63 protein-coding genes (1 of these 63 cut by a window edge) are annotated in these 81,465 nt (G+C 75.2%); 34 read left to right on the top strand and 29 right to left on the bottom strand.

Annotation, left to right across the window (positions count from 1 at the left end):
* Window positions 1-71: 71 nt before the first annotated feature.
* The 4 genes from ACFRAR_RS05130 to ACFRAR_RS05115 all read right to left on the bottom strand — a co-directional run bounded on the left by ACFRAR_RS05130 (window position 72) and on the right by ACFRAR_RS05115 (window position 6,285).
* A complete protein-coding gene (locus ACFRAR_RS05130) occupies window positions 72-1,604 on the bottom strand; it encodes a TolB family protein (protein WP_380694920.1) in 1,533 nt (510 codons plus the stop codon).
* A 150-nt stretch (window positions 1,605-1,754) separates the two neighbouring features.
* Window positions 1,755-3,140, bottom strand: coding sequence for a TolB family protein (locus ACFRAR_RS05125; protein WP_380694918.1), 1,386 nt, complete (start codon window positions 3,138-3,140; stop codon window positions 1,755-1,757).
* Between the two features lie 153 nt (window positions 3,141-3,293).
* The gene (locus ACFRAR_RS05120; RefSeq protein WP_380694916.1) at window positions 3,294-4,697 is read right to left on the bottom strand and encodes a hypothetical protein; all 1,404 of its coding nucleotides are present in this window, start codon (window positions 4,695-4,697) and stop codon (window positions 3,294-3,296) included.
* Window positions 4,698-4,848: 151 nt separating this feature from the next.
* Window positions 4,849-6,285, bottom strand: coding sequence for a hypothetical protein (locus tag ACFRAR_RS05115; protein WP_380694914.1), 1,437 nt, complete (start codon window positions 6,283-6,285; stop codon window positions 4,849-4,851).
* Window positions 6,286-6,493: 208 nt separating this feature from the next.
* On the opposite strand from ACFRAR_RS05115, the gene ACFRAR_RS05110 reads away from it, so the two are divergent.
* A complete protein-coding gene (locus ACFRAR_RS05110; RefSeq protein WP_380694912.1) occupies window positions 6,494-7,405 on the top strand; it encodes a LysR family transcriptional regulator in 912 nt (303 codons plus the stop codon).
* A 61-nt stretch (window positions 7,406-7,466) separates the two neighbouring features.
* Here the strand turns inward: ACFRAR_RS05110 and ACFRAR_RS05105 are convergent, their stop codons facing one another.
* On the bottom strand, window positions 7,467-8,507 hold the full coding sequence (locus ACFRAR_RS05105; protein WP_380694910.1) for a hypothetical protein: 1,041 nt from the start codon (window positions 8,505-8,507) through the stop codon (window positions 7,467-7,469).
* Window positions 8,508-8,816: 309 nt separating this feature from the next.
* Here ACFRAR_RS05105 and ACFRAR_RS05100 point away from each other — a divergent pair, with 309 nt between their 5' ends.
* The 7 genes from ACFRAR_RS05100 (at window position 8,817) to ACFRAR_RS05070 (ending at window position 18,704) form a co-directional block, all read left to right on the top strand.
* Window positions 8,817-10,385 carry a DUF3604 domain-containing protein gene (locus ACFRAR_RS05100; RefSeq protein WP_380694908.1) on the top strand — a complete coding sequence of 523 codons (1,569 nt, stop codon included), beginning with the start codon at window positions 8,817-8,819 and terminating at the stop codon, window positions 10,383-10,385.
* A 70-nt stretch (window positions 10,386-10,455) separates the two neighbouring features.
* Window positions 10,456-11,238 carry a heparin lyase I family protein gene (locus ACFRAR_RS05095; RefSeq protein WP_380694906.1) on the top strand — a complete coding sequence of 261 codons (783 nt, stop codon included), beginning with the start codon at window positions 10,456-10,458 and terminating at the stop codon, window positions 11,236-11,238.
* Between the two features lie 179 nt (window positions 11,239-11,417).
* A complete protein-coding gene (locus tag ACFRAR_RS05090) occupies window positions 11,418-12,980 on the top strand; it encodes an ABC transporter substrate-binding protein (RefSeq protein ID WP_380694904.1) in 1,563 nt (520 codons plus the stop codon).
* An 87-nt stretch (window positions 12,981-13,067) separates the two neighbouring features.
* Window positions 13,068-14,027 (top strand): ABC transporter permease, encoded by a 960-nt coding sequence (locus tag ACFRAR_RS05085; RefSeq protein WP_380694902.1) that lies wholly within the window; start codon window positions 13,068-13,070, stop codon window positions 14,025-14,027.
* On the top strand, window positions 14,024-14,875 hold the full coding sequence (locus tag ACFRAR_RS05080; RefSeq protein ID WP_380694900.1) for an ABC transporter permease: 852 nt from the start codon (window positions 14,024-14,026) through the stop codon (window positions 14,873-14,875). Before ACFRAR_RS05085 ends, ACFRAR_RS05080 begins: the two co-directional genes overlap by 4 nt.
* Complete coding sequence (locus ACFRAR_RS05075; RefSeq protein WP_380694898.1) at window positions 14,872-16,698, top strand: dipeptide ABC transporter ATP-binding protein; 1,827 nt, start codon at window positions 14,872-14,874, stop codon at window positions 16,696-16,698. Before ACFRAR_RS05080 ends, ACFRAR_RS05075 begins: the two co-directional genes overlap by 4 nt.
* A 26-nt stretch (window positions 16,699-16,724) precedes the next feature.
* Window positions 16,725-18,704 carry a hypothetical protein gene (locus tag ACFRAR_RS05070; protein ID WP_380694896.1) on the top strand — a complete coding sequence of 660 codons (1,980 nt, stop codon included), beginning with the start codon at window positions 16,725-16,727 and terminating at the stop codon, window positions 18,702-18,704.
* A 119-nt stretch (window positions 18,705-18,823) separates the two neighbouring features.
* Here ACFRAR_RS05070 and ACFRAR_RS05065 read toward each other — a convergent pair whose 3' ends face one another.
* The 3 genes from ACFRAR_RS05065 to ACFRAR_RS05055 all read right to left on the bottom strand — a co-directional run bounded on the left by ACFRAR_RS05065 (window position 18,824) and on the right by ACFRAR_RS05055 (window position 22,455).
* Window positions 18,824-20,107, bottom strand: a complete 1,284-nt coding sequence (locus ACFRAR_RS05065; RefSeq protein WP_380694894.1) for a sulfatase — start codon at window positions 20,105-20,107, stop codon at window positions 18,824-18,826.
* A 3-nt stretch (window positions 20,108-20,110) separates the two neighbouring features.
* Complete coding sequence (locus ACFRAR_RS05060) at window positions 20,111-21,109, bottom strand: hydroxyacid dehydrogenase (RefSeq protein ID WP_380694892.1); 999 nt, start codon at window positions 21,107-21,109, stop codon at window positions 20,111-20,113.
* Window positions 21,110-21,240: 131 nt separating this feature from the next.
* The gene (locus ACFRAR_RS05055; RefSeq protein ID WP_380694890.1) at window positions 21,241-22,455 is read right to left on the bottom strand and encodes an ROK family protein; all 1,215 of its coding nucleotides are present in this window, start codon (window positions 22,453-22,455) and stop codon (window positions 21,241-21,243) included.
* Between the two features lie 193 nt (window positions 22,456-22,648).
* Here ACFRAR_RS05055 and ACFRAR_RS05050 point away from each other — a divergent pair, with 193 nt between their 5' ends.
* From ACFRAR_RS05050 to ACFRAR_RS05040, 3 genes are all read left to right on the top strand, one after another.
* Window positions 22,649-23,434: a sugar phosphate isomerase/epimerase family protein gene (locus ACFRAR_RS05050; RefSeq protein ID WP_380694888.1), complete on the top strand. Its 786-nt coding sequence runs from the start codon at window positions 22,649-22,651 to the stop codon at window positions 23,432-23,434.
* Between the two features lie 167 nt (window positions 23,435-23,601).
* Window positions 23,602-24,555, top strand: coding sequence for a Gfo/Idh/MocA family protein (locus tag ACFRAR_RS05045; RefSeq protein WP_380694886.1), 954 nt, complete (start codon window positions 23,602-23,604; stop codon window positions 24,553-24,555).
* Window positions 24,556-24,648: 93 nt separating this feature from the next.
* Window positions 24,649-26,646, top strand: a complete 1,998-nt coding sequence (locus ACFRAR_RS05040) for an endonuclease/exonuclease/phosphatase family protein (RefSeq protein ID WP_380694928.1) — start codon at window positions 24,649-24,651, stop codon at window positions 26,644-26,646.
* Between the two features lie 112 nt (window positions 26,647-26,758).
* Here ACFRAR_RS05040 and ACFRAR_RS05035 read toward each other — a convergent pair whose 3' ends face one another.
* The 3 genes from ACFRAR_RS05035 to ACFRAR_RS05025 all read right to left on the bottom strand — a co-directional run bounded on the left by ACFRAR_RS05035 (window position 26,759) and on the right by ACFRAR_RS05025 (window position 30,989).
* Window positions 26,759-29,149 carry an ATP-binding cassette domain-containing protein gene (locus ACFRAR_RS05035; protein WP_380694884.1) on the bottom strand — a complete coding sequence of 797 codons (2,391 nt, stop codon included), beginning with the start codon at window positions 29,147-29,149 and terminating at the stop codon, window positions 26,759-26,761.
* A gap of 100 nt (window positions 29,150-29,249) precedes the next feature.
* Window positions 29,250-29,663 carry a VOC family protein gene (locus ACFRAR_RS05030; RefSeq protein WP_380694882.1) on the bottom strand — a complete coding sequence of 138 codons (414 nt, stop codon included), beginning with the start codon at window positions 29,661-29,663 and terminating at the stop codon, window positions 29,250-29,252.
* A 93-nt stretch (window positions 29,664-29,756) separates the two neighbouring features.
* Window positions 29,757-30,989 carry a C40 family peptidase gene (locus ACFRAR_RS05025; protein ID WP_380694880.1) on the bottom strand — a complete coding sequence of 411 codons (1,233 nt, stop codon included), beginning with the start codon at window positions 30,987-30,989 and terminating at the stop codon, window positions 29,757-29,759.
* Between the two features lie 277 nt (window positions 30,990-31,266).
* On the opposite strand from ACFRAR_RS05025, the gene ACFRAR_RS05020 reads away from it, so the two are divergent.
* The 7 genes from ACFRAR_RS05020 (at window position 31,267) to ACFRAR_RS04990 (ending at window position 43,035) form a co-directional block, all read left to right on the top strand.
* Window positions 31,267-32,970 carry an acyclic terpene utilization AtuA family protein gene (locus ACFRAR_RS05020; protein WP_380694878.1) on the top strand — a complete coding sequence of 568 codons (1,704 nt, stop codon included), beginning with the start codon at window positions 31,267-31,269 and terminating at the stop codon, window positions 32,968-32,970.
* Entirely contained in the window at window positions 32,967-34,565 is a 1,599-nt protein-coding gene (locus tag ACFRAR_RS05015) for an acyl-CoA carboxylase subunit beta (RefSeq protein WP_380694876.1), read from the top strand. The genes ACFRAR_RS05020 and ACFRAR_RS05015 overlap by 4 nt, the downstream gene beginning before the upstream one ends.
* An 8-nt stretch (window positions 34,566-34,573) precedes the next feature.
* A complete protein-coding gene (locus ACFRAR_RS05010; protein WP_380694874.1) occupies window positions 34,574-36,499 on the top strand; it encodes an acetyl/propionyl/methylcrotonyl-CoA carboxylase subunit alpha in 1,926 nt (641 codons plus the stop codon).
* A gap of 87 nt (window positions 36,500-36,586) precedes the next feature.
* On the top strand, window positions 36,587-37,759 hold the full coding sequence (locus ACFRAR_RS05005; RefSeq protein WP_380694872.1) for an acyl-CoA dehydrogenase family protein: 1,173 nt from the start codon (window positions 36,587-36,589) through the stop codon (window positions 37,757-37,759).
* Window positions 37,760-38,059: 300 nt separating this feature from the next.
* Complete coding sequence (locus ACFRAR_RS05000; RefSeq protein WP_380694870.1) at window positions 38,060-39,658, top strand: 4-coumarate--CoA ligase family protein; 1,599 nt, start codon at window positions 38,060-38,062, stop codon at window positions 39,656-39,658.
* 130 nt (window positions 39,659-39,788) lie between these two features.
* Window positions 39,789-40,409, top strand: coding sequence for a TetR/AcrR family transcriptional regulator (locus ACFRAR_RS04995; protein ID WP_380694868.1), 621 nt, complete (start codon window positions 39,789-39,791; stop codon window positions 40,407-40,409).
* A 148-nt stretch (window positions 40,410-40,557) separates the two neighbouring features.
* Window positions 40,558-43,035, top strand: a complete 2,478-nt coding sequence (locus tag ACFRAR_RS04990) for a SpoIIE family protein phosphatase (protein ID WP_380694866.1) — start codon at window positions 40,558-40,560, stop codon at window positions 43,033-43,035.
* Window positions 43,036-43,159: 124 nt separating this feature from the next.
* Here ACFRAR_RS04990 and ACFRAR_RS04985 read toward each other — a convergent pair whose 3' ends face one another.
* From ACFRAR_RS04985 to ACFRAR_RS04955, 7 genes are all read right to left on the bottom strand, one after another.
* The gene (locus ACFRAR_RS04985) at window positions 43,160-44,719 is read right to left on the bottom strand and encodes an MFS transporter (protein WP_380694864.1); all 1,560 of its coding nucleotides are present in this window, start codon (window positions 44,717-44,719) and stop codon (window positions 43,160-43,162) included.
* Window positions 44,716-45,327, bottom strand: coding sequence for a TetR/AcrR family transcriptional regulator (locus ACFRAR_RS04980; protein ID WP_380694862.1), 612 nt, complete (start codon window positions 45,325-45,327; stop codon window positions 44,716-44,718). Before ACFRAR_RS04980 ends, ACFRAR_RS04985 begins: the two co-directional genes overlap by 4 nt.
* 174 nt (window positions 45,328-45,501) lie before the next feature.
* Window positions 45,502-45,894: a cell division protein SepF gene (locus ACFRAR_RS04975; RefSeq protein WP_380694860.1), complete on the bottom strand. Its 393-nt coding sequence runs from the start codon at window positions 45,892-45,894 to the stop codon at window positions 45,502-45,504.
* A gap of 283 nt (window positions 45,895-46,177) precedes the next feature.
* A complete protein-coding gene (locus ACFRAR_RS04970; protein WP_380694858.1) occupies window positions 46,178-46,693 on the bottom strand; it encodes a DinB family protein in 516 nt (171 codons plus the stop codon).
* Window positions 46,694-46,809: 116 nt separating this feature from the next.
* The gene (locus ACFRAR_RS04965; RefSeq protein WP_380694856.1) at window positions 46,810-47,526 is read right to left on the bottom strand and encodes a TVP38/TMEM64 family protein; all 717 of its coding nucleotides are present in this window, start codon (window positions 47,524-47,526) and stop codon (window positions 46,810-46,812) included.
* Between the two features lie 44 nt (window positions 47,527-47,570).
* On the bottom strand, window positions 47,571-48,341 hold the full coding sequence (locus tag ACFRAR_RS04960) for a dienelactone hydrolase family protein (RefSeq protein WP_380694854.1): 771 nt from the start codon (window positions 48,339-48,341) through the stop codon (window positions 47,571-47,573).
* Window positions 48,342-48,435: 94 nt separating this feature from the next.
* Window positions 48,436-49,680 (bottom strand): MFS transporter, encoded by a 1,245-nt coding sequence (locus tag ACFRAR_RS04955; protein ID WP_380694852.1) that lies wholly within the window; start codon window positions 49,678-49,680, stop codon window positions 48,436-48,438.
* Window positions 49,681-49,797: 117 nt separating this feature from the next.
* On the opposite strand from ACFRAR_RS04955, the gene ACFRAR_RS04950 reads away from it, so the two are divergent.
* From ACFRAR_RS04950 to ACFRAR_RS04930, 5 genes are all read left to right on the top strand, one after another.
* Entirely contained in the window at window positions 49,798-50,982 is a 1,185-nt protein-coding gene (locus ACFRAR_RS04950) for an ROK family transcriptional regulator (protein ID WP_380694850.1), read from the top strand.
* 92 nt (window positions 50,983-51,074) lie between these two features.
* A complete protein-coding gene (locus ACFRAR_RS04945) occupies window positions 51,075-51,491 on the top strand; it encodes a molybdopterin-binding protein (RefSeq protein WP_380694848.1) in 417 nt (138 codons plus the stop codon).
* A 68-nt stretch (window positions 51,492-51,559) separates the two neighbouring features.
* On the top strand, window positions 51,560-52,285 hold the full coding sequence (locus tag ACFRAR_RS04940; protein WP_380694846.1) for a glycerophosphodiester phosphodiesterase: 726 nt from the start codon (window positions 51,560-51,562) through the stop codon (window positions 52,283-52,285).
* A gap of 204 nt (window positions 52,286-52,489) precedes the next feature.
* Window positions 52,490-53,581, top strand: coding sequence for an AI-2E family transporter (locus tag ACFRAR_RS04935; protein WP_380694844.1), 1,092 nt, complete (start codon window positions 52,490-52,492; stop codon window positions 53,579-53,581).
* A gap of 120 nt (window positions 53,582-53,701) precedes the next feature.
* Window positions 53,702-54,583, top strand: coding sequence for a virginiamycin B lyase (locus ACFRAR_RS04930; RefSeq protein WP_380694842.1), 882 nt, complete (start codon window positions 53,702-53,704; stop codon window positions 54,581-54,583).
* A gap of 57 nt (window positions 54,584-54,640) precedes the next feature.
* Here ACFRAR_RS04930 and ACFRAR_RS04925 read toward each other — a convergent pair whose 3' ends face one another.
* From ACFRAR_RS04925 to ACFRAR_RS04915, 3 genes are read right to left on the bottom strand one after another with little or no spacing between them, the layout of a single operon-like run.
* The gene (locus tag ACFRAR_RS04925) at window positions 54,641-55,195 is read right to left on the bottom strand and encodes a GAF domain-containing protein (RefSeq protein ID WP_380694840.1); all 555 of its coding nucleotides are present in this window, start codon (window positions 55,193-55,195) and stop codon (window positions 54,641-54,643) included.
* On the bottom strand, window positions 55,179-56,021 hold the full coding sequence (locus ACFRAR_RS04920; protein ID WP_380694838.1) for a S8 family serine peptidase: 843 nt from the start codon (window positions 56,019-56,021) through the stop codon (window positions 55,179-55,181). Before ACFRAR_RS04920 ends, ACFRAR_RS04925 begins: the two co-directional genes overlap by 17 nt.
* Complete coding sequence (locus ACFRAR_RS04915) at window positions 56,018-59,134, bottom strand: adenylate/guanylate cyclase domain-containing protein (RefSeq protein WP_380694836.1); 3,117 nt, start codon at window positions 59,132-59,134, stop codon at window positions 56,018-56,020. Before ACFRAR_RS04915 ends, ACFRAR_RS04920 begins: the two co-directional genes overlap by 4 nt.
* 386 nt (window positions 59,135-59,520) lie before the next feature.
* On the opposite strand from ACFRAR_RS04915, the gene ACFRAR_RS04910 reads away from it, so the two are divergent.
* The 3 genes from ACFRAR_RS04910 (at window position 59,521) to lanKC (ending at window position 63,637) form a co-directional block, all read left to right on the top strand.
* Window positions 59,521-59,688: a hypothetical protein gene (locus tag ACFRAR_RS04910; RefSeq protein WP_380694834.1), complete on the top strand. Its 168-nt coding sequence runs from the start codon at window positions 59,521-59,523 to the stop codon at window positions 59,686-59,688.
* Window positions 59,689-59,839: 151 nt separating this feature from the next.
* Window positions 59,840-61,060, top strand: a complete 1,221-nt coding sequence (locus ACFRAR_RS04905; protein WP_380694832.1) for an MFS transporter — start codon at window positions 59,840-59,842, stop codon at window positions 61,058-61,060.
* 51 nt (window positions 61,061-61,111) lie between these two features.
* Entirely contained in the window at window positions 61,112-63,637 is a 2,526-nt protein-coding gene (lanKC, locus tag ACFRAR_RS04900; RefSeq protein WP_380694830.1) for a class III lanthionine synthetase LanKC, read from the top strand.
* An 81-nt stretch (window positions 63,638-63,718) separates the two neighbouring features.
* Here lanKC and ACFRAR_RS04895 read toward each other — a convergent pair whose 3' ends face one another.
* Complete coding sequence (locus ACFRAR_RS04895; RefSeq protein WP_380694828.1) at window positions 63,719-65,596, bottom strand: BTAD domain-containing putative transcriptional regulator; 1,878 nt, start codon at window positions 65,594-65,596, stop codon at window positions 63,719-63,721.
* Window positions 65,597-66,185: 589 nt separating this feature from the next.
* Here ACFRAR_RS04895 and ctaD point away from each other — a divergent pair.
* The 5 genes from ctaD (at window position 66,186) to ACFRAR_RS04870 (ending at window position 71,085) form a co-directional block, all read left to right on the top strand.
* A complete protein-coding gene (gene ctaD, locus ACFRAR_RS04890) occupies window positions 66,186-68,006 on the top strand; it encodes a cytochrome c oxidase subunit I (RefSeq protein ID WP_380694826.1) in 1,821 nt (606 codons plus the stop codon).
* Between the two features lie 140 nt (window positions 68,007-68,146).
* Window positions 68,147-68,680, top strand: coding sequence for a hypothetical protein (locus tag ACFRAR_RS04885; protein ID WP_380694824.1), 534 nt, complete (start codon window positions 68,147-68,149; stop codon window positions 68,678-68,680).
* Between the two features lie 175 nt (window positions 68,681-68,855).
* A complete protein-coding gene (locus ACFRAR_RS04880) occupies window positions 68,856-69,575 on the top strand; it encodes a response regulator (RefSeq protein ID WP_380694822.1) in 720 nt (239 codons plus the stop codon).
* Window positions 69,576-69,713: 138 nt separating this feature from the next.
* The gene (locus ACFRAR_RS04875; protein ID WP_380694820.1) at window positions 69,714-70,154 is read left to right on the top strand and encodes a pyridoxamine 5'-phosphate oxidase family protein; all 441 of its coding nucleotides are present in this window, start codon (window positions 69,714-69,716) and stop codon (window positions 70,152-70,154) included.
* A 100-nt stretch (window positions 70,155-70,254) separates the two neighbouring features.
* On the top strand, window positions 70,255-71,085 hold the full coding sequence (locus tag ACFRAR_RS04870; RefSeq protein WP_380694818.1) for an alpha/beta fold hydrolase: 831 nt from the start codon (window positions 70,255-70,257) through the stop codon (window positions 71,083-71,085).
* Between the two features lie 76 nt (window positions 71,086-71,161).
* Here ACFRAR_RS04870 and ACFRAR_RS04865 read toward each other — a convergent pair whose 3' ends face one another.
* Window positions 71,162-72,859, bottom strand: coding sequence for a GAF domain-containing protein (locus tag ACFRAR_RS04865; protein ID WP_380694926.1), 1,698 nt, complete (start codon window positions 72,857-72,859; stop codon window positions 71,162-71,164).
* A gap of 393 nt (window positions 72,860-73,252) precedes the next feature.
* Here ACFRAR_RS04865 and ACFRAR_RS04860 point away from each other — a divergent pair, with 393 nt between their 5' ends.
* Window positions 73,253-74,104: a universal stress protein gene (locus tag ACFRAR_RS04860; RefSeq protein ID WP_380694816.1), complete on the top strand. Its 852-nt coding sequence runs from the start codon at window positions 73,253-73,255 to the stop codon at window positions 74,102-74,104.
* Between the two features lie 188 nt (window positions 74,105-74,292).
* Window positions 74,293-75,306: an Acg family FMN-binding oxidoreductase gene (locus tag ACFRAR_RS04855; RefSeq protein WP_380694814.1), complete on the top strand. Its 1,014-nt coding sequence runs from the start codon at window positions 74,293-74,295 to the stop codon at window positions 75,304-75,306.
* Window positions 75,307-75,385: 79 nt separating this feature from the next.
* Here the strand turns inward: ACFRAR_RS04855 and ACFRAR_RS04850 are convergent, their stop codons facing one another.
* Genes ACFRAR_RS04850 through ACFRAR_RS04840 form a run of 3 tightly spaced genes read right to left on the bottom strand, consistent with a single transcriptional unit; the run spans window position 75,386 to window position 78,284 of the window.
* Complete coding sequence (locus ACFRAR_RS04850; protein WP_380694812.1) at window positions 75,386-75,886, bottom strand: copper chaperone PCu(A)C; 501 nt, start codon at window positions 75,884-75,886, stop codon at window positions 75,386-75,388.
* Window positions 75,883-78,126 (bottom strand): heavy metal translocating P-type ATPase, encoded by a 2,244-nt coding sequence (locus ACFRAR_RS04845; protein ID WP_380694810.1) that lies wholly within the window; start codon window positions 78,124-78,126, stop codon window positions 75,883-75,885. The genes ACFRAR_RS04850 and ACFRAR_RS04845 overlap by 4 nt, the downstream gene beginning before the upstream one ends.
* Window positions 78,123-78,284 (bottom strand): hypothetical protein, encoded by a 162-nt coding sequence (locus ACFRAR_RS04840; protein ID WP_380694930.1) that lies wholly within the window; start codon window positions 78,282-78,284, stop codon window positions 78,123-78,125. Before ACFRAR_RS04840 ends, ACFRAR_RS04845 begins: the two co-directional genes overlap by 4 nt.
* A gap of 278 nt (window positions 78,285-78,562) precedes the next feature.
* Here ACFRAR_RS04840 and ACFRAR_RS04835 point away from each other — a divergent pair, with 278 nt between their 5' ends.
* Complete coding sequence (locus tag ACFRAR_RS04835) at window positions 78,563-79,828, top strand: beta-ketoacyl-[acyl-carrier-protein] synthase family protein (RefSeq protein ID WP_380694808.1); 1,266 nt, start codon at window positions 78,563-78,565, stop codon at window positions 79,826-79,828.
* Here the strand turns inward: ACFRAR_RS04835 and ACFRAR_RS04830 are convergent.
* From ACFRAR_RS04830 to ACFRAR_RS04820, 3 genes are all read right to left on the bottom strand, one after another.
* Window positions 79,825-80,226 (bottom strand): NTP pyrophosphohydrolase, encoded by a 402-nt coding sequence (locus tag ACFRAR_RS04830; RefSeq protein WP_380694806.1) that lies wholly within the window; start codon window positions 80,224-80,226, stop codon window positions 79,825-79,827. The genes ACFRAR_RS04835 and ACFRAR_RS04830 overlap by 4 nt on opposite strands.
* A gap of 124 nt (window positions 80,227-80,350) precedes the next feature.
* Window positions 80,351-80,764, bottom strand: coding sequence for a PPOX class F420-dependent oxidoreductase (locus ACFRAR_RS04825; RefSeq protein ID WP_380694804.1), 414 nt, complete (start codon window positions 80,762-80,764; stop codon window positions 80,351-80,353).
* Window positions 80,765-80,797: 33 nt separating this feature from the next.
* Window positions 80,798-81,465: the 3' portion of a D-alanyl-D-alanine carboxypeptidase family protein gene (locus ACFRAR_RS04820; RefSeq protein WP_380694802.1), read on the bottom strand. Its footprint extends 664 nt past the window's final position; only the last 668 of its 1,332 coding nucleotides appear in the window; its start codon lies off the right edge, out of view; it ends in the stop codon at window positions 80,798-80,800.

Genomic DNA, 81,465 nt, shown 5'->3' with positions numbered 1-81,465 from the left:
CTCGACGGGGGCGGGACGCCGGCCTCCGCCGGTGTCCCGCCCCCGTCGTGGTTCCGTGGTTCCGTCGGGGATCAGTCGTCCTGGTCCTCGCCCTGGTCGTCGCCGTCGCCCTGGTGGCGGCCGGTGGCCTTGGCGAAGACCTGGGAGCTGTCGCCGGCCGGGGCGGCCGCCCCGGCCAGCAGGTCGGTGCTGGTCGAGCCGAAGAGGACGGTGCGGCCGGAGGCGTCCACGAAGGGGGTCTGCGAGGAGCCGTTGCCGGGCGAGCCGTTCGGGGTGGTCGCGACCCGCTCGGTGAGGCCGGTGCGCAGGTCCTGGCGGTAGACGTCCCAGCCCGGGTGCTGGGGGCCGGGCACCAGGTTGTCGGCGGCGGAGTCGAAGTAGAGCCAGCGGTTGTCGGCGGTGATCGAGGGGTCGCCGGAGGAGCGGATCGAGCTGGTCCCGGGCAGGCCGCCGCTGACCCTCGTCACCGCTCCCGTCCTCAGGTCCCGGACGTGGAGCACCAGGTGGTAGTGGTGGCCGCCGGTCGAGCCGCCGGGCTCGGGCAGCGCGTAGACGGCGCGCCGCCCGTCGGGGCTGATCGTGGCGTCGAAGCCGGCCAGGGCGAACGTGCCGTCGGGGTTCAGGCTCGCGGCGGAGAGCTTCCCGGTGGCCGCGTCGTAGGTGTAGTAGTGCGCGATCGTCGGGTGCGAGGTCAGTGACTGCTGTCCGGCGGGCAGCGGGGCGGCGGCGCCCGGGGCGAGGTCCACGTCGGCCGCCGCCGGTTCCTGGGGGTCCTCGTGCGGAAGGAGGGCGGAGAGGGAGGAGAAGCCGATCGTGCGGCCGTCCGCGCTGATCGTCGGGTGGAGCGACAGGCTCTCGCCCGGCTTGCCGTCCAGGTCGTGGGAGACCAGCCGGGTCGTCCCGGTCCGGCGGTCGGTGAGGTAGACGTTGTACTTCCAGGTGTAGGGCCTGGTGAGCGAGGGCGTGGGCTCGGACTCGGGCTCGGGCTCGGCGGTCTCCGGGACGAGGTCCTTCCGGGAGGAGACGAAGGCCACCCAGCGGCCGTCGGCGCTGATCGAGGGCGCGTACGAGGAGTGGTACTTGTCGGTGTCGGGGGTGGCGCCGGCGAGCGAGCGGCTGATCAGCTCGGTGCGGCCGGTCTTGCGGTCGCGGACGTAGAGCTCCTCGCGCCCCGGGACCTGGGCGCCGGACGCCACGTTCGGGGCGTCGCTTTCGAAGGCGACGAAGCGGCCGTTGCCGTTGATCGCGACGTAGTCGGTGGACCCGTCCAGCGCGCTGCCGTCGTCGGCCAGGTTGACCCGCTCGGTGCGGCCCGTGCGCAGGTCCCGGACGAAGGCGTCGTTGCGGCTCTTCGAGGGCTGGGACACCAGGTTCTGGGCCCAGGAGGTGAACAGGGCGTAGCGGCCGTTCGCGCTGAGGCCCTTGCTCCAGGCCTGGTCGTCGGGCGCGGTGCCGTTCAGGCCGACGCTGACCTGGGTGGTGCCGCGCGGCGCCGCGTCGGCCTGGGCCGGGGCGGCGGCGACGGCGAGTGCGACGGCGGCGGCCAGGACGGCACCGCCGCCTGACAGCAGGCGGTTGCGGGTCGTCCGGGTGGTACGGGTCATAGGTGTCTCCCCTGTGATCGCCCGGCCGGGCTCCCTCCCGGCGACGGGCTCCCGGAGAGCCAATCGCCGGGAGGGGCGGTGGGTCAACGGGCCGGGGTGAGCTTGGCGCAAAATACGTCAACTGACCTATACGGCAAGGGAGTCAGGCCATCACAGGCGACGCAGGAAGACGTCATGGAAGTCGTTGGTGATTCCCGGCACGAGGTTGCCGTCGTCGGAGCCGAAGATCACCGTGTCGCCGCTCGCGTCCACGAACGGGTCGCCGGCCGGGGTGTCGCTCTGCCCGCCGTCCCGAGTGAGGTTGATTCGTTCGATCCGGCCCGTCCACAGGTCCCGGCGGAACACGTCCTGGAAGCCGTTGGTGTCGCCGGGGACCAGGAAGTCGATGCCGGACTCGAAGTAGACCCAGCGGCTGTCGGCCGTCATGACACCGCCGGTGGTGTGGCCCTTCGGCTCCTTGCCCGACACCTCGGGGTTGACCGGGGTGACCTTGCCGGTGGCCAGCTCGTGGACGTACAGGTCGAACCGGGCGCCGCCGTGGCCGGGCATACCGGCGGCGTCCGTCGGGAGGCTGTAGACGGCGTAGCGGCCGTCCGGGCTGATTCGGCCGTAGTTGCTGGCGTCGAGTTGCCCGGCTTCGTTCAGGCTGGCGCCGACGATCGTTCCGGTGGCGGCCTTCCAGGCGTAGGTGGGGTAGAAGCGGGGCCCGCCCGCCAGCCCGGGCGCCTCGGGTACGGACCCGCCGTCGGCGGGGTCCGGGTCGGCCGGGAGCAGGTTCCGGGCCTTGGAGGTGAAGGCGATGGTGGAACCGTCCGCGCTGATCACCGGATTGAGGGAATCCCGGTCGGCGGCCGTGCCGGTGGCACCGACGGTGACCAGCCGGCTGGTGTGGGTCCAGCGGTCGGTGACGTAGATGTTGTCCCTGCCGCGGGTGTCGATGCCGGGGGCGAGGTCGGTGCGGTTGGAGGCGTAGGCGACGTAGCGGCCGTTCCCGCTGATGCTGGGTCTGACGGCCTCCGCGAGGCTCTGGTCGTCGGTGCCGGGCAGGGCGGCGGCGCTGACCAGTTCGGTGCGTCCGGTCCAGCGGTCCCGGACGAAGACGTCGCTCCCGTGGGCCGGCTGGCCGGGCACCACGTTGGTGGCGGTGGTGCTGAAGGCCACGTAGCGGCCGTCGCCGCTGATCGAGGCGTCCGAGGTGGGGGCGTTGAGCCGGGAGCCGTCGGCGGCGACGCTGACCCGTTCGAGGTGCCCGTTGCGCAGGTTCCGGACGTAGACCTCGTCCGTGTTCGGGGTGCCGGGCCCGGGCAGCAGGTTGGTCGCAGCCGATCTGAACAGCGCGGAGCGGCCGTCGTCGCTCAGCCCGAGCGCCCACGACGGACCGTTGAGCGGCTCGCCCTTGGCGGTCTCGCTGACCCGGGCGGTGTCGCCCTTGGGGGGCTTGGCCTCGGCGGCGGGCATCGCGGCGCCGGCCACGGCGGTGGCTGCCAGGACGGCGGCGGCACGGGCCAGCCGGCGGCGAGTGCGTGGGGTGGTCATCGATCGTCCTCCCTTGGGGTCGCCCGGCCGGGCTCCCTCCCGGCGACGGGCTCCTCGGCAGGAGCCGGTCGCCGGGAGGGCCGGGGGCGACGTCTGTGTGCGGTCTCGGCGGAAAAATCGTCAACGGACTCGTGCGGAACGGGAATCAGGTCATCACAGGCGGCGCAGGAAGACGTCGGTGGCGCCGTTGGTGTCACCGGGGACCAGGTTGCCGTCCCCGGCGTCGAAGAGGACCGTGTCGCCGCCTTCGTGGACCTGCGGATTCTCGGCGGCGGTGTTGCTCTGGCCGCCCTCCCGGGTGAGGCTGACCCGCTCGATCCGCCCGGTCCACAGGTCGCGGCGGAAGACGTCGCTGACGCCGTTGGTGTCGTCGGGCACCAGGTTGTCGGCGGCGGAGTCGAAGTACGCCCAGCGGCCGTCGGCCAGGACGGGGTGGTAGGCGCTCTCGGTGGTGGTGGTGCCCGGCAGGAAGGCGTTCAACTGGGTGAGCCTGCCGGTGGCGAGCTCCCTGGCGTACAGGTCCATCCGGTAGCGGTAGGAGTCGGGCGCGAGGCGGACGGGCAGGCCGAAGAGGGCGTAGCGCCCGTCACGGCTGAGCCGGGCTCCGACGCTGACGCCGCGCAGCCACCCCTCGTCGTCCACGCTGGCGCCGGAGATCGTGCCGGTGTCGGCCTTCCATACGTAGTAGGGGTAGAAGCGGGGGGCCGACAGGGGCGCCGAGCCGTCGGCGGGCTCGGCGGCGGGCTCGGCGGCCGGCTCGGGGACGGAGGGGTCGGTCGGGACCGGGGCCTGTGGCAGCAGGTTGCCGGCCCGGGAGGCGAAGCCGATGGTGGAGCCGTCCGCGCTGATCATCGGGTTGTACGAGGTGTTATTGGCGGGCTCGCCGTCCGTCCCGGGGGTGACCAGCCTGGTGGTGCCGGTCCTGCGGTCGGCGAAGAAGACGTTGAAGTAGCGCCCGCTCTGGCCCGGGGCGAGATCGGTGCGGCTGGAGGCGTAGGCGACGTAGCGGCCGTCCCGGCTCAGGGTCGGGTGGTCGGAGTAGCCGTCGTTCCCGCTCCCGCTGCCGGGGGCGTCCGCGGTGATCAGTTCGGTGCTCCCGGTCCAGCGGTCGTGGACGAAGACGTCGCTGGGGTGCGCCACCTGGCCGGGGACGACGTTGGTGGCGCTGGTGCTGAAGGCCACGTAGCGGCCGTCGCCACTGATCGAGGCGTCCGAGGTGGGGGCGTTGAGCCGGGAGCCGTCGGCGGCGACGCTGACCCGCTCGACCTTCCCGTTGCGCAGGTCCCGGACGTAGACCTCGTCCGTGTTCGGGGTGCCGGCGCCGGGCAGCAGGTCGGTGGCGGCCGAGGCGAACAGCGCGAAGCGGCCGTCGTCGCTCAGCCCGAGCGCCCTCGACGGACCGTTGAGCGGCTCGCCCTTGGCGGTCTCGCTGATCCGGGCGGTGTCGCCCTTGGGCGGCTTGGCCTCGGCGGCGGGCATCGCGGCGGCGGCCACGGCGGTGGCCGCCAGGACGGCGGCGGCACGGGCCAGCCGGCGGCGGGTGCGTGCGGTGGTCATGGGTCGTCCTCCCCTGTGATCACCCGACCGGGCTCCCTCCCGGCGGCGGGCTCTCGCAGAGCCAACCGTCGGGAGGGCCGGTGGTCAACGGCCGGGGGTGATCCCGTCGGGAAATACGTCAACAGGCGTATCCCGCAAGGGAATCAAGGGTTCACAGGCGGCGCCGGAAGACGTCCATGGCGGTGTTGGTGACGCCCGGCACCAGATTGCCGTCGTGGGCGCTGAACAACAGCGTCGTGTTGTCGGCGTCGACCTGCGGGAAGCGGGCGTCGGTGTCGGTCTGCGAGCCGTCCGCGGTGAGCGTGACCCGCTCGGTGCGACCGGTCTCCAGGTCGTGGCGGAAGACGTCGGCCGTCCCGTTGGTGTCGCCGGGGACCAGATCGGCGACATCGGACGCGAAGTACACCCAGCGGTCGTCGAGCGGCATCACCGGGTCGGAGGAGGAGTCGCGGTTGGTGCCGCCGGACAGCGGCTTGCTGACCTTGGTGGTCTTCCCGGTGGCCAGCTCGCGGACGTAGACGTCCGTGTGGACGCCGTGCGAGCCGGGGCGGCCGCCGTCCTCGAAGACGGTGTAGGTCGCGTAGTGGCCGGACGGGCTGATCCGTCCGTCGGTGCCGGCCGCGGTGAACTCGCCGGCCTCGTCGTAGCTGGCGGCGGCGGTCTTCCCGGTGCGGGCGTCCCAGACGTAGTACGGGTAGCTGCGGATGGTGGCCAGGCCGGCGGCGGTGGTGGCGGTCCGCGGGGCCGGCGTGGTGTCGGCGGTGTCGGGGGTTCCGGCGGCGTCCGCGGCCAGGGCGGCGGGCGGGGTCCGGTCGGCCGGGAGCAGGTTGCCCGCCCGCGAGTTGAAGCCGATGACGCCGCCGTCCGCGCTGATCGTCGGGCGGTAGGAGTTGTTGTCGGCCGCGGTGCCGTCGGCGCCGGTGGTGACCAGCCGGGTGGTGTGGGTCCAGCGGTCGGTGACGAAGACGTTGTACTTGCCGCGGTGCACGCCGGGGGCGAGGTCGGTGCGGTCGGAGGCGTAGACCACGTAGCGGCCGTCGAAGCTGATGGCGGTGTCGAGGGTGTTGCGGATGCTCTGGTCGTCGCCCGCTCCGGAGGTGCCGTCGCCGGCGGTGACCAGCTCGGTGCGGCCGGTCCAGCGGTCCCGGACGAAGACGTCGGTCGGGTGCTTGACCTGCCCGGGCACCACGTTGCCGGCGTAGCTGACGAACACCACGTACCGGCCGTTGCCGCTGATCGCCCCGGTGTAGCTGCCACCGTCCAGCGAGGACCCGTCGTCGGCGACGCTGACCCGCTCCAGGTGGCCGTTGCGCAGGTCCCGGACGTAGACGTCGCCCGCGGAGCCGGCGCCGCCCGGCAGCACGTCGGTCGCCCAGGAGGAGAACAGGGCCAGCCGGCCGTCGCCGCTCAGCCCGAGGGCGAAGGACTCGCCGTGGAACGACTCGCCCTTGGGGCCCTCGCTGACCCGGGCGGTGTCGCCCTTGGGCGGCCTGGCCTCGGCGGCGGGCATCGCGGCGCCGGCCACGGCGGCGGCGACCAGGACGGCGGCCGTACGGGCGAGCCGGCGGCGGGTGCGTGCGGTGGTCATGGATCATCCTCCCCTGATGACGGTCCCGGGCCCTCGACCCCCGCGGCCCGGTGGGACAGAGCCAAGCGCCGGGCCCGGCGGGCGGTCAACGACCGGGACGGATCTCGTCCGGAAATGCGCTCTCGGCGGTACCCGCGGCCGAAACCGCCGACGCCGCTCTTCCGGACTCCCCGGACGGACGGCCGCGCCGCGCTGGCAGAATTGGCCCGTGATCGACGCACGACGGCTGCGGACCCTGCGGGCCGTGGCGGACCACCGCACCGTGACCGCCGCGGCGGCCGCCCTCTACCTGACCCCTTCCGCGGTCTCCCAGCAGCTGGCCGCCCTGGAACAGGAGACCGGCCACCACCTGCTCGCCCGGGAGGGCCGGGGCGTGCGGCTGACCGCGGCCGGGGAGATCCTGCTCGGCCACGCCGACGTGGTGCTCGCCCAGCTGGAGCGGGCCGAGGCCGACCTCGCCGCGTACAGCGCGGGCGTCTCGGGGGAGGTCACCGTCGCCTCCTTCGCCACCGCCATCGCCTCGGTGCTCGCACCCGCCGTCGGCCTGCTCGCCGGACGCGCGCCCGGGGTGCGGCTCAAGGTGCTGGACGCCGAGGGCGACGCCAGCCTGCCGATGGTCCTGGACGGCCGGGCCGACCTCGCGGTGGCCGTGGAGTACCGGGGCGCCCCGCGCGCCGACGACGCCCGGCTGACCCGGGTGCCGCTGTACGCCGAGCCCTTCGAGGCCGTGCTGCCGCTCGGCCACCGGCTGGCCGCCGAGTCCGGCCCGCTGGCCGTCGCCGCGCTCGCCGACGAGCCCTGGATCGGCCCGTACCCGGGCAACCCCTGCCATGACGTGGTGCTGCTGGCCTGCGAGCACGCCGGGTTCCAGCCCCGGCTGCTGCACTCCTCCGACGACTTCCGGGCCGTGGTCGCGCTCGCCTCGGCGGGCCTCGGGGTGGCGCTGGTGCCGCGCTCGGCGCTGCGCGGCGTGGACCTCGGGCAGGTGGCGGTGCGCCCGGTGGACAGCGAGCTCGCCACCCGCCGGGTCTTCGCCGCCGTCCGGGCCGGCGCCGACGGCCACCCGCTGATCCGGCCGGTCCTGGACGCCCTGGCGGAGGCCGCCGCCTCGGGCGGGTGAACCGGCGCGCGCGACGGCCCGGGCGTCGGCCCGCCGCCGGGGCCGGCCTTCGGCCCGCCGGTCAGTCGCGGGCCGGCGCGGCGGAGCTCGTGGCGGGGCTGCCGTCGGGGCTGCCGTCGGGGCGGACTCCGGCGAACTCGTCGAGGACCGCCACCCGCAGCTCGTGGGCACCGTCCGGGCGGCTCTGCTCGTAGTAGAGGTACCAGCGGCCGCGGGCGGGGACGAGGTCGGCGTACCGGACGTCCAGCCAGGGCCCGTCCGGGGTCAGGCGCCGCCACTCGCGCAGGTCGGCGGAGGCGGCGAGGCCGCAGCGCTCCTCGTAGTTGCCGGCGGCGTCGGCCGAGCCGTCGTAGAGCGCGAGCCAGCCGCCCCGGCCGTCCGGGAGGACGGCGGTGATCCGGGACTCGTAGCCGTCCCAGGCGCCGGCCGGGCCGACGTCCAGGGCCTCGGCGGCCCGGCCGGGCGGGGCGGTGAAGCGCAGCCCGTCCGGGGACACCGCGAGCGTGGTGGGCTGGACGGTGAGGCCGGTGGTGTGGATGTCGGCGTCGGCGTGGGCGCGGGACCGCTCCTCGGGGGTGAACGGCCGGGCGCGGGAGACGGTGGTGAACAGGTGGACGCCGTCCCCGGTGTCGAGCAGGTACGGGTCCTTGACGCCCTCGGTGCCGGTGCTCGCGGCGGTGAGCACGGGGGTGCGGGTGGCGAGGTCGAAGGATCCGGGGGAGTCGGCGCGCAGGGCGTCGACCCGCCAGCGGTTGTCGGCCGGGTCGACGTAGCTGAGGTGGAGCAGGTAGCCGTCCGCGCGGGGCAGCAGGGCGAAGCGCTCCATCGACGGGGAGTCGAGCTCGTCGCGCCGCACCGACCACAGGTCGTCGAAGGCGATGCCGTCGGTGCTCTCGGCGACGGCGCAGCGCCAGCCCCGGTCGGGCCCGTCCGTCGTGCCGCGTGGACGGCGCTCGCGGTAGGTGAGCAGGAAGCGGTCGAGGTCCGGCTCGTAGCGGACGCTCGGGCAGCCGGCCCAGTAGCCCGGTTCGGGGCGTTCGGGGGCGCGGACGAGGTGGGAGCCGCCCAGGTCGGGTGCGGCGGGCGGGGCGGAGTTCGGCATCGGGACCGTCCTTCGGGGGGGAGGGGAGGCGGGGGATCGCCAGGGCATCGTCAGGTGATCGTCAGGGCATCGGAGAAGTTTCTATCAGATCGATCAAAAGTCTGAGCAGGCCGTGGACGGCATTGCCCGACCCGCCGACCTGCACCTCACCGCCTCCACCAGCCGATCTTCTGTGAAGCCCATGTTTCGCCCGATGGCGATCACACGACACCGAACCCCTGACCCTTGACCACCCCCGGGAGATCGCGGCTAGCTTCTTCTCACAGTCGATCAAACATCGCCGCCCGCGACCCGAGGAAGCCCACCCCGATGACCGCCCCCACCACCGACGCGCCCGGCTACGCCGGCCTGGGCCTGTACGTCGGCGACCTCCACAACCACTGCGGCATCAGCTACGGCCACGGGAGCATCGAGGACGCCTACGCCAACGCCCGGCTCCAGCTCGACTTCGCCAGCGTCACCGGCCACGGCTGGTGGCCCGACCTGCCCGAACGCACCCCCGAGCTGGCGAGCCTGGTCGACTACCACACCGAGGGCTTCGCCCGGCTGGCCCGGCTCTGGGACCACGTCCAGGACGTCACCGCCGCCGCCCACGAGGACGGCCGCTTCGTCACCTTCCAGTCCTTCGAGTGGCACAGCCTCGCGTACGGCGACCACTGCGTGTACTTCGACGGCCCGCGCGGCGAGATCATCCGGGCGGCCGACCTGGACGCCCTGCGCGCCCGGCTCCGGACGCTCGCCGCGCGGGGCGTGCGGACCTGGGCCCTGCCGCACCACATCGGCTACGGGCCGGCCCGCCGCGGCATCGACTGGGCCTCCTACACCGAGGAGTTCTCCCCGGTGGTGGAGATGGTGTCGATGCACGGCTGCGCCGAGTCCGACGAGGCGCCGCGCACCTACCTGCACACCATGGGCCCGCGCGCCGCCGCCGGTACGGCCGTCCACGGCCTGCGCCTGGGCCACCGCTTCGGGCTGATCGGCTCCACCGACCACCACAGCGCCTTCCCCGGCAGCCACGGACACGGCCAGGTGGCGGTCTGGGCCCCGGAGCTGACCCGCGACGGGATCTGGAACGCCGTCCAGCAGCGCCGCACCTACGCGATCACCGGCGACCGCATCCTGCTCGCCACCTCCGTGAACGGCGCGCCGATGGGCGCCGAGGCCGCCTCCGCCGACCGGCGCCGGATCACGGTCACCGTCCGGGGCCGGGACGCGCTCGACCACGTCGAGGTGCTGCGCAACGGCGTCCCGGTACACCGGGTCAGCCGCCCCGAACTCCTCGCCGGGGCCGGCGCCCAGGACGCCTTCACCGGCACCCTGGGCTTCGCGGTCGGCTGGGGCCGGCGCGGCGAGCAGGTCCGGTGGGACGTCCGGCTGCGGGTGGAGGGCGGCCGGCTGCTGGACGTCCAGCCCCGGCTGCGCGGCCCGGAGACGGTCGCGCCGGCCGAGGCCGAGCCGGACACCTACCGGCCCTCCGCCTGGGAGCGCACCGGGCCGGGCGAGGTCCGGCTGCGGACCGTCACCGACGGCAACCCCAACACGGCCACCGACAGCACCCAGGGCTTCTCCCTGCGGGTCGAGGGCGACGCGCGGACGCGGCTGGTCGCCGTCGTCAACGGCGTCGAGACGGCCCACGCCGTCGGCGAGCTCCTGGCGGGCGCGCGGACCGGCTTCACCGGCGGGTTCGTCTCCGGCGCCTACCGCTTCGACCGGGCCGTGCCCGACCGGGAGGCCACCGCCGACTTCGAGCTGACCGACGAACGCCCGGACGGCGACGGGGACTTCTACCACGTGCGGGTCCGGCAGGTGAACGACCAGTGGGCCTGGTCCAGCCCGACCTGGGTGGGACCGGCCGACTCCTGTCGCCGGGCCGGTTGACCCCTCCCAGGGTCCACCGGCCCGGACCACCGGCCGCCCGTCCCCGCACGAACCCCGAAGGAGAACACCCATGACCCGCCTCCCCGGCCGCCTCGCCGGCGCCGTGCTCACCGCCGCCCTGGCCGTCGCCGCCGCCGCTCCCGCCCACGCCGCCCCGGCCCCCGCGCCCGCCGTGGTGTCCGGCACCGACGTCTTCGCCGACGGCTTCGAGTCCGGCACCGTCTCCGCCTGGACCCGCCAGCGGATCGACGGCAACGGCAGCATCACCGTGGCCCCCGCGCCCGACGGCGGCACCGGCCTGGCCGCCCGCTTCGGCGTGCCGGACGACGGCGCCTCCTACCGCTCCGAGATCGCCGTCAACTCCCTCGGCTGGGGCAGCTACCGCTTCGCCCTCGCCGACTACCTGCCCGCCGACTGGGTGCGGACCTCCACCGAGACGATCCTCGCCCAGTGGCACGGCTACCCGCTCGCCGACGGCAGCGACACCAAGCCGCCGATCGCCCTGACCGTCAAGGACGGCAGCTGGAAGCTCAAGGTGCACTGGCTGACCGACCCGACCACCGTCCAGGAGGCGGTGATCCCGCTCGGCGACGTGCAGTTCGGGCACTGGAACCAGTGGGCCTTCGACATCACCTGGTCCACCGCCACCACCCCCGGCGCCATCACCGTGTTCCGGGACGGCGCGCAGGTCGGCGCGTACAGCGGCCTCAACAACTACCACCAGAACCAGTCGCCGTACTTCAAGACCGGCATCTACCGGGCCAACTGGAACCCGGCCAAGAACATCCCCTACCCCACCGGCGGCCCCGACGTGGTGGCCTGGAGCGACAGCGTCGTCGTGACCAGGTACTGACCCGCGCCCGCCCGCCCGATCCGGCTCTACGACCCGTCAGACCGGGCCGTACGACCCGCCCGATCCGGCCGTACGACCCGCTCGTGGCCGCGCGACCCGGCAGCTCCGCCGGGCCCCGCGGCCGCGAGCCCCCGCGTGTCCCCGCCCGCGCCCCCGAGAACCGAAGAGGTAGCACCACCATGAGCGACGCAGCCCGACACCGCGGCCTGCCCCGAAGAGGCTTCCTGGGCCTGAGCGCCGGCGCGGTCCTGCTGGCGGCGGGCTGCCGCTCCGCCACCGAGGACGCCGCCGACGGGGCCGCCGCCTCCGCCACCGCCTCCGCGCCGGACCTCCAGATCGTCTACGGCGCCGCCCCCGACCCCACCCAGCTGCTCCACCGGGGCCCGGACACCCCGGTGTTCGTCAACCTGGTGCTGGACCGGCTGGTCGACCTCGACCCGCAGACCCTCCAGCCCGTGCCGTGGCTCGCCACCTCCTGGGAGTGGAGCGCCGACCGCACCAAGCTCGTGCTCAAGCTGCGCGAGGACGTCACCTTCCACGACGGCCGCCCGCTCAGCCCGGACGACGTCGTCTTCTCGCTCACCGGCGCGGCCAAGACCTCCCAGGTCAAGCCGCTGCTGGAGCGGATCGCCGACATCCGGGCCAGCGCCCCCGGCGAGGTCACCCTCACCCTCGCCAAGCCCACCAGCAACCTGTTCGACGCGCTCGCCTTCAACCCCGTGGTGGACGCCCGCAGCTACGTCGACGGCAAGGCCGCCGACAAGGTCAACGGCACCGGGCCCTTCACCTGGCAGTCCTTCAAGGGCGGCAACCAGCTCGACCTGGCCCGCTACGACCGCTACTGGCAGAGCGGCCGGCCCCACTTCGAGCGGATCACCGTCCGGTCGGTGACCAGCAGCCAGGCGGCGCTGTCCGCCCTCCAGTCCGGGCAGTCCCACCTGATCGGCGCGGTCCCCGGGCGCGACCTCAAGGTGCTCGGCGGGAACCCGGCCTTCGCCGTGCAGTCCGCCAAGTCCTCCTACCAGCAGGCGTTCCTCGGCGTGAACGTCACCACCAAGCCCTTCGACGACCGCCGGGTGCGCCAGGCCCTCCAGTACGCGGTGGACCGCGACCGCGTCGTCGCCCAGGTGTACGGCGGCCACGCCGAGGCCAGCAGCCTGCCCTGGCCCTCCAACACCCCCGGCGTCACCCCCGACCAGGTCACCCGCTACCCGCACGACCCGGACAAGGCCCGCGGGCTGCTCCGGGAGGCGGGCGCGGAAGGCACCCGGGTGCCGCTCACCGCCGCCAACTCGCCGGTCTTCGCCTCCCTCGTGGAGCTGGTCAAGTACGACCTGGAGCAGGCCGGGTTCGGCGTCGACGTCCAGCTGCTGGACAACGCCGCCATCCAGCCGAAGATCCAGCAGGGCACGCTGGAGGGCCTGTTCATCGCCAACCACGGCATGGTCAGCGTCTCCCCGCTCAGCGGGATCACCGTCTCCGGCCCGCTCCAGGTGGGCCGGAACACCTCGCACGTCACCGACCCCGCCTACGCCGACCTCCAGGCCCGCGCCTTCGCCGCCGCCGACGAGCAGGCCCGGGCCGACGTCAACCACGAACTGTCCGAGTACCTGCTCACGGAGTCCTTCCACATCACCCTCGCGCACGCCTGGGAGACCTACGCGCTGGCCTCCTCGGTGCGCGGCGTGGCCACCAGCGCGCTCGGCTACCTGCGGCTCGACGACACCCGCCGCACCGCCTGACGCGCCGCCTGACGCGCCGTCCCAGGGCGACCCCCACCGTCCTGGGGCGGCCGCCCCCGCTTCGCCCCGACCACCCGGAGTACCCCCGTGCCCTACTGGACCAGAAAGGCGGCCGGCGCGCTGGCCACGCTCTGGCTCGCCTCCGTCGCCGTCTTCCTGCTGCTCCGCCTCGCCCCCGGCGACCCGGTGTCCGCCGCGCTCGGCGCCGAGGCCGACCAGGAGCAGCGCGACCGGCTCGCCGACAGCCTCGGCGTCGACCGGCCGATGCCCGTCCAGTACCTGGGCTGGCTGCGCGGACTGCTCACCGGCGACCCGGGCAGCTCCTTCCACTACCGGGAGCCGGTCACCCGGCTGATCGGCCAGAGCGTCGGCAGCACCGTCCAACTCGCCCTCGCCGCGGGCCTGCTGATGCTGGTCCTCGGCCTGCTGCTGGGCGTCGCCCTGGCCGCCGAGCGCCGCGGCCGGCTCGCCCGGGCGCTCGACCCACTGGCCACCGCCCTGCTGGCGCTGCCGGTGTACGTCACCGCCGTGCTGTTCGTCTTCGTCTTCGCGGTCCTGCTGCGGGTGCTGCCGGCCGGCGGCGAGCGGGACCTGTTCGGCGCGCCGGACCTCGCCCTCCAGTACCTCGCCCTGCCCGCCGTGGCCCTCGCGCTGCCGGGCTCGGCGGTGCTCGCCCGGCTGCTCGCCACCGAGCTGCGCCGCACCCGCCAGGAGGAGTTCGTGCTGACCGCCGTCGCCAAGGGGGCGTCGCCCCGGCGGGTCCTCGCGCGCCACGTGCTGCCCAACAGCCTGGCCCCGTTCTGCGTCGAGTTCGGCCTGCACCTGGGCGAGCTGCTGGGCGGCGCGGTCGTCGCCGAACAGCTCTTCGCCCGCCACGGGCTCGGCCAACTGCTGCTGGACGCCATCAACCAGCGGGACTACCCGGTCGCCCAGACCCTGATCATGCTCGCCGTCGCCGTCGCGGTGCTCGTCCAGTTCGGCTCCGAGCTGCTGGTCGGCCGGCTCGACCCGCGGATCGCCCGCGCCGGCACGGGGGATGGCCGATGACCACCACCGCCTCCGCCGCCGCGCCCCGCCGCCGGCCCGCGCTGCCCGCACTCCCGGCCGCGCTGCGCACCCGGCGCGGGCGCACCGGCGCGCTGCTCGTCCTCGCGGTGGTGCTGCTGGGACTGCTCGGCCCGCTGTTCGCCGCCGACCCCTACCGCCAGGGCCCGGACGCCCTGGCCGGGCCCTCGGCGGCCCACCTGCTGGGCACCGACGAGGTCGGACGGGACCTGCTCGCCCGGGCGCTGGCCGGGATCCGCACCGAGCTGCTGGTCTGCCTGCTGGCCGTACCGGCAGCGGCCGTGCTGGGTACCGCGCTCGGCCTGCTCGGCGGCCTGAACCGGCTGCTCGGCGAGGCCGTCCAGCGGCTGTTCGACCTGCTGCTCGGCCTCCACGGACTGCTGCTCGGGCTCGCGCTCGCCCTGCTGGTGCGCCCGGGGCTGGGCACCGTGGTGGCCACCATCGTGCTCAGCGCGCTGCCCTCCTTCGGACGCCAGGCGCGGGCGGCACTGCTCGGCCAGCTGGCCCGTGACCACGTGGTGGCGGCCAGGGTGCTCGGCGTGCCGCGCGGGCGGATCCTGCGCCGTCACGTGCTGCCGAACGTCGTCGACGCCACGACCGCGCTGCTGGCCGTGGCGATGGCGAACGCCGTCAAGACCGAGGGCGGGCTGAGCGTGCTCGGCCTCGGCATCCAGCCGCCCGCGCCCTCGCTCGGCACGATGATCAACACCGGCTCCAAGTACCTCTTCCTGTACCCGGGTTACGCCCTGGCGCCGGTCGTCCTGCTCGGGCTGCTGGTGTTCGGCCTGACCCTGCTCGCCGACTCGTTCAACCGGGAGAGACTGCGTTGACCACGACCGAGACCGTCCGGGACCCGAGCGCCGCCGTCGTGCCGGGCGCGCCGCTGCTGGAGGTGCGCGGGCTGCGCGTCGAGGCGGGCGGCGCCGAGGCGGTGCGCGGGGTGGACTTCACCGTGCGGCCGGGCGAGATCCTCGGCCTGGTCGGCGAGTCCGGCTCGGGCAAGACGCTCACCGCCCTGGCCGTCAACCGGATGCTGCCGCCGGGCTGCCGCACCACCGGCGGCACCGTCCGCTTCGACGGCACCGACCTGCTCGCCCTGCCCGAGCCCGCCGTGCGGGCGGTGCGCGGCCGGCGGATCGGCATGGTCTTCCAGGACCCGCTGGCCTACCTCAACCCCCGGATGCCGGTCGGCCACCAGCTCGCCGAGGCCGCCCTCGTCCACGGCGCGAACCGCCGCGAGGCCCGGGCCCGGGCGCTCGAACTGCTCGACCTGGTCGGCATCGACGGGCCCGCACGCCGCTACCGCGACCGGCCGCACGAGTTCTCCGGCGGCATGCGCCAGCGGGTGCTGATCGCCATGGCGATGGCCAACCGGCCCGAGCTGCTGATCGCCGACGAGCCGACCACGGCGCTGGACCCCAGCACCCGGGTGGAGATCCTGGACCTGCTGGTCCGGTTGCGCGACGAGACCGGCACGGCCGTCCTGCTGATCACCCACGACCTGGGCGTGGTGGCCCGCAGCTGCGACACCGTCCAGGTGATGTACGCCGGGAGGATCGTCGAACGGGCCCCGAAACACGACCTGCTGGGCGGCCCCCGGCACCGGTACACCGCCGGACTGCTGGCCGGGGTGCCCCGGCTGGACGGCCCGCCCGGCGCGCCGCTCACCGTGATCGGAGGGCGCCCGCCGGCGGCCGGCGAGGCATCGGCCGGCTGCGCCTTCGCCCCGCGCTGCGCGGCCGCCGTCGAGCGCTGCGCGAGCTCGGCGCCGCCGTGGTCGGGCAGCGACGGGTCCGGCTTCGCCTGCCATCTGCCTGTGTCCCAGGCGGTGGTGACAGAACGTCAGTCATCGGTGGTGGAAGGGAAGGCGGAGCGGGAGGTGAAGCCGGCCGCGGAGCCCGTCCTGGTCGCCGAGGGCCTCACCGTCCGCTACGGCCGGCGACGGCCCCCCGCCCTGGAGGACGTGAGCCTGAGCGCCGCCCCCGGCCGGGCGGTCGGAGTGATCGGCGAGTCCGGCTCCGGGAAGTCGACGCTGGCCCGCGCGCTGCTCGGACTGCTGACCCCGCACAGCGGGACGGTACGGGTGGCCGGCCGCTCCTGGGCCGAGGCCGGCCGCGCCGGGGAACGCGAGCTGCGTCGCCGGGTGCAGATGGTCTTCCAGGACCCGTACGCCTCGCTCAGCCCCCGGATGACCGTGCGCGAGGCGCTGGCCGAACCGCTGGTCGCCCACGGCCTGCGGGACCGGCGGGATCCGGGGGAACTGTGCGAACTGGTCGGCCTGCCCGAGGCGGTGCTCGACGCCCGGCCGCACCGCCTCTCCGGCGGCCAGCGCCAGCGGGTCGCGATCGCGCGCGCCCTCGCCGTCGGACCGCAGGTGCTGGTCGCCGACGAGCCGACCTCGGCCCTGGACGTGTCGGTCCAGGCGCAGATCCTCAACCTCCTCGCCGACCTGCGCGAACGGACCGGCGTCGGGCTGGTGTTCATCTCGCACGACCTCGCGCTGGTCCGCCACCTGTGCGACGAGGTCCTGGTGCTGCGGCACGGCCGGGTGGTCGAACGGGCCCCCGCCGCCGAGCTGTTCGCCGCCCCCGCGCATCCGTACACCCGGGAGCTGCTGGCGGCCGCCGGCTCCCCGATCCCGTCCCGCCCCTGACCCGACCCTGGAGAACCATGCCTGCCGTGACCCCTTCGCGTCGCCAACTCCTTCTCGGCACCGGCGCGGTGGCCGCGCTCTCGGCCCTCGGCCCGGCCGGGGCCGCCGCCGCGGCCGCCGGACCGGAGGTGACCGGACTCGGCCCCGGGAACGCCGACTTCCCGCTGATGAGCGCGACCCTGATCGGTGAGACCCTGTGGATCGGGTCGCGCAACCTCGCCCCCGCCCGGGTGATCGGCCACCACCTGCCGACCGGCCGGGTGACCGCCACCGTCCAGCTGCCCACCGGCAACTTCGTCCAGGGCTCGGCCGCCCGGGACGGCGTGCTCCACCTCGGCGTCACCGACGCCCCCGGCGCGGCCAACCTCTACCGCTACGACGGCACGCTGACCGCGCTCGGCAACGTCCCCGGCGCCGACGTGCGCGACGTGGCCCTCGCGCCCGACGGAACGCTCTACGCGACCGGACGGCAGAAGGGCCGGGCCGCCGGCCCCGGCCTGTACGCCTGGGACCCGGCCACCGGCGCCGTCACCGAGGTCGCCTCCCCGGCGCCGAACGCCACCCAGGGCCGCGCCGTCGCGGCCACCGCGACCCACGCGTACCTCGGCGTCGGCAGCAACCTCGCGGGCGGCGGCGGAGCGACCCGGGCGAGCCTGTTCGCCGTCGAACGGGCCACCGGCGCCGTCACCGACATCACCCCGCCCGACCTGCGGGGCGACACGATCATCCGCCGGATCACCGTCCTCGGCGACGACCTGCTGGCGGTGTCCACCGAGGGCGCGCCCGCCCATGTGGCGCTGCTCGACCCGGCGGGCCACCGGGTGCTGCGCTCCTTCGCCGTCCCCGGCACCAAGAGCGTCACCAACTTCCAGCGCCGGGGGGACACCCTCTGGTTCACCTCCACCGAGCACGGCGTGCTGTGGCGCCACGACCTCGCCACCGGCGCGCTGGAGCAGCTCGCGGTCCCGGTGCCGGACGGCAACTCCTGGGGCCTCGGCCGGCTCGGCGACACCCTCGCGGGCGTCACCGAGGGCGGCACCGTGTGGACCCTGGACCTCGGCACCGGGGCCGTCGCCACCCGGGACCTGGTGGAGGCGGGGGCGCCCGCCGCCGCCCAGCTCGGCATGTCGGTGGCGGCCCGTGCCGGGCGGGTGTACGTCGGCGGCAACGGCTCGCTCGCGCTGCACGACCTGGCCGCCGGGACAGTCCACAAGCTCCCGGTGCCCGGCGAGGCCAAGGACACCCTGGTCCTCGACGACGGCACCCTCTACCTGGGCGTCTACTCCTCGCAGGGCATCTGGCGCTACCGTCCGGGCGTCGACCGGGCACCCGTCCAGGAGGCGGCGCTGCCGCAGGAGCAGAACCGGCCGCAGGTGATCAGGCTGGACCCGGAGAGCGGGCTGCTGCTGCTCGGGGTCCAGGCCGACACCACCGGCGGCGGATCCTTCGTCACCTACCGCCCGGGCAGCGGCCGGCCCACGGTGCACACCGACCCGCTCGGCCCCGAGCAGCTGGTGCGCGCCGTGGCCGTCGGGCAGGGACAGGCCTTCCTCGGCGGCGACAACGCCCGGCCCACCGGCCCGCGCGGCGACCTGGCCGCCTGGGACCCGGCGGCCGGCCGCGAGCTGTGGCGCACCGCGACCGACCTGGGCGCGGGCGTCAGCAGCCTCGCGGTGCTCGGACACACCCTGTACGGCCTGACGGTGGACGGCCGGGCGTTCACCGTCGACCTGCGCGGCTCGCGGCGGCCCGGGTTCGCGCCGGTGGTCGGGCGGCGCGCCGACCTGGGGGCGGTGTCCGGTGCCAACCCGCGGCTGCTGGCCGTCGGAGGGAAGCTGTACGGCGTCAGCGAGCGCACCCTGTTCCGGCTGGACCGCGACACCCTGGCCGCCACCGTGCTGGTCCGGCTGGACGCCGAGTGGTACAGCGGCGCCCGGCTGGCCGCGGACGAGGACGGCGTGCTCTACACGCTGCGCGGGCGCGAGCTGGTCGCCGTCCGCCCGTAGGCCGTCGCGGGACACGGCGGGAGGGGCCGGCCCGAACGGGCCGGCCCTCCGTCGTCTGCCGCTTCGTCGTCCGGCCCGCCGCCGTCTGCCCCGTCGTCTGCCGCTCCGCCGTCGGACGCTCAGCCCGCGGCGCGCGGGACGAAGCGCGCGAACGGGTCGGCGACCCGCGCGCAGTGCTCGGACAGCAGGCCCCGGAAGCGGTCGAGCAGCGCCGCGTGCCGGGCGTCGACCGCGAGGTTGACCAGTTCGCCGGGGTCGGCGGCGAGGTCGAAGAGCTGCTCCCGGTGGTCGCCCCAGGCGTAGCAGACGTACTTGTGGTGCCCGGCGCGGACCATCCGTCCCAGGGCGTTGTTGAAGCCGGGTATCTCCCAGCGGGTCTCCACCACCACGCTGTCGTGCGGCCGCGGCGCGCGGACGCTGCGGCCGGGCAGCCCGCCCGGCCCCTCGACGCCGGCCAGGTCGCAGAGCGTCGGGATGAGGTCGAGCCCGGCCGCGACCAGCCGCCCGTCGACCGCGCCGGCGGGCAGCCCGGGAGCGGTGACCACCAGGGGCACCCGCACGCACTCCTCGTACAGTGCCCACTTCTGGTTCCAGCGGTGGGCGCCCGCGCCGTCACCGTGGTCGGAGCTGAACACCACCACGGTCTCCCGGTCCCCGCCGCGGTCCGCCAGTGCCGCCAGCAGCAGGCCGATGTGCCGGTCCACCCGCTCCACCAGCGCGTAGTAGGCGTGCCGGTAGCGGCGCCAGTCGTCCTCCCGCCACTCGGCGGTCGGGTGGGTGTGCGGCTGGGCCAGCCGGGCCAGCCGGGGCAGCGCCGGCTCGTACGGGCCGACCGGGAAGTTGGCAGGCAGCGGCGGGAGTCCGGGGACGGGCGGGGCGGGCGGCAGCGGGCCGGTGCGCGGGTCCTGGCCGCGCGCCCACTCGCAGATGCCGTGCGGCTCCAGGAAGGAGGCGACCAGCAGGAAGGGCCGGTCGCGCGGCGCGCGGACGAACTCGGCGGCGGCGCGGGCGAGCCCGGCGTCGTCCCCGCCGGCCGGGTGGATCCGGCGGAAGCCCCGGTCGGCGGGCAGGTCGAGCTCCGGCAGGTGCCACTTGCCGCCGTAGCCGCAGTCGTAGCCGGCCTCGGTGAACAGCCGCCCGAGCAGCGGGTCCTCGGGGCCCCCGGTGTTGCCGGTGACGCCGACGGTGCTGGGCAGCCGGCCGGTCATCAGACTGGCCCGGGAGGGAGTGCAGAGCGGCTGGGCGCAGTAGGCGTTGGGGTAGCGGGTGCCGGCGGCGGCGAGGGCGTCCATCGCGGGCGTGCGCAGGTACGGGTTCCCGGCGGCGCTCATCGCGTCGGCGGTCTGCTGGTCCGTCAGGATCAGCACCACGTCGGGGCGGTGCTGCGGCAGGGGGTCCGGCACGGGTCAGGCCATCCGTTCGTAGGTGTGCGGGTCGAGTGCCCGGTGCAGCGGCGCCCCGCGCAGCCAGCGCTCGAACTCACCGACGACCAGGTCGCCGAGGCGCCGGCGCTCCAGCCCCCGGCTGCCGGCCAGATGCGGGGTGACGACCACGTTGGGCAGGGTGAACAGCGGTGAGCCGGGCAGCGGCGGCTCCGGGTCGGTGACGTCCAGGACGGCGAAGAGGTCCGGTCGTTCGGCGAGCACCGCCAGCAGCGCGGGCTCGTCCAGGACGGCTCCGCGCGAGGTGTTGACCAGGGTGGCGCCGGGCTTCATCGAGCTCAGCAGCCGTCGGCCGACGAGGCCGCGGGTGGCGGGGAGCAGCGGGGTGTGCACGCTCACCACGTCGGCGGTGGCGAAGAGTTCGTCGAGGCCGACGGCCCGCACCCCGGGCGGCACCGGGGCGTACGGGTCGTGGGCGACGACCCGGAGGTCGTAGCCGCGCAGCATCTCGCAGACCAGGCGCCCGGTCGCGCCGAGCGACAGGATGCCGACCGTGGCCCCGTAGCCGCCGGGGGTGCGGGCGGCCGGGACGGCGGCTCGGGCGGCCCGGGAGGCGAGGACGTGGCGCCAGCCGCCCTTGAGGGCGTAGACGACCTGGGCCACGGTGAACTCCGCGACCGGGACGGCGTTGGCGTGGGCCGCGGTGACGATCGGTATGCCCGCCGCCCAGAACGCCTCGCCGGCGATCCGGCGCACCGAGCCGGCGGCGTAGAGCACCAGCCGCAGCCGGGGGAGCCGGGCCAGCGCGGCGGCGTCCAGGACCGGGCCGCCCCAGCCGGTGAACAGCACCTCGACGCCGCGCAGCGCCTCCGGGGCGGCGGCCAGCCGTTCGGCGCTCCACACCCCGCCGGGCGCGTCCGGATCGGCCAGCACCTCGGCGTGGGCGGCGACCCGGGCGCGTGCCTCGGGGCCGTAGACGTCGGGGAAGCGCTCCGGGTCCATCGCGAAGGCGGCGGTGGGCATCCGGTTCTCCTCGGGTCGCTGACGCACAAGGAGTTTCTATCACAGTGAGAAATAGTCCGGCCGGGCGGTGGCGGGGCAGCGGTGGGGCGGCGCTGGGGGAGCGGCGCTGGGGGAGCGGCGCTCGGTGGGCCTCAGCGGGTGATGAACGTCGCCCCGTCCGCGAGCCGGACGGCCGCCGCGGCCGCGCCGACCAGTTCGGTGGTCGTGCTGTGCACCACCACCAGGCGCGGCAGCACCGGGACCCGCCCCTGCAACCGGCTCTCGATCGCGGCCGGCAGCTCGCCGCCGCTCTCCCAGAACAGCCGCCCGCCCAGGGCGATCAGCTCCGGCGCCAGCACCGCGCTCAGACCGGCCACCAGCAGCGCCAGGTCGTCGGTGAGCTCGCCGATCAGCCGCACCGCCGCCGGATCGCCCTCCCGCCCCAGCCGGAACAGTCCCGCCACCCGCTCGGCCGGGCTGCCGGAGACCGTCAGGCCCGCCTCGGTGATCCGCCGGTCCACCGCGTGGTCGCCGATCCTCGCCTGGGTGTCGCCGGTCCGCCCGAGCGGCCGGTCCAGCGCCGCGTGCCCGGCCATCAGGTGGCCGAGCGCCCCGGCCGCGCCCAGCCGGCCGCGGTGCAGCCGGCCGTCCAGCACGATCCCGGCGCCGACCTCGATGCCCACCACGACGGCCGCCAGGTCGCTCACCCCGGACGCGGCCGGCGACTCCCGGACGGCCAGCGCGACCAGGTTGACGTTGCTCTCGACCGCCACCGGGACGCCGTAGCGCTCCTGGAGCAGCACCCCCAGCCGCAGTCCGGGCCAGTCCAGCGCGGGCGCGAACTCCACCAGCCCGGTGCGGTCCCGGACCACCCCGGGCACGCCCACGACGAGGGCGCGGGGGGCGCCCGCGTGCCGTCCGGCCCAGTCCCGCAGGCCGTCCACCAGCGCGAGCAGCGGGCCGGTCAGGTCCTCGGCGGTGATCTCCCGCGGCCGGTCCGGGCCGGGGAACGCCCAGTGGTGCTCGGTCTCGTGCAGCACCGTGCCGTCCAGGGCCGCGACCACGCCGACGATCCGGCGCGGGCGCACCGCGATCGCCAGCACGGTCTGCGCGCGGGCGTTGTAGCGGATCAGCTGGGGCGGCCGGCCGCCGCTGGACGGCGCCCGCTCCGTCTCCACCTCCACCAGCCCCTCGGCCCGCAGCACCTCCACCAGCCGGTGCACGGTCGCGGTGCTGAGCCCGCTCTCGGCGGCCAGCCGCTGCCGGGACAGCGTGCCGTGCCGCCGCAGCACCTCCAGCAGGACGGTCTGGTTCACCTGGGCGACGGTCTGCGTCGTGGCGGTGGCGGGGGTACGGCTCGGGGGCATCGCGGGCTCCTCGGACCGGGTCGGGCCCGGGCGGGTCAGGACTTTGTCTCGGCTTGAATATATCCTTGGCCCGGCCTTCCCCAGGCCTTCCAGGGTCTTCCACGGCCTTCCACAGGCGTCCCCAGTGTTCCCCAGCGTTCCCCCGGCCCTTCTCCGGCCTCTCCCGGCCGTCCCGACAAGCCACGGAGCCGTCATGCCGCTCGCCTACTCCACGCTCGGGGTCCCCGGGCTCCCGCTGGCCGAGGCCGCCCGGCTGGCCGCCGACCACGGCTGGGCGGGGCTCGAACTGCGCTGCGCCGAGGGCGAGTCCGTCCACCCCGCGATGACCGGCCCGGAACGCCGCGCCGCCGCCCGCACCCTGCGGGCCCACGGCCTCACCCCCCTCGCGCTCGCCTCCTACGTCGGCGTCGCCGCCCCCGGGGCGGACGCCCCGGTGACGGAGGCGCTGCGCACCCACCTGCGCCTCGCCGCGGACCTGGGCGCGCCCGCCGTCCGGGTCTTCCCGCGCGGCGGCGACGGCCCCCGGGACGAGGCCGACGACCGGGCCGTCCGACGGCTCACCGCCATGGCGGAGGAGGCCCGGCGGCTCGGCGTGCGCGTCCTGGTCGAGACCCACGACTCCCACCGCGGCGGACGGGCGGTGGCCGGACTGCTGGAGCGCGTCGCCCACCCCGCCGTCGGCGCCCTGTGGGACCTGATGCACACCCACCTCGCCGCCGAGACCCCCGCCGAGTCCCATGCCGCGCTGGCGCCGTACCTCGGCCACGTCCAGGTCAAGGACATCGCCGGACCGCACGACCGCACCCCGCTCCCCCTGGGTGCCGGCGCCCTGCCGATCGCCGACTGCCTGCGCCTGCTGCCGCCGGACGCCTGGGTCTGCTGGGAGTACGAGGCCCCCTGGCACCCGGCCGCCGCCGCGCTGCCCCCGCTGCTCCCGTCGGGCGCGGCCTACCTCGCGGCGGCCGCCCGCGCGAGCTGAGGCCCGCCGCCGCGCGGGAAGTCGGCCCGGCCGACTGCTGGTGCGCGCCGTGGCCGGGCGGTGGCCGCGGCCGGACCTCGGGCTCGGGCGGCCGTCCCGGAGGCCGAGCCCGGCCGGCCCGCAGCCTAGGGTGTACCCGGACGACCACCCCACCGGCAGGAGGCCCGATGAACGCGAGCGCAGTGACCGAGACCCCGTTCCCGGTCGGGGTGATCGGCCTCGGCGACATCGCGCAGAAGGCCTATCTGCCGGTGCTCACCGCGCTGCCCGGGCTCGACCTGCGGCTGATGACCAGGGACGCGGCCAAGCTGGACCGGATCGGCGAGGCCCACCGGATCGCCCCCGAGCACCGCTTCACCGACCTCGATGCGCTGATCGGCAGTGGCATCGGGGCCGCGTTCGTGCACGCCGCCACCGCCGCGCACGTCCCGATCGTCGAGCGGCTGCTCACCGCCGGCGTGGACGTCTTCGTGGACAAGCCGCTCGACTACACCCTGGACGGCGCGCGCAGGCTGGTCGACCTCGCCGACCGCACCGGCCGCTCGCTGATGGTCGGCTTCAACCGCCGCCACGCGCCCGGCTACGCCCAGGCCAAGGAGCGCCCGCGGGACCTGATCGTGCTCCAGAAGAACCGCGAGGGTCTGGCCGAGACCGCCCGCACCCTGGTGTACGACGACTTCATCCACGTGGTGGACGTGCTGCGCTTCCTGGCGCCCGGCGAGATCGAGCACGTCGACGTCCGCTCGCGGGTGCGGGACGGACTGGTCGAGCACGTGGTGCTCACCCTCGGCGGCGAGGGCTTCACCGCGCTGGGCATCATGAACCGCGTCTCCGGTTCCACCGAGGAGGTGCTGGAGGTCTCCGGCGGCGACTCCAAGCGCGAGGTGCGCAACCTGGCCGAGGTGGTCGACCACCGCGGCCAGCCGACCGTCCGCCGCCGCGGCGACTGGGTGCCGGTGGCCCGTCAGCGCGGCATCGAGCAGTGCGTGCTGGCCTTCCTGACGGCCGTCCGCGCCGGGCAGCGGCTGGACGCCCACGACGCGCTGCGCACCCACGAGCTGTGCGAGCTGGTCGTCGAGCGGATCGAGTCTTCCTGGGAGTCCGCTGGAAGCAGCCTGTGAGGAACCAGGGCTGAACACCCCTCACGTCACCCCCGGGGAACCAGCAGTTCACCGATCAGGTCTTGTCGGGGCGTTTTCTACGCGCGTATCTTGATGGGCGCCGCGGGGGGCGGCCTTCCGTTCCCCCGCTACTTCCCTACGCGAGCAGCGCGCTCGAGCGCGCCTCCGCCCGGACCGCCGTGCCACCCCGTGCCGCACGACGGAGCTAGGAGCCCTGCCCCGGTGACCACCGCCCCCGCACCCCGCCCGCGCCGTACCCTGCTGCGCGCCGCCCTGATCCCGGCCGCGCTGGCCGCCTCGCTGGTCCTCGTCCCGCTGCCGGTGGCCAACGCCGCCACGCCCGCGACGCCCGCTCCGACCGAGGCCGGCCCGCTGCGGATCCACGACATCAAGGGCAACACCCGGACGTCCCCGCAGATCGGAAAGGCCGTCACCGGCGTGCCCGGCATCGTCACCGGCCTGCGCGCGTACGGCAGTTCCAAGGGCTTCTGGATGCAGGACCCGAACCCCGACGCCGACCCGGCCACCGGCGAGGGCATCTTCGTCTACACCGGCGGCAACCCGACCGTGAAGGTCGGCGACTCGGTGCTGGTCAGTGCCAAGGTCACCCGGTACTACCCGAACTTCGCCGGCGGCTCGCAGTCCATCACCGAGCTCAGCACCCCCGGCATCACCGTGCTCTCGGCCGGCAACCCGCTGCCCGCCCCGGTGGTCGTGGACACCCGCAACATCCCGGGCCGCTACGCCCCGCCGGCCGGCCCGGACGGCTCCATCGAGTCGGTGGTGCTCAACCCGGAGAAGTACACCCTGGACTTCTACGCGTCCCTGGAGGGCATGCTCGTCCAGGTCAACGACGTCCGGGTGGTGCAGGCGACCGACAAGTACAACGAGCTGTGGGTCGCCGCCGACAAGCAGGACCAGCGCAGCAAGCGCGGCGGCCTGCTGTACGAGTCGTACAAGGAGCCCAACGTCGGCCGCCTGATGGTGCAGCAGCAGGCGCCGGTGAACCAGCAGCCGTTCCCGGTGGCCAACGTCGGCGACGAGCTGACCGGCGCCACCACCGGCCCGCTGGACTACAACCAGTTCGGCGGCTACACCCTGGTCGCCGGCACCATGGGCGCCCTGAAGGACAACCACCTCCAGCGCGAGGTCACCCCCCAGGCGACCGACCGCGAACTCACCCTCGCCACCTACAACGTGGAGAACCTGGCCCCGACCAACCCGGACGCCAAGTTCGCCGAGCTGGCCCAGGGCATCGTCACCAACCTGCGCTCGCCCGACATCGTCGCCCTGGAGGAGATCCAGGACAACAACGGCAACAAGAACGACGGCACGGTCGACGCGAGCCAGACCGTCGCCAAGTTCATCGCCGCGATCAAGGCGGCCGGCGGCCCGGCCTACGACTGGCGCTCGGTCGACCCGCAGGACGGCAAGGACGGCGGCGAGCCCGGCGGCAACATCCGCCAGGTCTTCCTGTTCAACCCGCAGCGGGTGTCCTTCACCGACATACCCGGCGGCGACGCCACCACCGCCGTCGGCGTGGCCGGCACCGGCGCGAACACCGCGCTGACCGCCTCGCCCGGCCGGATCGAGCCGAACGACGAGGCCTGGACCAACAGCCGCAAGCCCCTGGTCGGCCAGTTCTCCTTCCGCGGCAAGAAGGTCTTCGTGATCGCCAACCACTTCAACAGCAAGGGTGGCGACCAGGGCATCGACAGCCGCTTCCAGCAGCCGACCCGCAGCTCCGAGGTGCAGCGGATCAAGCAGGCCACCGTCGAGCAGGGCTTCGTCGCCCAGCTGCTGGCCGCCGACAAGACGGCCAAGGTCGTCTCCCTCGGCGACTTCAACGACTACCAGTTCTCGCCCGCGCTCGCCGCGCTCACCAAGGACGGCGTGCTGCGCGACCTGGTGAACGAGCTGCCGGAGACCGAGCAGTACTCGTACGTCTACCAGGGCAACTCGCAGGTGCTGGACCACATCCTGGTCAGCCCCGAGGTGGGCTACGCCAAGTACGACGTGGTGCACATCAACGCCGAGTTCGCCAAGCAGGCCAGCGACCACGACCCGCAGGTGGTTCGCATCAAGCCGTAGTCCCCGCCCGTGGTCCCCGTCCACGGCCGACGCCGCCTCCGCCACCGGTGCCTCACCGGCGGCGGAGGCGGCGTCGTTCCGGCCCTGACCGGCCGGGCGGCCCCGGGACGGCTCAGCCCAGGTACCGGGCCAGCGCCTCGCCGGTCAGCGTGGACCGGGCGGCCACCAGCTCGGCCGGGGTGCCCTCGAAGACCACCCGGCCGCCGTCGTGCCCGGCCCCCGGCCCGAGGTCGATGATCCAGTCGGCGTGCGCCATCACCGCCGGGTGGTGCTCGATCACGATCACCGACTTGCCGGACTCGACCAGCCGGTCCAGCAGCCCGAGCAGCTGCTCGACGTCGGCCAGGTGCAGACCGGTGGTCGGCTCGTCCAGGACGTAGACGCCGCCCTTGTCCGCCATGTGGGTCGCCAGCCTGAGCCGCTGCCGCTCGCCGCCGGAGAGCGTGGTGAGCGGCTGGCCGAGGTTCAGGTAGCCGAGGCCGACGTCCGCCAGCCGCTCCAGGACGCGGTGCGCGGCCGGGAGCTTCGCCTCGCCCGAGCCGAAGAACTCCAGCGCCTCGGTCACCGGCATGGCCAGCACCTCGGCGATGTCCCGCCCGCCCAGGCGGTACTCCAGCACCGCCGGCTGGTAGCGCTTGCCCTCGCAGTCCTCGCAGGTGGTGGCCACCCCGGCCATCATCGCCAGGTCGGTGTAGACCACCCCGGCGCCGTTGCAGGTCGGACAGGCGCCCTCCGAGTTGGCGCTGAACAGGGCCGGCTTCACCCCGTTGGCCTTGGCGAAGGCCTTGCGGACCGGCTCCAGCAGCCCGGTGTAGGTGGCCGGGTTGCTGCGCCGGGAGCCCTTGATCGAACCCTGGTCGACCGAGACCACGCCCTCGCCGGCGGCCCCCGGCCCCTGCCGCAGCGAGCCGTGGATCAGTGAGCTCTTGCCCGAGCCGGCCACCCCCGTCACCACCGTGAGCACCCCGAGCGGGACGTCCACGTCCACGTCCCGCAGGTTGTGGGTGCTCGCGCCGCGGATCTCCAGCACACCGGTCGGCTCCCGCACGTCCTTCCGCAGCGCCGTACGGTCGGACAGGTGCCGGCCGGTCACCGTGCCGCTGGTGCGCAGCCCCTCGACGCCGCCCTCGTAGCAGACCGCGCCGCCCGCCGTACCGGCCCCGGGGCCGAGGTCGACCACGTGGTCGGCGATCGCGATGGTCTGCGGCTTGTGCTCCACCACCAGCACCGTGTTGCCCTTGTCCCGCAGGCGCAGCAGCAGCCTGTTCATCCGGTCGATGTCGTGCGGGTGCAGGCCGGTGGTCGGCTCGTCGAAGACGTAGGTGGTGTCGGTGAGCGAGGAGCCGAGGTGGCGGACCATCTTGACCCGCTGCGCCTCACCGCCGGAGAGGGTGCCGGTGGGGCGGTCCAGCGAGAGGTAGCCGAGGCCGATCTCCACGAAGGAGTCGAGGGCCTGCCCGAGGGAGCCGAGCAGCGGCGCCACCGAGGGCTCGTCGAGGCCGCGGACCCAGTCGGCGAGGTCGCTGATCTGCGTAGCGCAGGCGTCGGCGATGCTGATCCCGGCGATCTTCGAGGAGCGGGCCGCCTCGCTGAGCCGGGTGCCGCCGCAGTCGGGGCAGGCGGCGAAGGTGACGGCCCGCTCCACGAAGGCCCGGATGTGCGGCTGCAGCGCGTCCTTGTCCTTGGAGAGCATGGACTTCTGGATCTTGGGGATCAGGCCCTCGTAGGTGAGGTTGACGCCGTTGACCTTGACCTTGGTGGGCTCCCGGTACAGGAAGTCCCGCATCTCCTTCTTGGTGAACTTCCGGATCGGCTTGTCCGGGTCGAGGAAGCCCGAGTTGGCGTAGACGCCGACCGTCCACCAGCTGTCCGTCTTCCAGCCGGGGATGGTGAACGCGCCCTCGGAGATCGACTTGCTGTCGTCGTACAACTGGGTGAGGTCGATGTCCGAGACGGTGCCCCGGCCCTCGCAGCGCGGGCACATGCCGCCGGTGATGCTGAAGCTGCGCCGCTCCTTGACCGTCCGGCCGCCGCGCTCGACGGTGACGGCGCCGGCGCCGCTGATCGAGGGGACGTTGAAGGAGAAGGCCTTGGGGGAGCCGATGTGCGGGGTGCCGAGGCGGCTGAACAGGATGCGCAGCATGGCGTTGGCGTCGGTGGCGGTGCCGACGGTGGAGCGCGGGTCGGCGCCGATCCGCTGCTGGTCGACGATGATCGCGGTGGTCAGGCCTTCGAGGACGTCCACCTCGGGGCGGGCCAGGGTGGGCATGAAGCCCTGGACGAAGGCGCTGTAGGTCTCGTTGATCAGCCGCTGGGACTCGGCGGCGATGGTGTCGAAGACCAGCGAGCTCTTGCCCGAGCCGGACACGCCGGTGAACACCGTCAGCCGGCGCTTGGGGATGTCGACGCTGACGTCCTTCAGGTTGTTCTCGCGTGCGCCGTGCACGCGGATCAGGTCGTGGCTGTCGGCGACGTGCGGCCGCGCGTCCGTCCGCTTGGGCATCGTTCTCTTCGCTCCCTGGCTCTCGGCGGTCTGGGGGGTCCGTGGGTCCGGTGTGGGCCGGTGGGTCCGGGTCGGGCCGACGGGGTCGGCCCGACCCGGCTCAGCCCAGCTCGTTGAACCGGACCATAGTGCCCGCCGGGTCGCGGAACGCGCAGTCGCGGATGCCGTACGGCTGGAGGGTCGGCTCCTGGACGAGCTCGGCGCCGCCGGACTTCAGCCGGTCGAAGACGCCGTCCAGGTCGTGGGTGCCGAGGACGATCCGGGCGTAGGTGCCCTTGGCCATCATCTCGGTGATGGTCCGCTGCTCCTCCTCGGTGCGGCCCGGGTCGGCGGCGGCCGGCTCCAGTACCAGGGAGACGTCGGGCCGGCCGGCCGGGCCCACGGTGATCCAGCGCATCGGGCCGCCGCCGATGTCGCTGCGCACCTCGAAGCCGACCAGGTCGCGGTAGAAGGCGAGGGAGGCCTCGGGGTCGGTGTGGGGGAGGAAGGTCCAGTGGATGGTGATGTCGTTCATGACCGCAACGCTAGGCGCGCCCCCGGGCCGGGCGCTTCTCGAATCCTGATCGGTCGGCGCGGCGGTCCCGGGGGCGGGGGCCCCGGACGGGGCCTAGCAGTCGGGGATGGTGGTGCCGTTGTTGTCCTTGGCCGTGTCGCTGCCCCAGCGGGTCAGGTAGAAGGCGGACACCCACTGACCGGCCGGGCCGCCGTCCGAGTCGGTCTTCAGCCACCAGTGGTTGTAGCTGCTGCCGTTGGAGACCTCACGGCCCCAGGCCTTGCAGTACACGTAGTTCGTGCCCTGGTACAGGGTCCCGGTGGCGTTGGTGGAGGTGGGCGAGGAGTAGACGCTCGCGTTGGCGAAGGTGTCCACCCAGTACTTGCCGGTGGCGGGCGGGGCGCCGCCGCCCTGGCAGGTGGGGATGACCGTGCCGTCGTTGGCCTTGGCCACGTCGTTGCCCCAGCGGGACAGGTAGTACGCCGAGACCCACTGGCCGCCGGGGCCCGAGTCCGGGTCGGTCTTCAGCCACCAGTGGTTGTAGTTGGTGCCGTTGGAGACCTCACGGCCCCAGGCCTTGCAGTACACGTAGTTGGTGCCCTGGTACAGGGTCCCGGTGCTGGTGGTGGAGGTGGGGGAGCCGTACACCGGCGCGGTGGCGTTGGTGTCCACCCAGTACTGGCCGCTGTTGGCCGGCGGCGGGGTGGTCGGCGGGGTGGGCGGGGTGGTGCTGCCGGGGCCGTAGAGGCGGATGGCGCCGTAGTAGTCGCCGTGCGAGGAGAGCGGCGCCACCTGGACGTAGCCGCCGGAGTACGGGGCCTCGACGATGTAGCCCTGTCCGAGGTACATCGCGACGTGGTGGATGGTGGAGGCGGTGTTGCCGAAGTACACCAGGTCGCCGGGGAGCAGCGGTGCGGTCCCGTCCGCCCGGTAGTAGCGGGCGACGGCCCGGGAGGTCGGCCACTGGGTGCGCGTGGTGCCGTTGATGACGTCCTCGCCGACCGCCAGGTAGTAGGCGTAGCGGACGAGGCCGGAGCAGTCCAGACCGCGGACGTTGCAGTCGTTGGGCGCGCCGTTGGCGGAGTCGCAGAGGCCGTACGTCGGGCCGGGCTGCGAGCCGTGGCCGCCGCCCCACGAGTACGGGGTGCCCATCTGCCCGCACGCGGAGCGGACGGCGGCGTTCGCCTGGCTCGCCGCACCGGTGGAGAGCACTCCGCAGGCGGGCGCCGCGTGGGCCGGCTCGGCACCGGCGAAGAACACGCCGACCGACACCAGCACCGACAGCAGGGCGGCCCACCGCAGTGGCGCGACCAGCCGTCTTGACAAAAGGTTTACGCGCGTAGTCATGGTCGCGCATCTTTCCGGAATCACTGACTCCGGGTCAATGGTTGTGCGGCACACTCCCGCTGTGGCCTCGGCAGTTGCCGGTTGGCGAGCCGCGGCCCGCGAACCGGCAACTTCGCGGCATCCCCGCCGCGGAGCGTCGCGACGGCTGCCCGGCCGGCTGAGCCGGGTCGGGCCGAAACAAGCAAGCGTGATTGCTTTTTTCTCCGGCCGGTGCCACGCTGCTGCCGGCGGCGCCCGCCGAGGGTGCGCCCAACTCGCCGACAGGGGAGGCGCATTGGTGGACGACGGCGCGGTGCTGCGGATCGGCAACGCCTCGGGTTTCTACGGGGACCGCTTCGCCGCGGTGCGGGAGATGCTCACCGGCGGGCCGCTGGACGTGCTCACCGGTGACTACCTGGCCGAGCTGACGATGCTGATCCTCGCCCGGGACCGGCTGAAGGACCCGTCGCTCGGCTACGCCCGCACCTTCCTGCGGCAGATGGAGGAGTGCCTCGGCCTGGCCCGCGAGCGGGGCGTGCGGATCGTGGTCAACGCGGGCGGGCTCAACCCGGCCCGGCTGGCCGAGGAGCTGCGCGCTCTGGCGCGGCGGCTGGGCGTGGAAGCGGTCGTCGCCCATGTCGAGGGTGACGACCTGCTGCCACGCCGGGCCGAACTCGGCCTGCCGGATGGACTGTTGGCGGCCAACGCCTATCTGGGCGGGTTCGGCGTCGCCGCCTGCCTGGCCGAGGGGGCGGACGTGGTGGTCACCGGGCGGGTCACCGACGCCGCCCTGGTCGCCGGGCCCGCGATCGCCCGGTTCGGATGGACGGCCGAGGACCTGGACGCCCTGGCCGGGGCCGTGGTGGCCGGGCACGTGCTGGAGTGCGGGGCGCAGGCGACCGGCGGCAACTACGCCTTCTTCCGGGAGCACGACGTCACCCGGCCCGGCTTCCCGCTCGCCGAACTGCGCGCCGACGGCTCCAGCGTGATCACCAAGCACCCGGGCACCGGCGGCGCCGTCACCATCGGCACCGTCACCGCCCAACTCCTGTACGAGACCGGCGGACCGCACTACCTCGGCCCGGACGTCACGGCCCGGCTGGACACCGTCCGGCTCGCCGAGGAGGGCCCGGACCGGGTGCGGATCGACGGAGTGCGCGGCGAGGCCCCGCCGCCCACCCTCAAGGTCGGCCTCAACCGGCTCGGCGGCCACCACAACGAGGTGGTGTTCGTCCTCACCGGCCTGGACATCGAGGCCAAGGCGGCGCTGGTGCGGCGGCAGTTCGCCGAGGCGCTGCCGCCGGAGGCCCGCCCGGCCGAGCTGCGCTGGACGCTCGCCCGCACCGACCACCCGGACGCCCCGACCGAGGAGGCCGCCTCCGCGCTGCTGAGGCTGTCCGCCCGTGACCCGGACCCGGCCAGGGTGGGGCGCGAACTCGGCAGGGCGGCCGTGGAGTCGGGCCTGTCCGGGTACCCGGGCTTCCATCTCACCGCGCCGCCCGGGCCGGGCGCTCCGTACGGGGTGTTCGGTGCCGCGTACGTCGACGCGAAGGCCGTCGGGCACACCGCCGTGCTGCCGGACGGTCGCCGGATCGCCGTACCGCCGGCCCCGGCCACCTCCCGACCGGGCGACGTCGTCCAGGAGCTGCCCGCGCCGCTGCCGGACGGGCCCACCCGCCGGGCCCCGCTCGGCCTGGTGGCCGGCGCGCGCAGCGGGGACAAGGGCGGGGATGCCAACCTCGGTGTCTGGGCCCGCTCCGAGGAGGGCTGGCGCTGGCTGGCCCACACCCTCACCGTCGAGCTGCTGCGCGAACTGCTGCCCGAGGCGGCCGAGTTGCCCGTCGCCCGGTACCTGCTGCCGAACCTGCGCGCGGTCAACTTCACCCTCACCGGCCTGCTCGGCGAGGGCGTCGCCGCCCGGCACCGCTTCGACCCACAGGCCAAGGCCCTGGGGGAGTGGCTGCGGGCCCGCCACCTCGACATCCCGGAGGCCCTGCTGTGACCGTCCTGACCACCCGCGTCGACCCGGCCGGGCCCGACCACGCCGAGCACCGCGCCGCGATGGTCGCCAAGCTCGCCGAACTCGACACCGAGCACGCCAAGGCGCTGGCGGGCGGCGGCCCCCGCTACCTGGAACGCCACCGCGGGCGCGGCAAACTGCCGGCCCGCGAGCGGATCGAGCTGCTGGTCGACCAGGACTCCCCGTTCCTGGAGCTGTCCCCGCTGGCCGCCTGGGGGAGCGACCACCCGGTCGGCGCGGCCCTGGTCACCGGCATCGGGGTGATCGAGGGCGTCGAGTGCGTGATCACCGCCAACGACCCGACCGTGCGCGGCGGCGCCAGCAACCCGTGGACCCTCCGCAAGGCCCTGCGCGCCAACGAGATCGCGCTGGACAACCGCCTCCCGCTGGTCAGCCTGGTCGAGTCCGGCGGCGCCGACCTGCCCAGCCAGAAGGAGATCTTCATCCCCGGCGGCGCCCTGTTCCGCGACCTCACCCGGCTGTCCGCCGCCGGAATCCCCACCGTGGCCGTGGTGTTCGGCAACTCGACGGCCGGCGGCGCCTACGTGCCGGGCCTGTCCGACCACACCGTGCTGGTCAAGGACCGCGCCAAGGTGTTCCTCGGCGGCCCGCCGCTGGTGCGGATGGCCACCGGAGAGGAGGCCGACGACGAGTCGCTGGGCGGCGCCGAGATGCACGCCCGGACCTCCGGCCTGGCCGACCATGTCGCCGCGGACGAGGCGGACGCGCTGCGGATCGCCCGCCGGATCGTCGCCCGGCTCGACCACCGCAAGCCCGGCCCGGGACCCGACCCGCTGGCCGAGCCCCCGAAGTACGCCGAGGAGGAGCTGCTCGGCATCGTCCCCGGCGACCTCAAGGTGCCCTTCGACCCGCGCGAGGTGATCGCCCGGATCGTCGACGGCTCCGACTTCGACGAGTTCAAACCGCTCTACGGCACCAGCCTGGCCACCGGCTGGGCCCGTCTGCACGGCTACCCGGTCGGCATCCTGGCGAACGCCCAGGGCGTGCTGTTCAGCCAGGAGTCCCAGAAGGCCGCCCAGTTCATCCAGCTGGCCAACCAGCGGAACACCCCGCTGCTGTTCCTGCACAACACCACCGGCTACATGGTCGGCAAGGACTACGAGCAGGGCGGCATCATCAAGCACGGCGCGATGATGATCAACGCCGTCGCGAACTCCACCGTCCCGCACCTGTCGGTGCTGATGGGCGCCTCGTACGGGGCCGGGCACTACGGCATGTGCGGCCGGGCGTACCGGCCGCGCTTCCTGTTCTCCTGGCCGAGCGCCAAGTCCGCCGTGATGGGGGCGCAACAGCTCGCCGGCGTGCTGTCGATCGTCGCCCGGCAGTCCGCCGCGGCGAAGGGGCAGCCGTACGACGAGGACGCGGACGCGGCGATCCGGGCGATGGTCGAGCAGCAGATCGAGGCGGAGTCGCTGCCGGTGTTCCTCTCCGGCCGGCTCTACGACGACGGCGTGATCGACCCGCGCGACACCCGGACGGTGCTCGGCCTCTGCCTGTCCGCGGTCCACAACGCGCCGGTCGAGGGCGCGCGCGGCTACGGCGTCTTCCGATTCTGAGGGACTACATGATCACCAACCTGCTGGTCGCCAACCGGGGCGAGATCGCCCGCCGGGTCTTCCGCACCTGCCGGGAACTGGGCATCGCGACCACCGCCGTCCACTCCGACCCGGACGCCGGGGCCCCGCACGTCCGCGAGGCCGACGCCGCCGTCCGGCTGCCCGGCGCCGTGCCCGCCGACACCTACCTGCGCGCCGACCTGATCGTCCGGGCCGCGCTCGCCGCCGGGGCCGACGCCGTCCACCCCGGGTACGGATTCCTCTCCGAGAGCGCCGGGTTCGCGCGGGCCGTGCTGGACGCCGGCCTGGTCTGGGTCGGCCCGCCGCCGGCCGCGATCGCCGCGATGGGCTCCAAGACGGCCGCCAAGCGGCTGATGGCCGAGGCCGGAGTGCCGGTGCTCGACGCCCTCGCCGAGCCGACCGAGGCCGACCTGCCGGTGTTGGTCAAGGCGGCCGCGGGCGGCGGCGGGCGCGGCATGCGCGTGGTGCGGAGCCTCGCGGAGCTGCCCGGCGAACTGACGGCGGCCCGCGCCGAGGCGGCCAAGGCCTTCGGCTCCGACGAGGTGTTCTGCGAGCGCTACCTGCCCACCGGGCGGCACGTCGAGGTCCAGCTGCTGGCCGACGCCCACGGCGCCGTCTGGGCGGTCGGCGACCGGGACTGCTCGCTGCAACGGCGCCACCAGAAGGTGATCGAGGAGGCCCCGGCCCCCGGCCTGCCGGCCGAGGTCAGGGCCGGGCTGTACACGGCCGCCCGCGATGCCGCGAAGGCGATCGGCTACACCGGCGCCGGCACCGCCGAGTTCCTGCTCGCCGAGGACGGCCGGTTCTTCTTCCTGGAGATGAACACCCGCCTCCAGGTCGAACACCCGGTCACCGAGGCCGTCACCGGCCTGGACCTGGTCGCCCTCCAGCTCGCCGTCGCCGAAGGGGACCCGCTGCCCGCGCCGGCCCCGCCGCCGACCACCGGCCACGCGATCGAGGCGCGGCTCTACGCCGAGGACCCGGCCCGGGACTGGCAGCCCGCCACCGGCACCCTGCACCGGCTCGAACTCACGGTCCCGCACCAGGAGTTCACCGGCTCCGGGCTCCGACTGGACTCCGGCGTGGCGGCCGGCGACGAGATCACCCCGCACTACGACGCGATGCTCGCCAAGGTGACCGCCTGGGCGCCGACCCGCGCCGCCGCCGCCCGCCGGCTCGCCGACGCGCTCGCCCGGGCCCGCGTCCACGGCCCGGCCACCAACCGGGAGCTGCTGATCCGCGCGCTGCGCCACCCGGCGTTCCTGGCCGCACGGCTGCACACCGGCTTCCTGGCCGAGCACACGGCCGAACTCGTCGCCCCGGCCGCCGGCGCCGTGCGACGCGCCGCGCTGGCCGCCGCCCTCGCCGACGCCGCCGCCCGCCGAAGCCCCTTCCCGTCCGGCTGGCGCAACCTGCCCTCCCAGCCGCAGGTCAAGCGCTACCGGAGCGCCGACGGCACCGAGACCGAGGTCCGCTACCGGCTCACCCGGGCCGGCCTGCTGGCCGAGGACCACCCGGAGACCGAGCTGGTCGAGGCGGCGCCGGACCGGGTCGTGCTGTCCGAGGGCGGGCTGCGCCGCGCCTACCCCGTCGCCCGGTACGGCGACCGGGTGTACGTCGACACCCCCGACGGCGGCGTCGCACTCACCGCCCTGCCGCGCTTCCCCGACCCCGCCGTCCGCACCGACCCCGGCGCGCTGCTCGCCCCGATGCCGGGCACCGTCGTCCGGGTCGCGGCCGCCGCAGGGGACACCGTCACCGCGGGGCAGCCGCTGCTGGTGCTGGAGGCGATGAAGATGGAGCACCGGGTCGCCGCCCCCGCCGACGGCACCCTCGTCGACCTGCTCGTCGCCCCCGGCCGGCAGGTCGAGACCGGCGCCCTGCTGGCCGTCGTCCGGCCCGCCGAGGCCTGAGAACCCCACCCGAGGCGTGAGAACCCCACCCGAGCCCGAGAAGCCACCGAAGCCCGAGAGCCCACCGAAGCCTGAGGAAGGACCCGCATGTCCACCATCGGCAGTCAGCTCCTGGAGACCCCCGAGCGCCGCGACCTGCGCCGGGCCGTCGGCGACCTCGGCCGCCGCTACGGCTCCTCGTACTACCTCGCCAAGGCGCGGGCCGGCGAGCCCGCCGACGAACTGTGGGCGGAGGCCGGCCGGGCCGGCTACCTCGGCGTCAACCTGCCCGCCGAGTACGGCGGAGGAGGCGGCGGCATCACCGACCTCGCCATCGTGCTGGAGGAACTCGGCGCCGCCGGCTGCCCGTTGCTGCTGCTCATCGTCTCCCCGGCGATCTGCGGCACGGTGATCGCCCGCTACGGCACCGAGGAGCAGAAGCGCCGCTGGCTGCCGGGCCTGGCCGACGGCAGCCGCAAGATGGCCTTCGGCATCACCGAACCGGACGCCGGCTCCAACTCGCACCGGATCTCCACCGTCGCCCGCCGGGACGGCGAGGACTGGCTGCTGACCGGCCGCAAGGTCTTCGTCTCCGGCATCGACCACGCGGACGCGGTGCTGTTCGTCGCCCGCACCGAGGACGCTCGCACCGGCAAGCTGAAGCCCTGTCTGTTCGTCGTCCCGCGCGAGGCGCCCGGTTTCGAGTACCGGGCGATCCCGATGGAGCTCGTCGCCCCGGAGAAGCAGTTCCAGGTGTTCCTGGACGACGTCCGGCTGCCCGCCGACGCCCTGGTCGGCGACGAGGACGCGGGCCTGCTCCAGCTGTTCGCCGGCCTCAACCCCGAGCGCGTCCTGACCGCCGCCTTCTCGCTCGGCCTGGCCCGGCAGGCCCTCGGCAAGGCCGTGGAGTACGCGAAGACCCGCACCGTCTGGTCCACCCCGATCGGCGCCCACCAGGGCCTGGCCCACCCGCTCGCCCAGTGCGCGGTGGAGATCGAGCTGGCCCGGCTGATGACCCAGAAGGCCGGGCTGCTCTACGACGCGGGCGAGGACCTCGCCGCCGGGGAGGCCGCCAACATGGCCAAGTACGCCGCGGGGGAGGCCGCCGCCCGGACCGTCGACCAGGCGGTGCAGACCCTCGGCGGCAACGGCCTGACCCAGGAGTACGGACTGGGCGCGCTGCTGGCCGCCACCCGGGTGGGGCGGGTGGCCCCGGTCAGCCGCGAGATGGTGCTCAACTACGTCGCCCAGCATACCCTGGGGCTGCCCAGGTCGTACTGACCTCCGGCCGGTCGGACGGGCGAGCGAGGCGTGCGGACGGGCGGGCGGGGCGAGCGGGCGGGAACGGGCGTCCGGCGTGAGTGCCCCGGGGGCGGGGAAGAGCCCCCGGGGCGGGCGGCGGTGGTGCGCGCCGTGCGGGCGGGCGCCCCCCGGGACCACCTGCGCCTCCCCTGCTCCATCACGGGTTCCCCACAATGGCGGAGCCAGCACCCTGACTGTCCGTATGCTCCTGAAAGCGCCCTCGCACCGAATTTGCCCGCCGGTTCGTTGCAGCGTCAACTTCCTTACTGGAGGCCCACCTTGGTGTTCCGAAGCGAGTTCCCCGACGTCCCCGTGGTCGACCTGCCGATCCACGAGGCGGTGCTCGGCGCCGCGGCGGCGCACGGCGACCGGCCGGCCCTGATCGACGGCCTCACCGGCGAGACCGTCAGCTACGCCCGACTCGCCTCCTCCGTCGAGCGGGTGGCCGCCGGGCTGGCCGCGACAGGCGTGCGCCGCGGCGACGTCGTCGCCCTCTTCAGCCCCAATTCGACCGCCTACCCGATGGCCTACTACGGCGCGAGCAGGGCCGGCGCCACCGTCACCACGGTCTCCTCGCTGGCCACGCCCGCCGACCTGGCCGGGCAGCTGCGCGACAGCGGCACCCGCTGGCTGGTCACCGTCGCCGCCTTCCTGCCGACCGCCCGTTCGGCCGCCGAACTGCTCGCCGAACAGGGCCGCCCGCTGGCCGAGATCATCGTGCTGGACGGCGCCGAGGGCCACCGCTCGCTCGCAGACCTGCTGGCCGCCCCCGGCCCCGCCCCCGACGTCGCCATCGACCCGGCCGAGGACATCGCCGTCCTCCCGTACTCCAGCGGCACCACCGGCCTGCCCAAGGGCGTGATGCTCACCCACCGCTCGATCGCCACCAACCTCGCCCAGTGCGACGCCCTCTACCACCCCGCCGAGGGCGAACGGGTGCTCGCCGTCCTGCCCTTCTTCCACATCTACGGACAGGCCGCGCTGCTCAACCAGCCGCTGCGCTGCGGCGCCACCGTCGTCGTCCTGCCCCGCTTCGACCTCGAACAGTTCTGCCGCACCGTCCAGGACCACCGGGTACAGGCCCTGGTGGTGGCCCCGCCGATCGCCCTCGCACTGGCCCGGCACCCGGTCGTGGAGCGGTACGACCTCTCCACGGTCGAGTACCTGCTGTGCGCCGCCGCCCCGCTGGACCACGAACTCGCCACCGCCTGCGCCCGCCGCCTCGGCCTGCCGCACCTGCTCCAGGGCTACGGCATGACCGAGCTCTCCCCGGTCAGCCACGTGGTCTCCCCGCACGAGGACAACCCCCCGCCCGGCTCGGTCGGCCGGATGCTCCCCTCCACCGAGCTGCGGATCGCCGCCCTGGACGGCTCCGACGCCGACCTCGGGCCCGGCGAGCGCGGCGAGATGCTGATCCGCGGCCCCCAGGTGATGAAGGGCTACCTCGGCCGCCCCACCGAGACCGCCGCGGTGGTCGACGCCGAGGGCTGGCTGCACACCGGCGACGTCGGCTTCGTGGACGAGCGCGGCTACCTGCACATCGTCGACCGGGTCAAGGAGCTGATCAAGTACAAGGGCTACCAGGTCGCCCCCGCCGAACTGGAGGCCGTGCTGCTCGGCCACCCGCAGATCACCGACGCCGCCGTGATCGGCGTCCCGGACGCCGAGGGCACCGAGTGCCCCAAGGCCTTCGTGGTCCGCGCCCCGGGCAGCGACCTGACCGAGGACGAGGTCACCGGGTACGTCGCCGGCCAGGTCGCCCCGTACAAGAAGGTCCGCGCGGTGGAGTTCGTCGAGGCCGTCCCCAAGTCCGCGGCCGGCAAGATCCTCCGCCGCGAGCTGCGCGCCCGCGAGGCGGGGCGCACCGCCGTCAGCTGAGCGCCGCCGCCCGCCGAGCGGCGGAGGCCGCCCCGGCGGCCCGGGACCGGCGCCCGTCTGTGAGGATCGTCCCGCCGCGCCCCGACCGGGAGCCGCCGAGCCCCGACCGGAACAGGAACCGCCCGCCGCCATGACCAGCCACCCCGCCGCCCGCACCCCGCAGCAGGACCGCAGCCGCGCCACCAGGGCCCGGCTGCTCGCGGCGGCCGTGGACTGCCTGGCCGAGCTCGGCTGGCACGGCTCCACCGTTTCCGTCGTCGCCGAACGCGCCGGCGTCTCCCGAGGCGCGGCCCAGCACCACTTCCCGACCCGCGAGGACCTCTTCACCGCGGCCGTCGAACACGTCACCGCCGAGCGGCTGGCAGCCGTCCGCGCCCACGCGGACGAACTGCCGGCCGCCGGGCCCGACCGCACCCGGGCCGTGGTCGACATGATCGTCCGCCTCTACACCGGCCCGCTGTTCCGCGCCGCCCTCCACCTGTGGACCGCCGCGGCCACCGAGGAGACGCTCCGGGAACGGATCATCGCCCTGGAGGGCCACGTCGGCCGGGAGGCCCACCGGGCCGCCGTGGAGTTCCTGGACGCCGACCAGAGCCTCCCCGGCGTCCGCGAATCGGTGCAGGCCACACTGGACCTCGCCCGCGGACTGGGCCTCGCCAACCTGCTCACCGACGACAGCCACCGACGTTCCGGAGTGATCCGGCAGTGGGCGGGCGTTCTGGAGAGTACGCTGCGGCCGGTACGCCCATGACGCCCGTACACCCGGAGCGGCCGGACGCCCCCTGACCAAGGGGTCGCCGGGCGGCCGATGTCCGTGCAGTCTGGAGAAGAACCCCGGCCGGCTCGGACCGCGAGGCCCACCCGGCCGGGCACGAGCCGAACCGGGGTGCTGCCTGATCATGCACGGACACGAGTGGGACGCGATCACCGCCGACCTGGCACGGGGCACGGCCCCGACACGTCCCGGGGCCGAACGCCCCGAAGGCCATCGGCTGGTCCCGCTCGCGACGGTACTGATCCAGGACGACGGACTCGTCCTGCACTGGAGCGAGGACGCCGAAGCCCTGCTCGGGTACTCCGCGGAGGAGGCCGTCGGCAGCCACGCCGCCCGGCTCCTCACCGACGAGTCCGACCGCGACGAGGTCCTCGGCCTGTTCGGGCGGATCATGGGCGGCACCGGCTGGTCCGGCGTCCTCCCGGTGCGCCACCGCGACGGCCACAAGGTCGACCTGGAGTTCCGCACCTACCCGATCGCCGGCCCGGCCGGCACCCTGCTGCTGCTCGCCACCGCCTCCGACACCCACGCCCTGCACGCCGTCGAGGCCGACCTCGCGGTGCTGGACGGCGTCTTCGCCCGCTCGCCGATCGGCATGGCCGTCTACGACACCGACCTGCGCTACCTGCGGATCAACGAGGCGCTCGCCCGGATGAACGGCGTACCGGTCGCCGCCCACCTCGGCCGCCGGATATCCGCCGTCCTGCCCGGCATCAACAGCAGCGAGATCGAGCAGATCATGCGCCAGGTGCTGAAGACCGGGAAGCCCGTGGTGGACGCCCGCTCGCACGGCAGGGTGCCCGGCGACCCCAAGCGGGACCGCGCCTGGTCCGCCTCCTACTTCCGGCTGGAGGACTCCACCGGGCGGATCTTCGGGGTCTGCTCCTCGATCATCGACGTCACCGAACGCTTCCAGGCCGAGGCCCGGGCCGCCCGGGCCCAGGAACGGCTGGCCACCATCGCCGAGGCGACCGCCCGGATCGGCACCACCCTCGACCTCCAGCGCACCGCCGAGGAGCTGATCGAGGCCGTCGTCCCCCGGTTCGCCGACTTCGCCACCGTGGACCTGCTGGAACCCGTGCTGCGCGGCGCCGAGCCCACCGCGATCCCCTCCGACCGGGACATCATGCTGCGCGCCGTCGCCGTCGGCGAGTCCTACGACTCCGGCCTCGCGCACGCCGTCGACGTGGTCGGCGAGACCTCCGAGTACGGCCCCGACCGCAGCTACGTCCAGTGCCTGCGCAGCGGGAAGCCGCTGCTGCGCACCCACGTGGACGAGGACGCGCTGCGCGGGCTGGTCTCCAGCGAGGACCGGGTGGCCCCCGGGATGGCGGCGGGCATCCACTCGTACCTGATGGTGCCGATCACCGCCCGGGGCATGGTCCTCGGGGGCTCCGAGTTCATCCGGATGCGCAACCCCGAGCCGTTCACCGCCGCCGACGTCGCCCTCGCCGAGGAACTGGTCGCCCGCACCGCGCTGGCGCTCGACAACGCCCGGCTCTACCGCCGCGAGCGGGAGACCGCCCTCACCCTCCAGCGCAGCCTGCTGCCGCAGGAGGTGCACCGCACCCTCGGCCTGGAGATCGCCTACCGCTACCTGCCCAGCAGCGTGGTCAGCGAGGTCGGCGGCGACTGGTTCGACGTGGTGCCGCTGTCCTCCGGGCGGGTCGCCCTGGTGGTCGGCGACGTGATGGGCCACGGCATCCGGGCCGCCGCCACGATGGGCCAGCTGCGCACCGTCGCCCGGACCCTCGCCACCCTCGACATGCCGCCCGAGCAGGTCCTCACCCGACTGGACGAGACCGCCTCGGGGATCGGCGAGGGCCAGTTCGCCACCTGCATCTGCGCGGTGTACGACCCGCTGGAGCGCAGTGTCCAGGTCGCCTCGGCCGGGCACCTGCCGCCGGTCCGGGTCGCCCCCGACGGCACCGCCACCAGGGTCGAGGTGCCGCCCGGCGTGCCGCTGGGCGTCGGCGGGGTGGCCTTCGAGTCGATCGAGTTCACCATCCCCGAGGGCGGCACGGTCGCGCTCTACACCGACGGCCTGGTCGAGCGGCGCGGACAGGACCTGGACGCCGGGATCGACCGGCTGGCCCGCACCCTGGCCGGCCCCGGGCGGACCCTGGAGGAGAGCTGTGACGCCGTCCTCGGCGCACTGGTCACCGACGGCACCGAGGACGACATCGCGATGATCATGGCCCGGGTGCTGCCGCTGCCCGCCGACCGGGTCGTCACCCTGCCGCTCACCGGCGGCGGCCGGGTGCCCGGCAAGGCCCGCCGCTTCACCCGCGCGACCCTGGAGACCTGGGGCCTGACGGCGCTCGCCGACTACGCCGAACTGCTGGTCAGCGAGCTCGTGACGAACGCCCTGCTGCACGCGGGCGCGCCGCGCCGGCTGCGGCTGTTCCGCGACCGGGTGCTCACCGTCGAGGTCTCCGACGCCGGCGGGCAGGCCCCGCAGCTGCGCCCGTTCGCCGAGCAGGACGAGGGCGGGCGCGGGATGTTCCTGGTCAGCGAGCTGGCCCAGCGCTGGGGCACTCGGCTCACCCGGGACGGCAAGGTGGTCTGGGCCGAGCTGGAGCTGCCCTTCGGGGTCGCGTAGGGCTCGCGGTCGGGCAGGGCTCGCGGCGGTGTCGCGCCCGCAGTCGCGCGGCGCCAGCGGAGAACGAGCGGTCCACAACGGAGAACGGCCGTTCCCCAGGGGGAACGGCCGTTCTCACGGGCTGCTACGCGTCGACCTTCGGCTGGACGGGCGACTCGGCGTCCGCGCCCTCCGGGGCGGCCTCCGGGGCGGAGCGCCCGCGCAGCAGCCGCCAGGTCATCACGGCCGCCCCGGCCAGCAGGGCGGCGGCCAGCAGCCCGGCGCTGTTCATGCCGTGGACGAAGGCCGTCCGGGCGCTCGCCAGCAGCGGCTGCGCCAGCTCGGCCGGCAGGCCCTGCGCCGTCTCGACGGCGGAGCCCAGCGACTCGCCGGCCCGGGCGGCGGCCGCCGGGTCCGTCCCGGCCGGGACGGCCAGCCCGTTCGCGTAGATCGAGCCGACCACCGAGCCCACCAGGGCGATGCCGAGCGCGGTGCCCAGCTCGTACGCGGTCTCCGAGACCGCCGAGGCGGCGCCGGCCTTGTCGGCGGGCGCGGCGCTGAGCACCAGGCCGGCGCCGAGCGTGTAGACCACGCCCTCGGCCGTCCCGGTCAGCAGGAAGGAGGCGGCCAGCACCAGGTAGGTGGTGTCCTGCTCCAGCCAGCCGAGCGCGCCCACGCCCAGGCCCATCGCCAGCAGGCAGACCGTCAGCGCCTTGCGGGCGCCGAAGCGCCGGGCGAGCCGGGCGGTCAGCAGACCGCCGGCCACCGAGCCCGCGAAGGCCGGCAGCTCGGCCAGGCCGGCCTGGAGCGGCTGGTAGCCGCGGACCAGCTGGAGGTACTGCGAGACCACGAAGATCACACCGGAGAGACCGACCAGGGAGATCAGCGAGGCCGAGACGGCCGCGGTGAACCGGCGGTCGCGGAAGAGCCGGACGTCGAGCAGCGGGGTCTCCAGCCGCAGCTGGCGGCGGACGAAGAGGAACAGCGCGGCGGTACCGGCCAGGAAGGCGACCGGCACGTCCCAGCGGTCCACGCCGTGCGCGGCGGCCTCCTTGATCGCGTAGACCGTCCCGATCACTCCGGCCATCGACAGCAGCACGCTCGGCAGGTCCCAGCGGCCCGGCTTCGGGTCCTTGGACTCCGGCAGCAGCCAGGCGCCGGACACCAGCAGCAGGAGCAGCACCGGGATGTTCATCAGGAACACCGAGCCCCACCAGAAGTGCTCCAGCAGCACCCCGCCGACCACCGGCCCGAGCGCGGCGCCGGCGGTGGCGGCCGCGCCCCAGATGCCGATCGCGGTGGCCCGCTCCCGGTCGTCCGGGAAGAGGCCGCGGATCAGCGAGAGCGTGGAGGGCATGATCGTCGCGCCGGCCACGCCGAGCAGCGCACGGGCCAGGATCAGCCAGCCGGGGCTCGGCGCGTAGGCGGCCAGCAGCGAGGCGGCGCCGAAGGCGGCGGACCCGGCCAGCAGCAGCTTCTTGCGGCCGATCCGGTCGCTCAGCGCGCCCATGCTGACCAGCAGTCCGGCCAGCACGAAGGAGTAGGAGTCGCCGATCCAGAGCAGCTGGGTGCCGCTGGGGCGCAGCGTCTCGCTGATCGACGGGATGGCGAGGGAGAGGACGGTCGCGTCCAGGGCGACGACGGTCACGGCCAGGACGAGGACGGCGAGGCCGGTCCAGCGCTGGCGGGCGGTCAGGGTGTTCATGGCGTATCGGTGTCCGGCCCGTGGTCGGAGGTGCGGTGGGTGGGGGGAGCGGGGGTGCCGGCGTCCGGTCTGCGCAGCGCGCCGCCGAGGAACAGCTCGGTGAGCGAGAAGACGGCGTCGCGCGGCGCGAGCCGGCCGTCCTGGATGGACCAGCCGACGCCGGCCACCAGGTCGAAGAAGGCCTCGCTCAGCCAGGCGGCGCTGAGCTCGATGCGGAACACGCCCTGCTGCTGGCCGCGCAGGAAGAGCGCGTGCAGCCGGGCGATCTGGACCTCCCAGAGGTCGTTGATGTCGTCGTGCTCGTAGAGCTGGTTCTCTCCGGCCAGGAAGGCGCAGAGCATGGCGTCCGGGACGGCGGCGTCCGCGAGGCGGCGCAGCGCGGCCTCGGCGTCGCCCTGCTCGACCTCGGCGGTGTCCAGCGCGGCGGCGAACCGGCGCAGCCCGAGCAGGCCGACCTCGCGGATCAGCGCCTCGCGCCCCGGGAAGAGCCGGTGCAGCGTGGCGCGGCTGATGCCGGCGGCGCGGGCGATCTCGTCCAGGTGGGCGGTCGGGCGGCGCGAGAGCACGCCGACGGCGGCTTCCAGGACGGTGTCGCGATCGGTGGCCATGAGGCGAGTGTAGTTCACGTGAGACATCCGTGTCTCATTCGTTTTCGCGAGGTCTCATCTGAAGCGCGGCCTCTCAGCGCCCGGACGGCAAAAACCGGGGACGGTGGGTCACCGTCCCCGGTCAGGGGTGTTCGGGTGCCGCTGCCAGGCAGCGGCGGCTCGGCCCCGGTGGGCTCAGCTCTGGTTGTAGAAGCCGGTCTCGTCCAACGGGCGGTCGATCACCATGACCTCGACGTCGGCCGGGGTGAGCAGGAAGACCCGCCGGGCGATCCGCTCGATGCCGCCCTGGGTGCCGAAGATCAGCCCGGAGGCGAAGTCGACCATGCGCTTGGCCTCGGCCTCCTCCATCTCGGTCAGGTCCATGACCACCGGGATGCTCGCCCGGATGTGCTCGCCGACCGTCCGCGCCGCCTCGAAGCCCGTCGGCCGCAGGGAGACGATCTTCGCGGGCGCCGGGGAGGACGGAACCGTCTCCTGGTCGACCCACTCGTCGTCGTACACCGCGGCCGGGTAGTGACCCGAGGGCATCAGCCACCCGTTGTGGTGCTCGTCGCGAAGTGCTCCCATGCCGCGCCTCCCTGCCTCGTCCCGTCCTGGTCCCCCGGGGGCGCGTGTCCGTTTTTGACACGTCATCCACTCGTCGGAACTGTCCGAGTATCGCACTGTTCACCGGTCCCGTGCCCGCTCGCAACCCCCGTACGAGTCGTGCCGTGCCGGAAACCCGGGCGGACCCGGGCACTTCCAGCGACGCGACACGGCGCCGTACGGTTGCGCGCGTTGACCTTATCGGTCGTGTCGGCCCGGTAATTGACCATCTGTCAACAATGCGGAAACGATTTCACCCCGCGCTTCACTCGCCGGTCACGCCGTCGACCGATTCGCGCAGAAGATCCGCGTGGCCGTTGTGTCGGGCGTACTCCTCGACCAGGTGGGCGAGGATCCAGCGAAGCGTCACCGGCTCGCCCCGGCGGAGCTTCCTGCCGACGGTGTCCAGCGGCAGGCCGGCGGCCGCGCGGCGGGCGGCCTCGACCTCGGCGCGCCAGACGGCGAAGTCGGCCGCGACGTCGGCGGTGTCGACGTCGTCGAAGTCGCCGTCCTCGTTCTCCTCGGTCCAGAAGTGGCCCTCGGTGATCTCCTGGCCGAGCAGGACCGACTGGAACCAGTACTGCTCGACCTCGGCCATGTGCCGGACCAGGCCCAGCAGCGAGAGGTTGGACGGCGGGACGGGGCGCAGCCGCAGCTGGTCGTCGGTCAGGCCCTCGCACTTCAGCGCGAGCGTGCCGCGGTGGTAGTCGAGGAAGGCGGTGAGGGTAGTGGCCTCGTCGGCCACCATCGGCGGGTCCACCCGCGGGTTCGATTCGCTCATGCGCGCCATCCTGGCGGCAGGGGCCGGGCGGGCGCGAACGGTTTTGTTCCGCGGGCCTGTTCCGTCGGTCCGTTCCGTCGGTCCGTTCCGCCGGAGGCGGGGACGGGCGAGCGGGGTCAGCCCGCCATCGCCCGGCGGCGGGCCTTGGCCGCCCGCCAGAGTCCGACCACGCTGCCCACCGCCACCAGGACGATCATCCCGGCCGACAGCAGGAAGGCCGCCGAGTCCGGCCGGCCGGCACTGGCCGCCGCGGTGACGTACACCAGGGTGTTCGGCACCACGCCGATCGCGGTGGCGAGCACGAAGGGCAGGAAGGGGGTGCCGGAGAAGGCCGCCCCGAAGTTGGCCGCCTGGAACGGCATGCCGGGCAGGATCCGCAGCACCAGCACGCTGCGGAAGCCCTTCTCGGTGAACCGCTGGTCCAGCGCGCCGAGCACCTTCCCGCGCAGGTACGGGCGCAGCGCCTCGCGGCCCAGGCCCCGGCCGAGCGCGAAGGCCATGGCGGCGCCCAGGGTGCTGCCGAGCACCGCCAACGCCAGGCCCAGCTTGATGCCGAGCAGCAGCCCGGCCGCCATGTTCAGCGCCAGCCGGGGCAGGAAGGCGAGCGTCCCCACCGCGTAGACCAGGGTGAACAGCGGGCCGAACCAGTACCAGGGCATCCGGTCCGCCAGCCCGCCGTTCAGCAGCTCCGTGGGGCTCCACAGCAGCAGTGAGGCGGCGGTCGCCGCGAGCAGCGCCACCAGCAGGGCGAAGCGCCACCAGGGGGACCGGGGTGCGGCGGCGGGTATCGGGGGTGCGGCGGGCGGCACGGTGGCGGCATCGGGCTCGGACACGGCGCGAAGCCTAGCGGGTGCCGACGGGCGGGGCGCCGAGGGGTTCAGCGAGCTCGTCGGAGGAACTCCAGCAGGCGCTGCCAGGAGTCCCGGGCCGCGGCGGCGTGCGCGGCCGCCGAGAGTTCGAAGAAGTTGTGCGGCGCGCCCGGGTAGGTCACGAACTCGTGCGGGCAGCCGGCCGCGGTGAGCGCCGCGTCGAAGTCCTCGACGGCGGCGGCCGGGATGTGCTCGTCGGCGCCGCCCCAGAAGGCGAGGACCGGGGCGGCCGGCGCGGCGGCGAGCTGGGTGGGCCCAGGGGCGCCGTTGATGGCGCCCGGGTAGCCGTAGAACCCGACCGCGCCGGCCAGGCCGAAGCGGGGCGCGGCGGCGCGGAAGGCCTGCCGGCCGCCGAAGCAGAAGCCGAGCGCGACGACCTCGGCGGGCCCGGTGGCGCGCAGCCGGTCCAGTGCGGCGGTGATGTCGGCGTCCAGCCCCTCGGGGGTGAGCGCGAGCAGGTGGGGGAGCAGGCCCGGCAGTTCGCCGAATTCCGCCGGGCGCTTTTCCGGATCGGCGCCGGCGGTGCGGCCGTAATAGTCGAGGACGAGCGCCGGATGGCCCTGTTCGGCGAGCCGGGCGGCGGTCTGCCGGTAGAACGGGGAAAGGCCCCTGTTGTCCGGCAGGACGAGCACGGAGGCGCCGGTGGCGACCTCCGGGCGGGCCAGGAAGGCGCCGAACCCGGTGCCGTCGGCCGAGGTCAGGGTCAGTGGGGCGGCCTCGGCCAGGGGCCACAGGGCGGGGCCGAAGGCGGGCGGCGCGGCATCCGGGTCGTAGCACACGGGGAATTCCTCTCGTGGAGCACGTGAAACCGCCGGGCGCGGCGGCGCCCGGCGGTTCGAGACTCTAACGGGGAATTCCCTCGGGAATTCACGATCATATCGCGGAGAGATCTTTTCCGGAAGGGTTTTCCGGTGACGGTGTGGTCACATTCGCGCTGGTGGAATTCCGTTCGGCCAGCCGCAGCGCCCCGGCGCTCAGCAGCAGCGCGCAGGCGAGCGCGGTGACCAGGGCGAAGGAGACGGTCAGCGAGGTGGCCTGGGCGAGGGCGCCGATCACCGCGGGGGCGATCAGGCCGGAGGTGTAGGTGACGGTGGCGACGCCCGCGATGGCCTGGCTGGGGTTGCTGCCGATCCGGCCCGCCGCGGCGAAGGCCAGCGGGACGATCACCGCGATGCCGATGCCGATCAGGGCGAACCCGGGGATGGCCAGCGCCGGGCTGTCGGCGATGACCACCAGCAGGCCGCCGGCGGTGGCGACGGCGCCGCCGACGCGGGTGGTGCGCACGGCGCCGAGCCGGCGGATCGCCGCGTCCCCGGCCAGTCGGCTGACCGCCATGGTGAGGGAGAAGGCGGTGTAGGAGGCGGCGGCGACGGTGGCCGAGGCTCCGGTGACGTCCCGCAGGTAGATGCCGCTCCAGTCCATCGAGGCGCCCTCGGCGAAGACCGCGCAGAAGCCGACCAGGCCGATCACCAGCGAGCTGCGCGGCGGCAGTGCGAACCGCGGCGGCTCCTCCGCGCCCTCGTGCGCCCGGATGTCGGGCAGGCCCCGGCAGGCGGGCTGGGCGAGGACGAGCATGATCAGCGCCGTGACGGCCAGCTGGAGCCGGGCGTCGAGGTCCAGGTGGGCGGCGAGGATGCCGAAGGGGGAGGCCAGCAGGCCGCCCGCGCTCCACATCCCGTGCAGGCCGGACATGATCGAGCGGTCGAGCCGCTGCTCGATCTCCACGCCCTGGGCGTTCATCGCGACGTCGGCCATCCCGGCGGTGGCCCCGTACACCAGCAGGGCCGCGCACAGCACCGGCAGCGAGGGGGCCAGCGCCGGCAGGGCGAGGGCCAGGCACCAGAGCGAGATCAGCCCGCGCACCGCGGCGCGGCCGCCGTAGCGGTGGACGAAGCGGCCGGCCAGCGGCATCGCGAGGGAGGAGCCGACGGCGGGCATGACCAGGGCCAGGCCGAGCTGGCCGGTGGAGAGGTGGAGGTGCTCCTGGATCCACGGGATGCGGGTGACGAAGCTGCCGCTGACGGCGCCGTGCACGCAGAAGACCAGGGCGATGCTCGCCCGGGCCCGGCGCGGTGCGGTCAGCGGCTGCGGCGGTGGTGGTGCGGTGGTCCCGCTCATGGGGTGTTCCCTCCCGGTCGCGCGGTGAGGGGCGCGACAGTGCCCTTGACGGGCGATAAATTATCAGGAAGGGACCCTGATAGAAACACTTCGGCAGGACTGGAAGGATGACCGGCCATGACCACCGCGCGTACGGCCACGCCGAGCACCGCCCGGGCGATCAACGACCGGCTGGCGCTCAACCTCCTGCTCGAACAGGGCCCTCTGACCGCGACCGAGCTGCGCGACCTCACCGGCCTGTCCCGGCCGACCGTCGCCGACCTGCTCGAACGCCTCCAGCGCACCGGCCTGGTGGCCGTCGTCGGCGAGCGCGGCGAACAGCGGCGCGGCCCCAACGCCCGGCTCTACGCGCTGGTCGCCTCCCGGGCCCACCTGGCCGCCTTCGACGTCCGCTCCGGCGGCGTCAGCCTGGTCGTCGCCGACCTGGTCGGGCGCAGCCTCGCCACCGCCGAGGTCCCGGTCGAGGGCGAGGGCGGACCGAGCACCGCCGGGGCGATCGTCGCCACCCTGCTGGAGACCGCGCGCGGCGCCGGCGTCGAGCGGCTGCACACCGTCGCGGTCGGCGCCCCCGGACTGGTCGACCCGGCCACCGGGCGCCTGCAGAGCACCGGCCAGCTCCCCGCCTGGCACACCGAACTCCTCGCCGCACTCAGGGAACTGCCCGGTGTCGAGGTGATCGTGGAGAACGAGGTCAACCTGGCCGGACGGGCCGAGTACCGGGTCGGCGCCGCGCGCGACCGCGACACCTTCGTCCTGCTCTGGCTGGGCCACAGCGTCGGCGCCGCCGTGATCCTGGACGGGCGGCTGCGCCGGGGCTTCTCCGGCGGCACCGGAGAGATCTGCTTCCTGCCCGTCCCGGGGACCACGGGCCTGCCCAGCGCCGACAGCTGCGAGGGGGGCTTCCACGGCTTGGTCGGCAGCGCCGCGATCCGCGCGCTGGCCCGCGCCCACGGGCTGCCCGCCGGCCCGGCCGGGGACGCCCCCGCCGCCGAGGCCGCCGTCCGCGCCGCACTGGCGGGCGGCGCGGCGGGCGACGCGTTCCTGGACGAGCTGGCCGAGCGGATCGCGATCGGCGCGGCCGGCGTCTGCGTGGTGCTGGACCCCGGCTGCGTGGTGCTCGGCGGCGAGGTCGGCCGGGCCGGCGGGCCGGAGCTGGCCGCCCGGGTCGAACGGCGGCTGGCCCTGCTCTCCCCGCTGAGGACCGAGGTGCGGGCCGGTACGGCGGGCGGCGGCGCGGTGCTCGCGGGTGCGGTGCTGACCGCCGGGGACGCGGTGCGGCGGGACCTGTTCGGCGAGCCCTGACGGCCCTCGCGTGATCACCCGCGCCGTCTGTACGGCAGGATGGCGCGGGGGCGCCCCGCCCCCGGAACCCGGACCACCGTCAGGAGACGCACATGGGCCAGCCCGAGGTGCCGGCCAACCCGTACCGCATCGGCGAGGCCGCGGCGCTGCTCGGCGTCAGCGCCGACACCATGCGGCGCTGGGTGGACGCGGGGCGGGTCGCCGCCGCGCGGGACGAGCACGGGCACCGGATCATCCCGGGGGCCGAACTGGCCGCCTTCGCCCGGGAGCTGGCCCGGCCGGAGACCGCCGAGGCGGAGGGCCGGCCGTCCTCGGCGCGCAACCGCTTCCCGGGGATCGTCACCCATGTGGTGCTCGGCGACGTGGCCGCGCAGGTGGAGATCCAGGCCGGGCCGTTCCGGGTGGTGTCGCTGATCAGCCGGGAGTCGGCGGAGGAGCTGAACCTGGTCCCCGGCGCACCCGCCACCGCCGTCATCAAGTCCACCAACGTGATGGTCGAACGACGCTGACGCTCCCCGGGGCGCCGCGAGAGCATCGGCGTCCACGACCTCACCCCCTGGCTCACCGGAAGGCTCCGTTGAACACCGCCGCCAAGCCGTCGAACACCGCCGCCAAGCCCCTCGCCGTCGCCCACCGCGGCGACCCGTACCGCCACCGCGAGAACACCCTGCCCTCCGTCGAGTCGGCGCTCGCCGCCGGGGCCGACGCCGTGGAGGTGGACGTCCAGCTCACCCGCGACCGGGTCCCCGTCCTGCTGCACGACCGTACGCTCGAACGGCTCTGGGGCGACTCGCGGTCGATCGACCGGGTCACCACCGAGCAGCTGGCGGAGCTGCGGCAGGGCCCGCTCGCCGTCCCCACCCTGGCCGAGGCGATCGAGGCGGTGGCCGCCGTCGACAGCCGCCGGCTGCTGATCGACCTGGACGACCCGGTACCGGTCGCCGCGACCTGGTCGGTGGTCACCGAGCTCGGCGCCGAACGGTCGGTCGCCTTCTGCGGCCCCGTCACCGCCATGCTCGCGGTGCGCGAACTGGCCCCCGCCGCCGAGATCGCGCTCACCTGGAAGCAGCCCCGGATGCCGGTGCGCGCCCTGCTGGACGACCTGCGCCCGCGCTACCTCAACCCTCCGTTCGGCCTGGTCACCCCCGAGTTCACCGCCGCCGCGGCGGCCCAGGGCCTCGCCGTCTCCACCTGGACCGCCGACCTGCGCCGCACCATGCGCCGGCTGCGCGACACCGGGGTCTCCTCCATCACCTCCAACCGGATCTCCGTGCTGCGCTCGGTGCTGGACGGCCGCCGGTGAGCGGAGCCGGTACCGGGGCCGGGGCCGCGTACGGGCCGTCGCGCGTGCCGGCCCTCGCCGGGGCGGACGGCGGGGGCGTGGTGCGGTTCGAGGCGGCCGGGTAGCTCGTTCGGGTGCTCACGGCCGATCCGCCGCGCGGCCCGTCGGAACCTCTGCTGAGCTGGGGCGGTCCGGAATCGTCGACGCCCCCCGGCGGAGGTGGCCGTGCCCGTGGAGCCCTCGCCCGGCGAACAGCGGCCGGCCGACCATCGCAGGCCCTACCTGATGCTGCCGCCCGCGCTGCGGCAGGCGGCGGCCTGGTCGGTGGCGGTGATCCTGCTGCTCGCCGTGGCCTCGCTGGTGGTCTTCGCGCTGGTCGAACTGCGGGCCGCCACCGTGCCGTTCGTGCTGGCGCTGCTGGGGGCCTCGCTGCTCTACCCGGTGGTGCCCTGGCTGGTGCGCCGCGGCGTCGGACGCGGCCTGGCCGCCGGGCTGACCTGCACCGTACTCGTGGCCGCGGGCACCGGGGTGATCGCGCTGCTGGTCAACTCGCTGGTGCACAGTGCCCCGCAGATCGCCTCCTCGCTCCAGCAGTCCGGGGAGCGGCTGGCGGAGTGGCTGGGCCCGCTCGGGGCGAAGATCCAGCACGCGCTGAGCAACGCGAAGGGCGAGACCGACTCGCTGGTCTCGACCCTCACCAGCGGTGTGCTCTCCGGGCTCGGCCTGCTCACCCAGCTGGTCACCGGTGGGGTGCTGGCGCTCGCCCTGGTGTTCTTCTTCCTCCGGGACGGCCACCGCACCGGCGACGTGATCCGCGCCTACCTGCCCGAGCGCAGCGCCGCCACGGTGATCGCCTGCGCCGAGCGGGCCTTCGACGCGATGGCCGGGTTCATGCGCGGCACCACGCTGATCGCCCTGATCGACGCGGGCTTCATCACCATCGGCCTGGTCGCCCTCGGCGTGCCGGGCGCCCCCGGGCTGGGCGCGCTGGTCTTCATGGGCGCCTACATCCCGTTCGTCGGGGCCTTCCTGTCCGGCACCGTGGCGGTGCTGGTGGCCCTCGCGGACGGCGGTCTCGGCACGGCGCTGTGGGCGCTCGGGGTGGTGCTGACGGTGCAGATGATCGAGGGCAACATCCTCCAGCCGGTCATCCAGAGCCGCACGGTGGAGCTGCACCCGGCCACCATCATGGTCGCCGTGGTGGCGGGCGCCGGGATCGCGGGGATCATCGGCGCCCTGCTCGCCGTCCCGGTCTGCGCGGCCGGGATGGGCGTCGTGTCGGTCCTGCGCGGTGACCCGGGCCGGACGGCGCAGTAGCCGGGGTCGGCAGTCCGGGCGGGGCGCCGACGCGGCGCCGAATCCGGTTGCCGGGGTGCGGGTGGCGTGCGAGGATCACTAACGCGATGGGAGTCGCATTAGTGATGGGGAGGGGTCGTCATGGAACTGATCGACGTCGCCGAGGCGGGTGCCGGGCCGTACGGGGTGGCGGTGGGGCCGGGTGGGAGTGTCTGGTTCACCCTGGTGCACGGCGGGGAGATCGGGCGGCTGGTCCCCGGCGGGGCGGTGGAGCGGTTCGGCCTCGGGGCGCCGGAGTGCGGGCCGGCGGTGATCGTGGCGGGGCCGGACGGGGCGATGTGGTTCAGCCGGATGCGGGACCACCGGATCGGGCGGATCGCCGTGGACGGGACGGCGACGTCCTTCGCGGTGCCGACGGAGGACGCCGGGCCGTACGGGCTGGCCGCCGGCCCCGACGGGGCGCTCTGGTTCACCGAGCCGAACGCGGACCGGATCGGGCGGATCACCGTGGACGGCGAGGTGACGGAGTACCCGCTGCCGCTCGAAGGGGCCTTCCCGTCGCTGATCGCCGCGGGCCCGGACGGGGCGCTGTGGTGCACGCTCAACCAGGCCGACGCGGTGGCCCGGGTCGGCACGGACGGCGCGGTGGCCGTCCACCGGCTGCCCACCGGGGGCACCGCGCCGGTCGGGATCACCGCCGGGGCCGACGGCGCCCTCTGGTACGTCGGCATCGGCGGCGGACTGGTCGGGCGGATCACCGTGGGCGGCCGGGTGACGGAGTACCCGCTGGCCGACCGGGCGGCCAGGCCGCACGCCATCGCGGCCGGGCCGGGCGGCCGGCTCTGGTTCACCGAGTGGGGCGCGGGGCGGATCGGCGTGCTCACCCCGGACGGGCACCTCGACGGGTACCCGGTCCCAGGCACGGGCGCCGAGCCGCACGGCGTCGCCGTCACCCCGGACGGCACCGTGTACGCGGCCCTGGAGCGCGGGCAGCTCGCCCGCCTGGACGCCCGGGACCACTGACGCCCGGGACTACTGACGCCCGGGACCACTGACGCCCGGGACTGCTGGCGCCCGGGACTACTGACGGCGCAGCAGCTCCTCCAGGTCGGCGAGCAGACCGAGCGCGGCGGCCCGGTCCGGGACCGGCTCCAGGACGGGCGAGCGCTCGGCGATCACCCGCAGGGCGGCGGCGGCCTGCCGGGCGAACATCGCCAGCAGGTCCAGCTCGGGCAGGCTCGCGCGGGCCTGCGGGGCCGGGTCCAGCACCTCCAGGACGCCGAGCACCTGGCTGCCGTGGGTGAGCGGGGCGGCCATCAGGGTGGTCGGGACGTACGCGGTGGACTCGGCGAACTCCCGGTCGAAGGTGCGGTTGGCGCCCAGGTCGTCCACCACCATCGGCTCGCCCGAGGCGGCCACCCAGCCCGCGATGCCCCGGCCGGCCGGGAAGCGGCGGCCCACCAGCGACTCCTCGCCGCGCCCGGAGACGGCCTGGAAGACCAGCTCCCCGGCCACCTCGTCGAGCAGGCACACCGAGCCGGCCTGGGCGCCGAAGATCGCCCGGGCCACGTCCACCACGGACTGGAGCAGCTCGCGGGCCAGCGGGTCGACGGCGGGGTCAGTGCTGAGGGTCATCGGGCGCCTCCGGGGTGGGGGTGGAAGGGACCTGGACGTTGGCCGCGGTGAGGTAGAGCGCGCTCTTCAGCTGGAAGGTGGTCAGCCTCGGCCGCCGGGACAGGATGCGGGCGCAGAGCCCGGCCACGTACGGGGTCGCGAAGCTGTTGCCGGTGGTGCGGATGGTGGCACCGCCGAGCCAGGGCACCCGGACGTTCTGGCCGGGGGCGAAGAACTCGACCGGCGGCGCCGGGTTGTACAGGTGCAGCCGCTGGTCGTCCTCCTGGTGGCTGCCCACCGAGATGACCGAGGAGAACCGCCACGGGTAGCTCTCCACCGGGGTGTTGTGGGCGGAGGCGACGATCGCGGTGCGGGCGAAGAAGGCGTCGTCGGCGATCGCGTGCAGCTGCTCCAGGAAACGGGTCCGGGTGGTGGAGAGGCTGAGGTTGACCACGTCGAAGCCCTGTCCGACGGCCCAGCGCAGGCCGGCGATCAGCATGTCGCCGGTGCCGGTGAAGCGTTCGCCGAGCACCCGGACGCTGTAGAGCTCGCAGTCCGGGGCGGTGCGGCGGATGATGCCCGCGCAGGCGGTGCCGTGCCCGCAGGTGTCGCCGGCGGTGTCGGGGCGGACGGTCAGTTCCCGGGTGTCGGGGTCCTTGACCACCGCCCAGGAGCCCTGCACCGGCCCGACCAGCGGGTGGTCCGGCTCGATCCCGGAGTCGACCACGCAGACCCGGATGCCCTTGCCGGTGCCCTCGTCGTCGGGGGCGACGGCGTCGGCGAGCACCGGGAGGTCGGCGGGGGCGCGGTCGCGCAGGCTCCAGGTGAGGTCGGCCGGGCCGCTCACCGGGTGCCCCCGAGCCGCTCGGCGCGTCGCACGCCCGGCAGGTGGCCCTTGGCGGCGAAGCGGTCCCGGGCGGTGGCGGCGGCCGCCGCGGCCTCGGAGGGACGGCCGAGCAGCAGCAGGGCGTGGGCGCGGTCGAGCGCGGTCAGCGCCTGGAGCAGCAGCGACTCGGTGGCCTCGGCGCCGGCCAGGGCGGCGGCGGTCAGGTCCAGCGCCGGGGCGGCCTCGCCGCGGGCGGCGGCGAGCCGGCCGCGCAGCGCGTCCAGCTCGATCGCGAGCACCGGCGGGAGCGCGGTGACGGCGTCCGCGCCGTCCAGGTGGCGGGCGGCCTGGGCCGGGCGGTCGGTGTCCAGCAGGACCCGGGCGGTGGTCAGCGCCAGGCGCGGCAGCGGGGCCGCGGCGCCCTGGTGACGGGCGATCTCGGCGGCGTCGGCGAGCAGGTCCAGCGCCTGGCCGCTCTGTTCGAGGGCGGCCGCAGCCTGGGCGGTCAGCGCGGGCAGCGCGACCATCGCCTCGGCCAGCGACAGCTCCCCGGCCAGGCCGTTGGCCTCGGCGAGCAGCAGCTCCGCCTCGTCGGGGCGGTCGCGCAGCGCCAGCAGCACGGCCAGCGGGCCGTTCAGCGCGACCCGGACGGCCCGCCGGCCGGTGCCGTGCTCGGCGAGCAGGGCGCGCAGCCGGAAGGTGGCGTTCGGGACGGGCTCGGGGCCGGCCAGCAGCGAGGCGGCGGTCGCGGCCAGCACGGCGGCCCGGTCCAGCTCCGCGCCGGTGCGCGAGACCTGGCCGAGCGCCTGGTCGAGCAGCTGCTCGGCCTCGGCGTGCCGGCCGGCCAGCAGGTGCTCCTCGGCCAGCCGCAGCCGGGCCCGGGCCTGGCCGAGGTCGTCCCCGGCGTCGGTGAACAGCGGCAGCACGGCGCGGGCGGTCGCGGCGGGCTGGTCCTGGCCGGGCGGCAGGCCGCGGGCGGCCAGCGCGAGCCGGGCGTGCGCGGCGTCCAGCGGGTCGGCGGCCGCGTCCCGCACCTGGGCGAGGACGGGCAGCGCCTCCTCGGCGCGGCCGAGCGCCAGCCGGGCCTCGCCGAGGCGGCGCAGCGCGGGGCCGGCGGCGCGCTCGCCCGGGTAGTGCAGCCGGACGGCGCGCTCCAGCAGGTCGGTGGCGGCGGGCAGGTCGGTGCGGTCCAGCGCGTCGGCCCCGGCGGCGCCGAGGGTGGCGGCCGCGCGGGTGCGCAGCACGTCGGTGCGGGTGTCCAGCAGGCCCAGTTCGAGCCGGTAGCGGTGGGCGTGCTCCAGGTGGCCGCCGACGGCGGCGGGCCCGGTGGAGCGGACGGCCGGCAGGTCGGCGGCGCGCTCGTGGCGCTCGGCGCGGGCCCGCTTGGACATCGACTGGTAGACCGACTCCTGGACCAGGCCGCTGCTGAACCGGTAGCCGGGGCCGGTCGGTTCGACCAGCCGCAGCTCGGCCAGCCGGGCCAGGGCGGCGTGCAGCCGCGGCGGGGTGTCGTCGCCCGCGGCCGGCGGGCCGGCCGGCAGGCCGTCGAGCGGGCCGGTGAAGACGTCGTCCTCCGGGTCGGCGAAGGCGTCCTGGTCGGCGCCGCCGTGGGCGAGTTGGGCGAGCTCGGTGGCGGTGAAGACACGGCCGAGGACGGCGGCCAGGTCGAGCGTGGCGCGCTCGTCGCGCTCCAGCCCGTCGATCTGGGCGCTGAGCAACGCCCTTCCGGTGGGCGGGAGTTCGTCGGTCAGGGTGGGGCCCTCGGTCTCGGTGAGGGCGGCCAGCAGCTCCTCCAGGTGCAGCGGGTTGCCCTCGGCGCGCTCCAGCAGCCGGGTGGGCACCGCGTCCTGGTGGGCGCTCAGCTCGGTCAACTGGGCGGCCAGCAGGGCGGATTCGTCCCAGGACAGGCCGCCGACCGGCAGCGTCGGCAGCTTCGGGCGGGCGGCCGGGAGCTCGGGCCGGGTCAGGCAGAGCACCAGGACCGGGGCCGCGCCGAGTTCGGCCGTCAGCAGCTCGGCGGCGTCCAGCAGCACCGGGCCGGCCCACTGGCAGTCGTCCAGGACGAGGACGGCGGGGCGCTCGACGGTGCGGCCGCGCAGGATCGCGGCCAGCAGCTCCAGCGAGCGGCGGGCCTCCAGGTCCGGCGCCGTCGCCTCGGCCAGCCGGGCCAGCGCCTCGGCGGGGGCGGCGCCCTCGGGCTCGTCCAGCAGGGTGCGGACCGCCTCGGCGAGCGGCGCCAGGACACCCTGCTCGCCGAAACTGCGGCAGCGGGCGGTGCCGCAGCGGGCGGTGCGGCGGCCGACCCGCTCGCGCCACTCGCGCACCAGCCGGGTCTTGCCGATGCCCGCCTCGCCGGCCACCAGCAGCAGTTCGGCCCCCTGGCCGCCCGCCACCCGGGCCAACGCCGCGTCCAGCTGGTCCAGTTCGCGCTCCCGGCCGACCAGCGGGACGTCGAAGCGGCGCAGCAGCTCCGGATCGTCCTCGTCCAGGCCGACCAGGCGGTAGGCGGTGACCGGCTCGGTCTTGCCCTTGAGCCGCAGCGGGCCGACCTCGTCCACCTGGGCGGCCGGGCCGGCCGCGCGCAGCGTCTGCGCGCCGATCAGCACCTGGCCGGGCGCGGCCTGGGTCTGCAGCCGGGCGGCGATGTTCACGGTCTCGCCGGAGATCAGCGCCTGGCGTGCCGAGGCGTCCGAACCCGCCACCACCTGGCCGGTGTTGACGCCGATCCGGACGTCCAGGCGGACTCCGAGGGTGGCGTCCAGCTCGGTGTTGAGGTCCTCCAGGTCCTCCAGCATGGCGAGCGCGGCGGCCAGCGCCCGGTGGGCGTCGTCCTCGCGGATCACCGGGACGCCGAAGACCGCCATCACCGCGTCCCCGATGAACTTCTCCAGGGTGCCGCCGTGGGCCTCGATCTGACGGTGCATCCGCTCGAAGTAGCGCAGGATCAGCTCGCGCAGGGTCTCCGGGTCGAGCGCGCCGGACAGGGCGGTGGAGTCGACCAGGTCGCAGAAGACCACCGTGACCAGCTTGCGCTCCTCGGCGGCCAGGTCGAGCGCGGCGGACCGGGAGGTGCCGCAGGATGGGCAGAACTGGTCGTTGGTGGCGACGAGTTGGGCGCAGTGTGGGCAGGGCATGGTGGCCGTCCTTCGGTCGTCCTTCGCTGTGCCGGGCGGAGCGGTCGCTCGGGGCCCGCGCGGTGGCGCGGGGCCTGTGCGGTTGCTCGGGGCCCGTGCGGCGGTGCGGGGCGCGGGCGTCCCGGGCCAGGGTCGCGGGCGCGGCTTCGGGCCCGGTTCGGGAACGCCTGGCGAACGGTATGGCCGCAGCCGGGGCGAGGTGCCGGGGCCTTCCCGGAGCTCCGGGAAGGGGGTGGACGGGCGGGTACACCCGTGCCGACCTGCGGCCATACCGGTTCCCAGCCGGCCCCGAAGCCGGGCACAGCCGGCCCCGCCCAATCTGGTGTCCAACGGCGGGCAGCCGCTCGCCGGAACCGTAACCACCCCCATGCGGAAGGAGTTCGACCATGGCCGAGAACATGGAGCAGCAGAACGGCGAGGAGACCCCCGAGGTCGAGGCGCACGCCGCCAACGTCCTGGACCTCCAGGGGCTGAAGGTCCTCGGTGACGCCGCCGAGGGCAGCTGCTTCAGCCTGATCAGCTACGTCCGCGGCGCCGAGACCGTCACCGAGTGACCTGGGTCCGGACGTCCGGCCGCGCACCGGGGCAGTGACACCACCGCCCCGGCCGCCCGGTCACCGCAAGGCTTCCGGGGCGGCTCCGTCGAAGGACGGGGCCGCCCCGGCCCGATGAGACGCCCGGCGTCACCCACCACGGAGGACGGCCATGGAGCCCACCCCACTCGCCCGCAACCGGGACTTCCAGCTGCTCTGGATCGGCGGCCTGCTGGCCTCGCTCGGATCCCAACTCGCCTCGATCGCCCTGCCGTTGCTCGTCCTTCGGGAGACCGGCTCGGCGGCTTCGGCGGGCGCCATCGGCACCGTCTCGGTGGGCGCCCTGCTGCTCACCATGCTGCCCGGCGGGGTGCTCGCCGACCGGATCGAACGCCGCCGGCTGATGCGGATCTGTGACGTCTTCAGCCTGCTCGCGGTCAGCGCCCTGGTCGTCGCCGTGCTGCGCGGGCACACCCCGCTGGCGCTGGTCCTGCTGGTCGCCGCCGCCGGGGCGCTGATCTCCAGCGTCTACGGGCCCGCGGCCGGCGGCCTGGTGCGCGCGGTGGTGCCCACCGGGCAGGCCCGTGAGGCCTCCTCCCGGATGCAGGCGCGCGGCGCCGCCGCCCGGCTGATCGGACCGATCGGCGGCGGGGCGCTGTTCGCCTGGCACCCGGTGCTGCCGTTCCTCGCCGAGGGCGTCGGACTGCTGCTGTCCACCGTCTGCGTGACGCTGATGCGGACCCGCTCACGGCCCGCCGCGAACCGCGGATCGGTCTTCAGCCGGGCCGAGTTGACCGCCGGACTGGCCTTCATCTGGCACCAGCCCTATCTGCGCACCCTGCTGCTGATCTTCGGCCTCGGGATGAACTTCGCGTTCAGCGCGCTGATGTTCACCACCCTGGCCGTCGCCTCCGACGGCGGCCGCTCCGGCATCGGCGGCGGCACGGTCGTCTCCTGCACGGCCGTCGGCGCCCTGGCCGGCGCGCTGCTCGCCCCGAGGCTCGACGCCCGGGCCCGGGACGGCAGCCTGGTCGCGCTCGCCTGCTGGGCCTGCGCGCTGACCGCCGGGGTGCTGGTGCTGACCAGGTCGCCGCTGCTGATCGGGCTGCTCTGCGCGGTCTGCATGTGCCTGTCCACCGTCGCCAGCATCGGTTTCGTCTCCGGCATGATGGTCGCCGCGCCGCGTGACCGGATCGGCCGGGTGCAGAGCGCCGCGGGCTTCCTGTCCACCCTGATCCAGCCGTTCGGCCCGCTGGCCGGCGGCACCCTGCTCGGCGCGCTCGGCGGCACCCGGACCTTCGCCCTGCTGGCCCTCGCCATCGCCCTCTGCGCGGCCGTGGTCACCTGGGCGCCGCCGGTCCGGCGCGGACCGGCGTTGAGCCCGGTGGTCTGAACACCGCCCGCTCCCGGAAGACTTCGGAAGATTCGGAACAGGAGGCCCGCCATGGCCGACACCCAGCTGTACTGCATCGCCGACCCGATGTACTACGACACCCCCGGACGGCTGAGCGACGAGGCGAGCCGCTACCCGCTGGGCCTCGGCGAGCCGCCCGAGGGCTGGCGGCGGGACCAGCGCGGGCTGTGGACGGTGCTGCGGCCCGAGGGGTCCAGGCTGCCGGAGCAGGGCTGGAAACTGCACGTGTCGGCGACGCTGGACGGCGCCGAGCGGACGCTGGCCGCCGTCGCGCGGATCTGCGCCGCCCGCCGGGTGTCGTTCAAGTTCCTGCGCAGCCCCGTGGCGCTGCGGGTGACGAACGGCAAGTACATGGGGCGGGGCAGCAGCGGCAAGTTCATCACCGCCTACCCCGTCACCGAGGACGAGTTCGTGGGCCTCGCCGAGGAGTTGGCGAAGGAACTGGACGGCCTTCCCGGGCCGTACGTGCTCACCGACCTGCGGATCGGCAACGCCCCGGTGTACGCGCGCTACGGGGCCTTCGTCGAGCTGTGGTGCCAGGACGAGGCCGGACGGACCGCCCCGGCCCTGCGGGACCCGTACGGCGCGCTGGTGCCGGACTCGCGCGAGCCGGTGTTCCGCACGCCCGACTGGGTCGAGCTGCCGCGGGCGCTGCGCCCGCACCTGGCCGCCCGGGAGGCGGCCTCCGGGGACCTGCCCTACCGGATCCTCGAGGTGCTCCAGTTCTCCAACGCCGGCGGGATCTACCTGGCCGAGCGCGACGGAGGCGGCGAACGGGTGGTGCTGCGCGAGGCCCGCCCGTACGCCGGGCTGGACGGCACCGGGACGGACGCGGTGACCCGGCTGCGGCGCGAGGAGTGGGCGCTGGAGCGGCTGGCCGGGCTGGACTGCGTGCCCCGGCTGCACGAGGTGCGCACGGTGTGGGAGCACACCTTCCTGGTCCAGGAGCACATCGAGGGCGTCCAGCTGTTCGCCGAGGCGATCCGGCGCTACCCGCTGGTGCACCAGAACTGCACGGCGGAGCAGCGCGCCGAGTACGCCCAGTGGGTCGCCGGGGTGGTGGAGGGGCTGGAGAAGGCGCTCGGCGCCCTGCACGAGCGGGGCGTGCGGTTCGGGGACCTCCACCCGGCCAACGTGGTGCTGCGGCCGGACGGGTCCGTGGTGCTGGTGGACTTCGAGTACGCGGCCGAGCTGGACGACCGGCGGGTGCCGACGGCCGGTGCGGCCGGACAGCACGTCCCGCCCGGGGTCCACGGCGCCGAGGCCGACCGCTACCTGCTGTGGGCCACCTGGCTGATGCTGCTGATGCCGGTACTGGAGCTGGCCGACTGCGAGCCGGGCAAGCTCCCGGCGCTGGAGCGGCGGGCGCGCGAGTGGTTCGGACTGGGCGAGGAGGCGGGGCCGGTGCGGCCGGGTGGCGTGGCGCTGGTGGAGTCGGCGAGCGAGCGGCGCGGGCGGGAGCTGCTGGCCGGGCCCTCGCTGGAACCGGCGCGCCGGGAACTGGTCGCCGGCATCCACGCGGGCGCCGGCCCGGACCGGACGGACCGGCTGTTCCCCGGGGACGTGGCCGGATTCGCGGACGGCGGCACCGGAGTGGCCCACGGCGCGGCCGGGGTGCTGTACGCGCTGCACCGCGCCGGGGCCGACTGGCCGCAGGAGTACGCGGACTGGCTGGTCGCGGCGGTGCGCCGGCGGCCGGACCGCCCGGGCACCGGCGGGCTGTACGACGGGCCGCTCGGCACCGCGCTGGCGCTGGCCCGGATCGGCCGGACGGAGGCGGCCGAGGAACTGGTCGAACGCACCCGCACCGCCCGCCCCGCGCGCGAGGTGGGGCTGTTCGGCGGCCGGGCCGGCGCGGCGCTCGCCCGGATGCGGCTGGCGGAGGCGCTGGACAGCCCCCGGGAGCTGGTCCACGCGGTGGTCGACGCCCGGGAGCTGGCCGCGGTGCTGCGCGGCGAGCAGGTGTCCGGGCTGGACGGGCCCGAGGCCGCCGGGCTGCTGTACGGGCTGGCCGGGATCGCGCTGCTCCACCTGCGGCTGTACCGGCGCACCGGGGAGCGGTGGCTGCTGGACTCCGGGCGGACGGCACTGGAGCGGGCGGTGGCGCGGTGCGTCCGGGTGCCCGACGGGTCGATGCAGGTGCTGGAGGCCGGGCGCCGGCTGGCCTACCTGGACCGGGGCAGCAGCGGGATCGCGCTGGTGCTGCGGGAGTACCTGGAGCACGGCGACGTGCGGGGCGGGGAGACCTTCCTGGCCGACGTGCGGAAGGTCTGCGCGCCCGGGTTCATCCGGGAGCCGGGGCTGTTCCGGGGGCGGGTCGGGCTGACCCTGGCGCTGGACCGGCTGGGCGGGGCTCCGGCGCGCGAGGACGTGCTCGGGCAGGTGCGGAAGCTGCACTGGCACCTGGTGGCCCGGCCGGAGGGGCTGCTGGTGCCGGGGATGCAGCTGCGGCGCTTCTCGGCGGACCTGCACACGGGGGCGGCGGGGGTGCTGCTGGCGCTGTGCGGGCTGGAGGGGGAACGGACGGACGTGCTGGACCTGCTGACGCTGGGGTGAGGGCGCTCGTGGCGCCGGGCCCGGGGGTTTCGTGCCTCCGGGCCCGAACCGCTGCTCCGCTCCGGGGAGGGGAGCGCGAGGTCATCCCAGGGCCGGGGCTCCGGCCGCGTCGGCGGCGCGTTCGCGGGCGTGCAGGTGGGTGAGGCGGGGGAGGGCGTACAGGGCCGCGTGGGCGGTGACCTCGCCGGTGGGGGAGGTGACGGCGCCGGTGTCGGTGAGCGCCTCCAGGGTGCGCAGGGCGAGGCGTTCGGGGCGGCCGAGGGCGGCGGCCGCCTCGGGCAGGGTGAACAGCAGGGCGAGGGGCAGCGCGGCGAGCCGGGCCAGGCCGAGGCGGCCCTGGTCGGTGAGGTCGCGCCAGCCGGCGTCCAGCCGGGAGCGGACGGTGACGTCCCCGGCGACCAGTTCGTCCAGGGCGCCCGCCGGGTCCTCCAGCCGGGCCGCGTACTCCGCGAGCGGGAGGTGACGCAGGACGGCCAGCCGGGTGCCCGCGACCCGTACGGCGAGCGGCAGCAGCCCGCAGGCGGCGACGATCCGGGCGGCGGCCGCGCGGTCGGTGCCGATCCGGCCGGTGCCGACGATCCGGCCGAGCAGGTCGAGGGCCTCGGCGGGGGCGAGCGGGGGGACGGCGACGCGGCGCACCGAGGCGAGGCCGGCCAGTTGGCTGCGGGAGGTGACCAGGACGGCGCTGGGGCCGAAGCCCGGCAGCAGCTCGCGGACCACGGCCTCGCCCGGGGCGTCGTCCAGGACCAGCAGCAGTCGGCGGCCGGCCAGCGAGGCGCGCCAGAGGGCGGCGGCCTGGGCCGTGTCGCCGGGTCTGGAGCCGGTCGGGCCCGGCCCGGCGGGCGCCGCTCCGGAAGGTGCCGGGCCGGGGCGCCCGGTGAGGGCGGCGAGTTCGGCGAGCACCTCGGGCAGCGGGCGCGCGGTGCCGTCCTCGGTGCGCAGCCGGACCAGCACCCGGCCGTCCGGGAAGCGGTCGGCGAGCAGGTGGCCGGCGTGCACGGCGAGCGCGGTCTTGCCGCTGCCGGCCGGGCCGGAGAGCACCGCGACGCGCCCGCTTCCCTCGCCCAACTCGTCGATGAGGTCGCGTAGTTCATCTGTCCGGCCGGTGAAGTCGGCGGTGTCGGCGGGGAGCAGTGCGCCGGTCGGGGAGGCGCCGCGCTCCGGGCGGGCGGCGGTGGTCCGGGCGTGGCCGCGGGCGAGCAGTTCGCGGTAGCGGGCGGTCAGCGCGGGGCTCGGCTCCAGGCCCAACTCGCGGGCGAGCAGCTGGCGGTGGGTGTCGTAGACGGCGAGCGCCTCGGCCTGGCGGCCGGAGAGGTGCAGGGCGTTCATCCGGGCGGCCTGGAGGCGTTCGCGCAGCGGGTGGCGCTCGGCGAGCTCGGCCAGTTCCTCGGCCACCGCGGCGGCGTTGCCGAGCTCCAACTCGGTCTCCGCCCAGTCCTCGTGGACGCCCAGGCAGCGGGCCTCCAGCCGTTCGGCCTCGGTCTCGACGGCGGGCGAGCAGCGCAGGTCGGCGAGCGGCGGGCCCTGCCACAGGTCGAGGGCCTGGCGCAGCAGCCGGGCGGCGGGGGCGAGCGCTCCGCCGTCGGCGGCGGCCCGGCCGGCCCGGGCGAGGGCGCGGAACCGGAGCAGGTCCAGCTCCGGTTCGGCGGCCCGCAGGAGGTAGCCGCCGGCCGAGTGCACCAGCCGGTCCGGCCGGTCCTCGCGGCCGAGCAGGGTGCGCAGGGTGCAGATGTAGACCTGGAGGTTCTTGCGGGCGGTGCGCGGCGGCTCCTCGGGCCAGACCGCGTCGGTGAGCAGGTCGACCGGGACGGCCGTGTTGGCACGGCTCAGCAGGACGGCCAGCACCAGCCGCTGCTTCAGCGGCCCGAGGGCCAGCGGGCGGCCGTCGGCCTCGCCGGCGAGCGGGCCGAGGACGGCGAAGCACAGCCGGGTGGGGGCGGCGGGCTGGGCCAGGGGCATCGGCGTACCTCCGGGGCGTGGGCGGCGGCCGGGGTGGGCGGCGGCCGGGCGTCGGTGGGCGCAGGCTACTTGACGGCCGATCGGCGCTGAAGGGCACGGAATCGACGGGGTTCGGTCACGTCATGCACACAACCGGGGCCTCGGCGGGCACGGCCCGGGGTGGGGTGCGGGCCGGGGTCCTGACGGTGTCTCCGCAGGTGGGAGGTGGTGGTGGGGGCCGCCAGGGCGGGCCGGGCGGGCGGCTCCGGGGGAGCGTTCGGGCGGGTGTACGAGGGTGTGGGGAGGGAGGCGTTCCGGCGGTTCTCGACCGGGGCTCCGCGCGCCGGTGAGCGCGGCCCGAGCGGGCGGCCCCGTACGGGCGGGCGCGCGGGCGGGCGAGGTGCGGGTGAGGCGCGGGCACCGGCCCGGCCTCGGACCCGACGTCCGGTCAGGAGGTCCCGGGCAGGCGGTCGGGAGGTCCCGGTCGGGGCCCGGGAACTCGGGCCCAGCGGCCCCGGCCGGGCGGGCCGAAGGGCCCTGGGGTGCGGAGGCGCCCAGTTCGGATCATGGATCGCCATCCATTCGCACGACGTTCCGAAGGAGTGCGTCCTTGAGCGCCACCCAGGCACAGGGCGACCCCACCTCACCGCCAACCGCCCTTCCGGCCGGGGCGGTCAGGGTCAGGAGGCCCGGCTCGGCCCTGGTCAGACTGCTGACCACCACCGACCACAAGACGATCGGCACCATGTATCTGGTGTCCGCATTCGCGTTCTTCCTGATCGGCGGCATCCTCGCCCTGGTCATGCGCGCCGAACTCGCCCGGCCCGGAACGCAGATCCTCTCCAACGAGCAGTTCAACCAGGCGTTCACCATGCACGGCTCGGTGATGCTGCTGCTGTTCGCCATGCCGCTGTTCACCGGCTTCGCCAACTGGATCATGCCGCTCCAGATCGGCGCGCCGGACGTCGCCTTCCCGCGCCTGAACATGCTGTCCTTCTGGCTGTTCATGTTCGGCTCGCTGATCGCCGCGGCCGGCTTCGCGACCCCGCAGGGCGCCGCCGACTTCGGCTGGTTCCTCTACGCGCCGCTGTCCGACGCGATCCACTCGCCCGGTGTCGGCGCCGACATGTGGATCATGGGCGTGACGCTGTCCGGCTTCGGCAGCATCTTCGGTGCGGTCAACTTCATCACCACCATCATCTGCATGCGCGCGCCCGGCATGACGATGTTCCGGATGTCCATCTTCTGCTGGAACGTGCTGCTGACCTCGATCCTGGTGCTGCTGGTCTTCCCGGTGCTGGCCGCCGCGCTGCTGGCGCTGGAGTGCGACCGCAAGTTCGGCTCGCACGTCTTCGACCCGGCCAACGGCGGGGCGATGCTCTGGCAGCACCTGTTCTGGTTCTTCGGCCATCCCGAGGTGTACATCCTGGCGCTGCCGTTCTTCGGGATCGTGTCGGAAGTCATCCCGGTGTTCAGCCGGAAGCCGATGTTCGGCTACTCCGGTCTGATCGCGGCCACCATCGCCATCGCCGGCCTGTCGGTGACGGTGTGGGCGCACCACATGTACGTCACCGGACAAGTGCTGCTGCCGTTCTTCTCGTTCATGACCTTCCTGATCGCCGTGCCGACCGGGGTGAAGTTCTTCAACTGGGTCGGCACCATGTGGAAGGGCTCGCTGAGCTTCGAGACCCCGATGCTCTGGACGGTCGGCTTCCTGGTCACCTTCCTGTTCGGCGGCCTGACCGGCGTGCTGCTCGCGGCCCCGCCGATCGACTTCCACGTCTCCGACTCGTACTTCGTGGTCGCGCACTTCCACTACACGCTGTTCGGCACCGTGGTGTACGCGATGTTCGCCGGCTTCCACTTCTGGTGGCCGAAGATGACCGGCAAGAAGCTCGACGAGCGGCTCGGCCGGATGACCTTCTGGACCCTGACCGTCGGCTTCAACGCCACCTTCCTGGTCCAGCACTGGCTGGGCGTCGAGGGCATGCCGCGCCGGTACGCCGACTACCTGGCCTCGGACGGCTTCACCACCCTGAACACCGTCTCCACCATCGGCTCGTTCCTGCTCGGCCTGTCGATCCTGCCGTTCCTCTACAACGTCTGGAAGACGGCCAAGTACGGCGAGAAGGTCACCGAGGACGACCCGTGGGGCTGGGGCCGCTCGCTGGAGTGGGCGACCTCCTGCCCGCCGCCGCGGCACAACTTCGTCAAGCTGCCGCGGATCCGCTCCGAATCCCCGGCCTTCGACCTCCACCACCCGGACATCGCGGCCCGGGACTACCTGGAGTACAGCGGGGAGCCCGCCAAGCACCTGGCCGACGTGGAGCCGGCGAAGTACGACCGGCCGCTGAGCCGGGCGGACCGGGCGGCCGCCGCCCTGGCCGTCAAGCGCCCCGCGCCCGCCGATCCGCCCTCCTCGGAGGGCTGATCCCGGGGCCCGCCTCCAGAGGGGCGGGCCCCACCCCCAGCGCCGTCCCCACCCGCGTCGCCGCCCCCGCGGGCGGGCGGGGACGGCCCCGTCACATCCAGTCCAGTTCGATCTCCCGTTCGATCCAGGAAGGCCGGATCGTGAACCACACCGTTCTCGCCATCGGCACCGCCGCGCTCACCGCGAGCGGCTGTGTCTGGTACCTGCCCGCCATCGCCGACCTCCAGGCCGGCGCCGACCGGCCCCGCTCCACCCGTACGGCCGCCGCGGCCTGCGTGCTGTGGTGGGCCGGGCTCGCACTCGCGGGCGGGCTGCTGCTCGTCCTGCCGGACTGGCGGCCGGCCGCGCAGATCGCGCTCGCCGGACTGGTCGGCGGCGCGGCGCTGCGGATCCGGGCCCTGTGGGAGCGCCGCCGGGAGGTGCGGGAGACGGCGGCCCGCTGGGCCGCCCTGGACGCCGGGCCCGCCCCGCGCTCCGACCGGCCGCCGGCGCTCGCGCTGGCCGGCTGGCTGGTGGTGGGCGCGGCCGTCGCCTCGCTCGGGGCGGTGGCGATCCTGCTCTCGGGCGGCGGCGAGGTCGTGCCCCGGGTGGTGCTCGCGGCGGTCAGCGGGGCGGGCGTCGCGCTCGCCTTCCTGCTGATGGGCCTGGGGAACGTCCGGCGGCAGGGGCGCTGAGCCCCCGCGCCCGGACCCTTGGGCCCGGACCCCGCGCCCAGGGCAGGACGGGCCCAGAGCACTCCGACCCCGTCCGAATGGGGCCGTTGGGCCCTGGGCCCGCGGCCGTTCCCGGGGGGATGATGCCCTGGGCCCCGCTGGCAGTGTGCGGGGGTGACGAAGGTGGAGCCGCGTGATGGCGACCAAGACGGAGGGCGCCGAGGCCTCGGCGCCGGTCCGGGTGTTCCTGCTGGACGACCACGAGGTGGTGCGCCGCGGGGTGTACGACCTGCTGGACGGCGAGCCGGACCTGGAGGTGGTCGGGGAGGCCGCGACGGCCGAGCAGGCGCTCGTCCGGGTGCCGGCCCTGCGGCCCGACGTGGCCGTGCTGGACGTCCGGCTCGGCGACGGCGACGGCGTCTCGGTCTGCCGCGAGCTGCGCTCGCGGATGCCCGACCTGGCCTGTCTGATGCTGACCTCCTTCGACGACGAGGAGGCACTGCTGGACGCCGTGATGGCGGGCGCCGCCGGGTACGTGCTCAAGCAGATCAGCGGGACGGACCTGATCGCCGCCGTCCGCACCGTGGCCTCCGGGCGCTCGATGCTGGACCCCGGCGCCGCGACCCGCCTGCTGAACCGCCTGCGCAGCGACGCCGAGCCCGCCCAGCCGGTCACCACCGGGCCGGGCCTGACCGCGCGCGAGCAGGAGGTCCTCGAACTGATCGGCGAGGGCCTGACCAACCGGCAGATCGGCGAGCGGCTCTACCTCGCCGAGAAGACCGTCAAGAACCACGTCTCACGGCTGCTCGCCAAGCTCGGCGTCGAGCGGCGGGTGCAGGCCGCCCTGATCGCCACCGAGCTGCGCCAGGCCTCCGCCGCCCCGCAGTCCTCCGCGCTGCGCTCCGGCCGGTACTGACGCCGACGGGCCCCGACGGGGCCGAGGGGCCCGGGCCGACGTCCCCGGCCCCTCGCCCCCCGGCCCGGGTCCAGGCCCGGCCGCGCCGGGACCATCGGCCCTCGCGACCCGGCCCGGCCCCGGGCGAGCATCGCTCGCATGAACCGCGACCACGTTCCGTCTCCCCGGTCCTCCTCGTGCGGGCCCTCCTCGCACGGGTCCTCCTCGTACGACCGGACCGATCTCCCCGGACTCCGCGAACTCGACCGGAAGCGGTCGCTGGAGCTGCTGTCCCGGGCCGCCGTCGGCCGGGTGGTCTACACCGTCCACGCCCTCCCGGCCGTCCTGCCGGTGTCCTTCCGGCTGGGCCCCGGCGGCGTGCTGGTCTCGGCGCCGGCCGACTCCGAACTGGCCCGGGCGGTGGACGGCGCCGTGATCGCCTTCGAGGCCGACGAGGTGGACGGCCGGGACGGCTCCGGCTGGTTCGTCACCGTCCTCGGCCGGGCCCAGGTCCGCCCGGCCACCGGGGCGGCCGACCCGGACGCCACGGTACGGATCCGGATCCGCCCGGAGCTGGTCATCGGCCGCTGCCTGACCTGAGTACCGGCCCGGCGGGAAGCGGCAACACTCGTGTGGTGCAAGGGAGTTCAGGTCTGATGGGGGGTCGACCCGGCGTGGCCGCCCGGCCTAGGATCGCGTCATGACCGATTCCGCCGCCACCCCCGAGCCGCGCTCGTTCGACAGCGGCCACGGCCGTCTCGCCTACCTCGACGCCGGCTCCGGCGAGCCGCTGGTGCTGCTGCACGGCGGTCTGCTGGACCACCGGAGCTGGGGCGACCAGCTCCCCGCCCTGCTGCCCGAGTACCGGGTGATCGCGCCGGACGTCCGGGGCCACGGCGCCTCCGACAACGCGAGCGGTCCGTTCCGCCCCGCCGACGACCTGGCGGACCTGCTGCGCCACCTCGGCCTCGGGCCGCTGGTCGTGGTCGGGCTGTCCATGGGCGGGACGATCGCCCTCGACCTGGCGCTCGAACACCCCGAGCTGGTCGGCGCGCTGGTGATCAGCGGCAACGGCACCAGCGAGCCCGAGTTCACCGACCCGTGGCTCGGCGAGATCGCCGCCGAGGAGGAGGCCGCGATCGCCCGGGGCGACGGCGACGGCTGGGTCGACGCGTTCACCCGACTCGCCGCCGGGCCGCACCGGAGCCTGGACGAGGTCGACCGGGAGGTGGTGCGCCGGCTCAAGGAGATGACCCGGAACACCATCGCCAAGCACACCCCCGACGAGCCCCGGCACCAGGTGCCGGTGGCCGACACCTGGAAGCGGCTGGCCGGGATCACCGTCCCGCTGCTGGCGATCAACGGCGGCGGCGACTCGGTCGACCACGTCGGCATGGCCGAACGGGTCGCCCGCACCGTCGCCGACGGGCGGGTGGCGACCGTCGAGGGCACCGGGCACTACCCGAACATGGAGCGGCCCGCGGAGTTCAACGCCCATCTGCTGGGCTTCCTGCGCTCCCTGCGGGGCTGAGCGGCCCGCGCCGGGCAGGGGTGTGAGCGGTCCGCGCCGGGCGGGGGGACGGGCGGCCGCGCCGGGCGGGAGGCCCTCAGGACCCGATCGGGGCCTCCCACACCAGCCGGGTGCCGCCGCCCTCGGCCGGCTCGATCGCGAAGGAGCCGCCGACCCGCTCGGCGCGCTCCGCCAGGTTGCGCAGCCCGCTGCGCCGCCCGCCCTCGGGCACCCCGACGCCGTCGTCCGTCACGGTCAGCGCCACCCGCCCGGCCAGGGCGCGCAGCGTCACCTCGACCCGCGAGGCCTTGGCGTGCCGGGCGGCGTTGCTGAGCGCCTCGGCGAGGACCGCGACCACGTGCCCGGCCAGCTCCTGCGGCACGTCGGTGTCCAGCAGCCCCTCCATGCTCAGCCGGGGCGGGAAGCCGAGGGTGCCCTGGGCGTCGGTGACCACCCGGGTGGCGCGGGCGCGCAGGCCCCGGTCCGGCTCGCTGTGGGCGCGCAGGCCGAAGATCGTCGAGCGGATGATCTTGATGGTCTCGTCCAGGTCGGCCACCGCCCGGGCCACCCGGTCCGCCGCGGCCTCGCTCTCGATCAGCCGGCCCGCGCTCTGCAGCGTCATGCCGGTCGCGAACAGCCGCTGGATCGCCAGGTCGTGCAGGTCCCGGGCGATCCGGTCACGGTCCTCCAGCAGGTTCAACTGCTCGGCGTCGCGCCGCCGTTCGGCCAGCTCCAGGGCCAGCGCCGCCTGGTCGGCGAAGCCCAGCAGCGGGCCGGTCTCCTCCGGGCCGAAGGCCGGCTGCCCCTGCTGCCGGGCCAGCAGCAGCACGCCCCGCCCGTACCCGGCGCCGGTGCCCAGCGGCACCGCCACCGCCGCCCCCAGCCCGTCGAAACGGCCCGCCGGGCCGGCCGGGAAACGGGTGTCGCAGGCCAGCTCGTCGCTGGTGGCCGGCGAGCCGGAGACGTACGCGGCGCCGGACAGGGTGCCGTCCACGGGCACCGTCACCCCCAGCCGCGCGGACGGCGTGCCGCCCAGCGCGACCTCCACGCTCAGCTCCTCGGCGCGCTCCTCCGGGCCGGCCAGCGCCACCGAGACGTCCGCCAGCTCGGCGCCGGATATCTCCCGGGCCCGGCGGGCGATCAGCTCCACCACCTCCAGCCGCGGCGCCCCCGACAGCAGGCTGCGGGTGATCTCGGTGCTGGCCCGCAGCCAGCGCTGGCGCAGCTGGGCCTCCTCGTACAGCCGGGCGTTGTCGATCGCCACGCCGGCCGCGACGGCCAGGGTGGCGATCACCGCCTCGTCGTCCTCGTCGAAGTCCAGCCCGCCGCGCTTGTCGGTCAGGTAGAGGTTGCCGAACACCTCGCCGTGCACCCGCACCGGCACCCCCAGGAAGGTGTGCATCGGCGGGTGGTTCGGCGGGAAGCCGACGCTCGCCGGGTGGTCGGACAGCACCGGGCAGCGCAGCGGCCGCGGATCGCGGATCAGCTCGCCCAGGATGCCCCGGCCGGAGGGCGGCGGGCCGATCTCGGCCATCTCCTCCTCGGTCAGGCCCACGGTCAGGAACTGCGACAGGGTGTGCCCGTCCGGCCCGATCACCCCGAGCGCCCCGTACCGGGCGTCCACCAGGTCGACGGCGGCCTCCACGATCCGGTGCAGCGCCTGCGCCAGGTCCAGCTCCCGACCGACCGCCAGCACCGCCTCCAGCAGGCTGTGCACCCGGTTCTGGGTGCCGCGCGCCGCGTCGATGCGCCACTGGAGCTCCTCCAGCAGCTCGTCCAGGCGCAGCCGTGGCATCCGCGCGCCGCCACCCGCCGCGCTGCCGTCCGCTCCGCCCACCGCTGTCCTCCTCGTCGTGCTGCCCTGACCGGCCCGTCCGCCATCCGGACGCGTCCCGACCGCTTTCCGGGCGGTCGCCCCCCGCCGTCCCGTCCGGCCGGGTGCCCGCCCGACCAGCGGGATTGCCGTGTTCACGGTAATGCCCACGTGTCGGGGGTGGGGACGGCGGGGTCGACCGTAGGCTCCGTCGGGCGGGCCTTTCGTCCCGTCACGCAGGGCCCTGCGGCCTCTGCCGCCGGCCCGTGAGCGGCTGCCAGGGTGGGGGTGGAGCGGACGGGGCGTCAGAGCGCACCGCGGCCCGCACCGAACCGCCGAGCGTCGACAGCGTGTCGACAGTGTGGAGGAAGACTCATGACGTCAACCGTTCTGGTCGGGATCGACGGCTCGCCGCAGAGCACCGCCGCCGCCCACTGGGCCGCCGCCGAGGCGGTGCGCCGGGGCGCCTCGCTGCGCCTGGTGCACGCCTGGCCGTGGCTGACGGACGGGGTGTCGTCCTTCGCCGAGGCGGACGACCTGCCCGAGGCCGTCCGGCACACCCTGGCCGAGGCCGCCGAGGAGATCCGCGGCCTGCACCCCGACCTGGCCGTGGAGACCGACGCCGTCCTGGACGCTCCGGTGGACGGCCTGCTGGCGGCCGCCGCCGAAGCGGAGCTGCTGGTGCTCGGCTCGCGCGGCCGCGGCGGCTTCACCGGGCTGCTGCTCGGCTCGGTCAGCATGTCGGTGGCCGGGCGCAGCACCGTGCCGCTGGTCGTGGTGCGCGAGGAGGCCACGGCCGGCGCGGCCGAGGTGGTGGTGGGCGTCGACGCCCACACCCCGGAGGCCGAGGTGCTCGACTTCGCCTTCCGCGAGGCGGCCCTGCGCGGCGCCCGGGTCCGGGCCGTGCACGGCTGGGACCTGCCGCCGATGTTCGGCTACGCGGGCGGCGCCGTCCCGGCGGCCGAGCTCGGCCAGCTGGAGGCCCTGGAGGCCAAGCTGCTCTCGCTCGCCCTGGAAGGCCCCCGCGAGCGGCACCCGGACGTCGAGGTGGTCGAGGTCGTGCGGCTCGGCGCCGCCCGGGCCGTGGTCGAGGCCTCCGCCGGTGCCGCCCTGGTCGTGGTCGGCCGGGGGCGGCGCCCGATCGAGATCGGCCCCCGGCTCGGCCGGGTCGCGCACGCCGTCCTGCACCACGCCGAAGCCCCCGTCGCGGTCGTCCCGCACGGGTGACGGTCGGCCCGTCCGGTGGATCGGTCCCCGTCCCCGATCCACCGGACGGGTCCCACCGGGCGGGTCCCGTCGGGTCTTACGGCCCTGTCGCCCGGCGTCCCGGGGGCGCACGCTCGGAAGCAGTGGACCCCGGACGCCCGTGCGCGGGCCCCGCAGCCGAAGCCCCGCGGTTGAAGGAGTGGAACGCCATGACGCTCGACCCGGCTCTCACCCAGATGCTCAGCGCAGCCGACCTGCGTCTGCTGGCCGCCGCGGGCGGCGCGGCGCCGTCGCTGCACAACAGCCAGCCCTGGCGCTTCGTGCCGACCCCGGACGGGCGCGGGCTCGCCGTGTACGCCGACACCGGGCGCACCGTACCGCTGGCCGACCCGGCCGGCGCCGCCGTGCACATCGCGGTCGGCGCGGCCGTGTTCAACCTGCGGGTGGCGGCCGGGAAGCTGGACCGCGAACCGCTGGTCCGGCTGCTGCCGGAGGTCGCCGAACCCGAGCTGCTCGCCGTGTTCGACCTCTCCCGCCCCGCCGCCGCGGCGGTGCCCTTCGGCCGCGACCTCTACCCCGCCATCGCCGCCCGGCACACCAGCCGCGAGCCCTTCGCCCAGCGCGACGTGCCCGAGGCCGTGATCGGCGAGCTGATCGACGCCGCCCGCGCCGAGGGCGTGGCGCTGGCCGCGCTGGAGGAGGAGGGCGTACGGCGGGTAGTGGACCTGACCACCGAGGCGGAGAGCCGCAACGCCGCCGACCCGGCCCGGACCGCCGAGACCCGCGCCTGGCTGCGGCCCGACGACGGCACCGCCGAGGACGGCATCCCGCGCTCCGCGCTCGGCCCGCAGGACCACGACGCCCGGGTGCCGATGCGCGAGTTCTCCGGCCACCCGCCGCAGGGCCCCGCCCAGCCCTCCCGCCGCTTCGAGGCGCTGCCCCAGCTGTGCACCCTCACCACCCCCGGCGACGGCCCGCTGGACTGGCTGCGCACCGGCCAGGCGCTGGAGCGGGTCTGGCTGCTGGCCACCCTGCACGGCGTCCGGCTCACCATCTGGCACCAGGCGATCGAGTGGCCGGACACCCGCTGGGCGCTGCGCGACCCGGCCGCCGGGCCGGGCCACGTCCAGCTGGTGCTGCGCACCGGCTACGGCCCGCCCGGCGCGGCCACCCCGCGCCGCTCCGTCGAGGAGACACTCGGGGATCGCGGCCCGGTGGCCTGAGCGGCCGCCCGCGAACGCGAGGAGGCCGGACCACCCCCCCGGGTGGTCCGGCCTCCTCGCCGTACGGCGGTGCGAGCGGTCAGCGCGGCCGTGCGGCCGCCGGCAGGACCTGCGCGTCGAGCCGCAGCGGCGGGCTGTGGCGGAAGGTGAGGGTGAACTCCACCCACTGGCCGGCCCGCAGCGGTGGCGGGTCGGCGATCATCAGGTCGGCGTCCTCCGGGGACATCCGCAGCTCGCCGCCGCCCGGCACCGGCAGCGCCGCCGCCTCCCAGCGGCCCGCCGCGCCCTGGTGCAGATGCCGCTTCGGGGTGATCCGGCCGCCGAACTCCCAGACAGCGCCGGTCAGTTCGTCCGGTACGGCGCCCGGGTTGCGGATCGTGAAGAACGCCGCCGTGGCGGGCGACGCCCCCGCGACCGGCAGCAGCACCCAGCCGGGTCCGGCCTCGACCGGGCGGGCGCGGCCGGCCCCGCCGACCACCGTCCAGCCGGTGAGCAGGACCAGGGCGAGCACCGCCGCGCCGACCGGCGGGCCGGCCACCTTGAGCCGTTCGACCGCCTTCACCGCCTTCACCGCCCTCACCGCCGTCCTCCCCGTCGCGCGGAGCCGCCCCGGCCCGGTTCCCAGGTGCGCAGCCGCAGGCTGTTGCCCACCACGAGCAGCGAGCTGAGCGACATCGCGACCGCCGCCAGCATCGGGTTGAGCAGCCCGACCGCCGCCAGCGGGATCAGCACCAGGTTGTAGCCGAAGGCCCACAGCAGGTTGACCCGGATGGTGGCCAGGGTCTGCCGGGCCAGCCGGACCGCGTCCACCACGGCCTCGATGTCGCCGCGCACCAGGGTCAGCCCGGCCGCGCCGATCGCGGCGTCGCTGCCGGAGGCCAGCGCCACCCCGAGGTCCGCCGAGGCCAGCGCCACCGCGTCGTTGACGCCGTCGCCGACCACCGCGACCGTCCGCCCGGCGGCCCGCAGGTCGGCCACCACCGCGGCCTTGTCCTCGGGCGAGGCCCCGGCGTGCACCCGCTCGATGCCCAGCTCGGCGGCCACCGCCCGGGCCGCTCCGGGGCCGTCCCCGGTCAGCAGGACGGTCTCCAGGCCCAGCCCGCGCAGCCGGTGGAGGGCTCGCCAGCTGCCCTGGCGCAGCGTGTCGCCGACCGCCAGCACGGCCGCCGCCCGCCCGTCCAGTTCGACCGCGACGGCCGTGCGGCCCGCCTTCGCGGCCGCGTCGACCGCCTCGGCGAGGCCGGGCGGCAGCACGGTGTCGTCCGGCCGCACCACCCGGACGGCCCGGCCCCCGACCGTCCCGGACACTCCGAGCCCGGTGGCGGCCGCGAAGCCGTCGACGGCCGGCAGCGGACCGCAGCGCTCCCGGGCCGCCGCCGCGACGGCCCGGCCGATCGGGTGCTCGGAGCGGTGCTCGACGGCGCCCGCCGCCCGCAGCGCCTCCTCCTCGGTGACTCCGTCGGCCGTGGTGACGGCGGCCAGTTCCATCCGGCCGGTGGTCAGCGTCCCGGTCTTGTCCATCACCACGGTGTCCACCCGGCGCAGGCTCTCCAGCACCTCCGGGCCGCGCACCAGGACGCCCAGCTCCGCGCCGCGCCCGGTGGCCGCCAGCAGCGCCGTCGGCGTGGCCAGTCCGAGCGCGCACGGGCAGGCCACCACCAGCACCGCGACCGCCGCCGTCACCGCCGCCTGGGGGGCCGCGCCCGCGCCCAGCCAGAAGCCCAGCACGCTCGCCGCGACCGCGAGCACACAGGGCACGAACACCCCGGCCACCGCGTCCGCGAGCCGCTGCGCCCGGGCCTTGCCGGCCTGGGCCTCGGCCACCAGCGCGGTGATCCTGGCCAGTTGGGTGTCCGCGCCGACGGCCGTGGCCCGGACCACCAGCGCGCCGCCGACGTTCACCGTGGCGCCCGCCACCAGGGCGCCGGGGCCGACCTCGACGGGGACGCTCTCCCCGGTCAGCAGGCTCAGGTCGAGCGCCGAACCGCCGCCGACCACCACCCCGTCGGTGGCCACCCGCTCGCCCGGCCGGACCACGAACTCCTGCCCGGGCAGCAGCAGTTCGACCGGCACCAGGCGCTCCTCGCCGTCCGGCAGACGCAGGCAGACCTGCTTGGCGCCCAGCTCCGCCAGCGCGCGCAGCGCCGACCCGCTGCGCCGGCGCACCCGGCCCTCCAGCAGTCGCCCGGCCAGGACGAACAGCGGCACGCCGACCGCCGCCTCCAGGTACACATCGGCCGCGCCGCCGCCGTCGGCGGTCAGCGAGAACGGCATCCGCATGCCCGGATCGCCGGCCCCACCGAAGAACAGCGCGTACGCCGACCAGCCGTAGGAGGCCAGCACGCCGAGGCTCACCAGGGTGTCCATGGTCGCCGCCGCGTGCCGCAGCCCCTGCCAGGCCCGGCGGTGGAAGCCGGCCGACCCCCAGGTCACCACCGGGACGGCGAGCGCGAAGCAGACCCACTGCCAGGCGGTGAACTGGGCCGAGGGCACCATCGACAGCACCAGCACCGGGACGGCCAGGAGGGCGGTGACCAGCAGGCGCCACCGTTCGTCCGGTTCCTCGGGCATCGCGGTGACCGGCGCCCCGGCGGGCAGCGGATCGGCGGTGTAGCCGGCCCGTTCGACGGCCGCCACCAGCTCGGTGACCGGCACCCCGGCCGGGTGCAGCACCCGGGCCCGCCCGGTGGCCAGGTTCACCCCGGCCGTCACCCCCTCGATCCGCGACAGCCGCTTCTCGACGCGGCCCACGCAGGCGGCGCAGGTCATCCCGCCGACCGCGAGGTCCGTGGCGACCACGGCCTCGGCGACGGCGCTCACCGCATCCCGCCCATGTCGTGCCCGACCATCCCGGGCGACGAGCCGCTCCCGCCGCCCGGCCGCAGCCCGGGCGCCACCGGCCCCACCTGACGGCCCACCGCGTAGGCCACCACGAACACCACCACCAGCAGCAGGACGAACCCCGCCAGCACACTCAACGGCCGGACTCCCGGCGACTTCGCACTCACGCCCCAGCAGTCGGACGCGGCGCCGCGATGGTTCCCGTACGGCCGGAAGTTCTCCGGGTACGGAGCGGAGCAGCACCGGGGCCGCCGCACCGCATCGGAGGAATCCTACAAACCGTCCCCGGGGGAATCCGTCGGGAGTCGTACCTACCGTCGGTCAAATCCCCTGGCAGGGTGGCAGATGCCGCGAGCACCTCCCGCCCGGTTCCGGTGCGGGAGCTGTGCTCTGCCAACAAAAGGAGGACTGTCAGATGAACGCAGTGGTGACCGGGATGGGAGCCACCACGCCGCTCGGCGGGGACGTCCCCTCGACCTGGGCCGGGCTGCTGGCCGGGGAGTCCGGCATCCGCGCGATCGAGGAGGAGTGGGCGGCCGCACTGCCGGTGCGGATCGCCGGCCGGCTGCGGGTCGAACCGGGCGAGGTGCTCGACCGGGTGAAGGCCCGCCGGCTGGACCGGTGCGAGCAGATCGCGCTGATCGCCGCCCGCGAGGCCTGGGCCGACGCGGGGCGGCCCGAGGTCGAGCCGGAGCGGCTGGCCGTGGTCATCGGCACCGGCACGGGCGGAGCACTCACCATGCTCGGGCAGCACGACGTCCTGGAGGCCTCGGGGGTCCGCAAGGTCTCCCCGCACACCATCCCGATGCTGATGGCGAACGGGCCGGCGGCCTGGGTGAGCATCGAGCTCGGCGCGCGCGGCGGTGCCCACACCCCGGTCAGCGCCTGCGCGTCCGGCGCCGAGGCGATCGCGATGGGCCTGGACCTGATCCGGCTGGGCCGTGCCGACGTGGTCGTCGCCGGCGGGTCCGAGGCGTGCATCCACCCGCTCCCGCTGGCCGGATTCGCCCAGGCCAAGGCGCACTCCACCCGCAACGACGCGCCGCAGCGGGCGTCCCGGCCCTTCGACGTCGACCGGGACGGGTTCGTCATCGGCGAAGGCGCCGCCCTGGTGGTCCTGGAGCGGGCCGGGTTCGCCGCCGCGCGCCGCGCCCGGGTGCACGCCGTGCTGGCCGGCGCGGGCGTCACCTCCGACGCCCACCACATCACCGCCGCCCATCCGGACGGGCAGATCCGCGCCATGCGCCGGGCCCTGGCCGAGGCCGGCCTCGGGCCGGGCGACATCCGGCTCGTGCACGCCCACGCGACGTCCACCCCCACGGGGGACCTCACCGAGGCCGAGTCGGTCCGGGCGGCCGTCGGCCCGCACCCGGCCGTCACCGCCACCAAGTCGATGACCGGGCACCTGTTCGGCGCGGCCGGTGCCATGGGCGCGATCGCGACCGTCCTCGCCGTCCGGGACGGCGTCGTCCCCGCGACCGCCAACCTCGACCGGCTCGACCCGGCGATCGGCCTCGACGTGGTCGCCGGCCGGCCGCGCCACGGCGCCGTCCCGGCCGCGCTCACCAACTCCTTCGGCTTCGGCGGCCACAACGCCTCGCTGGTGTTCACCCAGGGGAGCCAGGGGTCCTTGTCCGGTCGATCCTGGCGGGCCCGGCAAGACCGGCCGGACAGGGCCTAAGGGCGCACGCTGCGCGGTCTGGTCACCCCGGCGCCCAACGCGCCGACCCGGGCGCGCAGTTCGCGGTCGGCGGTGACCACCAGGCAGGGGCGGTCCGGGGCCTCGGTGCGGGCCGCCCGGACGAGTTCCACGATCCGGTCGTCCCCGCTGCCGTCCGCCTCGGCCACCCGCACCCCGGGCACCCCGGCGACGCCCCGGGCCGCGCCCTCCAGCACCAGGACCACCTCCAGCGGTCCCGGCCGGTCGGGCACGCCCCGCTCGGCGACGGCGACCAGTGCGTCCCGCAGCCGCTCGGCGGCGCCGCGCCGGTTCCGCCACCAGCCGTCCGGGACGGAGCCGACCACGTTCGCGCCGTCCACCACCAGCAGGGGGAGCGGCGCCGCCTCGTTCTGTTCCATGGCCGTCAAGCCTGCCACCCGGGGCCGGTCACCCGGTCACCCGGTCACCCGGTCACCCGGTCACCCGGTCACCCGCTCACCCGGCCACCCGGTCCGGTGGACCGCCCGGGGAGGTGCCCGCCGGTCAGTCCGTCAGGGTGATCCGGATGCCGACGGTGCCGCGCTCACCGCGCCGCAGCCGACTGCCGAGCAGGGTGAGCACACCGAGCAGACCGTACTTCTGACGCAGCAGGGTGCGGTAGGCGGCGGTGCGCTCGGGGCCGAGGATCTCGGCGGTGGCGGGGTACTGCTCGCCGGTCGGCCTGCCCTTGACGTCGCACGGGCCGACCAGCACGTCCGCGCGGTTGCGGATCCGCTTGACCTTCCAGGAGTCCGCGACGGTCCAGACGCCGAGCGCCTCCCCGTCGCGCACCACCCACACCGGGGTCGGCACGGCGGTGCCGTCCTTCTTGTAGGTGGTGACGAGCAGGTAGCTCCCCGAGGAGAGCTGGACGATCCGGGCGAGCCGGTCGGCGGCGGAGGGGTCGGGCGTGGTCATGGCCGGAAGTCTAGGGCGTGTCGGGCACGGCGCTCAGCGCGGCGGCCGGGCGGTACGGGCCGCACGGGTGGTGCGCAGCAGGGCGCGGGTGCGGCGGGTCAGCCGGCGGTGGCCGCGGCCACCGATCCCGGTGGCGCCCCCGACGGCGGTGGTGCCGCCCCCGGGGTACGCCGGCTCCGGGCCGGCGGGTACGGCACGGCGGCGGGCGGTGATCCGGGCGGTGGCCCAGACGGCCAGGCCGGTGCCGAGCGCGGCGGCCGTCCAGAGGGCGGCGGCGAGGCCGGAGCCGGAGCCGCCGACCGGCGGGCGGGACCACGGCGGCAGCTGGTCGGCGGCCTCCGGTTCGGTCTGGGCCTCGGCGGCGGGGGAGGGCGCGGCGGTGTCCTCGACCAGCTTGCCGACCGGCTGGACCTTCCCGGCGGCGGCGAAGCCCCAGTCGAGCAGGCTGGCGGCCTCGTCGTAGACGGTGCCCTGGGCCTCGGGGTGCATGACCGTCACCAGCAGGGTGCGGCCGTCGCGCTCGGCGGCGCCGGTGAAGGTGGCGCCCGCGTTGGTGGTGTAGCCGTTCTTGACGCCGATCAGGCCCGGGTACTTGCCGAGCAGCCGGTCGGTGTTGGCGATGTCGAAGCTGGTGCGCCGGCCGGTGGTCCTGTCCATCCCGCCGGGGAAGCGCGCGGTGCGGGTGGAGCAGTAGGCGCGGA

This window comes from Kitasatospora sp. NPDC056651 (assembly GCF_042792155.1).
Lineage (GTDB): Bacteria > Actinomycetota > Actinomycetes > Streptomycetales > Streptomycetaceae > Kitasatospora.
Note: the sequence above shows the minus strand (reverse complement) of the source record. Positions and strands in the feature narration are given on the sequence as shown.

Excerpts from the sequence above, each read along its gene's own strand:
- ACFRAR_RS05130 (WP_380694920.1), bottom strand. The coding sequence starts at position 1,604 with ATGACCCGTACCACCCGGACGACCCGCAACCGCCTGCTGTCAGGCGGC.
- ACFRAR_RS05125 (WP_380694918.1), bottom strand. The coding sequence starts at position 3,140 with ATGACCACCCCACGCACTCGCCGCCGGCTGGCCCGTGCCGCCGCCGTC.
- ACFRAR_RS05120 (WP_380694916.1), bottom strand. The coding sequence starts at position 4,697 with ATGACCACCGCACGCACCCGCCGCCGGCTGGCCCGTGCCGCCGCCGTC.
- ACFRAR_RS05115 (WP_380694914.1), bottom strand. The coding sequence starts at position 6,285 with ATGACCACCGCACGCACCCGCCGCCGGCTCGCCCGTACGGCCGCCGTC.
- ACFRAR_RS05105 (WP_380694910.1), bottom strand. The coding sequence starts at position 8,507 with ATGCCGAACTCCGCCCCGCCCGCCGCACCCGACCTGGGCGGCTCCCAC.
- ACFRAR_RS05100 (WP_380694908.1), top strand. The coding sequence starts at position 8,817 with ATGACCGCCCCCACCACCGACGCGCCCGGCTACGCCGGCCTGGGCCTG.
- ACFRAR_RS05095 (WP_380694906.1), top strand. The coding sequence starts at position 10,456 with ATGACCCGCCTCCCCGGCCGCCTCGCCGGCGCCGTGCTCACCGCCGCC.
- ACFRAR_RS05090 (WP_380694904.1), top strand. The coding sequence starts at position 11,418 with ATGAGCGACGCAGCCCGACACCGCGGCCTGCCCCGAAGAGGCTTCCTG.
- ACFRAR_RS05080 (WP_380694900.1), top strand. The coding sequence starts at position 14,024 with ATGACCACCACCGCCTCCGCCGCCGCGCCCCGCCGCCGGCCCGCGCTG.
- ACFRAR_RS05060 (WP_380694892.1), bottom strand. The coding sequence starts at position 21,109 with ATGCCCACCGCCGCCTTCGCGATGGACCCGGAGCGCTTCCCCGACGTC.
- ACFRAR_RS05055 (WP_380694890.1), bottom strand. The coding sequence starts at position 22,455 with ATGCCCCCGAGCCGTACCCCCGCCACCGCCACGACGCAGACCGTCGCC.
- ACFRAR_RS05050 (WP_380694888.1), top strand. The coding sequence starts at position 22,649 with ATGCCGCTCGCCTACTCCACGCTCGGGGTCCCCGGGCTCCCGCTGGCC.
- ACFRAR_RS05045 (WP_380694886.1), top strand. The coding sequence starts at position 23,602 with ATGAACGCGAGCGCAGTGACCGAGACCCCGTTCCCGGTCGGGGTGATC.
- ACFRAR_RS05040 (WP_380694928.1), top strand. The coding sequence starts at position 24,649 with ATGGGCGCCGCGGGGGGCGGCCTTCCGTTCCCCCGCTACTTCCCTACG.
- ACFRAR_RS05035 (WP_380694884.1), bottom strand. The coding sequence starts at position 29,149 with ATGCCCAAGCGGACGGACGCGCGGCCGCACGTCGCCGACAGCCACGAC.
- ACFRAR_RS05030 (WP_380694882.1), bottom strand. The coding sequence starts at position 29,663 with ATGAACGACATCACCATCCACTGGACCTTCCTCCCCCACACCGACCCC.
- ACFRAR_RS05025 (WP_380694880.1), bottom strand. The coding sequence starts at position 30,989 with ATGACTACGCGCGTAAACCTTTTGTCAAGACGGCTGGTCGCGCCACTG.
- ACFRAR_RS05010 (WP_380694874.1), top strand. The coding sequence starts at position 34,574 with ATGATCACCAACCTGCTGGTCGCCAACCGGGGCGAGATCGCCCGCCGG.
- ACFRAR_RS05005 (WP_380694872.1), top strand. The coding sequence starts at position 36,587 with ATGTCCACCATCGGCAGTCAGCTCCTGGAGACCCCCGAGCGCCGCGAC.
- ACFRAR_RS04995 (WP_380694868.1), top strand. The coding sequence starts at position 39,789 with ATGACCAGCCACCCCGCCGCCCGCACCCCGCAGCAGGACCGCAGCCGC.
- ACFRAR_RS04990 (WP_380694866.1), top strand. The coding sequence starts at position 40,558 with ATGCACGGACACGAGTGGGACGCGATCACCGCCGACCTGGCACGGGGC.
- ACFRAR_RS04985 (WP_380694864.1), bottom strand. The coding sequence starts at position 44,719 with ATGAACACCCTGACCGCCCGCCAGCGCTGGACCGGCCTCGCCGTCCTC.
- ACFRAR_RS04980 (WP_380694862.1), bottom strand. The coding sequence starts at position 45,327 with ATGGCCACCGATCGCGACACCGTCCTGGAAGCCGCCGTCGGCGTGCTC.
- ACFRAR_RS04975 (WP_380694860.1), bottom strand. The coding sequence starts at position 45,894 with ATGGGAGCACTTCGCGACGAGCACCACAACGGGTGGCTGATGCCCTCG.
- ACFRAR_RS04970 (WP_380694858.1), bottom strand. The coding sequence starts at position 46,693 with ATGAGCGAATCGAACCCGCGGGTGGACCCGCCGATGGTGGCCGACGAG.
- ACFRAR_RS04955 (WP_380694852.1), bottom strand. The coding sequence starts at position 49,680 with ATGAGCGGGACCACCGCACCACCACCGCCGCAGCCGCTGACCGCACCG.
- ACFRAR_RS04950 (WP_380694850.1), top strand. The coding sequence starts at position 49,798 with ATGACCACCGCGCGTACGGCCACGCCGAGCACCGCCCGGGCGATCAAC.
- ACFRAR_RS04945 (WP_380694848.1), top strand. The coding sequence starts at position 51,075 with ATGGGCCAGCCCGAGGTGCCGGCCAACCCGTACCGCATCGGCGAGGCC.
- ACFRAR_RS04930 (WP_380694842.1), top strand. The coding sequence starts at position 53,702 with ATGGAACTGATCGACGTCGCCGAGGCGGGTGCCGGGCCGTACGGGGTG.
- ACFRAR_RS04925 (WP_380694840.1), bottom strand. The coding sequence starts at position 55,195 with ATGACCCTCAGCACTGACCCCGCCGTCGACCCGCTGGCCCGCGAGCTG.
- ACFRAR_RS04915 (WP_380694836.1), bottom strand. The coding sequence starts at position 59,134 with ATGCCCTGCCCACACTGCGCCCAACTCGTCGCCACCAACGACCAGTTC.
- ACFRAR_RS04910 (WP_380694834.1), top strand. The coding sequence starts at position 59,521 with ATGGCCGAGAACATGGAGCAGCAGAACGGCGAGGAGACCCCCGAGGTC.
- ACFRAR_RS04905 (WP_380694832.1), top strand. The coding sequence starts at position 59,840 with ATGGAGCCCACCCCACTCGCCCGCAACCGGGACTTCCAGCTGCTCTGG.
- lanKC (WP_380694830.1), top strand. The coding sequence starts at position 61,112 with ATGGCCGACACCCAGCTGTACTGCATCGCCGACCCGATGTACTACGAC.
- ACFRAR_RS04895 (WP_380694828.1), bottom strand. The coding sequence starts at position 65,596 with ATGCCCCTGGCCCAGCCCGCCGCCCCCACCCGGCTGTGCTTCGCCGTC.
- ACFRAR_RS04880 (WP_380694822.1), top strand. The coding sequence starts at position 68,856 with ATGGCGACCAAGACGGAGGGCGCCGAGGCCTCGGCGCCGGTCCGGGTG.
- ACFRAR_RS04875 (WP_380694820.1), top strand. The coding sequence starts at position 69,714 with ATGAACCGCGACCACGTTCCGTCTCCCCGGTCCTCCTCGTGCGGGCCC.
- ACFRAR_RS04870 (WP_380694818.1), top strand. The coding sequence starts at position 70,255 with ATGACCGATTCCGCCGCCACCCCCGAGCCGCGCTCGTTCGACAGCGGC.
- ACFRAR_RS04865 (WP_380694926.1), bottom strand. The coding sequence starts at position 72,859 with ATGCCACGGCTGCGCCTGGACGAGCTGCTGGAGGAGCTCCAGTGGCGC.
- ACFRAR_RS04860 (WP_380694816.1), top strand. The coding sequence starts at position 73,253 with ATGACGTCAACCGTTCTGGTCGGGATCGACGGCTCGCCGCAGAGCACC.
- ACFRAR_RS04855 (WP_380694814.1), top strand. The coding sequence starts at position 74,293 with ATGACGCTCGACCCGGCTCTCACCCAGATGCTCAGCGCAGCCGACCTG.
- ACFRAR_RS04835 (WP_380694808.1), top strand. The coding sequence starts at position 78,563 with ATGAACGCAGTGGTGACCGGGATGGGAGCCACCACGCCGCTCGGCGGG.
- ACFRAR_RS04830 (WP_380694806.1), bottom strand. The coding sequence starts at position 80,226 with ATGGAACAGAACGAGGCGGCGCCGCTCCCCCTGCTGGTGGTGGACGGC.
- ACFRAR_RS04825 (WP_380694804.1), bottom strand. The coding sequence starts at position 80,764 with ATGACCACGCCCGACCCCTCCGCCGCCGACCGGCTCGCCCGGATCGTC.